The sequence below is a fragment of the Alloyangia mangrovi genome (assembly GCF_002300555.2).
Classification (GTDB): domain Bacteria; phylum Pseudomonadota; class Alphaproteobacteria; order Rhodobacterales; family Rhodobacteraceae; genus Salipiger; species Salipiger mangrovi.
In genome coordinates this window covers 1-113,818 of the sequence record NZ_NTHN02000004.1, presented here as the reverse complement: position 1 = coordinate 113,818, position 113,818 = coordinate 1, and the positions used below count along the sequence as shown (strand labels likewise).

The window sequence follows — 113,818 nt, the reverse complement described above, 5'->3', positions numbered from 1 at the left end:
GCGCGGGCCGCAGCCCCCCGGCGCCCTGCCCGGCGGTGCCCGCCGGCTCGGCCATCGCTGCCGAGGCAGGCATATCCTGAACTTCCCCGGTCAAGCGTCTGTAAAGATTCACGATCTCATCCGGGGTCACGTCCGGTCTGGACGCGTAGGCCGCCACGATCCGGGCCACCATATCCTGCGATTCGTCATGTCCACTCATAATCTCATCCTGCCGATCGTCGTTCTGCTTTCGCATCGCCGGGACCAAACGCACTTCTGTCCGTTCTTGCTTGTCCTTGAACAAGCGCGCCCGTCGACGGGGATTGCACTTTTACTCTACATAGATTCTTGCCGCTTGGGCAATTTAACCTTCCCACTCCATGTTTCGAGCGGCTTCCCGCCGGTCGAGGTAGGATTGCGAAACCAGCGGCGCATCTTTCGGCAGACGCCACTTCCTGCGGTATTCCTCGGGCGTCATCCTCAGAACCTCGCGCAGATGCCTGCGCAACAGGGGCTTTTGCATACCGGTTTCCCGGCATGTCAGCATCGAGTACGAGTCCTTCGGCCGTGACGTCGCACTTGCCCGGCTCCACCCCAGAATCCGCAAAAGAAACTCTCGCAACTCTTTACCCATTCCCTTGTCTCTTCTTAGTGTTCTTACTCTCTCCTGGTAGGGCAAATAGGATTCAAAGGTTAATCCATGTTGAACATTGCCAATTTACGTCAAGTCGTTGAAAAAAAACCTGACGAAACCTTGGCCGATCAGAGAGATATGACAAATCGCGCCTCATTTGCCGTGGTTGTAGAGCGCGATACGGCGCAACGCGCGGCCTGGTCGCAGCTGCTGGAGCGCAGCGGGCTGCGCCGTGTGCTGCGCCGTGCCCGGCCAGCCGAGGCCCGGGACCTGATGACCCCGGGCGCGCCGCTGACCGCGATGCTCGTGGGGCTGACCGCTCATCTGGCCCGGGATGACGACATGCTCGGCCTGATCGCCGAGGCAAGGAGGCTTGTCCCCGATGCGGTGATCCTCGCCGTCGACCACGGCAACCGCCCGCGCGGCGCTGCCGAGATCTTCGCCGCCGGCGCCGATGACGCGCTGCGGGCCGACCATGATCCCTCGGAGTTGCGGGCCCGACTTTCCGTACGCCTGCAGGGCGCCTCGCTTGCCGGGCAACGCGCGGCGCGATTGGTGCAACTCGGGCTGACACCGCTGGAAGAGCGCATCCTTGGCTGCCTGAACGCGCGGCGCGGCCAGATCGTCAGCCGCCCCGCGCTCGCCGCAGAGGTCGCCGGCGCCGAATGGAGCTACGGTGACCGGCGTTTCGACGTGCATATCGGAAGGATCCGGAAGAAACTGGAGGAGGCCTATGGCCCTGCCCTGCAGGTCCGCACGATCCGGGCTCAGGGCTATGTGCTCGAAGGCGACGCCCCGCTCTAGTTGTCGAAGGCCATCTCGAGCACGGTGGTCTCGAAGCTCGCGGGCAGTTCCACCGCGCGCATCATCGTTCCGGTCATCAGCCCCGCGCCGGTGAGCACCGCCAGCGCCACGCGCAGCGGCGAGAACGCCCGGCGGACGCGGCGCCGCTTGGTCGCCGCCTCGGGCAGTGCCTCCGCCGGGGCCGCCGGAGCGGCGGGCTGCGTCACCGAACCAGGGGCAACAAAGACGCCATGTTCGGTCACCGTCACCTCGGCCACGCGAGGCGATGCGGCGAACCGTTGGCGCAGCGCGGCGGGAAAGCGCCGCTCAGGGATATCGATGACCAGAGGCGCTCCGGCTACCCAGCCCTGCACCGCCTTGCGCGGCAGCACGAAGCGCGAGAAATCGTCCCGAAAGCCGACCTCCTCGACCAGCACCGCGCGGGTCTGGATGGTGACCAACTCGGGGCTCAGAGTCACGCGCACGCCGCGGTGGCCAAGGCTGACCTCTGCCTCCACGAACTGACACTCGCTGTCCGATACCGCCTCTGCGGGCAGGTAGCCCTCGGGCATCTCGCGCTTGGACTTGCGGCGCGGCGCGGGCTTCGGCGCCAGTTCGGCAAGGTGCAGCCGGGGACGCCAGCGGAAAGGCTCGGGCGCACGCAGCGCCGCGCTGACCGTCTTGGCCACGGCGTCGACAGCCGGCGCGGGGGTCGGCGCGGGGCGAGCCTTGCGCTCCTGCTCGAAGCGGTAATTGATCAGGTAGTCCTCGGCCATCTCCGGAAGGTCATCCTCGCCAGCCACCAGCTTCAGAAGCTTCTGCTCGTCCGAGAAGAGCACCCGCCGGGTCGGGTAGCCCTCGACCGGCGGCACCACGGCGAACCCGCCCTTGCTGCAGTCCAGCACAGCCGCGACCTTGCGCAGCACCGCCCGACCCTCGTCGACGTGATGCAGCACCATCTCGCAGGTGCCCTCGTCGTCGAGGCAGAGCGCGAGCCCGGTCTCATCCGGCCACTCGGCGAAGACCGTCAGAAGCTCACCGGCCTCGAAAAAAATATGCGAGTTTTTCGGCGTTCATGATCAGCAGCCCCGAACAGTTCTTCAACTTTGGAATCTATTCTTGTTTATACTTGAAAGAAAGTCAAATTTACATATGCTCACCATGACCGCCGGCGCATCCCGGCAACAAGAGCCAAGCAGAGATTTCCCCATGACGATGATCCTCGGTCTCGCCCTTGTCTTCGGCCTGGTCTTCGGAGGCTTCATCCTCTCCGGCGGCAAGATGGACATCGTGCTGCACGCCCTGCCCTTCGAAGGCATGATGATCGGTGGCGCCTCGATCGGGGCCTTCGTCATCGCCAACAGCTTCACGGTCATCAAGAGCGCCGGCAAGGGCGTGCTCAAGGTGATCCGGGGGCCGCGCTGGAAATCCAAGGACTATGCCGACCTGCTCAACCTGATGTTCGAGCTGTCGCGGATCTACAAGTCCCGCGGCATCCTCGCGCTCGACAGCCACATCGAGTCGCCCAAGGAAAGCGACATCTTCGCGCGTTACCCGCGCATTGCGGCCGACCACTTCGCCATCGACCTGATCCGCGACAGCTTCCGCATGCTGTCGATGCAGTTCGACGACAAGTACCAGACCGAGGACGTGATCAACCGCAAGATCAAGAAGCACCACCACGAGGCCATGGCATCGGCCCATGCGATCCAGACCATGGCCGACGGGCTGCCCGCCATCGGTATCGTCGCGGCGGTGCTGGGGGTGATCAAGACCATGTCCTCGATCGACCAGCCCCCCCGAGATCCTCGGTGGGATGATCGGCGGCGCGCTGGTCGGCACCTTCCTCGGCGTATTCCTCGCCTATTGCATGGTGCAGCCAATCTCCGGGCGTCTGAGCCAGATCGAAGAAGAGGACGCCGCCTTCTACCACATCATCCGCGACATCTTCGTCGCCATGGTGTCCGACCACCCGCCGAGCATCTGCGTCGAGATCGGCCGCGGCAATATCCCCACGCGGATGCAGCCCGACTTCTACGAGGTCGAGGCCGCGCAGAAGGAATTGCCCGCGGCATGAGCCTTTTGCGCACGATCCCCCTCCTGCTCTTCGCCGGCATGGCCTCGGCAGAGAGCGTGCCCACGCCGAAGGAGGATCTGGCGACGCTCGGCTATATCTCTGCCGCCCGCCCGGGCAAGTTCCACGAAATGCCGCCCTCGGGGAACGGCTTTCCCGCGACCATTCTCGCCCGGATGCGCGTGGCCCTCGGCGGCGAGCGGCCCATGCCCTCGGCGCATGCGCCCGCGGAGCCCGACAAGCCCAGCCCCCCCGGCCAATGGCCACTGAAGCCACCCGCCGCCGCCTGCGCGCGCTGCAGGTGATGGAACGCCTCAAGTCGCTCGAGACCGAGAGGCAGGCGGCCGAGACCGGCGCGATCCGCGCCCGGATGGACAAGCTCGAAGGCGACAAGTCGGCGCTGCTGGAGCGGCTCTCCGGCGAGTCGCGGATCGACGGGCTCGAGGGCGCCCCCTACCTTGGCCGCTTCATCCGTTCGATCCGCGCCGAGGTCGACCGCATCTCCAATGACGCCGCCAAGCTGGCGCCCGAGCTTGCCCGATCCGAGGAAAAGCTCCGCGCCGCGCTGGCCGAGCAGAAGACCTACGAGATCCTCCGCCTCAAACGCCTCGCCGAAGAGCGCGAAGCAAGCGCCAAACGCGAGGCCGAAGCGCAGGACGAACTGTCGCTGCTGCGCTGGAACCGCACCACCTGAAGCACCGCCCATGCCCGCCGCGTTTGCGCGCATGCCGGGCAGGCGCGCCACACTCGCTGGTCCTGTTCGCGCAACGGTAGATCGAGAATTGCTTTTGTCGCGTAGCTGTGGAAGGCTTTCTGCAGGGTTTCCCGGCATCGTTTCTCGCCGTGAAATCAGCATTTTCGAGACTGCGTTTGAGTGTGTGCCGTTCCGGGGCCGCGCAAGGGATCCACAAGGGATCGCGGCGTGGCGCTTTACCCGGGACCGTGATTTCCCAAGGAACAGCCACCTCCGATACGAGGATTTTGCCATGCCGGTCCGCCTTTTCTTCCGTCCGACGCTGCTTGCCGCCCTGCTGACCTCTGCCAGCCTGCCCCTTGCCGCCAATGCGCAGGACAGCGGGCCGCAGCTCAGTTTCGGGCTGACCACCTTCGCGGATGTCCCGACCAGCGGGGACACCGATGACGACGCGCTCTACAACTGGCGGGTCGACATCAAGCTGAACTACGCGGAAATCTGGTCCGGAGGCTCGATCACTGGTCATTTCGAATACAACGACGGCGATGGCTACGTCGGCCTCGGCGAGGGCGGGCTGGTCTGGCCGACCAACACCTTCGCGACCCTGCCCTCGGTCACCTCGGACAATGACACCACTCTGTCGTTGAGCCTCACGCAGCAGTTCAACAACACCACCAGCGTGAGCTTCGGCAAGTTCAACGTGATTGATCTCGCCGAGGCAACGCCGCTGGTCGGCGGTCAGGGCCAGGGCGGCTTCCAATACCTGGGGATCGGCGCACCCGGCAACTTCGTGCTGCCGCCCTATATCTTCGGCGGCATGCTGACGGTGAGCTATGCGCCAATGATCTACACGCTGATGATCTACGACGCCAACAATGCGCAGGGCGAGGACTTCTGGGACGACCTCTTCGACGAAGGCGTGGTCTACAACGGCACCGCCACCTACACGACCCAGATCAACGGCATGCCCGGCTTCTACAGCTTCAACATCGCCCATTCGACCAAGAAGGGTACCGACTACGAGTCACTGCTGCTCGACCCGAGCGACGACGCGTTCATGAGCACCAAGGACGGGGTGAACTACACCGGGGTCAGCTTCCAGCAATACCTCTGGAGCGATCCGCAGAACCCGATGGTCGGCTGGGGCGTCTTCGGCCAGATCGGCTACGGCGACGGCAACCCCAACCCGCTCGACGAGATGTTCCTGCTCGGCATCGGTGGCAACTCGCCGCTCTACGGGCGCCAAAGCGATCGCTGGGGCCTCGCCTGGAGCAAGTACAACTGGTCCGACAAGCTGGGCGAGGCGCTCGGGGCCTACGGGGTGAAACTGCAGGACGAGTCGGCGGTCGAGGCCTTCTACGAGGCGGCACTCACCGAGAACTGGCGCCTCGGCGGCAATGTCATGTGGGTTAAGCCGAGCTTCGAGAGCTACGACGACTACACTCAGGTCGGCTTCCGCATCCGCGCGACCTTCTGACCCTCAGGGCCTGTCCCCGCGGGGACAGGCTTTTTCCACACCTCAGACGAAGCTGAAGTTGCGCGCCGCGTTCACGTCGGAGATGCGCAGATCGCCCTGCAGCAGCAGGCTCCCCTGCGTGCCGAAGCGGACGATGATGCCGTCGTCCTCCGTGCTGAAGGTGAGGTCCGACAGATCGTCGATCCCCGGCAGATCTACCTCGATCACGTCCTTTCCGGGGGTGAAATCGGTGATCACGTCCTCCCCCGTGAGATCGCCCTCTTCCAGCACGAAGACGTCCCGCCCGGCCCAGCCGGTAAGCGTGTCCGCCCCCGGCCCGCCCGAAAGCCTGTCGTTACCGACCATGCCGTTGAGCTCGTCGTCCTCCTCGTTGCCGGTGAGCGTGTCGTCACCCTCGCTGCCGACCAGCGTGTCGCTGCCCTGATTGCCGGAAATGAGATCGTTGCCGTCCCCACCCTTGAGGTAATCACTCCCGCCCCAGCCGAGCAGACGGTCATCGCCATCGCCACCGTTGGCACTGTCATCCCCCTTGCCGCCGACCAGCCGGTCATCACCCGACAGCCCCTCGAGCGTGTCGTCGCCGTCACCGCCCTCCAGCGTGTCGGCTGACGTACTGCCCGTGATCCGCTCGCCCGTTGCACCGCCGCCGTCCGGTCCGGTCACGTCGACGCCCGAGGTGTCGAAGGTGATCTCGATGACCTCGAAGGGGTCGAGGGTGATCGGCACCGTGGTCCCGGTGATCGCGATATCCGTCAACTCGGCCCGCACGTCGTTCTCGTTGATGTAGTAGCGCTGGCCGTCGACGAGCAGGCTGTCGGCCTCCTGGAAGCCCTCGCCCGGGACGTAGTGCACCCCATCGCTGGAGTTGGCCGAGGCATCCGCCCCGATCTTCACCGCCGAGGCCGATGTGTATCCGGGCACCAGCGCCCCGAGGTCGAACTCCAGCTCGATGGTCTCGGTCGCGCGCGAGGCGACGTAGACCACGGTGCTCTCCTCGGACTGCCAGGCGTGGAAGGTGAAGCTGCCGTCCTCGACGGAAAGATCGGTATCGAGCAGCTCCAGCCCCGGCAGACTGGAGCTCATCAAATCGAAAGTCGCGCCGTTGATCGTGTTGAGCACGCGCCCCTCGGCATCGGTAAGGACGTCCTCGTGCTGCTTGCCGGCAAGGTCGGTGGGCGTGTTGTGCTGCACCGGCCAGACATGCGCCGCGTCGACCCCAAGCTCGTTCATGTTGGAGGTCATCTCGACCATCACCGAAGCAGAGCGCAGCCCGGTCTCGGTGGTATCAGAGGTCCGCACGTTCCATTCGGTGATGTAGAGGTCGAGCTCCTTGTCGAACTCTTCCTCCCAGACGGCAAAGTCGCGGTTGATGAAGTTCATCTCGCCGCTGGTGCCCTCGAACTCGGTGACGCGCTTGTCGTAGTAATAGTGCTCGACCACCCCGTCGAGCGCCTCGCGCGCCTCGCTGCCAAGCTGGTCGATGATCGTTTGGTTGGCGTCCTGCACGCGCTGCAGGTAGGGCCGGTCATCGACCGAGACATGGTATTCCGAGCCCGCGAAGGGCGAGGCCATCTGCACGAGGATCGCCGCCTGATCCTCGTCCGCGAAGCTCGCATCTTCCATGCCCCGCGCCAGCGCCACGGCGGCGACATCGGCCTTGGCGCCATAGGCGGTCTCACCCATGCTCCAGTATTCGTTGCCGATCTCGAAGGCCTCGACCACATCGGAATAGTCGCGCATCACCGTCTCGGCGAAACGCGCGATGTCATCGTCCAGCGCCTCGTATTCACTCACGCTGTAATTCTTCGTCGGCAGCACCAGCGTCACCTGCGCGCCGTTCTCGCGCGCCCAGTCGAGCATGTCGGTGACCTCCTGCCGCAGCTGCCATTCGCCGTCGACGCGATCCATCTCAAGCACGTTGAGGAAGCCGTCGCCATCCTCCTCGAGATCGCCGCTGTCGCCCTGCCCGGCCGGAAAGCGCAGATGGGTGATGTCCAGCGCATCCGCCGCCCCGCCGAAGTTGTCCAGGGGCAGGCCATCCTCGGTGTTGACGCTGAAGACGAGGTTGCCGCCGAAATAGGCTCTCTCGAGCACCTGCCCGGTGCCGGTCGCCGCGGTCACCGAGACATGGCTGCCGTCGAAGACGGGCGGGGCGGCGGCGAGCGGGGTCACGGCGGCAAGGTTGCCCAGCCAGCCGCGCGGATCGCCAAGCGCCGTCGCGTCGACCCCGTCGATCACCGCCAGCACCCGGCCCTCGTAGACCAGCGCCGTGCCGCTGCCGTCCTCGGCCTCGGCCACCGTGAGCCCGCTATAGGCCTGCCCTGCCGAAAGCGGCGTGCCGTCGGGCAGAACCAGCGTGATCAGCTCGGGGGCACCTTCGTTGCCGGACAGATCGTAGGTGTGCAGCGTCAGCGGAGTGAAGGCCTCGTCGCCCTGCGGCACGACAAGCTCATAGGCGTCATTGCCCACCCCGCCCGCGAGGTGATCGCCCGCGTCGCCGCGCAGCAGGTCGTCGCCGGCGTTGCCGACCAGCGTGTCACCCACCGCCTCGGCCCCCTCGGCATCGACACCGCTGATGAAATCGTCGCCCGACTGGCCGTCGAGATAGTCACCGCCGCCATGACCCTCCAGCGTGTCCGCCCCGTTGCCGCCGAAGAGCTCGTCGCGCCCCTCGCTTCCGGCGAGCATGTCCTCGCCGTCGTAGAAGCCGGTGAGCGCGGGAGAGAAGTTGCCGATCCAGATGGTCTCGTAGAAGAGTTCCTCGGCTGTGTAGCCCTGGATCACGGCCACCACCTCCCCGTTCATGAAAACCCCGGCGCCGCTTCCGTCCGGCATGTCGCCGATACCCGCCGCGAGCGTGCCGTCGAAGAAGGCGGCGCGGGGGAATATTTCTCCCTCGGGGCTCACGAAGACCACCCGGTCGGGCACGTCCTGCTCGGTGAAGCGGCTGAAATCGAGATCGGTGATGGTGACCGGCGCGGCGCCCGCCTGTCCCACCGGGACGACGAAGATGTCGGCATTTGCGCCGCCGGTCATCATGTCGCCATCGTCCCCCCCAGAGCACGTCAATCCCCGCGCCGCCCTCCAGCACGTCCGGCGCGCCAAGCGCCCCGTCGACAAAAAGCAGGATGTCGTTCCCGGCCCCGCCCTGCGCAGTGTCCGAGCCCTGCGTGCCCACGAGCTGGTCGTTGCCCTCGCCGCCGATCAGGAGGTCGCCCCCCCTCGCCGCCTCGCAGCGTGTCATTCCCCGCGCCGCCATCCAGCGTATCGCCGCCCGAGCCCCCGGAGAGCGCGTCATGCCCGGTGGTGCCAATCAGGCTGGTGCCGTTCAGATCGGCAGTATCCTCGGCATCGTCGGAGGACCTGTCCTCCGGCACATGCTCGTCGTCCGACGGGGATGTACCCCCCGCCACGCTCCACAGGATGCCACCAAGCAGAAGGGAGAAAAGGTAAAGCGTGGGCATGAAGACAACCGGAACCAGAATGACAGGGCGCGGCCCGGGCACAGGCGCCGGGCCAAAATAACTCCCCGCAGTCTAGGACATATTTTCGTCTCAATTCAGCAAGTTTCGGAAACATCATGTTTCCACGGGCTGAATAATGTGCGCGCGCCACACTCGGCACCGCAGCAAGAAACGGGCCCTGCCAGAGGCGCGCCCGTTTCCACCAGAGAGCTTCGGCGTTCAGATCAGATGGCGCGGGATGGTCTCGGACCAGTCCTTCGCGAAGACCTGCTCGCCATTGAACGTGACCGTCATCCGGGCCTTCAGGAAGAAGCTCTGCGCATCGCAGGTCATCTCGCTGTCGAGCACCGAGGCGGTCTCCCATCCCTCGCGGCCCATCTCGTAGACCTGGTGCAGCTTGTAGCGCGCCGAGGTCGGGTCGTCGGGATGAATGGTCAGTTCGCGGCGCAGGCTGTGCGAGAGCACCGTGCCGATCTCGTCGAAACGCAGCACGCCCTCGCCGAAGAGCCCGCCCTCGCCATTGGTCACATAGGTGACCTCGCCGGTGAGGAAGTCGGTGGTGACATGGCGCTCGAGCTTGGCGGGCCGGATCATCGTCATCGGGCAGGCCGGACCGTGCGCCGGGGGCTCGAAGCCGGGGTGCGTATCGCCACCCGCGCGCTGCGGCAGGTGCAGCAGGCTGCGCGCGGTGTCGATGGTCAGCGTCGCGGCCTCGGGCGCGGGCCAGATGATCGGCCAGTAGGCGGTGCCCACCGAGATGCGCAGTTTATGGCCCGCGGCGAAGCGGTGACCGCAGGCCGAGAGCTTAACCGTCACCGTCTCGAACTGGCCCGGCACCAGCGCCTCGGGCGTCTCGTGGCCATTCCGATGCGTGAGGTTCAGCACCTGGTAGCTGACGCGGGTCACGCGGCCATCGGGCGCGACGTCGCCAAGCCGCACCACCACCTGCGCCACCGGCTTGTCGGAGGCGAGGTGCAGGTCCAATTCGGGCACGCCGAGGATTTCCAGGTCGTCCTTCAACACCCCAGTCTCGAAGACCAGCGCGCCACCGTCCTCGATGCGCTGGTCGGCGGGCATCTCGCCCGGGCAGCCGACTCCCATCCATTCGCCTGCGGTGATGCCGTGGCTCTGCGGCGAACGGATCGGCAGCAGCGCGCCCTCTTCCGGCGCATCGGTGAGCGCGCCGCCGGGCGTCAGGTACACCCGGCGCATCGGCTCGGCCAGCGGCCAGTCGGAGCCGACCCAGCGGCCCGGCTGATCGGGGCGCGAGGTCTCGGGGGCAATCGGATCGTTGATGTAGGCGCGGAGCTTCGGCTCTTCCAGCACGCCGGTGTCGCGGCCCTTGAGCCATTGGTCCCACCAGCGCGTCGCCTCTTGTAGGAAGCCGATCGCCGGACCGGGCACACCGTCCTGCGGGTAGACATGGCCCCAGGGGCCAATAATGCCGCGCGTCGGAACCTGCAGGTTCTCCAGCAGGCGCGGCACGGAGTTGGTGTAGCTGTCGGCCCAGGCGCCGACGACCATCACCGGGCACTGGATTGCCGAATAGTCCTCCTGCACCGAGCCGTGTTTCCAGTACTCGTCATAGCTCTGGTGCTCGGCCCAGATCGCCGGGAAGAAGGGCAGCGTTTCCAGGCGGTTCTGCCAGTCCTCGCGCCAACTCTCGCCAACCACCTCGGGGTCGAGCGGACGCGCCTGGTAGCCCATCATGATCGAGCCCCACCAGAGGTTGTCGTTCAAGAGGCAGCCATTCATGAAGTGAATGTCGTCCTTGAATCGGTCGTCGGTGGAATAGCAGGTGATGATCGCCTTCAGCGCCGGGGGACGCCGCGCCGCGACCTGTAGCGAGTTGAAGCCGGACCAGCTCTTGCCCATCATCCCGACGTTGCCGTCGCACCAGTCCTGCGCGGCGATCCAGGCGATGACCTCGCAGGCGTCGTCCTGCTCGAGCTTGAGGTATTCGTCCGCCATGTGGCCCTCGGACTCGCCGGTCCCGCGGATGTCGACGCGCACGGCGGCATAGCCCTGCTCGGCAAAGTAGCCATGCATCGGCTCGTCGCGGCCGCGGGTGCCGTCGCGCTTGCGGTAGGGGATGTATTCCAGAACCGCCGGGACGCCGTGGCTGCGGGCGCCCTCGGGCAGGAACAGCCGGGCGCTGAGCCGCGTACCGTCGGGCATTGGGATCCAGACGTGTTCGATGAATTCGGTGGCCATGATGACTTCCGTTTATCGTGTGTATTCAGATGTGTGTTCGGGTCAGGACGCGCGGGCGGCCAGCACCTTGTCGAGCCACCCACGATCCAGCTGCGGCACCGAGTCCAGCAGCCTGCGGGTGTAGGGATCGCGCGGCGCCTCGAAGAGCGTGGCGGTGTCCGCCTCCTCGACGATCCGGCCCTTCTGCATCACCACCGTGCGATCGGCGAGCCGGCGCACCACCGACAGGTCGTGGGTGATGAAAAGGTAGGTCATGCCAAGCTCGTCCTGCAGCTTGCGCAACAGGCGCAGGATGTCCTCGGCGACCAGCGGGTCGAGCGCCGAGGTCACCTCGTCGCAGATCATCAGGTCGGGCTCGGCGGCCAGCGCGCGGGCGATGCAGACGCGCTGCTTCTGCCCGCCCGAGAGCGCACCGGGCAGGCGGGCCGCCATCTCGACCGGCAGGCCGATCATCTCGAGCAGCCGCGCCACCTCGTTCCGCTGCGCCCGACCCTTGAGACCGCGGAAGGTTTCCAGCGGGCGGCCGATGGTCTCGCCCACGGTCTGCCGCGGGTTCAGCGCCACGTCGGGCAACTGGTAGATCAGCTGGATGCGACGCAAGAGATCCGGAGAGCGCTTGCGGTAGCTCTCGGGCAGCGCCTCGCCGTCGAAGCGCACCTGCCCCGCCGAGGGGGCCAGCAGCCCCGAAACCAGCCGCGCCAGCGTCGACTTGCCAGAGCCGGACTCGCCGACGATGGCGACAGTCTCGCCGCGCTTCACCGACAGATCGACGTCGTGCAGGACCGGCGTCCTGCCGTAGGCGGCAGAGACATGATCCACCCGCAGGATCTCCTCGCCGGTGCGGTGATGGGCGCCCGCCTCGGCGTTGAGGCTCGCCTGCCTCTCCGAGACCAGCCGCTGCGTGTACTCCTCGCGCGGCGCGCTCAGGATCTGTTCGGTAGTCCCGGTCTCAACCTCGGCACCGTGGCGCAGCACCATGAGGCGGTCGGCGACCTGCGCGATCACCGCCAGATCATGGGTGATGTAGAGCGCCGAGGTGCCGTACTTGCGGATCGTCTCGCGCAGCAGCAACAGCACCTCGATCTGCGTGGTCACGTCGAGCGCCGTCGTCGGCTCGTCGAGCACGAGGATGTCGGGCTTGCAGGACATGGCCATGGCGACCATCGCCCGCTGCAGCTGCCCCCCGGAGACCTGATGCGGGTAACGGCGACCGAAGGTCTCGGGCTCGGGCAAGCCGAGCGCGGTGAAAAGCTCGATCATCCAGGCGCGGGCTTCGGGCGCGGTCATCAGGCCATGCCGAAGCGGACCCTCGATGATCTGCCGCTCGAGCCGGTGCGCCGGGTTGAAGGCCGCCGCCGCGCTCTGCGCGACATAGGCGATGCGGGCGCCCCGGACGGCCTCGCGCTCGGGACGGCTGGCCGACGCAAGGTCCTTGCCCGCCAGTTCGATGGTGCCGCCGGTGATCCGGCATCCGCCGCGCCCGTAGCCCATGGATGCCAAGCCGATGGTCGACTTGCCCGCGCCGCTCTCGCCGATCAGGCCGAGGATCTCGCCCTTCTCGAGGTCGAGCGAGACGCCATGCAGCAGCTCGACCCCCTCGGCGGTGGCGACGCGCAGATCGCGGATACGAAGGATATCGCTCATCGATTGTCTCCCTGCACGGTGGTGTGTCCGGCCAGCAGCCAGTCGACGGTGAGGTTCACCCCGATGGTCACCAGCGCGATGGCGGCGGCGGGGAAGAGCGGCGCGTAGAGCCCGTAGAGGATGCCCTGCTGGTTGTCGCGTACCATCCCTCCCCAGTCGGCAAACGGCGGCTGCACCCCGAGCCCGAGGTAGGAAAGCCCCGCGACAAAGAGGAAGGTGAAGCAGAAGCGCATGCCGAACTCTGCCACCAGCGGCGGCAGGGCATTGGGCAGGATCTCGCGGCGGATCATCCAGCCAAGGCCTTCACCGCGCAGGCGGGCGACCTCGGCGTATTCCATCACGTTGATCCCCTGCGCCACCAGCCGGGCGAGGCGGAAGACGCGGGTGCTGTCGAGCAGCGCGATGGTGACGATCAGCACCGGCAGCGACGAGCCGAGCGCCTGCAGCACCACCAGCGCCGAGATCAGCACCGGGATCGACATGACCGTGTCGACGACGCGCGACAGCACAAGGTCCAGCCAGCCACCCCGGATCGCCGCGAGGATGCCGAGCGGCACGCCGACGGCGAACGAGAGGCACACGGCGGCGAGAGAGATGCCGATCGACATCTGCGCGCCGTAGAGCAGGCGCGAGAGCATGTCGCGACCGTTCTGGTCGAAGCCCAGCGGGTGGCCCGGCTGGGGCATGTCGAAGGGCATGCCGACGATCTCCTCCTGCCCGAAAGGCGCGAGCATCGGGCCGAAGAGGAACAGGATCGCATTTGCGGCGATCAGCGCCATGCCGATCCAGCCGGTCAGCGGGATGTTGGAGAGGCGGGACATGTTACGCCTCCTTTCCGCGCGGATGGCGCAGGCGGGGGTTGAGCGCGATGGCGGCGATGTCGGCGATCATGTTGAGGATCACGTAAGCGGCCCCGAAGATCATCGCGGCGGCCTGCACCATCGGCAGATCCCGCTTCGACACGGCATCCACCATGAAGCGGCCCAGTCCGTTGTAGTTGAACACCGCCTCGACCAGCACGACGCCGGTGATGAGATAAGCGATGTTGAACGAGACGACGTTGACGATGGGCGCGGCGGCATTGGGCGCGGCGTGGCGCATGACCACGCGGCCGTTCTTCAGCCCCTTGAGGAAAGCGGTCTCGATATAGGGCTGGTCCATCACACCCAGCACGGTGGTCCGGGTCATGCGCAGGATCTGCGCCATGGTGACCATGACCAGCACCAGCATCGGCAAGGTGGTTGCGGTAAACCAGGCGGTCAGCCCCATGCCCTCGTAGGTGTCGGCGAGGCTCGGCAGCCAGCCGGTCTTCACCGACAGCCAGAGCACCAGCAGCAGGCCGAGGAAGTACTCGGGCAGCGACACGAAGGCGAGCGCGGCGATATTTGCGGCACGGTCGAAGATCGTGCCGCGCTTGGCGGCGGCGAGGATGCCGAGGCCCACGGCCAGCGGCACCGCGATGACCCCGGCGTAGGCCGCCAGTGCCATGGTGTTCCGGAATCGCGGCCAGAGCAGGTCCGAAACCGGCTGACCCGAGGCCATGGAGCGCCCCATGTCACCGGTCAGGATCCCGCCCAGCCAGTCGAAGTAGCGCTGCAGCGCGGGCACATCGAGGCCCAGCTCGCTGCGCAGCGCGGCGAGGGACTCGGGCGTGGCGCTTTGCCCGAGGATGGCGCCGGCCACGTCCCCCGGCAGGATCTCTGTCCCGGCGAACACCAGGACAGAGACAAGCCAGAGCGTCAGAAGCCCGAGGCCGGCACGTTTTGCAATCAGCGAGACCATCAGGCGTCCAGCCAGACCTTCTCGGCCATGCGTGCACCCATCAGGTTGAACATCGCATGGGGTTTCACGCCCTTCACGTCCTTCGACACCGCGTCGAGATAATCGCCGAACATCGGGATCATCGCGCCGCCGTCCTCGTGGATCAGCGCCTGGCACTCCCAGTAGATCTCGCGGCGCTTCTCCTCGTCGAGCAGCGCGCGGGCTTCCTTGAGCAGCGCGTCGAAGCGCTCGTTGCTCCAGCGCGTGTCGTTGTAGGAGGAGGTGGACTCGTAGGCGATCGACAGCATCTGGTCGGCAGTCGGACGGCCACCCCAGTAGGACATGCAGAAGGGCACCTGCATCCAGACGTCACTCCAGTAGCCGTCCGCCGGTTCGCGCTTGATGGTCACGTCGACCCCTGCCCCGCTGGCCGCGGTGCGGAAGACGGCTGCCGCGTCGACGGCGCCGGAGAAGGCTGCATCCGAGGCCGAGAGGGTGACGGCAAGCGGATCGAAACCGGCCTTCTTGGCGTGGAACGTCGCCTTCTCGGGGTCATAGGCGCGCTGCGCCAGCTCGGAGTTGTAGAAGCGGTCGGTCTGCGGGATCGGGTGGTCGTTGCCCAGCTGGCCAAAGCCGTTGAGCGCGGTCTTCAGCAGCTGCTCGCGGTCCACGGCGTACTTGATGGCCAGTCTTGCGTTCACATCGGTGAAGGGCGCCTTGGTGCAATCCATCAGGAAGGTGAAGTGCTGGCCCCCGGCCGAGCGCACGATCTCGAGCTTGGGGTTGCGGCCGAGCAGGGTGACGGTCTTGAAGTCCACCGCGTTGATCGCATGCACCTGCCCCGACATCAGCGCGTTGGTGCGGGCGGTGACGTCGTTGATCACCACCACCTCGACGGCGTCCACATTGGCGCAGCCGGGCTTCCAGTAGCTCTCGTTGCGGACAAAGCGGCCACGCACACCGGGCTCGACACGTTCGGGGATGAAGGGGCCGGTGCCGACAGGGTTCGACCAGTCGTCGAAGCCCTCGGGCACCACCAGCAGGTGATAGTCCGACAGCAGGTAGGGCAGGTCGGCGTTGCCGCTTTCCAGCGTGATGCGGATCTGCAGGTCCGAGAGCTTCTCGATCCCGGTGATCGGCGCGAGGATCGAACGCGCGGCCGAGGAGCTTTCGCCGCGGTGCAGGTTGAGCGAGTAGATCACGTCATCGGCGGTGAGGCTCTTGCCGTTGTGGAAGGTCACGCCCTGACGGATATCGAACACCCAGGCGGCGGCACCCTCTTCCGCGTCCCAGGCCGAGAAGAGTTCGGGCTGGGCGATGTTGTCGGAGTCGATCTCGACGAGGCCGTTCATGACCATGTAGGCCTGGTTCACCGGCACCCAGTCGGCCAGCTTGCGGATGTCGAAGTCATCGGTGGTCGAGCCGCCGCTGATCCCGAGCTTCAGCGTGCCGCCCTTGCGCGGGGCCTCCTGCGCGCGCAGCGGCAGGCCGCTGAGCCCCACAAGGCCCATGCCGGCAGCGCCCGCGAGCAGGCCGCGACGGCTGATGCCGGACATGTCATGAAGTTTCGTCATGTCGTCTCTCCTGTGAATTCTTGCTTATACGCGGCTCTTGGCCAGCTTTGCGCTGAACATTTCGGGGAACGCTTAGAGGTACAAATGATTTTTTGTCATACCCCTCTGAGGGCATTTCAATCGCCCTCTTTCAGCATGTGAAATCAAGCTCTTGCCCGGCGGTCGGCGGTCAGCCTGCCCGCCACCGCCGGTTGCTCTCGACCAGCCAGTCGCCGACCTGCCGCGCGGCCTGCCGCTGGTGACGGGTGGTCGGGCGCATGAGGTAATACTCGCCATGCCCGCGGAAGGGTCGCGCGTCGGCCGGGACCAGCACGCCGCTTTCGAGGTAATCGGCGAGGAACCATGTCCAGCCCATGGCAAAACCGACCCCGCGCCGCGCCGCCTCGACCGACAGATGGTAGTCGCCGAGCTTCCAGCGGGTCGTCGCCTCGGGCAGCTTGAGGCCGACGGAGGCAAGCCAGTTGCCCCAGTCAGTCCACTCCTTGTGGGTCTCCTCCACGGTCAGCAGCATCGGCGCCGCGGCCTCGGCCAGCGGCATGCCGCCCGGCGCCATGACCGGCACGATCTCCTCCGGCCCCAGAGCATCGACCACATGATCCGCCGGGCGGTTGGGGCGATAATAGATCGCCAGGTCGTATTCGTCGTGGCGCAACTGCTGGAAGAAGTCGTTGACGATGAGCTTAAACTCAAGCGCCGGGAAAGCGTCGCGCAGCCGGGTGAGCCGCGGCAGCATCCACAGATCGGCCACGGCGCGTGAACAGGCGATGGTCACCTGGTCCTGCCCGCGCCGGGTGATCTGGCCGGCCTCGAGCGATTGCAGCGCGTCGAGCGCGCGCCCCACCTCCTTGGCGTATTCCTCGCCGATCCGGGTCAGCACCACGCCCGCCGGTTGGCGTTCGAAGAGCGCCGCACCGACATGATCCTCGAGCTGGGCGATCTGCCGGCTAATGCCGCTCTGGGTGAGCGCCAGCAGCTCGGCGGCGCGGGTGAAGCTGCCGCAGCGCGCGACGGTCTGAAAGGCGATGAGGCTGCGCAGGGGAGGAAGGCGACCGATATCCATGCCGCGCTTATAGGCGAGCGCTTCGGCCGCGCGAAGGGTCATTGCGCCGCACAGGCCGCCCTCCGGAAGTCAGAAATGCAACTGCCGCGCTCGGGGAGGAGCGCGGCAGGGGAGGAAATACCGAAATGGCGAGGGGGCTATTCGGCCACCTGTGCGGGCTTCATGGAGCCTGCGTACTCGTTATGGAAGTAGGTCATCGTGTCGAGAAGAACGTCCTCGAGCGCGATCTTGGGCTCCCAGCCAAGAAGCTCCTTGGCCTTGGAGATGTCGGGCATGCGGCGATCGCAGTCCTCGTAGCCCTCGCCGTAGAACTCCTCGGCGCTGACCTCGATGATCGGGTAATCCTCGTAGGACGCATCACCGGTGATCTTGGCGTAGGTCTTGCGCATCAGGTCCGCCAGCTCGGCCATGGTGACCTCGTTGTTGCGGTTGCCGATGTTGAAGGCGTGACCGTTGGCCTTCTCGGGATTGTCGAGCATGCGGCAGATCGCATCCACGGCCTCGTAGATCGAGACGATGGTGCGGCGTGCCTTGCCACCGTCCACCAGCTTCATCGGATCGCCGTTGAGCAGCGCGCCCATGAAGCAGGCCAGAACCCGGGGAACGCCATCGCCGTCGCGCTGCGGGATGTAGTCCATGCGCGGGCCGAAGAAGTTCAGCGGGCGCACCACGGTGAACGGCAGGCCGTCTTCCTTGTGGTGGGCATAAACGAGACGCTCGACCATCTGCTTGGCGCAGGCATAGGTCCAGCGCTGGTTGACGATCGGCCCCATAATAAGCGGTGTCTCGTCTTCCTTGAGTTCGTAGAGGTCGGGGTTCTCGTAGCTCGTGTCGCCGACATAGCTGGAGAGCGTGCGACCGTAGCACTCGCTGGTCGAGAAGCTGATCAACCAGCGCTTGTATTCCACGCAAAGCTCGACGATCGGATAGACGTCGAACAGGTTGGATTTGATCACGCTGATCGGGTTGGTGTTGTACTCAGACGGGTTGCAGATCGCGGCAAGGTTGATCACCACGTCCCCATTGGCCACAGCATCCCGCAGATCCTGTTGGGTTTCGGGGTCATCCACGTAGCGCTGATGAAGCGTGAAGTTGGGATTATCCAGGTGCTTCTGGATCTTCGAGCTCTCCGGGTCCCATCCGATGATCTTGTGATCGGTGGTGGTGAGCAGGCGATCCAGCAGATGGCTGCCGATAAAGCCCCCGCATCCAAGGATTACAATATTCATCGAGTTCTCCGTTCCAATTCGCATATGAAAAGCACCTCCTGTCAGGACCCGCGAGAATGACGTGGGCCCCCAGAAAATATCGACTTAAAATCTGTAGCTTGCGCGTGGGATCAAAACTTAACTACCCGAATCTTATTACACGAAAATTAAGGGCATGGCCACGCTTTGAACGCGATCAGGGGCGCCGCTTCCGCGGCTTAGCCCCTTTCTTGACCTAAAACTTGGCAGCAAATCGCCACCCGTGCCCCGAACTGCGCCACTTCCCGCACCGCCGCACCGCCGCGGCGCAGCGACAATACCGCGAAAGCGGCGCGCTGCCACAAAATCCGGCAATGATTCGCCGTTTTTCGCGGCGCGCGGAGGCGGCCCTCCGCACGACCAAGCAAAAGGCCCCGCCGATCCCTCGGCGAGGCCTCCCCTGTCGCACTGTCCCCTGTGCGTGACCGGACCGTGCATTTCGGTCCCGAAGGCGTCAGCCGAACATCGTGTTTGGCAACAGCGTGGCGATCTGCGGGAAGAGGATGATCAGCACCAGCCCGATCACCATGGCGATCAGGAAAGGAGCGACGCCACTGAACACGGTGGTCAGCGGAACATCCGGCCCGGCAACCCCGCGGACGACGAAGACGTTCATCCCCACCGGCGGGGTGATCATGCCCATCTCGATGACGATGACCGCCACCACGCCGAACCAGATCGGATCGAAGCCGAAGCCGGTGATCACTGGGAAGACGATCGGGATGGTGATGACCAGCATCGACAGGCCATCCATGAACATGCCGAGCACCACATATGCCAGCAGGATCACGATCAGCGTGCCATAGGCGCCCAGCCCCAGTGTCTCAAGCTGCGCGCCGAGCGTCGCCGGAATGTGGGTGATGGCAAGGAAGGGGTTCAGCACGTTGGCCCCGATCACCACCATATAGAGCATGGCGCTGGTCTTCAGCGTGTCGAGCACGGCCTCCTTGAATCCCGCCCAGTTGATCTTGCGCTGGACCAGAGCCAGCAGGATCACCAGTCCCGCGCCGATCCCCGAGGCCTCCACCGGGGTGAAGACCCCGAGGTAGATGCCGCCGATCGACACCAGGATGACACCGAAGAGCGGCCAGGCCTCGGAGGAGATCCGCAGCTTCTCCATCCAGCCAATCTTGGCGCCCTGCGGGCCGTCCTCGGGACGCAGCGTCGCCTGCAGCCAGATCACCCCCATGAAGAGCGCGCACAGCAGAATGCCCGGCAGGATGCCCGCCATGAAGAGCCGCCCGATCGATTCCTCGGTGAGGATCGCGTACAGCACGAAACCGGTGGAGGGCGGGATCAGGAAGCCCAGCGTGCCGCCCGCCGCCACCGACCCGGTGGCGAGGCTGTCGGCATAGCCGAGGCGCTTCATCTGCGGCAGGGCGACCTTGCCCAGAGTGACGGCGGTGGCGACGGAGGAACCGGAGACCGCCGAAAAGGCGGCGCAGCCGAGCACCGAGGCCGATGCGAGCCCACCCTTGAAACGACCGACCCAGGCGTAGGCCGCATCATAAAGCCCGCGCGAGTAGCCCGCGACCGAGGCGATGTTGCCGAGCAGCACGAACATCGGCACGACGATCAGCGAATAGGAGGCGACGGCCGAGTAGCTCTCGGTCAACAGCATGGCGCTGGCGCTGCGGAATCCCGACAGGCCCCAGTAGCCGAAAAAGCCGACCAGCAACATGGCAAAGGCCACCGGCGTGCGCAGGATCATCAGAAGGAAGAGCGCGGCAATGCCGATCAGCCCGGCAGAGACTTCGGTCATTGTTCTTCTCCGAGCACGAGCACCTTGAGGATCTGCAGCGCGAAGACCAGCACGCAGAAGCCGCAACCGAGGGCGAGAATTCCGTAGAAGGGCCAAAGCGGCAGGCCCAGCATGTTGGTGGTGTCGCCGAATTCGGCGGCATCCAATGCCTTATAATAGGCACGATGACAGAGCACCCCCAGCGCGTAGCCCGACAGCAGCCGCGCCAGCACGTCGCCGGCACGCCGACCAAAGCGGCCCAGCATGCGGTCGAAGACGTCGACGCTCACGTGGCCATTGAGATGGGTGCAATAGGGCAACGCGGACATCACCAGCGCCACGGCGGCAAGCTGGATGATCTCGTTCGAGCCGAGAATAGGCTGGCCGAAGGCGTAGCGCAGCACCACACCGGCAAAGATCAGCACCACCAGCGACAGCAGGGCGACTCCGCCCACCACGGCCAGAACGGCGGTGGCCCTGTCGGTGAAAACCGACAGGGCGTTGGTTGCGCGACGCATCATCTGGCTCAGTGGGCCAGCGCGTCGACGATGGCCTGGGCATTGCCCCCGGTCTCGGCGACGACCTTCTCGGTGACCGGCGCGGACAGCGCGTTGAACGCGGCGGCCTCCTCGGCGGTCAGCTCGATGACTTCGCGGCCCTCGATCTCGGCAAAGGCCTCGACACCGCCGGCGGCAACCGCGAGTTGCACCTCGTTGGCCTTGACCGAGGCCTCCTTGCCGGCGTCGAGCAGCGCCTTCTGCTGCGCCTCATCGAGGCTGTTGAAGGCGTCGCGGTTGGCAAGGATGAAGAACGGCGAGTTCGTCGTGTCCATGCCGATGGTCAGGTAGTTGGCCACTTCGCCAAGGCGGAAGGCACGGGTCGCGGTGGTGTCGATCATTGCCCCGTCGATCACGCCGGTCTGCATGGCGTTGTAGATCTCGCTCACCGGCATCGAGACAGGGGTCGCACCCCAGGCTTCGACCAGCAGGCCGGTGTTGCGCGAGGGCACGCGGATCTTCATGCCCTTGACGTCGGCCGGGCTGCGCACGGCCTTGTCACGGGTGTAAAGCTGGTTCGGCGCCGAGGACCACAGGCTCACCAGGATGGCGCGGCGGTACTCGGGCTGGAAGAGCTCGATGTTGTTCCAGATATCGGCCGTGCCGGTCTCGGTGTCGAGCACGCCCGGCAGCTCCGCGACCAGGGTCAGCGGAAAGGTCGAGGCGGTGTAGCCCGGCAGCGAGACGGCCAGCTCGGCCACGCCGTCGAGAACGCGGCTGTACTGCTCGGCCGGGCCCGGGCCGAGTTCGCCACCGTTGTAGATGGTCACCGACAGCGCACCATCCGACTTTTCGGCCACCGCCTCGGCGAAGGGATCAAAGGCCCCCTCGACATAGGGATGGGTCGGCGCGAAGAAGCTGGCAAATTTGAAGTCTTCTGCGAGGGCGGCGGTCGAAACAAGGCCGAGAGCCGCGGCGAGAATGACAGAACGCATGGAAATCCTCCCGAGATCGCACCTGCCGCACGGCAGGCCATGTACGGCTCCCCTGTGCAATCATCGCTCGGCAGGGTCCAATAGATTCGACGCATTATGGCATAACTTCTCGCTATACGTCCGGCAGCGCCTCCGCCGCGCCACGCAGGCAGTCGAGCATCAGCCGCTGCGCCCGGGTCGGCAGCCAATCTTCCCGCAGGGTCAGGCCGATATCGCGAAACGGCAATGTTTCCGCGAGGGGAAGCTGCACGAGGTTCCCGCGATCCAGCTCCGGCGCAGCCTGCCGCCCCGAGGTGAAGGCGAGGGACTCGCTGAGATCGAGGTACTCTCGTATAAGCAGAATGAAACCGGCCTCGATGATACTGTCCGGAAGCGGCAACCCCTGGCGCTGGAAAAGTGCCTCGAACTGGTACCTTAGCTGGGTGCCGGGCCCGGGCACGATCCACGGGTAGCGGCCGAGCTGCTCGGCGCAGAGCGGCCCCTCACCCACCAGCTCATGCCCCGGCCGCGCGACGACGGCGAAACGGTCCTGGAAAAGCGGCTCCTGCACCACGTCCGGTGCCGGGCTCTGGCTGCGCAGCGCGCCCAGCATGATGTCGACATCGCCCTGCCGCAGCGCCGCCAGCAGCATGTCGTGGGCCCCGTCGACCACCGAGATCAGCATCTTCGGCCGCGCCTGGCGGAAGGCCGCAAGGGCCCGCGGCAACAACACCGAGCGCGACAGCGGAAGCGTGCCGATGACGATACGCCCGGTCTCGGTCCCGTCCAGCTCTCCCAGTTCCATGTCGGCCTGATCAATCTCGCTGAGCGCGAGCCGGGCCCGCGGCACCAGTGCACTGCAGGCCCGGCTCGGACTCAGCCCGTGCGAGGTGCGCTCGAAAAGCTGCGCGCCGACCTCCTGCTCGAGCTGGCTGACCGCGCGGTGCACAGTGGGCTGCGCCAGCCCCAGCGCGCGGGCGGCGCGGGTGAAGCTGCCGGTGTCATGCACCGCGAAGAGAGCCTGAAGCTGGCCGCTTGTCGCCACCTCGGGCAGGCGCGTCGAGATCGCCGCCAGCGCCGCGTCGAGTTGCGCGAAGACCCGGCCCAGACGCGCCGCCAGCACCGCCCCGCGTTCGGTCAGCACCAGCCCGCGGCTGGTCCGGTCGAAGAGCGCGCCCCCGGCCTGCGTCTCGAGCTTGCCGAGCATCTGGGTGACGGCCGGCTGAGAAACCTTGAACCGCGCCGCCGCGCCGGTGATCGAGGCCTCTTCCGCCACGGCGAGAAAGACCCGCAGATGCCTGAGGTTGCGGGAGATCATGACGCGGGCGCCCCGCTGCTGTTGCCCATGCGCGCTCCTGACCAGTCGACGCTGCGGCCGGTTATAGCGCCGCGACGGACGCGGGGTCCATGGGGCGGGGCGCAGGCCGAAAGAGCCGGGGGCGCTGCCCCCGGTCCCCCGGGATATTTGGACCTAGAAGAAAGGCCGCCGGCGGCGCGAACCGCCGGGTCCTAAGAACGGCCGTGGTGATCCAGCGGCGAGCGGGGAATGCGGAACATCGCTCCCGGAGTCAGCTCGTGGTGCTGGAAACCGTGGCGATTGTAAAATGCCTCGAGCGCGGGCTTGTCGAGCCCCTCTTCGCCGAAGGGCTCGTGGTGCAACTCGATTCCCAGTTCGGCCTCGTCCGCCGCCTCGACCAGTTGGCGCAGGATGCAGTGCGCCACACCCTTGCCGCGGTGCGTCGGGGCCACCCAGATGCCGCTCAGGATGAAGCGCTTGCTCCAGAGCGAATGCTCGATATAGGCGACGTTTTCCTCGCTGTTGCGATAGTAGGTGCGCTCGCCGGTCTCTCCGGTGGAGGCCATGAGGCCCGGAACCTGCGCCAGCCGCTCCATCACATAGGCGTATTTCACCTCGGCGCGGCGACCGGCGCGTTCGAGCCCCTCTTCCAGCTCGCGCGTCAACTCGGGGTGGCGAATCTCGCAGTAGTCGCGCATGCCGTGCTGCAGGGCGATGGCCACGAATGCGCGCAACTCGTTCTCGAGGCGGGTGATTTCGGCACGTTCCTCGGATTGTTTCCGGGGGGTGGTGAACGTCCGCGACCCGCGTGCAATGTCGGTATATGGCATGGTGTCCTCCCACGCCGATAGTACAACGACATTTCTATCAGGACAGTAAATCCCGACACCCTGTTCGCGCAAACAGCGGATTGCGCGACCGCCCGCCTGTCCAGCGGGCGGCGATCGTGGCGCTCAGAAGGCCGCTTCGCGCGCGATCACGTCGCGCATCGGCTCGAAGAGCATCTCGGCCAGGAGCCCCGCGACCTCGGCCCAGAAGGCCTCGTCCGCGGCCAGCGCCGGCGGGACGAAAGCGGCGCGGCGCAGCGCAGCGACGATCTCGTCGGCTTCCTTGACCTCGGCCATGGCCTGCAACTCGGCGGCGCGTGGATCGCGCAGCGCGTAGGCATCGCAATCGTGGGTGGCACCGCTGAGATGCCGCGCCCAGGCGGCCGTGGCAAAGGTGAAGGCCCGGCAATCAACCCCCTTGGCCCGTGCATCGGCCACCGCCGAGAAGACGCGCTGCGGCATCTTTTCCGAGCCGTCCATGGCGATCTGGAAGGTCTCATGCGCGATCTCGGGGTTCTCGAACCGCTTGGCCAGCGCCTCGGCATAGGCGGCGGTGTCGATGCCGGGGATCTCGGGCAGGGTCGCAGCGGCGGCAGCGAGGTGGCGGCGCACCAGCTTGGCCAGCGACCTTGCCGCCATCACGTCGCGCACATAGGGGCAGCCGGCGTGGAAACCGGCGTAGGCCAGCATCGAGTGGCTGCCGTTGAGCATCCGCAGCTTCATCGTCTCGAAGGCGGTGACATTGTCGGTGAAGATCGCCCCGGCCTTTTCCCAGGCTGGGCGGCCCTGCGGGAAATTGTCCTCGATCACCCATTGCACGAAGGTCTCGGTCTCGATCGCGGCGAGGTCCTCGCAGCCGGTGAGCGCGGCGGCTTCGGCAAGCGTGGCAGGGGTGGCCGCGGGGGTGATGCGGTCGACCATGGTCGAGGGGAAGGCGACCTCGGCGGCGATCCAATCGGCCAGCGCCGGATCGATGCGGCGGGCAAAATCCACCACCGCGCCGCGCAGCAGCACGCCGTTCTCCGGCAGGTTGTCGCAGCAGAGCACGGTGAAGGGCGCAAGCCCCGCATCGCGGCGGCGGCGCAGCGCCTCGGTCAGCAGGCCGAGCACGCCCTGCGGCGCGGCAGGGTTGGCAAGGTCGGCGGCGACGGCGGGATGGGCCGGGTCGCAACCATGGGCGGCGCGATCGAGGCCATAGGCCTTTTCGGTCACGGTCAGCGAGACGATCCTGGTGCCCGGTGCGGCCATGGCCGCCAGCGCCGGCTCGGGGTCGCCAGCCGAGCAGATGGCATCGGCAATGGCCCCGATCACCCGCGCCTCGGTGCCCTCGGCGCCCTTGGCGATCAGCGTGTAGAGCCCGTTCTGCGGGTGCAGTTCGTCCGACGCCTTGGGCGAGCGCAGCGATACGCCGAGGATGCGCCAGTCGCCGCCCTCGGCGGCCAGCGCCAGGTCGGTCAGCGCCGCCTGGTGCGCCTTGTGGAAGGCGCCGAGGCCGAGGTGGACGATGCCCACCCCGTGCGCCTGCGGATCATAGCCCGGACGCAGCGCCTCGGGCACCTGGGTCAGGGATGCCAGCCTCATGCCGCCCCCGTCGCCAGTTGGTGCTCGAAGGCGCGGTAGAGGCCGCGCAGCTCGGCAAGGCCCTTGAGACGGCCTATCGCCGGGTAGCCCGGCTGCGCCTCGCGGCCGATGTCGTCGAGGATGTCCTGCCCGTGGTCGGGACGGAAGGGAATCGACCAGTCTGCGCGGCCCTCGGCCTTGCGGCGGCGTTCCTCGGCGACCACGGCGGCGACCATGGCGACCATGTCGGTGTGGCCGGAAAGGTGCTCGTCCTCGTAGAGCGAGTTCATCACCTCGGTGCCCTCGATGGCAACATTGCGCAGGTGCAGGAAGTGCACGCGGTCGGCCAGCGCCTTGAAGATCTCGACCGGGTTGTTGTCGGGACGCGCGCCGAGCGAGCCGGTGCAGAGCGTCACGCCATTGGCGCGCAGGTCGACGGCGTCGAGGATCTTCCGGTAGTGCGCCTCGGTCGACATGATGCGCGGCAGGCCGAGCAGCGGGAAGGGCGGATCGTCGGGGTGGCAGCACAGGCGCATGCCCAGTTCCTCGGCCAGCGGCGTCACTTCCGACAGGAAGTCGATCATGTGCTGCTGCAGTTGGGCCTCGGAAATGTTGTCGTATTCCGCGAGGTGCAGCTTCACATCGTCGAGGCTGAACTTCTCCGCCGCGCCGGGCAGGCCGAAGACCACGTTGCCGGCGAGCTGCTCCCTGCGCGCGTCATCCATCTTGGCAAAGCGCTCGGCGGCCTCGGCGACCACATCGTCTGGGAAGCTCTCGGCGGCGCCGGCGCGTTGCAGGATATGGATGTCGAAGGCGGCGAAATCGATCAGGTCGAAGCGCATGCAGCGCGCGCCGCTCGGGCGCTCCCAAGCCAGATCGGTGCGGGTCCAGTCCAGTACCGGCATGAAGTTGTAGCAGATCACTTCGAGCCCGGCCTCGGAAAGATGCCGCATCGAGGTCTTCCAGCTCTCGATATGCGCCTTCCAGTCGCCCTTCTGCTTCTTGATGTCTTCCGAGACGGGCAACGATTCGACCACGTCCCAGACCAGTGGCGAGGGCCGGCCGTCCTTGCGGGTGGCAATCTCGCGCTGACGCTGGGCGATTTCCTCGGGGGTCCAGACCGCGCCGGTGGCCACGTGGTGCAATGCGGAAACGACGCCCTCGACGCCGGCCTGCATCATGTCGTCGATGCTCACGCGGTCTTTCGGACCAAACCAACGCCAGGTCTGACGCATCGGATTCCCTCCCTTTTTGTCTGCTGCGCGGGACGGGCTCCCGCGCCTCGGTGGTCACGAGATTCATAGCAGGCGATTCAAATGTTGACTAGTATGGAAGTATGGAGCAGGTTGCCGCCACGGAGGAGAGCCATGGGAATCGAGACAATCCAGATCGAGCAGGTCGACCAGTCGGCGCCCGTCGGGCCGCAGCTGATCCGTGCCCTGCGCCAGGCGATCGTGCGGAACCAGTTCGAACCCGGCACCCGGCTCTCCGAGGCAGAAATCGGCGCGCGCTTCGGCGTCTCGCGCCAGCCCGTCCGTGAAGCCTTCATCAAGCTGGCCGAAGAGGGCCTGCTGGAAATTCGCCCCCAGCGCGGTTCCTTCGTCCGCAAGATTTCCGTCGGCGCGGTGCTTGACGCCCGCTTCGTGCGCGAGGCGGTCGAGGCCGACATCGCCAAGGCCTGCGCCACCGCCCGCCCCGCCGGGCTGGTCGAAGAGCTGCGCGGCCAGATCGCCGCGCAGGCCCGGCTCGTCGATCACCACCCCGCCGCCTTCGTGCCGCTCGACGACGAGTTCCACCACACCTTGGCCAAGGGCGCCGGGCGCCCCAACGCCTGGGCGGTGATCGTCGGCATGAAAAGCCAGATGGACAGGGTGCGCCAGATGACCTCGGCGCATTTCCCGCTCGAACACCTCATCGCCCAACATACCGCGGTGGTCGACGCCATCGACGCGGGCGACCCTGAAGCGGCCGAGAAGGCCATGCGCGGCCACCTGCAGATGATCCTGTCGGACCTGCCGGCCATCCGCGAAGCCTTCCCCGACTATTTCGACCCCGATGCCGCGTGAGTGCGTACGCGGCATTGTCCCCAAGCGACCCTGAAAGGGAGGAACACCATGATCGTCGCAAAGACCCTAAAGACCCTGATGCTCTCCGGCATCGCCACCGTCGCGCTCAGCGCCTCGGCCATGGCTGCCGACATGACGCTGAAGCTCGGCCACCTCGCCAATGAGGACAACACCTGGCACAAGGCCTCGGTGAAGTTCGCCGAGGAACTGGCCACGCTGACCGACGGCCGCATCGAGGTAGAGATCTACCCGAACGAAACGCTCGGCAAGGAAGTCGACGTCATCAACGGCATGCAGCTCGGCACCGCCGACATGACGATCACCGGCGAGTCCCTGCAGAACTGGGCACCGATGGCGGCACTGCTCGCGATGCCCTACGCCTACACCTCGCTCGAGGACATGGACGCCGCCGCCGGTGGCGAGCTCGGCGACCGCATCGAGGCGCAGATCATCGAGAAGGTCGGCATCCGTCCGATCGCCTACTTTGCCCGCGGCCCGCGCGAGCTGACCTCGAACCGCCCGATCACCTCGCCGGACGAGCTGAATGGCCTCAAGATGCGTGTGCCGAACGTGCCGCTGTTCCTCAACGTTTGGAAAGCGCTTGGCGCGAACCCGACGCCGATGGCCTTCTCCGAGGTGTTCACCTCGCTGCAGAACGGCACCATCGACGCGCAGGAGAACCCGCTGGCGCTGATCAAGTCCGCGAACTTCAACGAGGTGCAGAAGTACATCAACAAGACCGACCACGTGCGGTCCTGGATCTACCTGACCATCTCGGAAATGGCGTGGGACCAGCTCTCGGAAGAGGATCAGGCCAACGTCATGGAAGCCGCCGCCCGCGCGCAGGCCTACGAGCGTGAGCTCTTCCTCGCTGACGAAGAACAGCTGGTCACCCAGCTCGAGGAGCTTGGCGTCGAGTTTGTCGATGTGGACAACGCCGCCTTTGCCGCCGCCGCCAAGGAAGCCGTGCTGAACTCGGTCTCCGACGATATCCGGCCCGACGTCGAAGCCCTCTTCGACAAGTAAGCCGACCCGCGGGCCCCTCCTCCCTTTCTCCCGGGCCCGCTCTCCCGGGCCGGACCCTCCACTCGGGTCCGGCCCTTCCCGCAATTTCACCGAAGAGCCGTTCCATGCAAAAGCTCGTCACGGTCCTGACCGCCATTGCCCGTATCGCGACGGGGCTCAGCTTCGCCGCCATCATCGTCGCCGTCATCATCCAGCTGCTCGGGCGCTCCGGCGTGATCACCTCGGTTGTCTGGACCGAAGAGCTGACCCGCTTCGCCCTGCTCTACCTCGCCGCCTTCGGCGTCGGCCTGGCCTACCGCTCGGGCGATCTGGTGAACGTCGACATCGTCTGCGAGGCGCTGCCCGGGCGGCTGCCCTGGATCCTGCGGCTGATCTGCGCCGTGATCACGCTCGGCTTCGGCCTGATGCTGATCAAGGCGACCTGGCTCTATGTCTCGATCGGTGCCCGCCAGACCGCCCCTTCGCTGGGAGTCCGGATGGACTTCATCCACGCCTCGGTGCTGGTCGCGCTGCTGGCGATCAGCCTGTTCGCCGGGCTGCGCGTGGCCGGCATGCTCAGCCGCCGCGACACCGGCCTTCCCGAAAAACCCGAAGAGGAGCTCTGAGATGGAGCTGACCATTCTGCTCGGCTGCTTCCTCGGCGGCCTGATCATCGGCTTGCCGGTGGCCATCACCCTCGGCGTCTCGTCGATGGCCTACATCCTCTTCAAGGGCATGCCGCTCGTGGTCATCCCGCAGAAGATGTACGCGGGCATGGACAGCTTCGTGCTGCTCTGCATCCCGGGCTTCATTCTCGCCGGCAACCTGATGAACGCCGGCGGCATCACCGGGCGCATCGTGCGGCTGGCGCAGGCGCTGGTCGGCTGGATGCGCGGCGGCCTTGGCCTCACCAACGTCGCCGCCTCGATGCTGTTCGGCGGCATCTCGGGCACTGCCGCCGCCGACGCGGCCTCGATCGGCGGCATGATGATCCCCGGCATGAAGAAAGCGGGCTATCCCGCCGATTTCTCCGCCGCGATCACCGCCGCCTCCTCGACCGTCGGGCCGATCATCCCGCCCTCGGTGCCGATGATCATCGTCGGCACGCTGTCAGGCATCTCGGTCGGCAAGATGTTCATCGCGGGCGCCATCCCCGGCATCATGATGGGCGTGGCGATGATGATCACCGCCTGGATCCTCGCCAAGAAGCACAACTACCCGCGCCAGGAATGGCAGGGGCTGGGCGAGCTCTGGAAGGCCTTCCTCGGCGCCTTCTGGGCCGTGGCCATGACCGGGCTCATCGTCGGCGGGCTGCTTACCGGCTTTGCCACCCCGACCGAGACCGCCATCGTCGCCTCGATCTACGCCTTCGTCGTCGGCGCCTTCGTCTACCGCGGCCTGAAAGTCCGAGACGTGCCGAAGATCCTGATCGACAGCGCCGTCTCTGCCGCCGCGATCCTCGTGCTGGTGGGCCTCGCCAACGTCTTCGGCTGGATCCTCGTGTCGGAGCGCATCCCGCAGATGATCGCCGACTCCGTGCTCAGCATCACCGACAACAAGCTCCTGGTGATCCTGCTGATCAACCTGGTGCTGCTCTTCGTCGGCATGTTCATGGAGACCATCGCCGCGCTGATCATTCTCTTTGGGCCGCTGCTGGCGCTGGCCACCGGCGTTGGCGTCGACCCGCTGCACTTCGCAGTCTTCGCGGTGCTCAACCTGATGATCGGCCTGACCACCCCCCCCGGTCGGCGTGTGCCTCTTCATCTGCGCCGGCATCGGCCGGGTCACGCTCTGGGAAGTCACCCGCGCGATCATGCCCTTCATCCTCACCAACATCCTCGTGCTGCTGCTCGTCTCCTACGTGCCGTTCTTCAGCACCTGGCTGCCCTCCTTCCTGTCGAACTAGGACCAGACCCATGACCAACCGCATCGCACGGCTGCACGGACAAAAAAGACCTGCGCGTCGAGACCATCGAAGAGCCCACCGCCGCGGCGGGTGAGGTGGTGGTCGCGATCGGCGCGGGCGGCATCTGCGGCTCGGACATCCACTATTACGCCGACGGCGGCATCGGCACGATCCGCGTGCGCGAGCCGATCATCATCGGCCACGAGGCGGCAGGCACCGTGGTGTCGGTCGGCGAAGGGGTCGACACGGTTGCCGTCGGTGACGTGGTGGCGGTGAACCCCTCGCACCCCTGCGGCGCGTGCAAGTTCTGCAAGGCGGGGGATCACCAGCACTGCATGACCATGCGCTTCAAGGGCTCGGCGATGTTCCTGCCGCACGAGCAGGGCTTCTTCCGCGACCGCGTCGCGATCGGTGCCGGCCAGTGCTACAAGATCGCCCCCGGCGTGCCGATGGCCGAAGCCGCGCTGGCCGAGCCGCTCGCCGTATGCTGCCGCGCGGTGACCCGCGCCGTGCAGGTGGCAGGTTCCCTCGAGGGCAAGCGCGTCCTCGTCACCGGTGCCGGCCCGATCGGCGCGCTCTGCGTGGCACTGGCCAAGCACTACGGCGCGTCCGAGATCGTGGTCACCGACCTGCAGGACGCAACGCTGGAGGTGGCCAGACAGGTCGGCGCGACCCGTGCGATCAACGTCGCCACCAATGGCGCCGAGCTGGCCAAGTACGAGGCCGAAAAGGGACAGTTCGACCTCTGCTTCGAATGCTCCGCCGCGGGCCCGGCGATCCGCTCGGCGATTGCCTGCACCCGCCCGCTCGGCACCATCGTGCAGGTGGGCGTGATGGGCGACACGCCGGTGCCCTTCAACATGCTGGTCTCGAAGGAGATCAACCTCTGCGGCACGCACCGTTTTGACGCCGAGTTCGGCCAGTCGGTGGAGCTGATCAACTCCCGCGCGCTCACGCTCGCTCCGATCGTGACGCACTCCATGCCCGTTGATCAGGCGCAGGACGCCATCGAGTTGGCGATGGATCGGGGCAAGGCGGTAAAGGTGCAGCTGACCTTCGGCTGACCCACTTCCCCTGTCCCCGAAAGGACCGCGCCGCCCACCGGCGCGGTCCTTCTTTTTTAGGCGCGCGCGGGCCTCAGCCCTCGACCATCCCCACCGTGCCGAGGATCGAGGCCAGCCCCGCGTAAAGCCCGCGCAGTGAAAGCTCGGGCTCCACGTCGATCCATTCCTCGAGGCTGTGCGCCCGTCCGCCGGTGCCGCCCGAGCCGAGGCAGATCGCCGGCACGCCGAGGCTCATGGGGATGTTGGCATCGGTCGAGCTGTCGCCGGTCGACGGCGTGAAGCCGAAGACCGGAAGCGCCGCGAAGGCCGCCTGCACGATGGCGCTCCCGGGCGCGGTCTGCCCTGCCGGGCGGTTGCCGATGCGGGTCAGCTCGGCGCGGATCGCGCCATGGGTGCTGTCCCCCCCGTGCGTTCTCGCCTGCCACGGCCTCCTCGACAAGAGCGTGCAGCGCCGCATCAAGCTTGCCCAGTTCTCCCGCGTCGACCGAGCGCAGGTCAACTTCCAGCCAGACCTCCTCGGGGATGGCGTTGATCGAGCTGCCGCCGCCCATGACCGAGGCGCAGAAGGTGGTGCGCGGCGCCTCGGGCACCTCGATCCGCGCCATGCCCGCCATCAGCGATCCGAGCGCGTAGGCCGGGTTGACCGTGCCGAAGGCGTTCAGCGAATGGCCACCCGGCCCACGGAAGGTCACCCGGTAGCGCAGCGAGCCGACCGCGCCCGTGGTGATCTCGCCGACCTCGAGCCCGTCGATGGTGAAGAACCCCGCGATCTTTTCACGGTAGGCGCCCTCTTCGAAGAGGTAACGGATGCCGCGCAGGTCGCCCTTTCCCTCCTCGCCCACGTCGCCGACGAAGAGGATGTCCTGCTCGGTCTCGATGCCCGCCGCGTCAAGCGCCCGTATGAAGGCGAGCAACGCCGCAAGCCCGCGGGTGTCATCGCCCACCCCCGGCGCAAAGAGCTTGGTGCCCTCGCGGCGCACGGTCACGTCAGTGCCCTCGGGGAAAACCGTATCGAGATGCGCCGCGACGACGATCACCTGCCCGTTGCCGCGCCCGCGGCGCAGGCCAAGCACGTTTCCGATGCCGTCGAGTTCGACCTCCTGCAGCCCCAGCGCGCGGAATTTTTCGGCATAGGCGGCGGCGCGGACCTCTTCCTTGAAGGGCGGCGCCGGGATCTGCGTCAGCTCGATGATCTCGTCGACGAAGCGCTCGTGGCCCTGGGCCAGGTCTTCCTGCGCACGCTTGAAACGGTCCGAGGCGATGATCCGGGCGACGTCTTGGGTCATGAAAGGTCCTGTAACTGGATCGGGGAGGGAAACTTCTCCCGACCCAGTTACAGGAGGACGGGCGAACCCGCCACTCAGCTCGGCGTGCCGATCCGCTCGATGTTGCCGACAAGCCCCTGCGCCGTGGCCAGTGCCCGCGCCGTCGCCTGCGCCATCTGCGGCAGGATCATCCACTCCAGCGCCCAGGCCGCGCCCGAGCGCTCTTGTTCGTGGATCAGCGCCTGGTGCATGCCGGAAAGCTGCACCGCGTTGAACCGGGCCAGCGTCACCAGCAGCTCGGCCCCCACCGGGTTCTGCTTGTGCGGCATCGCCGAAGAGCCGCCGCCGCCAGAAAGCGCGATCTCGCCCAGCCCCTGCTGCGCCATCAGGCAGATGTCCTGCCCGATCTTGCCCAGCGTGCCGGTGATCAGCGACAAGAGCCCCGCGTATTCCGCTACCGTGTCGCGCTTGGCATGCCACGCCCCGTCGGTGCTCGCGAGACCAAGCTCGGCGGCGACGTGATCCGTCACGACCCGCGCATCCTCCCCCAGCGCCTTGCGGTCGCCCGAGGCGCCGCCGACCTGCACCCGCTCGACCCGCGGTGCGATTTCAGCAAGCCGCTCGAGATGCGCCGCCAGCGGCTGGTGCCAGGGCCGCAGCCGGTCCGAGACGGTGATCCCTGTCGCCGCCTGCATCCGCGTGCGGCCCATCAGCGGGGTCTCGCCCTGTCGCGCGTCGAGCTCGATCAACGCCGCCTCGAGCTCGGCCACACGCCGCGCCAGCAACGCGGTGCTGTCCTTGAGCGTCAGCACCAGCGCGCTGTCCACCACGTCCTGCGAGGTGGCGCCCTTGTGCAGCGCCGCCACCGCTTCCGGGCCGACCACCGCCTGCAGCTGCTTCACCAGCCGCGGCACCGGTACGCCATCCTGCGCCATGCCCGCCCGGATGTCCTCGAAGTCGATCCGCGCCGCGGCGATTTTCTCGGCCACATCCTCGGCCAGCGCCGCATCGACCCGGCCGCAGGCGCCGAGTGCCCGGCTCCAGGCCGCCTCGAAGGCAAGCATATGCGCCATCTGGCGTTCGGCGGACCAGATCTCCGCCATCTCCGGATCGCCGAACAGCCCTCCCAGCCAGGGGTGATCGAAAACGCTCGCGCTCATGTTGCTCCGTCCCTCGTTCATGCCGAAGGGGCGACCTTACGGCCGCCCCGTTTCTTTTTGCTTACAGCGCCTGCCTCAGATGTCGAGGAAGACCGTCTCGCCCTCGCCCTGCAGGCGGATGTCGAAGCGGTACTTGCCCTCGCCGGTCTTCTTGGCGATCAGCGTCTCAACCCGCGGGCGCTGCTCGATGCGTGCCAGCAGCGGGTCCGAGGAATTGTCCTCGTCCTCGAAGTAGATGCGCGTCTGCAGCCCGATGTTGATGCCGCGGGCCACCACCCAGAGCGAGATATGCGGCGCGCTGACCACGCCGCCCCGGCCCTTCACCTTGCCCGGCTTGACCGTGCGCAGGGTGAACTCGCCGGTCTCGGCATGGGCGGCAAAGCGGCAATGGCCGGAGACCTTGGGGTCCGCGCCCTCCTGCCCCGGGAAGACACCCTTGGCGTCCGGCTGCCAGCTTTCGATCAGCGCGTCCCGCATCGCCCAGCCGGTGCCGTCATAGACGGAGCCGGTGATCTCGATGATCTCGCCCTCGCAGCCTTCTTCGATGGGGCTGACGCCGATCTCTTCATCGTAATAGCCGGCGTTGCCCGCGTAGGTGGGCATGAGGCCGATGTGGACGTAGGGCCCGGCGGTCTGCGAGGCGGTTTCCACGAGGGTTTCGAGTTTCTGCACCATGATCACATGCCCTCCAGCTTGTTCTCGAACATCGACTGGCGACGGCCGCGCAGCACGATATCGAACTTGTAGGCGAGGTAGTCGAGCGGGCGCGAATGCGCCAGGTCAAGCGGGGCGACCAGCGCGTCGAGCTGGGCGCGGTTCTTGATCGTCGCGGCGATCGGGCAGTGGTTGATCAGCGGATCGCCCTCGAAATACATCTGGGTGATCAGGCGCTGGCCGAAGCTGTGCCCGTAGACCGAGATGTGGATGTGCATCGGACGCCAGTCGTTGCCGCGGTTCGGCCAGGGGTAGGCCCCCGGGCGCACGGTCAGGAACTGGTAATAGCCGTTCTCGTCGGTCAGCGTGCGGCCGCAGCCGCCGAAGTTCGGGTCGAGCGGCGCCAGATACGTGTCCTTCTTGTGGCGGTAGCGACCACCTGCGTTGGCCTGCCAGATCTCGATCAGCGTGTTCGGCACCGGGCGCGCGTTCTCGTCGAGCACGCGGCCGTGCATCAGGATGCGCTCGCCCACGGCCGGAGCCGCGCCCTTGGTCCAGTTCAGGATCAGGTTGTTGTCGAGCGCGCCGAGCTTGCCGTGGCCGAAGGTCGGGCCGGTCTCTTCCGAGGGCGAGCTTTCCATCGACAGCAGCGGCAGGTTCGGTGACCGGGCGACGCTGGTCTTGTAGCCGGGATCGTAGGCGACCGGATGCGCGTCGCGGTTGCGCGGGATCAGCGGGCCCTTATCTGTGGTGATGAAGTTGCTCATTCGGCTGCCGCCTCCATTTCGGCATAGGTCGCCTTGGCCAGTTTCAGCGCGTGGTTGGCGCGCGGAACCCCGGCGTAGATCGCCACGTGCTGGAACGCTTCCAGCACGTCCTGCTTGCTGGCCCCGGTGCGCGCCGTGGCGCGGATGTGCATCGGGATCTCCTCGAAGTTGCCCGTCGCCGCCAGCAGCGCCAGCGTCAGCATCGAGCGTTCGCGCTGGCTGATCGCGTCCGACGCCCAGACCGTACCCCAGGCGCTGCGGGTGATCAGCGTCTGGAAGGGCTCGTCAAAGGGCGTCTTGTTGGCCTCGGCGCGGTCCACATGGGCATCGCCCAGCACCGACCGGCGCGTCTTCATGCCCTGTTCGTAAAGCTCGTCCATTCAGGCAGTCCTTTCCAGAAAATCGGTGATGAGCCGGGCGGTCGCCGCGGGCTGCTCGACGCAGGGGATGTGCCCCGCGCCCTCGATCAGCGCGAACTCCGCGCCGCAAAGCTCGGCGGTGCCGCGCACCAGCTCGGGCGGGGTCGAGCCGTCCTCGGCCCCGGCCACGGCCAGCACCGGAAGTGTCAGCGCACGGGTGCTTTCGGTCAAATCCGCCCCGGCGATGGCGGCACAGCAGCCGACGTAACCCTCGAGCGGGGTGCGCTCGAGCATGTTCTTCCACGCCGCGAACTGCGGATCGCTCTCGCGGAAACCGGGGGTGAACCAGCGCTCGAGAATGGCATCCGCCAGCGAGGCCACGCCATTCGCGCGGATGCCGTCGATCCGGGTCTGCCACATCTCGGCGGACCCGATCTTGGCCGCCGTGTCCATCAGCACCAACGCGCGGATCAGATCCGGGCGTTTCACCGCCAGACCCTGCCCGATGAGGCCGCCGATCGACAGGCCGACGAAGGTGACATCGCTCAGCCCCAGCGCCCCGCAGATCGCCTCGGCGTCACCGACCAGCGTCTCCATCGCATAGGGCGCCTCGGGCGCATCGGACAGCCCGTGGCCGCGCTTGTCGAAGCGCACCACGCGAAGCCCCTCGGGCAGCAGCGGAATCAGCGCATCCCAGACCCTCAGGTCGGTGCCCAGCGAGTTCGCCAGCATGAGCACGCGGCCGTCCCTCGGCCCCTCGTCGCGGATGTGCAGGCTGACGCCGGATACGGAAAGTGTCTGCATGGTGCCTCCTCGGGGCTCGGTTGGGCCTCGCCGCCCTTCTGCCATGGCAAATCGCCGGTGAAAAATATAACTAGGCGTGGAACCCATAACTCTGAGGTTATGAATGATCCACCCCCACCTGCGCATGCGGCACCTGCGCGTCTTCCTCGAGACTGCCCGTCTGGGCAGCCTCAGCGCCGCAGCCGAGGCCCTGCACGTGAGCCAGCCCGCGGCCTCCAAGACCGTGCGGGAGCTGGAAGAAATCCTGAACGCGCAGCTCTTCGACCGCGGCGGGCGGCGGCTGGCGCTGACCCGTGCGGGGAAGATATTCCAGCAATACGCGGGCACGGCGCTGGCCGATCTCGAGCGCGGACAGCGGCTGCTGCGCGATTTGCCGCAGCGCCAGCGCAAGCTCGCGGTGGGGGTGCTGCCGACCGCCGCCACCGGGCTCTTTCCCGACGCCGCCGCGCGTTTCCGCGAAACCCACCCCGACTGCACGCTGCGAGTCTCCACCGGGCCGAACTGGCTGCTGCTTTCGCAACTCCGCGAGGGCGCGCTGGATATCGTCGTGGGGCGCATGCCCGCCACCGGCACCGGCGAGGGCCTCAGCTTCCGCCAGCTCTACTGGGAGCGCGTGGTGCCGGTGATCCGTCCCGGCCACCCGCTCGCCGGGCAGGACTGGGAGCCCGCCGAGCTGCTGCGCTACCCGCTGATGCTGCCGCCCGCCGGGGCGGTGATCTCGGGCTCGGTACGCTCTTTCCTGCAATCGCTGGGGCTGGGCGAGCCGATTCCCGCGTATGAGAATGTTTCCCACGCTTTCGGGCGGCGGGTCGTGGCACGCTCCGACACCATCTGGTTCATCTCGGCGGGCGTTGTCCGCGCCGAGCTGGACAGTGGCGAGCTGACCGTTCTGCCGGTGCAGAACGAGCTGCTCGGCGGCCCCGTCGGCATCTCGCTGCGCGAGGGCATATTGCCCGATGCGGTGCTGCAGGGGCTGGTCGATACCCTGGTGACTGTCGCCGCCGAGCACCCGGCGCAGGAGGGCTGAGCCCCCTGCCCCGCGCCCGGTTCAGCCGGCGGGCGCCAGCGCCTTCATCTCGGGCACCGGGGTGACCAGCGGCGCCCCGGCGGTGAAGGCGGCAATGTTGTCGCACATGAGATCGGTCGCCATTTCCTGCACCTCGGGCGCGTTGCCGGCCATATGCGGGGTCAGCACAACGTTCTCCATCGCGCAGAGCGCCGCGGGCACCTCGGGCTCGTTCTCGAAGACATCGAGCCCCGCACCCTTCAGCGTGCCCGCCTGCAGCGCCGCGATCAGCGCGTCGGTGTCGACCACCGTGCCGCGCCCGACGTTGAAGAGATAGCCCCGCGGACCCAGCGCCGCGAGCACCTCGGCGTTCACCGCGTGCTGCGTCGCCGCCCCGCCCGGCACGCAGGCCACGAGGTAATCGACCCGCTCGGCCAGCTCCAGCAGCGAGGGCACGTAGGCATAGGGCAGGTCCGGTTTCGGGCTGCGGCTGTGATAGCTCACCTCGATATCGAAGGCCGCCGCCCGCCGCGCCAGCGCCGCGCCGATGCCGCCCATGCCGAAGATGCCCATCTTCTTGCGCGAGACCAGCGGCCGCGGCGTCTCGGTGTAGTTCCACGCCCCCGAGCGGGTCAGCCGGTCCTGATGCGGAATGCAGCGCACCGCCGCAAGCAGCAGCGCCATGGCGTGATCGGCCACCGCCCCGGCATTCACCCCGGCGCCATGGGTGACTCTGATGCCGCGGTCGATGGCCGCCTGCACGTCGATCCCCTCGTAACCGGTGCCGACGCAGCAGATCAGCCCGAGATTCGGCAGCTCGTCCATCTCGGCGCCCGTCGCCCCCTTGAAGCCGGCGGTGATCAGGACGCGGGTGCCGGCTCGCTCCTCGTCGGTCAGATGGGCATAGCCGCCGGTGCAATCGTGCAGCGTGAACCGTTCGCCGAGCATGCGGTGGTAGGCCTGGGTCTTGATGTTGATGGCGATCTGCTGCGGCATGAGGCGCTCCGGTAGAGACACGCGCCCGCCCTGCGCCGGGTCGCGTCATTGAGCGCCATCCCGGCCGCGCGGGCAGCCCTCCCCCGGTCGGCGCGGGTTGCCCCATCTGCCCCGAGGGCAGCCCGGGATTCAAGCGCGATTGCGGAGGCTGGGTCCGGGAACGGTGCCTGCGCTCAGAGCGTCACTGGCCTTCTTGGCGGATGTCGCGGATGGTCAGCACCGGCGAGGCGTCCATCTCGTGCGCATCCAGCATCGCCGCGACCCGTTCGAGCGAGGCCACGAGCTGCGCCTGCTCCCAGTCCTGCAGTCCCTCGAAGCTTTTCACGAACTTCTGCTGCAGCGCATCGGGCGACTGGCTCACCGCCTCGCGGCCCTTGTCGGTGATCGCCACGTCGGTCTGCCGGCGGTCCACGTCGGAGCGGTGCCGGGCCACCATGTCGCGCGCCACCAGCTTGTCGACCAGCGCGGTCACCGTTGCCTGGCTGACCCCCATCTGGGTTGCCAGCGCCTTGGGGGTGGCGGTGCCGTGATCCTTCTTTGCCACGATCTGCAGCACCCGCAGCTGCGCCGGGGTCAGCCCCGCGGCCTGCGCGAGCTTGCGCTCGTAGAGCTCGGTCGCGCGCAGGATGCGGCGCAGCGCGATCAGGCTCTGGTCAGTGCGATCTGGAGTTCGGTCAGCCATACAGGACTTTTGGCAGGATTCCGCCAAAGCTTCAATTGGCTAAGCACTTGACTGTGTCATTCGCAAGACTAAGGAGATTTGCTTCATAAAATCTTACCTTTCATGGAGCACCAAACGCCAAAATGCCGCTATAAGCGTAAAAACTGCTTCGGAGGTTGAAACTTTAACCCTCCTGCATTAGTTAGATTGACGAACCAAACGGAGGACGCCGGATCGATGCCGAAAGACATGACACAGCCTGACACGCGCACCCCGGTGCTGCGTAAGCCCGAAGCAACGGACGGGGCTGCGATCTGGGAACTCGTGCGCGCCTGCAAGCCGCTCGACGAGAACTCTATGTACTGCAACCTCGTGCAGGCCGAACATTTCCGCGACACCTGCGTGCTGGCCGAGCTTGACGGCGAAGTGGTGGGCTGGATCTCGGGGCACATGATCCCGAACCAGAACGCCTTCTTTGTCTGGCAAGTGGCGGTCAGCCCCAAGGCCCGCGGCCTCGGCCTCGGTCGCAAGATGCTGACGCATCTGACCGAGCGCGACGAATGCGCAGACGCCACTGAACTCAAGACGACGATCACCCGTGACAACGACGCGTCCTGGGGTCTGTTCCGCAGCTTCGCCCGCTCCATCGGCGGCGAGCTCTCGGACGCGCCGCACTACACGCGCGATGACCACTTCGACGGCATGCACGCGACCGAGCACATGGTCACGATCGAGCTGCCGCAGGAAGAAGAGACGCTGCGCGCCGCGGCCTGATCGCTCCCCCAACATCACTGAACCAATCTTTTTCTAAGTTCTAGAAAGGACTTCGTTATGCCGAAAGACACGTCTAACGGCCCGACTATTTACGCTCGCCGCGAGAGCGAGGCACGCTCCTACTGCCGCTCCTTCCCGGTGAGCTTCACCTCCGCCCGTGGCTCGGAACTGACCGACGATCAGGGCCGGACCTATATCGACTTCCTCGCCGGCTGTTCCTCGCTGAACTACGGCCACAACGACCCGCACATGAAGGCGGCGCTGGTCGAGCACATCATGAGCGATGGCATCGCCCATGGTCTCGACATGCACACCGACGCCAAGGAAGCCTTCCTCGAGACCTTCGAGCGCCTGATCCTCGAACCGCGTGGCATGGACCACAAGGTGATGATGGTCGGCCCGACCGGCACCAACGCCGTCGAGGCGGCGATGAAACTCGCGCGCAAGGTCACCGGTCGCACCAACATCATCGCCTTCACCAACGGCTTCCACGGCATGACCGTGGGCGCGCTGGCGGCGACCGGCAACAAGGGCAAGCGCAACGGTGGCGGCATGCCGCTTCAGGGCGTGACCCACATGCCCTACGAGGGCGCCTTTGGCCCCGATGTCGACACGCTCGCGCAGATCGAGATGATGCTCGAGAACCCCTCGTCGGGTCTCGATGCCCCCGCCGCCTTCCTCGTGGAGCCGGTGCAGGGCGAGGGTGGCCTCAATGCCGCCTCCGCCGAATGGCTGCGCGGCATCGCCCGCCTCGCCAAGAAGCACGGCGCGCTGCTCATCGCCGACGACATCCAGGCCGGGATCGGCCGAACCGGCACCTTCTTCTCCTTCGAGGAGATGGGCGTCGAGCCGGACCTCATTCCGCTGGCGAAATCGCTCTCGGGCTTCGGCCTGCCCTTCGCCGCCCTGCTGATGAAGCCGGAACTGGACGTCTGGAAACCGGCCGAGCACAACGGCACCTTCCGGGGCAACACCCATGCCTTCATCACGGCGCGCGTGGCGCTCGAGAAGTTCTGGGCAGATGGCCGCTTCCAGCGCGCGCTGGCCGAGAAGGCGCAGCTGATCGAGGACGAACTGGAGACCATCGCCGAGATGATCCCCGGTGCCTACCTCAAGGGCCGCGGCCTGATGCGCGGCGTCGATGTCGGCTCGGGCGAGCTGGCCGGCGCGATCTGCGCCGAGGCCTTCGAGCGCGGGCTGATCATCGAAACCTCGGGTGCGGGCGACGAGGTCGTCAAGGTGCTCGCGCCGCTGACCACCTCGGAAGAGACCTTCCGCAAGGGCTTCGGCATCCTGCGCGAGAGCGTCGCCACGAGCCTCAACAACCACAAGATTGCCGCGGAGTGACACCATGATTGTACGCGATTTCAACGAACTGAAGAAAACCGACAAGCACATCGCCGACGCGCAGTGGACCTCCACCCGGATGCTGCTGGCGCAGGACGGCATGGGCTTCTCGTTCCACATCACCGTGCTCGAGGCGGGCTCGGAACACACGTTCCACTACAAGCACCACTTCGAGAGCGTCTATTGCATGGCGGGCAAGGGCTCGATCACCGATGTCGCCACCGGCGAGACCCACGAGATCAAGCCCGGCGTCATGTATGCGCTGAACCTCAACGACAAGCACATCCTGCGGGCCGAGGAAGAGCTTCACATGGCCTGCTGCTTCAACCCGCCCGTCACCGGCACCGAGGTGCACCGCGAGGACGGCTCCTACGCACCGGCCGAGGAGGTCGCGTAAGCCATGACCCACACCGTCGAGAAAATTGGCGGGACGAGCATGTCCCGCCTCAACGAACTGCGCGACACGTTGCTCATCGGCGGCCGCGAGGGGGATGATCTCTACGGTCGTGTCTTCGTGGTCTCCGCCTTCGGCGGCATTACCGACCTGCTGCTCGAGCACAAGAAATCGGGCAAGCCGGGCGTTTACGGCCAGTTTGCCAACTCCGACACCGGCCACGGCTGGCACGACGCGCTGACCGAGGTGTCGCAGGCGATGATCGAGGCACATGAAGCCGTGCTGGGTCATCCCGGCGACGTCGAGCAGGCAACCGACTTCGTGCGTAACCGCATCGAGGGCGCGCGCAACTGCCTGATCGACCTGCAGCGCCTCTGCTCCTACGGGCACTTCCAGCTCTCCGAGCACATGCTGCAGATCCGCGAGCTGCTCTCGGGGCTGGGCGAGGCGCATTCGGCCTATGTCACCGTGCTGATGCTCCAACGCGCGGGTGTGAACGCGCGCAACGTCGACCTCTCGGGCTGGCGCGACGACGGGCACTACACGCTCGAAGAGCGCATCATGAAGGCGATGGAAGGTGTTGACCCCGCCGCCGAGATGCCCATCGTCACCGGCTATGCGCAATGCGCCGAAGGGCTGATGCGCGAATTCGACCGTGGTTATTCCGAGGTGACTTTCTCCAAGCTTGCCGCCCTCACCGGCGCACGCGAGGCGATCATCCACAAGGAGTTCCACCTCAGCTCGGCCGACCCCAAGCTTGTGGGCGCGGAAAACGTCCGCAAGCTGGGCCGCACCAACTACGACGTGGCCGACCAGCTGTCGAACATGGGGATGGAGGCGATCCACCCCAAGGCGGCCAAGACTCTGCGCCAGGCACAGGTGCCGCTGCGCGTCACCAACGCCTTCGAGCCGGGCGATCCGGGCACGCTGATCGACGACCAGCCCGCCGAGACCCCGGCGGTCGAGATCGTCACCGGGCTCGACATCGTGGCGCTCGAGGTCTTCGAGCAGGACATGGTCGGGGTGAAGGGCTACGACGCCGCGATCCTCGACGTGCTCACCCGCCACGGGGTGCGCATCGTCTCGAAAGTGTCGAACGCCAACACCATCACCCACTACCTGGACAGCTCGCTCAAGACGATGCGCCGGGTGGAGGACGATCTGGCCAAGCTCTACCCGCAGGCCAAGATCAGTTCGCGTACGCTGTCGATGGCCTCGGTCATCGGCCGGGATCTCAGCACCCTCTGCGTGCTGACCCGGGGCCTGCAGGCCATCGCGGAAGCGGGCTATGAATCGATCGGCGCGACCCAGGGTCCGCGCAATGTGGACGTGCAGTTCATCCTCGAGCGCAACGACCTCGAGCCGGTGATCGCCGCCCTGCATGGCGCCTTCGTTTCCCCGCAGGCCAAGCAGAAGCTGAAGACAGCCGCCTGAGCCTGCACGATCCGACAGGGACTTCGACCAACTGGGGGCGGCTTTCGGGCCGCCCCTTTTTCCTGCCGCACCGCAGCGTCGCAACTCTCTTCGAAAAGAGTTGCAGAAGCCTTCGAAGGCTTTTGCCTCCGCCCTCCCGGACCGTCACACGCCCGTCAGAGTCCTGCGGCAACAGGGGGGGCATTGTTCTCGGCGGGCTTGCGCTATATTGGCACGGCTTCCCCGTGTTCGCTGTCCGGAGGTGACCACCGATGCAGACGCCTTATTACCTGATCGACAAATCGCGGCTCCTGCCCAATCTCGAGAAGATCGCCCACCTGCGCGAGACCTCCGGCGCCAAGGCGCTGCTGGCGCTCAAGTGTTTTGCCACATGGTCGGTCTTCGACATGATGAGCGAGTACATGGATGGCACCACCTCCTCCTCGCTCTTCGAGGTGAAGCTGGGACGGGAAAAATTCCCGGGCGAGACCCACGCCTATTCCGTGGCCTGGGCCGATCACGAGATCGACGAGGTGCTGGCGAGCTCGGACAAGATCATCTTCAACACCGCGGCGCAGCTCTCGCGCTTCGAGGAGGTCAGCCGCGGCCACACCCGCGGACTGCGGGTGAACCCGGGCGTGTCGACCTCGAGCTTCGATCTCGCCGACCCCGCCCGCCCCTTCTCGCGCCTCGGCGAACATGACCCCAAGGACATCGAGCCGGTGCTCGAGCAGATCAGCGGCTTCATGTTCCACAACAACTGCGAGAACGCCGACTTTGAGCGCTTCGACAATATGCTCGGCTCCATCGAGCAGCGCTTCGGCCACCTGATCCGCCAGATGAAATGGATCAGCCTCGGCGGCGGCATCCACTTCACCGGCGAGGACTACCCGCTCGACCGCCTCGCCGAGCGCCTGAAGCGTTTTGCTGGCGAAAACGAGGTGCAGGTCTATCTTGAGCCCGGAGAGGCGACGATCACGAAATCGACCACGCTGGAGGTGACGGTGCTCGACACGCTCTTCAACGGCAAGAACCTCGCGATCGTCGACAGCTCGATCGAGGCGCATATGCTCGACCTGCTGATCTACCGCGAGAGCGCCAAGATGGACGAGAGCGGCGATCAGCCCTGGATGATCTGCGGCAAGTCCTGTCTGGCAGGTGACATCTTCGGCGAGTTCATGTTCCCCAAGGCCCTGAACCCCGGCGACCGGCTCAGCATTCAGGACGCCGCCGGTTACACGATGGTCAAGAAGAACTGGTTCAACGGGGTGCAGATGCCCTCGATCGCCATCCGCGAGCTCGACGGCACCGAGCGGCTGGTGCGCGGCTTCACCTACGACGATTTCAGCGCCGCGCTCTCCTGAGCGCGCGCAAACCCAAGACGGACAAAAGACGGAGGTCCAGTGAGTTGAAAAAAAGACGTTCTCATCATCGGCGCAGGCGGCGTCGCTCAGGTCGTGGCGCATAAATGCGCTCAGAACAACGATGTGCTCGGCGAGATTCATATCGCCAGCCGGACGCTTTCGAAATGCGAAGCGATCCTTGAGTCGGTCCGCGAAAAGGGCGCGATGAAGGTAGAGGGCGTCCTCAAGGCTCACCAGGTTGACGCGATGGACACGGCCGCCGTCGCCCAGCTGATCCGCGACACCGGCGCGCAGATCGTGATCAACGTGGGCAGCGCCTTCGTCAACATGACCGTGCTCGACGCCTGCATCGAGACCGGTGCCGCCTATATCGACACCGCGATCCACGAGGATCCCGCGAAAATCTGCGAGACCCCGCCGTGGTACGCCAACTACGAGTGGAAGAAGCGCGACCTCTGCGCCGAGAAGGGCGTCACCGCGATCCTCGGCGCCGGCTTCGATCCGGGCGTGGTCAATGCCTTCGCCCGCTTCGCCATCGACCAGATGGACGAGGTGAAGAGCATCGACATCGTCGACATCAATGCCGGCTCCCACGGCAAGTATTTCGCCACCAACTTCGACCCGGAGATCAACTTCCGCGAGTTCACCGGCACCGTCTACTACTGGGAAGACCAGCAGTGGAAGGAGACCTCGATGTTCGCCTCGGGCAAGGACTGGGATCTGCCCGTCGTCGGCACCCAGCGCGCCTACCAGTCGGGCCATGACGAGGTGCACTCGCTTTCGGCCAACTACCCGCAGGCCGACGTGCGCTTCTGGATGGGCTTCGGCGAGCATTACATCAACGTCTTCACCGTGCTGCAATCGCTTGGCCTGCTTTCCGAGCAACCTGTGAAAACCGCCGAGGGCCTCGAGGTCGTGCCGCTGAAGGTGGTCAAGGCCGTGCTGCCCGACCCCTCCTCGCTGGCGCCCGACTACACCGGCAAGACCTGCATCGGGGATCTGGTGAAGGGCGTGAAGGACGGCGAAGAGGTGGAGATGTTCGTCTACAACGTCGCCGACCACAAGGAAGCCTACGAGGAAGTGGGCAGCCAGGGCATCTCCTACACCGCCGGCGTGCCGCCGGTGGCGGCTGCCATGCTGGTTGCCTCGGGCGAGTGGGACGCCAAGTCCATGCGCAACGTAGAGGAACTCGACCCCAAGCCCTTCTTCACCATCCTCGACGAGATCGGCCTGCCGACCCGCGTCAAGGATGCCAAGGGCGACCGCCCCTGGAACGCGTGACGGCCTGATAGCCTGACAGCGACTCATATCAAGGGCCGGGAGCAATGCTCCCGGCCCTTTCCATTTCACCGCCTTTCTTGCAGCCCGGCGACAATTTCTCGCCGTCTCGCCGACAAGACGCCGCCACGCCTTGCAAACCCCGCGCGTCCAAGGTTTCTGTCGCCGTGACGGGAAAACGAGCGGCTGCCAATTGGACGATCTCTGACGGGACAATATCGCGCGCAATGCACCAGTTTAAGTTGCGTTCCGCTTGCTGTTCCTTTTGGCAGATGCTCTTTTCCTTCGCAGTGGTTTCATGCGGCTGTTAGGCGGTGTTTCTAAAAGCATCCGCAGTCGCATTGCTCGGCAGTTGGAAGGAAAGACATTCATGCAGGCAATTACCCCGGTCATTCTCTGTGGCGGTTCGGGCACGCGGCTCTGGCCGGTCTCGCGCAAGAGCTATCCCAAGCAGTTCGCCCGGCTCGTGGATGACACCAGCCTGTTCCAGGCCACCGCCGAGCGGCTCTCGGGCAGCGCCTGCTTCACCAAGCCCGTCGTCGTGACCAATTCCGACTTCCGCTTCGTGGTGACCGAGCAGCTCTCGGCCATCGGCATCGACCCCGGCGCGATCCTGATCGAGCCCGAGGGGCGCAACACCGCCCCCGCGGTGCTCGCCGCGGCGCTGCACCTGTCGCGCAAGGACCCCGAGGCCGCGATGCTGGTGGCGCCCTCGGATCACCGCATCCCCGACCGCGAGTCCTTCCGCGCCGCGGTCGAGAACGGCCGGGCCGCGCTCGAGCAGGGCAAGCTGGTGCTTTTCGGCATCCACCCCGACCGGCCCGAGACCGGCTACGGCTACCTCGAGCTCGACCTGGCCAACGCCGGTCCCGCCACCACGCCGCTCAAGCGCTTCGTCGAGAAGCCCGACGCCGAGACTGCCGCGAAGATGCTGGCGCAGGGCGGCTTCCTCTGGAACGCCGGGATTTTCCTCTTCCGCGTCAAGGACATCCTCGCCGCCTTCGAGAGATACGCCCCCGGCCTGCTGGCCCCGGTCAGCGCCGCGGTGGACCAGGCCGAGGTGGACCTCGGCTTCCTGCGCCTTGCGCCCGGCCCCTGGTCCGAGGCCGAGGACATCTCGATCGACTACGCGGTGATGGAGAAATCCGACGCGCTGGAAGTGGTGCCCTTCGACAGCGGCTGGTCCGATCTCGGCGGCTGGGACGCGATCTGGCGCGAGCTCGAGCAGGACGAGAACGGCGTGGTCTGCAGCGAGGGCGCGACGGCAATCGACTGCGAGGGCTCGATGCTGCGCACCGGCTCGGAGGCCATCGAGATCGTCGGCATTGGCCTCAAGGATGTCATCGCCGTGGCGATGAACGATGCCGTGCTGGTGGCCAGCAAGGACCGCGCGCAGGACGTGAAGCTGGCGGTCGACGCGCTGAAGAAGAAGGGGGCCAAGCAGGCGGTCGAGTTCCCCATGGACCACCGCCCCTGGGGCTGGTTCGAAAGCCTCGTGGTCGGCAGCCGCTTCCAGGTGAAACGCATCCACGTCCACCCCGGCGCTTCGTTGTCGCTGCAGAGCCACTTCCACCGCTCCGAGCATTGGATCGTGGTCGAGGGTACGGCGCGGGTGACGGTGGACGACGAGGTGAAGCTGGTCACCGAGAACGAGAGCGTCTACATCCCGCTCGGCGCCGTTCACCGCATGGAGAACCCCGGCAAGATGCCTATGGTGCTGATCGAGGTGCAGACCGGCTCCTACGTCGGCGAGGACGACATCGTGCGCTACGAGGACGTCTACGCCCGCGGCCAGGGCGCCAAGGGCTGAGCCCGCCGACAGGAAGACGACCGCGCCGGCCCGCGAGGGTCGGCGCTTCTGTAAAGACAGGAAAGGCGCCCCGATGGCACCGAAATTCGGAACGAGCGGCCTGCGTGGCCTGGTGGTGGAGCTGACCCCCGAGCTGGTCGCCGACCACGTCCGCGCCTTCGCCGCGGCCTGCGACCACGGGGGGGCTGCTCTGCGTCGGCCAGGACCTGCGCCCCTCGAGCCCCCGCATCGCCGGCGATATCATCGCCGCCGCCCGCGCCGAGGGGCTGCGGGTGATCGACTGCGGCGCCCTGCCGACCCCCGCGCTGGCCCTCGCCGCGCAGGAGGCCGGTGCCGGCGCAATCATGGTCACCGGCAGCCACATCCCCGCCGACCGCAACGGGCTGAAGTTCTACACCCGCGCCGGCGAGATCACCAAGTCCGACGAGGCGGCGATCACCGCCGCCCTTGGCCGCCCGGCAGGCACTTCCGAGGGCCAACTCGACACCGACCCCGAGGCCGCCGCCCGCTTCGTCGCGCGCTACGTCGACACACTCGGCGGCAAAGCCCTCTCGGGCAAGCGCATCGGCCTCTATGCCCATTCCGCCGTCGGACGCGACGACCTGCGGGCCATGCTCGAGGGCCTCGGCGCCGAAGTGCGCGAGTTGGGCCGGTCGGAAACTTTCATCCCCGTCGACACCGAGGCGGTCGACCCGGACACCCGCGCCCAGATCGCCGCCTGGGTGACGGAGCACGAACTCGACGCGCTGGTCTCCACCGATGGCGACAGCGACCGCCCGCTTCTGGCCGACGAGACCGGCACCATCGTGCCCGGCGACATCATGGGCCAGATCACCGCCGAAGCGCTCGGTGCCGAGGCGGTGGTCACCCCGATCTCCTCCAATTCCGGCGTCACCCGCAAGGGCTTCGGCAAGGTGCTCACCACCCGCATCGGCTCGCCCTTCGTGATCGCCGGCATGGAGGATCTCGGCGGCAGGGTCGTCGGCTACGAGGCCAACGGCGGCTTCCTTCTCGGCTTCGCCGCCGACGGGCCGACCGGTACGCTCGCCGCCCTGCCCACCCGCGACTGCATGCTGCCGCTCATCATGACGCTGATCGCCGCTGGCGACGGCCCGGTCTCGGCCCGTGTCGCGCAGGAGCCGCCCGTGGTCACCATGGCCGACCGCCTGCAGGAAGTACCCCAGGAGGCGTCGCAGCCCTTCGTTGCCGCGCTGCGCGGCGACACCGCGGCCCGCGCAGATTTCCTCGCCCCGCTCGGCGCCACCGAGGCCGCCTGCGATCTGACCGACGGCGTGCGCATCACCCTGACTGACGGCCGCATCCTGCATGTCCGCCCCTCGGGCAACGCCCCCGAGCTGCGGCTCTACGTCGAAGCGCAGGACCGCGCTGGTGCCGAGGCCCTCATGGACAAAGGCCTCGCGCATCTGCGCAAGGCCATCCTCGGCTGAACGAGCACTCCAATTGACCCACGGAGGCCCGATCCCCGCGATCGGGCCGGCCCTGCCCTAAAGGCTCGCCTTGACCCGCGCTTCCCTGTCGGCGCCCGGATCATGCGCTGCGCCCCCGTTGCTTGCGTTCAGCATCGACGGCAGCGTCCCTGCCGCGACAGCGGCACCGGAGACGACGAGCGCCAGGCCAAGCACGGTCCAGGTCGGCACCCGGTTGATCATCTGGGTCGGTTGATAACAGCTCCCACATTGATGCGCACCGAAACGCAGCTTGTGGTTGCAATACCTGCACTTGAAATAGCGATGACTCCGCACGGACATGATCGCCTCCCCTAAAATAGAAATTCGAATTCAATTGCGCGATAAATTCGCGTCTCAAGACTTAAACGATTCTCCCCGAAGGATACGCCGAAGTCGGAAGCCAGTGGAAGAAAAACTCAACAGCTCCAGAGATATGGTTGGACCGCAGAACACCGGTCCAACTCACTCGGAGCGTCGATATCAGGATATCATCCGTGGCAAGACCTTGTCAGCAAATGCGCCGCAATATCAGCCGCCAGCCCCCCCGAATTGACCTTCACGTGCCGAAAATGGCAGCGCATCCGCTCGCAGGGAGCGGACGCGCCGGGTGAAGCTCAGTACCCGGTCCGGTTGCACATGGCGGTAAAGGTCTTGACCATCAGCTTGATGTCGGTGCCGCAGGACATCACCCGCAGATACTCGATGTCCATGGCGACGCGCTCGTCGTAGCTGACGTCATTGCGCCCCGAGACCTGCCAGAGCCCGGTGACCCCCGGCTTCATCGACAGGTAAGCGGCTTGATGGGCGCCATATTTCTCGAGCTCCGCCTCCACGATGGGGCGCGGCCCGACAAAGCTCATATCCCCGAGGAGCACGTTCCAGAGCTGCGGCAGCTCGTCGAGGCTGGTCTGCCGAAGGAATTTTCCGATCAGGGTGATCCTCGGATCCTTGGTCAGCTTGTGGTCGCGCGCCCATTCCGCCGCGGCGGCCTCGTCACGCGCCAGCAGGGCCTGCAGCTTTTCCTCGGCATTTGGCACCATGGTGCGGATCTTCCAACAACGGAACTCCTTGCCGTCCATGCCGACACGCTTGTGGCCAAAGAACCCCGGACCGCCATCGGCCCGCACGATCGCCCACAGGACGGCGATCACAGGAAGCAGGACCGGTATTAGCAGGACCGCGACCGCAAGGTCGAACCACCGTTTCAGGACCTGAGCATAAACCCTGTCGCTCCAGCGGCGGAAACGGGCTTGAGAGGGGAGATTGGAGAGAGCGTCTTCTTCGCTTGCCCTGAAATCAATGGACCTCATCGGCTGAATCCTCCAAACGAATTGGCCAAATACTTTGGTTCGACCGCTGATCTGCCGGACGTACCGGATACATTGCGAAACATTTTTTGCCAGATATTGAACGGAGCTGACTGATTGCTCCCGTCAAACATTAGGTACATTTTGCTGATACACGTGACGCTGGTGCGCTTCAAGCCACGGCCCCAAGACGATTTCGTAACAGATTTTATACAGTTTGACCGTCTCCAGAAGCCCGCTCAAAACCTTTCATCAAGATTAACGTTATAGAAACAGTAGCTTGAGCGTCCCGTCTCGGGGCCGAGCCTTCCCTGTCCTCGGAGCGCTTCGCCACACAGGCGATTTTTGGAAATCCGGTTTTGTGCTCGCGAAAAACACCGAGTGTGGCGAAGGTGCTGAAAGAACGGGCGTCAGGCAAAGGCGCGCCCGAACGCCCTGGCACCGCCCTTCCGGATCGGACCGCCAAGAAGGGCACAAACAGCGGCAATTTCGGGGCTTTTTCGCCCTTGCGGCGACTAGGTTCGCGCAAGAAAGCGCCAGATTCCCGGCACAGCGCGAATCAACCATACCGAGCAAGCCGGCCCCCAAGACACCAATAAGGGTTTCCCCTCAGGTCGAGACGAACTCCACCTTGCCGGAGCTCAGCAGCGCCGCGGTCAGGCGGCCAGTGGCATAGGCGCCTGTGTCAACCGGCACGCGCCCCGCGTTCGGCCGCGCGTGGTCGGTGATGGTGTGTCCATGCACCACCCAGACGCCATCCGTCCGCGCCGTGGTCTCGAAACCGGGCGGCCCCCAGATCAGGTCCCGGGAACTCTGCGCCTCGAGCGGGCGCAGCGGGTCGGCGCCGGCATGGCAGATGAAGACATTGCCGGTCTGCCAGCTCAGCGGCAGCCCGCGCAGCCAGGTCTCGATCTCCGGGCCCATCGCCGCGCGCAGGCGATCCCGCAGCTTGATCCACTCCTCGTCGGGCGCCGTATGCGCCACCCCGGCCAGGCCGTAGCTCGCCAGCGTCTGCAGCCCGCCGTACTTGAACCAACGCGCGCCCGCGGTCTTGGGATCGTCGAGGAAGTCCAGCATCATCTGGTCGTGGTTGCCGCGCAGGCAGATCACCTGCTCGGTCCCGAGCCGCGCCTGCATCTGCTGCAGGCGGCGCAGCACCGCAGCGCTCTCGTCGCCCCGGTCGACGTAATCCCCCACCAGCACCAGCTTGGTCTCCGGCGACGAGCGCCCCTCGAGGCGGCCCAGCAGCTTGGCGAGCAGCGCGTCGCAGCCGTGCACGTCACCGATGACGATACATCTGTCGGCCGGGCGGAACGGGGCATCAAAGACGGGCGCGGGCGGCTTGCGGCGTTTGAACAGGAACTTCATGGGGGGTGAGGTAAAAGCAAAGGATTGCAGTGCCAAGGGACAATGCGGAACCTGACACAAGGTCAGGCAACCCGCGCCCCGAAAACCGCGCCTGGGGTGGTTTCGGGTGTCGTGTCGGAGATCGCGCGCGCCGACCAGGGCGCGCGCGTCAGGGCTCGGCTCAGGCGCCCAGTTCGGTCGCGGTGATCGAATAGGAGAAACTGCCCGGGTCGAGTTCGTCCTGCTCGACGCCGTCGATCTCGGCCTGCGGGTACATCAGGAAGCCCACTTCGTCGCGCGCCGAGCCCGGCAGCGCCACATCATGCGCGAAGTTGAGGCCGACCCAGTTGCCTTCCCAAGCGCCGAAGAGCGCCGCGCGGACCGCGCGCACCTTGGGATCGTCGAGCGCGAGGTTCTTCGGCGGCTCCTCGAGCATCACCTTGCGCACGTCTGCCGGATCGACCGGAACCCAACCGTAGTCGGACAGGAAGACCTCGGCGCGGCAGTGCTGCGCCTTGCTGACATCGGACGAGCCTGCGCCGAGGCTCTTGTAGCCAAAGGCCGAGGGCGCCACGCGCAGACCGTAGACATCGCGCGCCGGCAGGCCGGCGGCCCGGGCGAGCCCGACATAGAGCGCGTTGAGGTCGGCGCATTTGCCGGTCAGATCGCCCATTTCCAGCATCGCGGCGACGTCCCCGATGCCGCAGCCGCGGGTCTCGGGGTTGCGCTCGGTGCTCTCGACCACCCACTCGTAGATCGCCCGCGCCTTGTCGAGGTCGCTGTCCATCTCGGCGGTGATCATGTCGGCGGTCGCCTTGACGATGCCGTCCGTCGGGATGAGCCGCGTCGGCGCCGTGTAGAGCGCGCGGTCCGCGTCCGAGAGGGTCGCCCCCTGCCCCGGTGCGCCAAGGTCGATGGCGCGGTCGCGGGTCGACACCTCGGCGGCGATCTCCATCTCTGCGCTCTCCTGGCCGCCGGTCCAGACCGCGTGGACGAACTGCGCGCCGCTCTCGGCATCGGTCACCAGCTCGGCGCTGTCGGCATTGCCCGAGAAGCTCGGCGCCTCGGCCTGCATCCACTCCGCCTCGTTCACCGAGGGCACCGGGATCCAGGCCTGCACCGGCTTGCCGCCGGCCGGGATCGCGAGCCGGGTGGTCACCTCGAAGTGCCGCCATTCGGCGGGCGTCGGGCTGAAGGCAGCCCGCGCGCCGCGCGGCAACAGCGGCGACAGCGCAAGGGCCGCACCCGCCGTGATGAAATGTCTCCGATCCAGGGTCATCGAGTGTCTCCTTCGCATGGGGAACCGCCCTCCCGTCATTGCCGAGGCTGATAGCGCGGGCGCCCCCACATCTCAAGGCTCAAGCCCTCCACGCTGCGCAATTCATCCCCACCCCAGCGCCCCGCATCGGCGATGTAACGCAAAGCACGAAAAAATTTGACCAACTGCCGTTCTCCCGACGTCATTTGCGGTTTATCTGGAGCCATGGATGTCATTCTCGTCACCGCGGTCATCGCGTCACTCTTTCTCGTCATCGCCGCGGCCGAACCGCTGGCGGCCCGTCTCCGCCTGCCCTACAGCGCGATCCTCGCGCTACTCGGCACTTTCATCGGCGCCGCGGCGATCTTCCTCTTGCGTACCAACATCACCGATGCGCTCAATCCCGTGGCCGCGGCGATCATCAACTTCCCCATAAGGTCCAACGTCTTCCTCTATGTCTTCCTGCCGACGCTGCTGTTCCAGGCAACGCTCGGCATGAATCTGAGGCGGATGCTCGACGACTGGGTGCCGATCCTGGTACTGGCCATCGTCGCGGTGGTCGCCGCCACGCTCTTCGTCGGCCTGGCCCTGTCGTGGACCAGCTCGCTGCCGCTCATGGCCTGCTTCCTCGTCGGCGCGATCGTCTCGACAACCGACCCCTCGGCGGTGGTCGGCATCTTCCGCTCCATCGCCGCGCCACGCCGGCTGGTGCGCATCATCGAGGGCGAGAGCCTGCTCAACGACGCCGCCGCCATCGCGCTCTTCGGCCTCTTCATGGGCTTCGTGATGGAGGGCGTGCCGAACCCCACGCCGCTCGGCGCGCTCACGCAATTCCCGATGCTGCTCGGCGGCGGTGCGCTGGCCGGCTGGCTGGCGGCGCAGGGTGCCATCGGCGCCATGGCCCTGCTCGAACGCTACGAGAAGGCCCAGCTCTCGGTCTCCATCGCCCTGCCCTATCTTGCCTATATCGGCTCTGAACAGATCTTCGGCGCCTCCGGCGTCATCGCCGTGGTGGTCTCGGGTCTCACGCTCAACCTCGTCGGCCCCGGAAAGATCCCGCCCACCGCCTGGGCCAACCTCAAGGACGTCTGGGACATCCTCGCGCATTGGGCCGGGGCGCTGATCTTCATCCTCGCCGCGCTCTTGATTCCGCGGCTGCTCGAGGACACGAACTTCCGTGACTTCCTGCTGATCCTCGTGGTGGTCGCCGCCGCCATCGCCGCCCGCGGCGCGATCCTCTCCGGCCTGCTGCCGATCCTGCGCGTGCTGCGCCTCTCGCCGAAGATCGAACGCCCCTACCGCGTCGCCATCCTTTGGGGCGGGCTGCGCGGCGCGCTGACCCTCGCGCTGGCCCTTGCAGTGACCGAGAGCTTCCGCGTGCCGATCGAGGTCAAGCGCGTGGTCGGCATCCTTGCCACCGGCTTCACCCTCTTCACCCTTCTGGTGCAGGGCACCACGCTCACCTGGGTGATCAAGAAGCTTGGTCTCGACAAGCTCGCCCCGCTCGACCAGGCGCTCTCCAACCAGGTGGTCGCCGTGGCGCTGCAGTCCGTGCGCGAGCAGGTCTCCACCACCACCGACACCTACGGGCTCGACCGCGAGATCGTCCGCTCCGAGGCCAAGCGCTTCGGCACCCGCCTCAACAAGGCGGTCAAGGCCGCCGAGGAAGGCGACGAGATCCTCGACCGCGACCGCATCACCCTCGGGCTCATCGCGCTTGCCGGGGCCGAGCGCGACGCCACCACCGCGCGTATCCGCGAGCGCACCCTGTCGCTGCGCCTTGCGCAAAAGGCCCTGTCGGATTGCGACCAGCTGATCGAAGGCGCGCGCAGTGACGGCCGGACCGGCTACCAGCGCGCTGCCCGCGCCAGCGCCCGCTACGGCATGCCCTTCCGCACGGCGCTCTTCGCCCACAACCGGCTGCGCGTCTCTGGGCCCCTGGCGCGCATGACCGCCGACCGCTTCGACCTGCTGCTCTCGCAGCGGCAGATCCTGCGCGACCTCGAGGGGTTCATCGACGGCCGCATCCGCCGCATCCATGGCCGCCGCGTCGCCGACCTGCTGCGCGAGCTGCTCTCGCGCCGCCGCGAGGCCATCGAAACCTCGCTCGAGGGCCTGCGCCTTCAATATCCCGGCTACGCCGAGGAGCTCGAACGCCGCTTCATCCGCCGCACCGCGCTGCGGCTCGAAGAGGGCGAATACGACACGATGCACGACGATGGTCTGATCGGCGCCGAGCTCTACACCGCGCTCAAGCAGGACCTCGCCCGACGCCGTGCCATGGCCGAGGAGCGCCCGGCGCTCGATCTGTCGGTTCAGCGCGCCGAGCTGGTCCGCCAGTTCCCGCTCTTCGCCGATCTCGAGGAGAAGGAGATCCGCCCCCTCGCCCGCGCCCTGCGCACCCGCTATGCCGCGCCCGGTGATATCATCATCCGCCGCGACAGCAGCGCCCGTGCCGTGTGGTTCATCGCCTCCGGCGCGCTCGAGCAGCAGGTCGGCGGACAGAGCATCCGCCTCGGGCGCGGCGAGATGTGCGGCCAGCTTGCGCTGCTCATGCCCAAACGCCGCCGCTCCGAGGTCCGCGCCATCGCCCCCTCGACCCTGCTGCGCCTCGACGAGAGCCGCTTCAAGCGCCTGCTGAAACGCTCCGAGAAGCTGCGCGAGGCGGTCCGCCAGAGTGCCAAGCGCCGCGGCCTCGATGTGTCGGAGTTCCTGGGCGAGGCCCCGGAGATTTCGCAGGAGGCCTGAGCACTCCCCGATCGCCCCGAGCCACATGAATATGGCGCGCCTTGCCCCCAAGGCGCGCCATATTCACTACCAACTCATTGATAATATTTATTTAATTCACTACGGCGCGTCCAGAAGTCGCTCCAGCTCCAGCATGGCCGCCTCCATCAGCTCGCGCCCGACGCGCTTGCCCCGCACCCGGATCACCCAGCCCTGCGCATCCTCGCCGAGCTGCACCGTCAACCCCGAGGACAGTGCCTTGGCGGGCGCCGCGGCCTTCTTCGGCCGCCCGCCCTTCTTCGGGTCGGATGTCACGTCGACCCCGTCGAGCGCCGCCGCGATCAGCTCTGCCTCTTCTGCGGCCGTCTCCGGCACCCGCTCGGCCAGCGCCTCGCGCAGCCGCACCTCGGCGCCATCGCGCAGCGCCGCGGCGATGCGCAGCCCATCCTTTTCCTTGAGCAGGTCGGGGAAGGTCAGCATGTCCCCCAGCTCCTCGAAGATCAGCGCAAAGGAGCGGATCTTCGACCGCTTGGCCTTCGACGCCAGCGGGAACAGCGCGTTCACCGCCTCCTCGGCATTGACGAAGGCGCCCTGCTGCGCCGCGATCACCGCGATACGCCCGCGTTCGTAATGGCTCAGCGAGGCGCGGATCTCGTTCTCCTCGATCATCGCGGCAAAGGTGCCACCCATGGCCTCGGGATCGCGGATCACCGCCTTAATCTTTTGGTAACGACTGTCCTTGGTCAGTGCGTAGAGATCGCGGAAGGCCTTCAACCGCCGGTACCCAGAGAGCAGCCCGTAGCCGAACCCCTGCCCGTCTCCCGGCGTCGGGAACACCTCGATCGGCAGCCGCAGCCCGCCCTTGGCGATCGAGGCCTTCAGCTCCTCCATCTCCTCGGCGTCCAGCACCACCCGGTCGCGCACCAGTGCATCGGCGTTGATGTCGTCCACGGCCAGCTCGAGCATGACCAGCCCGCGCCCCTCGGCGTCGCGCAGCCGCTCGGCATCGGCCTTGTCCTTCGCCGCCTCGGCGCGCTGCTCCGCCGGCCGCGGGTCATGCAGCGTCGCCGCCTCGGCCGCCACCTGCGCGATCGGCGCCGACATGAGCCCCCGTGACGAGCTCTCCCGGTGGAATTCCTCCTCGTATCGGGTCAGGTCCTCCGCCGAGGGCGCCTCCAGCTTGCGTCTCTTTGCCATCAGACGGCCTCCCTCTCAGCCTGCTCCATCTGCGCGTCGCGCCACCATGTCCCGAGGATCACCTCCTTCACCTCCGCCCAGGTCCGGTCGAAGGTCTCGCGCCCGCGCACGTAGGTGTCGCGATTGAAGTCCCGGTAATCGGTCTCGTAAATCCCCGAGACCTGCTCCCCTGCCTGCCCGACCATCGCCGTCAGCTCCTGCCGGTAGGTAGTCATGAAGTCGCCGAAATAGGCTTGGATGACATTCGCCAGATCGGTCTGCTGCGCCGCGTCGAACCGCGTCACCAGCGCGCGAACCGCATCCCACTCGAACCGCATCTCCGGCAAGCCGTCCGCCCGCCGCACCCGGTTCTCCCCTTCCTCGATCGAGGCGAAGGTCGAGTAGATCATGTCGAAGAACCGCCCGGTCGAGTCGAACTCGAGGAAGGACGCCCCCAGCGGCACCAGCAGGATGTCGGCCGCCGACAGCGCATTGATCGTCAGGTAGCCAAGCGCCGGCGGGGTATCGAGCAGGATGATGTCATAGTCATCCAGCATCCCCCCCCTCTTCTAGCGCATTGGTCAACGCGTCCCAGAGCGGCCAGCTCAGCATCTGCATGCGCCAGACCGGCACCTGGAACTCGGCCCAATAAAGATTGAGCTGCGCGCCGATGAGATCGATGTTGGGCCAGTGGGTCTTCTGCACGAGGTTTCGTGGCGAAACCTCTAACGCGGCGGTCAGTGTCTCATCGAATTGGAAAGGTTTCTGCCCGGCCGCCTCGCGGACCTTGTTTTCTTGTTGCAGGTGACGCGCGTAGTCGCGCGCCAGCATCGGGAAGACAGTCTGCCATTCGTCCTCGACCTTGCCGCCCATGATCGAGGTCATCGAGCCCTGGCTGTCGAGGTCGATCACCAGCACCTTGTAGCCATCGAGCGCGGCCGACATCGCCAGATGCGCGCAGGTCGAGGTCTTGCCGACGCCGCCCTTGAAGTTGGCCACGGCGACAACCTTGGCCGGCAGACCCTCGGGGCGCCAGGCGCGGTACTCGCGGTCCTTGGCGCCTTCCTCGGCGAAATGGTCGCGCAGGCGCAGGACCTCTTCGAGGGTGAACCACTTCGACCCTCCCTCGCCTTCGCCCTGAGGCAGGTCGGGGTTCTGCCGCAGCACGCGGCGCAAGTGGGCGGGGTTCACCGGGATCAGGTAGCGGCAAACCTCCCAGGTCGAGAAGCGCCGCAACCGCTTGGCGCCGTCGGGCGCATAGCCGCGGCGGGCGAGATCATCGCGGCCGCGCATTGCGAAGGACGCCGCCTTTGCGAAGCGTGCCGTGTCGATCGGATCGGCCAGCTTGGCGGCCGCCTCGGCCGGGTCGATGTTGAAGTAGGGGGGAAGGTCTGCCTTCGGCGGAGTGCCGGGTTTATGTGCCATGTCGCCTCACCATGTTCGCTGTTCGCCGCGATATCCTCAGAACTATGGCACATGCTGGGGGCAGAGTGGAAGCGTCGGGGCGCTTATCCCTCTCTAAATATGGAAGATACCACGCAGACAGCCGGTTTGTTTGAGTTTCTTTGAGTCCTTTTAAGATCTTTAGGTTAATAAAAACCCAATAAATTCGCATGGATACCGCGGTATGGGTGCCTGCTTCCGGGCGGAAGGGTGCCTCGATACGGGGCTGAAGGCACCCGTTTGCGGGATCAAGGGCTCCGATTCTCGGGGCAGCCCAGGAAAGACGGCGCGTTAGAGCCTGTTTTCGTCGGATTAGGGTCTAGGCGCAACGAATCGGACTCGACGGGCGCAGCGCTGGTGAGTCGGTATCCCGGAAATGGATACCTTTCCGGGTACCCCGAGAAACTTAGGTACCCATGTGCAGGACGGGGCCGGAGGTGCCTTGAGGTGCCAGCGAAGTTCTTGCTTACGGATACCTTTTCGCGGATCATATGGACAACCCGGCCGCGGCGACTCGCTTTGCAGAGTCGTTTCCATAAGGCCGGGACGCATGAGGACCGGCAAGTGGGGCAAGACCCCGGGAAAGCGAGAGCAGAATGGACGATATCCCGCGCGACCGGCTGAGCGGCCCCCTGCGCCGCGGTGCAGTGAAGAAGCACGTGGCGGCGATCCATGTCTCGGGCAAGCTCACGCTGCTGCAGCGCAAACTGTCGAACGTGCTGCTGCTCAACGCCTATGACACGCTCACCTCGCAGTCCCGGCACCAGATCGATGCGCGGACGCTGAGCCTAATGATCGGCTACAATTCGAACGACATGGAGACCCTGAAACAGTCTCTGCGCGGCCTTGCAGAGACCGTGGCTGAATGGGACATGCTCGACGAGAAGGGCCAGCAGGAGTGGGGCGTTAGCTCGCTGCTCAGCTACGCCAAGCTCAAGGGGGGCATTTGCGAATATGCCTACTCGCCGGCGTTGGCCGAGAAACTGCACGACCCTAAGGTTTTTGCCCTGATCAATCTCAACATCCAGCGGCGTTTCACCTCGGGCCACGCGCTTGCACTCTACGAGAACTGCTACCGCTTCGTGCGCACCGGGTCGACCGGCTGGTGGTCGCTTGACCTGTTCCGGCGGCTGATGGGCGTCGCGGACAGCCCCTATTACGAGGTCTACAAGCAGCTCAACGCCAAGATCATCAAGCCCGCGGTGGCCGAGGTGAACAAGACCTCGAACATCATCCTGACGCCGGAGACCCGCAAGATGGGACGGACGGTGACCGAGATCCGCTTCCTGATCTCCGAGAACCCGCAGCTGGCGATCCTCGATCTCGATGATGGCGAGGGACTGCGCAATTCCGAGCTTTACGGGCGGTTGCGCGAGCTTGGCGTCTCGGACCGGCTTGCGCGGCAGTGGCTGGCAGAGCATGGCGAGGAATACGTCGCCGAGAAACTGGAGTATGTCGAAGGCCAAGAGGGGGTGAAGAACACCGTCGGCTACCTGACCAAGGCGCTGCGCGAGGATTTCGCCCGGGGCGAGCCGGTGAAGGCGCCGGAGGTTTCGCGGCGAAACCCTGCCAAACCGTCAACACTGCGGGCGCGGCGTTTGGAGCGGATTAGGGATCTTGCCGCGAGCCGCAAGCCGACCCAGCGGGACGCAGACAAGCTGCTGTTCATTGGCCGGCTCTCGGGCGCGGCACGGGATGATTTCGAACGGCATGGCTGGATGTCGGCGCTGAACGCCGAGGCCATCGTCGCCTTTTGGGAGGAGCTGTCTCCCGGCGCCTTCGACGGTCTCGCCGAGGACGCCGGGTCGGAATAGGCGCTCAGCGTGCGCCGTGGGCGAGCCGAGCCGCGGCCGGATCGCGGCGCAGGGCGAGCATGGAGAGGGCGCCGATCACCGGGCCGGGCAGCAGCATCAAGAAGGCCCAGTGCCAGCCGCCGATCAGGCTTGCGAAGATCGGCAGCAGCCAGATCGCCACGACGGTCAGGGCGAAGCCGATGCCGAGCTGCAGCGCGAGGGCGGTGCCGACAAAATGCGGCTCGGAAAGCTCGGTGACCGCGGCGGAAAACTGCGCGCTGTCGCCGATCACGCTGATGCCCCAGATAAGCGCGAGAACGGCGAGCAGCAGGGTCGGGCCCTCGAAGGCAAAGCCGATAAGCGCAGCACAGGCGCCGGAGACGATCATCATCCCGGCACAGGTCAGGCAGCGGCCGATGCGGTCCGACAGCCAACCGCCGAGCAGGCAGCCGATGACGCCGCTGGCGACCACCACGAAGCTCAGCATCGAGGCAGTGCCGAAGGGGAAGGGCGCGAGGCCGCTGTCCTGCGCCGCGGTGGCGAAGGCGAGGAACCAGGCCCACATGGCGTAAAGCTCCCACATGTGGCCGAAATAGCCGAGGTTGGCGAGCATCAGCGGGCGGCTCTTGAAGACCGCGATCGACTGGCGCGGGTCGAAGGCGGCGCGGCCGAACCCGTAGGGGCCTTCGCGCAAGGTACCCGCGAACAGGATGGCCGAGGCGAGGGCGGCGGCGGAGGTGCCCCAGACCACGGCCTGCCAGTTGATGCCGGTGGTCAGGGCGCGGATGAGGTGGGGCATCGACGAGCCGAGGGTCAGCGCGCCGATCAGGAAGCCGAGGGCCAGGCCGCGGCCGCGCGAGAACCAGGTGGACATGAGCTTGAGTGCCGGCGGGTAAACCCCGGCCAGCGCGATGCCGGTGACGAAACGGGCGAGGATCGCCGTGGTCGGGCCGGAGATCAGCAGGCTGGCATTGGCGAGTGCGGCGATCACCGCGGCGGCGGTCATCAGCCGCCTCATCGGCAGGATGTCGGGCAGGTTGACGAGGCTCGAGCCGACGGCGCCGACCACGAAGCCGAGCTGCACGGCATTGGTCAGCCAGGCGGCCTGCGTGGAGCTGAGCTGCCAGTCGGTGACCAGCTCGGGGATGATCGCGGTGGCCGAGAACCAGGTACAGAGCACGCCGACGACGCCGAGGCAGATCAGCGCCAGCATGGACCAGCGGCCCGGGGCAGGAGGGGGGAGGGCGGCGGTCTGGCGGCTCATGCGCGGGTCTTTCGTCTTGAGAGTGTTGCGCGGCACTCTGCCGGAGCGCCGGGTCGCGCGCAATCGCCGGGCGCAGATGCGAAGACACCCCGGACCTTGGGGCCGGGGTGTCTCTTCGTCGGTGGTGGGATCGGGGTCGCTCAGCGGCCGGTACGGTCCAGCACGGTCTTCGCGGTGAGCAGCAGCAGCCGGCTGTCGGTGGCGAAGGACTGCTCGCAGAGGTAGCGTACATCCATCTCGACGCGCTCGTCGTAGGTGACGTCGTTGCGGCCCGAGACCTGCCACAGCCCGGTGATCCCCGGCTTCATCAGCAGGTAGGCGGTGCGGTGCATGCCGTATTTGGTCATCTCGGCGCGGACCACCGGGCGGGGGCCGACGAAGCTCATCTCGCCGGTCAGCACGTTCCAGATCTGCGGCAGCTCGTCGAGGCTGGTCTCGCGCAGGAAACGGCCGAGGCGGGTGATGCGCGGATCGTTGGTCAGCTTGTGGTCGCGGGCCCATTCGGCGCGGGCGGCAGGGTTGCTGGCGAGATACTGCTGCAACTTCTGCTCGGCGTTGGGCACCATGGTGCGGATCTTCCAGCAGCGGAAGACCCTGCCGTTCTTGCCGATCCGGCGGTGGCCGAAGAAGCCGGGTCCGCCTTCGAGGCGGACCAACAGCCACAGGATCGCGATCACCGGGGCAAGAAGGGGCAGGAGCGCGAGGGCGAGAACTGTGTCCAAAATCGGCTTGGCGAATTGGCGATAAATGCCTTGCGCCTTTTTGCGGTAGAGACGGCGCTGCTCGCCGAGAAACCCGGCTTCTGCGGAATAAAATGCTGCGTCAAACACTGGTTAACCCCAAGAACTCTTCACTGTTATGCGACACAGTCCGGCCCGTCTGGACACTTGAACGGCGACAATCTGCGCTCTTGGCCACTCTGGGTGGCCTTGACCGCGTCCCAGGACACGAATTGGTCATATTCGGCTTGTTTATCCAGCTTTAATCACGAGTCAACCCAGAGAGTAAGGGTATATCCGAATGCACATCAATTCCGGGAAATTGGGTCGGCGGATGTTCGCTTTTTCAACGATTTAGTTAAGGAAAGATTAAGGCGACGCTTCTGCAAAGATCTTATGAAATAGGCCCAGGAATCCCGATGCGGGCGCGCGGGAATGCCTTTGCGTCCGGGTCAAAACGGCGCGGGGCAGGCAGAGCGGGCCGCCCGATCGGGGCGGCCCGGCCTTGGGTGAGAAGAAGGCGAGCTCAGGGCGCTTCGACAACGATGTCCGCGTCGGAGAGGGCGCCGTGCAGCCGGGCGAAGGTCTCGGAGGCGTCCATGGCCTCGCGCTTGCCCTGGCTGAGCAGCTTGTCGAGGGGCTCGGCGAGGTCGATGGCGGAATCGACCTCGGGGTCGCTGCCACGGCGGTAGGCTCCGATGCGGATCAGCTCTTCCATGTCGGCGTAGCGCGCGGCGGCGCGGCGGGCGGCCTTGTAGATCGCGTATTCGTCCGGGTGGTGGCAGTCGGGCAGCATCCGCGAGATCGAGCGCAGCAGGTTCACCGCCGGGAAGCGGCCCTGCTCGGCGATCTTGCGGTCGAGCACGATGTGCCCGTCCATGATGCCGCGCACCGCGTCGGCGATCGGGTCCTCCATGTCGCCGCCATCGACCAGCACAGTGTAGAGCGCGGTGATGTCGCCGGCTGCGCCCGAGCCGGGGCCGGCGCGTTCCATCATCCGCGGCAGCTCGGCGAAGGTGGTGGGCGGGTAGCCCTTGGCGGTGGGCGGCTCGCCCCCGGCAAGGCCGATCTCGCGCTGCGCCATGGCGAAGCGGGTGACGCTGTCGAGCAGCAGCAGGACCTGCTTGCCCTGGTCGCGGAAATGCTCGGCCACGGCGGTGGCGGTCCAGGCGGCCTGGCGGCGCATCAGCGGCGGCTCGTCGCCGGTGGAGACGACGACCACCGAGCGCGCCATGCCTTCCTCGCCGAGGTCTTCCTGAAGGAAGTCCTGCACCTCGCGGCCCCGCTCGCCGACGAGGCCGACAACGATCACATCGGCCTGCGCGCCGCGCGCGAGCATGGCCATCATTGTCGACTTGCCGACGCCGGAGCCGGCGAAGACCCCCATGCGCTGGCCGCGGCAGAGCGGGGTGAAGACGTCCATCACCTTGACCTTGGTGTTGAGCCGCTCGCCAACGCGGCGGCGCTCGAAGGCGGGCGGGGGCGCGGCGCGGATCTTGCGCGGCCTGTTGCCCTCGGGCAGGCGGCCCTTGCCGTCGAGCGGCTGGCCAAGCGCGTTCACCACCCGGCCGATCCAGGCGTCGTCGGGGCGGATTTCGTTGGCGCTGTGGCTGACCTGCACCGGATCGCCGGTGCGCACCCCGTCCCAGCTGCCGAAGGGAAGGAGGCGCGTGCCGCTTTCGTCGATCCCCACAACTTCCGCGAGAACCGGTCCCTCGCGGCCCTGCACGAGGCAATGCGCGCCGATGCCGACCGCGCGCTCGAGGCCCGAGACCGTCAGGACCAGCCCGAGCGCGGATTTCACCTCGCCGGTTATGCTTGACCTTTCAATGGTCCGTGTAAGACTTGAAAGCTCCGAAAACGCGGTGTGCATGGTCACTATCCATTGATGTGTCCGTTTTATTCATGCTATCCTTGTTTAAGCCGAAAGGGAACTCTTCATGAAACTTGATGGTATGTCCTTTTTCCAGTTGGCCTCCGAGCGCATGACGTGGCTCGGAGCGCGGCAGAGTGTGATTTCCGAGAACATCGCCAACGCGGATACGCCCAATTACAAGGCGCGCGAGGTGAACGATTTTGCCCAGGCGCTGGACGGTGCGCGCGAGATGAGCGGCCTTGCGGTGACCGACGCGCAGCACATCCAGAGCGGCAATACCACGCCCGACGGCGTGCGAATCGAGCGCGACGAGACCGCCTGGGAGGCCAGCCTCGACGGCAACACCGTGTCGGTCGAGCAGCAGACCATCAAGGCCGCGGAGGTGGCGGGCAGCTACCGCCTGGCGGCCGAACTGTATCGCAAGGGCCACAGCCTGCTGACCGTCGCGGTCACCGGCATTCGCTGAGGGAGCGCACCATGGATCCGCTGAAATCCATCCTGAACGTCGCCGCGAGCGGCATGCGCGCCCAGGGCGAGCGCCTGAAGGTCGTGTCGGAAAACGTCGCCAACGCCAGCTCCACCGGCAACACCGAGGGCGGCGAGCCCTATCGGCGCAAGGTGATCTCCTTCGAGGAGCTGGTGGACCGGGAGACCGGCGCCTCCATGGTCGGGGTCTCGGACGTGACCCGCGACGATGCCGATTTCGAATTGCGCTTCGACCCAGCACATCCGGCCGCCGACCAGGACGGCTTCGTGAAGGTGTCGAACGTGAAGACCATCCTCGAGCTGGCCAACATGCGCGAGGCCTCGCGCAGCTACCAGGCCAACCTGAACATGTTCGAGACCGGGCGCACCATGCGCACGCAGCTTCTCGACCTGCTGAAATAGGACTTTGACGTATGGCGGGACCTTCCTCGCTCCTTTCGCTGAATTCGGCCAGCGGCGCCTATCGCGCGTCGCGCGACATGGTGGCCGAGAAGATGCCGGCGATCGCGCCGGAGCAGGCCGAGCGACCCAGCTTCGCCGAGATGATCACCAAGGCGGGCGCCGACACGGTGCAGACCATCCGCGAGGCCGAGGCGGTCGCGCAGAACGGCATGCGCGGAGATGTCGACACGCAGCAGGTGGTGCTGGCCACGCTCGAGCTGGAAACCACGGTGAACACCGCGGTGGCGGTGCGCGACAAGCTGGTCGAGGCCTACCAGGAAATCATGCGCATGCCGGTCTGATCCGGCGAGTGGGGGCGGGGTGACCGAAGCCGATACGCATACGATCCTGTCGGAGGCCTTCCTGACCGTGCTCTACGCATCCGGCCCGATCATGGGGATCGCGCTGGTGATCGGGCTCGTGGTCGCCTTCTTCCAGGCGCTGACGCAGATCCAGGAGATGACGCTGACCTTCGTGCCGAAGATCGTGGCGATCTTCCTCGGGCTGCTGGCGTTCCTTCCGTTCATGTATGCCATGGTCAAGAAGCTGTCGGACACGGCGTTTGACCTGATCATCAGCGGGGGCTTCTGATGCGGGGGCTCGCGGTGATGCTGGTGGCGCTGCTGCTGATGACGGGGCAGGGGGCGCAGGCCGACTGGAGCGATTTCTACCGGCCGGCCGCGCGCGCGGTGGAGCCGGGTCCGGCGCTGCCGGCGCAGGCAGCCCCCTCGGGCGTCTGCATCCGCGAGATCCTGCGCGCGCAGCTGCGCCATCAGATCCCGGGCAACCTCCTGCTGGGCATCGGCCTGCAGGAATCGGGCATGATGCACGAGGGCGAGCTGACCATCTGGCCCTGGACCGCCAACGCCGAGGGCGACGGGCGCTATTTCACCAATCCTGAGACCGCCGCGAGCTGGGTGCGGGCGCGGCAGGCGGATGGGGTGGCCTCGGTCGACGTGGGCTGCATGCAGGTGAACCTGCGCTGGCATCCCGATGCCTTCATCTCGCTCGAGCATGGCTTCGACCCGGCGCGCAACGTCGATTATGCGGCGCGGCTGCTGGTGGGGCTCTACGAGCAGACCGGCGACTGGGTCGAGGCGGCGGGGCGCTACCATTCGGCGACGCCGGAGCACCAGCAGGCCTATCTCGGGCGGCTGAAGCAGAACGTCGCCATCGCCAATGATCGGCTGGATATCTTCCGCACGCTGGCGGCGGGGGCCGGGGGCGGGATCACTGCGCCGGTCGCCATGGTCGCCGCCGAGCCGCTGCCCGAGGGGCATTTCTGGACCAGCTGGCTGACCACGCGCAGCGGCGCCGCCGACGAGGGCGCGCGCAGTCTCTACGGGCGCGAGGTGATGCAACCCGTCCTGCCCGCCTTCCGAAAGATGTTCTGATGGCCCTGACCGATCCCTTCACCGCATCGCGCAAACGCCCCAGCCTGAAGGCCCGGGGGTTGGCCAACCGCGACGTCGCCTTCGCCATCGGCGTGACGCTGATCCTCGGCATGCTCTTCGTGCCGCTGCCGCCGGTGATCCTCGATCTCGGCCTCGCGGTGTCGCTTTCGGTCTCGGTGCTGATCCTGATGGTGGCGCTCTGGATCCCCAAGCCGCTGGAGTTCAACTCCTTCCCCTCGCTGCTGCTGATGGTCACCATGCTGCGGCTGTCGCTCAACGTCGCCTCGACCCGGCTGATCCTGTCGGAGGGGCACACCGGTCCCAGCGCCGCGGGCGGGGTGATCGAGGGCTTCTCGCGTTTCATCGTCGGCGGCAACTTCATCATCGGCATCGTGATCTTTGCCATCCTCGTGGTGATCAACTTCGTGGTGATCACCAAGGGTTCGACCCGGATCGCCGAGGTCTCGGCCCGCTTCTCGCTGGATTCGATGCCCGGCAAGCAGATGGCCATCGACGCCGATCTTGGCGCCGGGTTGATCGACGAGGAACAGGCCCGCTCGCGCCGCAAGGAGCTGGAGGATGAGAGCGGTTTCTTCGGGGCGATGGACGGTGCCAGCAAATTCGTCCGCGGCGACGCGGTGGCGGGGATCATCATCACGCTGATCAACGTCATCGGCGGCATGCTGATCGGCGTTGCGCAGCACGGGCTGTCGCTGTCGGAGGCGGCCAACTTCTACACCGTGCTGACCATCGGCGACGGGCTGGTGTCGCAGATTCCGGCATTGGTGGTCTCGCTGGCGGCGGGTCTCATCGTGACCAAGGGCGGCACCGAGGGCGCGGCCAACGAGGCGGTGCTTGGCCAGCTCTCGAAATTCCCCAAGGCACTGTTCATGGCCGCGGCGCTGCTTTTTGCCATCGGGCTGCTGCCGGGCTTTCCGTCGCTGGTCTTTGCCGCGCTTGCGGGGCTGATGATCTTCCTCGGGATCACCGTGCAGCGCGGCGCCGAGGAGGCCACCCGCAGTGCCGCCCGCGAGGAGGCGCAGCGGCAGAAGGCCGAGGCGGCACCCGCCGAGGACAGCATCAAGGAGACGCTGAAGCTCGACACGCTGCGGCTCGACCTGGGGCAGGCGCTGGTGCCGCTGATCTCCAGCCCCGACGCGGCGCTGGCGGGCAAGATCAAGAGCCTGCGCGGGCTGTTTGCGCGGGAGTTCGGCTTCGTGCTGCCGACGGTGCGGATCAAGGATGAGCCGATGCTGCCCTCGCAGAGCTACGCGCTCATGGTGCAGGGGGTCGAGGTGGCCCGCGGCGAGGTGCGCCCGACCGGCATGATGGTGGTCAACCCCGGCGACTGCGGGCTGCGCGGCGAAAAGGGCAAGGATCCGACCTTCGGCCTCGATGCGCTCTGGGTCGATCCCGAGACCGCCAAGATCGCCGAGGGCATGGGGCTGACCGTGGTCGACCCGGAAAGCGTGATCATCACCCATCTGACCGAGGTGGTGAAGGAACACCTGCCCGAGCTGATGACCTATGGCGCCACGCAGGATCTGATCGAGGGGCTCGATCGCGAGTACCAGAAGCTGGCCAAGGAGATCCCCGGCAACGCGCCGATGGTGCTGATCCAGCAGGTGCTGCAGGGGCTGCTGGCGGAGCGGGTTTCGGTGCGAAACCTGCCGCTGATCATCGAGGCCATCGCCGAGGCCAAGCGCAGCACCTCGAACGTCACGCAGATCACCGAGCAGGTGCGCCGCCGCCTTTCCAACCAGATCTGCAAGTCGATGATGGACGGCTCGGGCTTCATTTCCGTGATCACCATGGGTGCGGCCTGGGAGAAGGAATTCCTCGAGGCGCTGCGGGTCAGCGGCGACGAGCGCAACTTCGTCATGTCGCCGCAGCGGGTGCAGGATTTCGTGCTGCAGACCCGGCGCGAGATCCAGCAGTTTGCCGAGCGCGACGAATGGCCGGCGCTGCTGGTCAGCCCCGAGGTGCGCAGCTTCGTGCGCTCGATGCTGGAGCGGGTGAGCCCGATGACCACCGTGCTGTCGCACAACGAGATCCACCGCAAGGCGGCGCTGCGCACCGTCGCGACCATCGGCAAGTAGATGAACGTCTCGGCGCTGATCACCGTCGAGTTCCTTGGGGTGGCGCTGGTCTTTGCCCGGATCGGCGGCATCCTGATGTTCATGCCCGGTCTCGGTGAGGCGCTCTTCCCGGTGCGCCACCGGCTGGCCATGGCTCTGGTCCTGTCGCTGTCGCTCTACCCTCTGGCACCGCTGGGGCCGGTGGATTTCGACAATACCGCCGCCTTCCTCGGCATCCTCGCCATCGAGCTGACGCTCGGGGTGTGGATCGGTGTGAGCGCGCGGATCCTCCTGTCGGGGCTGCAGTTCGCCGGCTACCAGATCGGCACGATATCGGGGCTCGCCAACGCCTTCTCGCCGAGCCTCGGCTCCTTCGAAGGGGCCGATCTCATCTCGACCGCGTTGATGATGGCGGCGGTGGCGGTGATCTTTGCCACCGACCTGCACCACCTGATCATCGGCGCCATGGTGATGAGCTACGATGTCTTCCCGCCGGGACGGATCCTTACCGGCGATCTCGCACAGCAAATCGTCAAGGCGGTGAGCGCGAGCTTCTACATGGGGTTGTCGATCGCCGCGCCGTTCTTCGTCATGGGGCTGCTGCTCAATCTCGCGATGGGCCTGACCGCGCGGATGATGCCGACGCTGCCGGTGTTCTTCGTCGCCGGGCCGGTGCTGATCTTCTCGGGACTCCTGGTGTTGGTCATGGCCGCGCCGATGATGCTGCGCGAGTTTGCCGAGCGCTTCTCCGAGTGGCTCGGCCTCTTGGTGTTCTGAGGCACGGGACATGGCCGAGGGCGAGGACAAGGACAACAAGACCGAGGAGCCGACAGAGCGAAAGCTCCGAAAGGCCCGCGAGAAGGGGGACGTGCCGAGCTCCAAGGAGGTCGGCAATGTCACCGCCGTGCTCTCGCTCTTTGCGATCACCGCCTTTGTCATGCCCGGTGTCTCGGCGCCCTTTGCCGGGGTGCTGCGCGGGGTCTTCGAGACCGCGGGGCAGGTGAGCATCGGCGAGGACGTGCAGGGCATGCGCGATATCGGCGGGGTGAGCTGGGGCCTGCTGCGCGGGGTCGGCCTGCTGCTGGCACCGCTGCTGGCGCTGATGGTGCTGGGGGCGGTCGCCGGCGCGCTGCTGCAGGGCGACATCGTGGTGGCGGCGGAGCGGATCCGGCCGAAACTGTCGAAGATTTCTCCGATGTCGGGGTTCAAGAAGATCTACTCGCTCGCCGCCATGGTGGAGTTCGGCAAGAGCATGCTGAAGGTGCTGGTGGTCGGCGGGATCGGCCTCTGGATCACCTACCACGGGGTGCGCGAGCTGTGGCAGGTGCAGGGGCTGCTGCCCGAGATGGTGACGGATTTCGCCCGGCGCGCGGCCTCGCGCATGCTGATGGTGGTGCTGTCGATCCTCGTGGTGATCGCCGTGGCCGACGTGCTGTGGAAGCGTTTCGAGCACCGGCGCAAGCAGCGCATGTCGCTGCAGGAGATCAAGGACGAGCACAAGGACACCGAGGGCGACCCGCAGATCCGCGGCAAACGCATGCAGCTTCGCCGCGAGCGGGCGCGCCAGCGCATGGCGCAGGCGGTGCCGCGCGCGACGGTGGTGCTGACCAACCCGACGCATTTCGCGGTGGCGCTGAAATACGAGAGCGGCGTCGACATGGCACCGGTCTGCGTTGCCAAGGGCGCCGACCTTTTGGCCGCGCGCATCCGCGAGCTGGCGCGCGAGTCCGAGGTGCCGATCATCGAGAACAAGCCGCTGGCGCGGGCGCTGCACGACGTGGCCGAGATCGACAAGCAGATCCCCATCGAGCACTGGGAGGCCGTGGCGGCGATCATCGGCTATGTCATGGACATGCAGCGCAACATCCGGAGGCCGCTGCCGGAGGGCTCGAGCCTGCGGGAAGAGGACTAGGCCGGGGGCCTGTCCGCGCCCGGCTCGCGGCAGGCCAAACTCGCGACCGGCGCATGGTCGCGCAATCATCTAGCGCGGCGTGGAAATCCCTTGAAATCCGCGCTAGGGCAGGGGGGGCGCGGTGCGGCGATCCGATGCGGCACCGCGACTGTAGACCTTTGTATGCAGAACGGCTAAAGGGGGCGAAACCCCCAGGAAAGGCATCGCATCATGGCTGAGAACAACACTCCTGACATCGTTTACACCAAGGTCGACGAAGCGCCCGAGCTGGCCTCGGCCTCGCTGCTCCCGATCATCCGCAGCTTTGCCGCTGCCGCCGGTGTGTCGGTCGGCACCAAGGACATCTCGCTCGCGGGCCGTATCCTCGCGACCTTCCCGGAGGCGCTGACCGAAGCGCAGCGCCAGTCGGACGACCTGGCCTGGCTCGGCGAGTGGGTGAAGACCCCGGAAGCCAACGTCATCAAGCTGCCGAACATCTCGGCCTCGGTGCCGCAGCTGGTGGCCGCGATCAAGGAACTGCAGGGCCAGGGCTACGCGCTGCCCGACTACCCGGAGACCGCCTCGACGGATGAGGAGAAGGCGATCCAGGCCAAGTACGACGGCATCAAGGGGTCGGCCGTGAACCCGGTGCTGCGCGAGGGCAACTCGGACCGCCGCGCCGCCGCCGCGGTGAAGAAATTCGCACAGAACAACCCGCACCGCATGGGCGAGTGGACTGCCGAGAGCAAGACCCGTGTCGCCGCGATGGACGGTGGTGACTTCTTCTCGAACGAGGTCTCGGCGACGCTGGGCAAGGCCGCGACCGCGAAGATCGTGCTGGACACCGCCTCGGGCGAGAAAGTCCTGAAAGAGGGCGTTTCCTACCCGGCGGGCACCGTGGTCGATGCCACCTACATGAGCGCGGCGAAGCTCGACGCCTTCCTGGAAGACGAGATCGCGAAGACCAAGGAAGAGGGCACGCTCTTCTCGCTGCACATGAAGGCGACGATGATGAAGGTCTCGGACCCGATCATCTTCGGCCACGCGGTGAAGGCCTGGCTGAAGCCGGTGTTCGAGAAGTTCGGCGCCGAGCTGAAGGCGCTTGGCGTGAACCCGAACTCGGGCCTGGGCGACCTGCTGGCCCGCGTGAAGGACAACGCCGAAATCGTCGCCGCGATCGAGGAAGTGACCGCGTCGCGCCCGCCGATGTACATGGTGAACTCGGACAAGGGCATCACCAACCTGCACGTGCCGTCGGACGTGATCATCGACGCCTCGATGCCCGCGCTGATCCGCGCCGGTGGCAAGGGCTGGGGTCCGGACGGCGAGGAAGCGGACACCAACTGCGTGATCCCCGACAACTCCTATGCGCCGGTCTATGACGCGTCGATCGAGTTCTTCAAGGCGAACGGCAAGCTGAACCCGGCGACCGCCGGCACCGTGCAGAACATCGGCCTGATGGCGCAGAAGGCCGAGGAATACGGCTCGCACCCGACCACCTTCGAGATCCCCGAGGCGGGCACCGTCAAGATGATCCTCGACGATGGCACCGTGCTGCACAGCCATGCCGTGGAAGCGGGCGACATCTGGCGTTCGGCCTCGGCCCGCAAGGCGCCGATCGAGGACTGGGTGAACCTGGCCATCGACCGCCAGAAGGCGACCGGCTACCGCGCGATCTTCTGGCTCGACGCCTCCCGCGCGCATGATGCCGAGCTGATCGCCTACGTGAAGCCGATCCTCGAGGCGAAGGGCGTTGCCGACAAGTTCGAGATCATGGCGCCGCGCGAGGCCACCATCGCTTCGCTCGAGACCATCACCAAGGGCGAGAACACCATCGCGATCACCGGCAACGTGCTGCGCGACTACCTGACCGACCTCTTCCCGATCCTCGAGCTGGCCACCTCGGCCAAGATGCTCTCGATCGTGAAGCTGATGAACGGCGGCGGCCTCTTCGAGACCGGTGCCGGCGGTTCGGCTCCGAAGCACGTGCAGCAGCTGGTGGAAGAGAACCACCTGCGCTGGGACTCGCTGGGCGAGTTCTGCGCGCTTGGCGAAAGCTTCAAGTTCCTCGCCGACCAGAAGGGCAACGCCAAGGCGCGGGTGCTGGGCGACGCGGTGGATGCCGCGACGCAGGGCATCCTCGACCACGACCGTTCGCCCTCGCGCAAGGTGGGTGAGCCCGACAACCGCGACAGCCACTACTGGTTCGCCCGCTACTGGGCCGAGGCCCTGGCGGCGCAGTCGGAGGACGCCGAGCTGGCGGCACATTTCGCCCCCATCGCCAAGGCGCTGGCCGAAGGCGAAGCGGCGATCGTGGCCGAGCTGGCCGCGGCGCAGGGCAAGCCCGCCGATCTGGGCGGCTACTACCACGGCGACGCGGAGAAGACCGCTGCCGTGATGCGCCCCTCGGCAACGCTGAACGGCATTCTCGGCTGAGATCGCTTCGGCTGACGTGAAAGGCGCCCCCGGTCCGAAAGGCCGGGGGCGTTTTCGTTTGCGGAGGGTGCCCTTGGGGCCGCGGCTGTACTTATCAACCTTTTGTCCACAAGCCGACAGTTCGCCGTGGGCGGTCTCTGCGAGGGTATACCGCTGAGTGTGGCTGCTTAACGGTTACCTACCGCATGTGGTGGGTGTCCCCTATGATTTCGGTAAAACTCTAATAGTAACAGTATGTTAATCAATTCGAGCGCGAAGAAATCCGCTCGTTTGCAAGTGATTCTGCCTTGCCTTCTCGGCGGCGTGGTACCCGCGCCCGAGTCGTTCGCGCGAGGGTTGAATTGAGCCTGTGGACAGATTGTGGAAAAATTTCGTCCTTGCAGGGGCTTGCGCGAATCCTGCTGCGCGGGCCCAAAAAAACTGCGCGCGACCGGCGAAATCGCGCTACTGTAAATCTGCCTGGTGGTGCTGCCATGACTGAGCAAATCGGAGTTTTCTCTCCTGATGGCAGCTTCGCGCCCGTTTTTGCAGGGCGGCGACTTTCGTTCAGGTGAAGGGGGGAAGGCTATTCGGCCTAAGTGTCCTTTATCTTTTGATAATTATGTTCGGCACCCGGAGAGAAATCTCCGGGTGCCTATTTTCTTGCGGTCCCGCGGTTTGGGGCAGCCTTGATCAGTGCCGCCCGTGGATATACATTCTTGAAAAGTATATCCTGCGGACAGGAGGCACCGATGCAGATCTCGAAATGGGGAAACTCCTTGGCGGTCCGCCTGCCTGCCGAACTCGTGCGCGAATTGGGGCTGAAAGAGGGCGACCGGATCGAGCTGCATCCCGACAACCGGGGGCTTGCGGTGAGCCGCGCCGCGCGGCCCGAGGAGATCCTCGCCGGGTTGCGCCGCTTCCGCGGACGGATGCCCGAGCGGCCCTTGTCGCGCGACGAGGCCAACGCGCGCTGATCCCGGGTGCGATCCATGGCGGGGCCTTTTCTCGACACCAACGTGATCCTCTACCTGCTGGGCGAGGGGCCGAAGGCGGACCGTGCCGAGGCGCTCTTGCAGCAGGGCGGGGTGATCAGCGTGCAGGTGCTGAACGAGGCGCTGGTGAACTGTCTGCGCAAGGCGAAGCTGAGCGCCGAGGAGGCGGGCGAGTTCCTCGCCGGGATCCGGGCGCTTTGCGATGTGGTGCCGCTGACCGAGCGGACCCATGACGTCGGCCGGGCGCTCGGGATGCGCTACGGGTTCTCGGTCTACGACTCGATGATCGTCGGCGCTGCGCTGGAGACGGGCTGCGAGACGCTCTGGTCCGAGGACATGCACCACGGGCTGCTGGTCGAAGGCCGGCTGCGCATCCTCAACCCGTTCAAGGTCTGAGCGGCGCGCGCTCCGAGCCGTCCGCCGCCATCTGCCGGAGCAGCAGCAGGTAGCCCTCGGTGGCCTCGCTTGCTGGAACCGCGTCGGGAAGGTGGTGAGGGCGCATGGCTCAGACTTCGAGACTGGTGCACTGCCGCAGGCGCGGGCCGAGCGCGGCGGTCAGGCGGGGGGGCGGCCCTCAGGTCGACGAAGGCAGGCAGCACCCGTTCTGCGCGGGTGGTCTCGGCCATGGCAAGCAGATCCGAGAGCCGCGGATGCACGTTCCAGCCCATCCAGCGAGCGTGGCCCGCGTCGAGCAGGGCGCGGGCGGGACTGCTGCGCGGTACGTGGCCGGAGAAGATGAAACGGAAGCCCGGGCGCTCGCGCAGCGCGGCGGCGAGACCATGCTCGGCATTGGGCCCGTCGGCGACGATGATCTGCGTGGGGCTGGCGCTCTCTGGGGTGGCGACGGGCGGGCGGGTTCCGGTGAGCCGTTCGGTCTCGGCCGCGACCTGCGGGCAGGCATTTACGGAGAGTCCCGCTGCGGCGAGCGCGGTCACCATGTCGGGGCCGCGTCCGCCGAGCGGGCAGGGCAGCACCGCGCCGCCTGACACGGCGCCGGTCAGGGCGGCGATCTGGAAGGCGAGCGACTCGTCGCGGTCACCGTAGGAGGCATCGGCGAGCACTGTGGCGCTGCGCGGGAAGGGATCGCAGCGCAGGAGCGGGGCTTCGGTGCTGAAATCGCCGGTGTAGAGAAATCCGCCGCGCAGGGTCGGAAAGCGCATCCAGATTCCGCCGGGCGCATGGCCCGAGCGGCCGGTGTCGAGGCGGAGGCCCAGCACCTCGGCAGAGCCGCGGTCCGGCAGCTCGGCGAGGCGCAGGGGACGCAGGGCTGCGGGGAGCTGGCGTTGGGTTTCTCGCGTGGCATAGACCGGCGGAGCGCCGATCTTCGGCCAGCCGGTCGAGCGCGCCGACGTGATCGACATGGGCATGGCTCAGCAGCACCGCGTCGATGCGCCCCGCCTGCGAGAGGTCCGGGCGTTCGCCGACTTCCAGCCCGCCGCCCATGTCGAGCAGCAGCCTGCGGCCCTCGATCTCGAGCAGGAAGAGCGCGGCGCTCTTGCGGCCGAGGCCGCTGAGGGCGGTCAGTCGCGCCATGGCAGCACCCCCTCGGGCAGGCGGTGGCCGACGAGCAGCGACAGCCCCATGAGCGCCAGCACCATGAGCACCATCAGGCAGCCGACGGCAGCGGCGAGGGTCGAGGAGCCCGCCTCTTCGAGGAAAATGATCATCGGGCCGATGGTGGTGGCGCGAGAGCTGACCAGCAGAACAGAGACCTGGATTTCGTTGACCGCCGTCATGAAGACGAGGATCGCCGCCGCCATGGCCGAGGGGGCGAGCGCGGGCAGCACGATGTCGCGCAGCCGGGCGAAGACCCCGGCGCCGGCAAGCTGCGCCGCCTCGTCCAGCGCCCGGTCGATCTGGGCGTAGCCCCCTAGGATGGGGCGCAGCGCAAGGGCCAGGAAGTTCGACAGGTAGGCGGCGAGGATCACCCAGACCGTTCCGTAGAGCCCGCTGCCGAGGAAGGGCAGCGGGCGCAGGAAGAAGAGGATCATCGCGACGCCGATGATGATGCCTGGCAGCGCGTAGGCCAGCTCCGCGGCGAGGCGCAGCAGCCGGGCCACCCAACCGCGGCGCCAGCTCAGCACGTAGCCGAGGGCGACCGCCGCCGGGATCAGCACCGCCACGGTGAGCAGCGTCAGCCAGAGCGAGGTGAGGAAGGCACTGCGGATGCCCTCGTGGTGGAAGAGGGCGTTGGCGAAATTCTCGAAGGTGATCGTCTCCGGCGTCAGGGGTTGTCCGTAGCCGCGCACCAGCGCCGTGCCGAAGAGCGCCGAGAGCGGCAGGGCGAGGCAGAGCGCGAGGTAGAGCCAGGCGAGGGTCGTGACCGGCAGGCGCCAGGCTCCGAGCACCATGCGTGGCGGGCGCTGCGCGGCATCGACGCGTTGGTCGCCGCGGCGTCCGAGCCAGGCGGTGAGGGTCATTCCCGTCACCGTCAGCAGGGCCAGCAGCAGCGCCAGCAGGGCCATGTCGTTCAGCGCCGAGGGGCCATAGGCGTTGAGCCTCTGGTAGATCAGCGTGATCAGCGTCGGCACGCGGGCGGGGATGCCGAGCATGGCCTGGATGCCGAAGTTGCCGATCGACGAGACGAAGGCCAGGGCGGCCCCGGCGAAGATGCCGCCTCGGATCAGCGGCAGGATGATGTCGCGGGTGACCTGTCCGGCGCCGGCGCCGTTTGCATGGGCGGCCTCGACCAGCGAGGCCGGGAGGCGTTGCAGCGAGGCGCGGACCGACAGGAACACGAGCGGCGCGTTGTAGAGCCCGAGCAGGAAGATGATGCCGCCCATGGAATAGAGCGGGTGGCGCGTGCCGGGAGGCAGCGCGAGGCCGAGCGGGCCGAGGATCGGGCTCGCGGGCGAGAAGGCCTGCACCCAGGCGAGCGCCGTGACCTGCGGCGGGATCATCAGCGGCAGCACGAAGCCGAAGACCCAGAGCGTGCGGCGGCGCATGTCGGTGAGCGCGATCAGCAGCGCGGCCAGTGTGCCGACCGCCGTGGCGAGCAGCGTCGCGGCGCAGGCGATCCAGAGGGTGTTGAGCGTCGCCTCCAGCACCCGGCGGCCACCGAGGATGTCCGCGATGCGGGCGGCGTCGAAGCTGCCCTGCGGGAATAGCGCGGCATGCAGCAGCCGGGCGAGCGGCGCGATGGCGAGCAGCCCGACGAAGAGGATCAGCACAAACGTCAGCGCGCGTTCGTTGCCGAAGAGTCTGGGCATGAGACGGGCCCGAGGCGGGCGCGCCGGTTGGTCTTGCACGAGGCTCATGCGCTCAGCGCCCAAAGGGCGTGGCGCCCTGCGCGCGTATGGCCTCGCAGGTCTCGAGCGCGGCTAAGGCCTCGGCGCGCAGCGCGTTGGCACCTAAGATGATCGCGTATTTCGCCACGCCCGGGCCGATCCTGCCCGAGCCGATGCCGTCGGCGTTCAGCCGCGCCTGCAGGTGGTTCAGCGCAGCGCCAAGTCGGGGCGGCGCGGGCATGCCGATCATGCCGCAGCACCTTTGTCTGGCCGTAGCTCTTGTCGATCCCCGGGATGCGGATGTCGCGCATGGTCTGCCCTGTCTTGCCGGGCTGCACAGCTGTGCAGCGTCGCTGCGATCTCTGGCCGCGGGCTGCGACAGCGGGGCGACATGTGCATGACAGATTGGTGAAATCTGCCCTCGCAACGGCAAACGGCGCCCGCGAAGTGGCGCCGTCCGGGTCAGTGCGGGATCAGGGGATCAGCTGCCGCGGTAGGTCGAGTAACCGAAGGGCGAGAGCAGCAGCGGCACGTGGTAATGCGCCGCCTCGGACATGCCGAAGCGGATCGGCACCACGTCGAGGAAGCGCGGCTCCTCGGGCGGCGTGCCGCTGGCGTCGAGATAGGCCCCGGCGTGGAAGACCAGCTCGTAGGTGCCGGGCGCGAACTCGGCGGCGGGCAGGATCTGCTCGTTGGTGCGCCCGTCGTCATTGGTGACCAGCGTCTTGAGAAGGCTGCGGGTCTCGCCCTCGATCCGGAAGAGCTCGATCTTCAGCCCCTCGGCGGGGCAGCCGCGGGCGGTGTCGAGCACGTGGGTCGTCAGGTATCCGGTCATCGGCGGGTCTCCATGAGGTATCGCGGGACATAGTGGCAGAAGCGGGGGTCGGGTAAAGACCCACCCGACGGAGGCAGTTTCAAACGCGGTTTGAAGATCGGCGCGCCGCCATGCGCCGCGTCATGTCGAGCATCCGCGCCGAGAAGCCCCATTCGTTGTCGTACCAGCCAAAGAGCCTGAGCTGGCCTCCCTCGACCACGCGGGTCTCGCGGGTCGACAGGACCAGCGACTCGGGGCGGGCGCGCAGGTCGGTCGAGACGCAGGGATCCCCGGTCAGGCCAACGAGCGGGGATCCCGTGAAGAGGTCGGAAAGCGCGGCATTGGCATCCTCGGGCATCGTGTCGAGCTGCAGCACCGCGTCCACCGCCGAGACCGAGATGCAGGGCACGCGCACGGCGGTCACGCTGAGCCTATGGTCGAGGCCGGGCAGCACCTTGATCACCTGCTTCGCGGCGCTGGTGCTGGTTGGGACCATCGACACGGCCGCGGCGCGGCTGCGCTCGTAGCTGGCGCCGGGCGCGTCCACCGTTGGCTGGCTGCCGGTGTAGCAGTGGATCGTGGTGACATGCGCGCGGTCGATGCCGAAGCGGGCGTCGAGCGCCTTCAGCATGGGCGCGATGGCGTTGGTGGTGCAGGACGCATTGGAGACGATGCGCGCGTCGCCGATCTCATCCTCATTGGCGCCGAGCACGCAGGTCACGTCGGCAGCCTCGGAAGGGCCAGAGAGCAGCACCGACTTCGCTCCGGCCAGCAGCCCGGCCTCGGCATGAGGTCGGTTCGAGGCGGCGCCGGTGCATTCGAGCACCACGTCGACATGGCTCAGGTCAAGCTCGCGCAGGTCGCGGGTGGTGTGGAAGGGAATGCGGCACCCATCGATGACCAGCGCGCCGGGCTCTTCGGTGACCGTGCCGGGATAGGGGCCGAAGACGCTGTCGTAGCGGAACAGATAGGCGCACATCTCGGGCGAGGCGATGTCGTTGATCGCCACCAGCTCGAGGTCGGCATGGGCCGGGTCGGTGAGCAGCTGGCGCAGCAGGGTGCGGCCGATGCGGCCGAAGCCGTTGATCATGATGCGGGTCATGGCGCCTCCGTGCGGTCTCTGACGGGGCAAGCGATACGCCTCTGCGCCGCGGGGTCAAGCGGGTGGGGACGGGCGCGTGCCCTGCGGCGTCGCCTTGGGTCCGGGCGGGACGGGCCCTTGCTATCCCACGAAGCGGCCGCGGTAGTCGCTCGGGCTCTGGCCGCGCAGCGCGCGGAAGCGGCGTGAGAAATAGGCGGGGTCGGAAAAGCCCAGCCGGTAGCCGACCTCGGCCACGGGCACCTGGGTGAAGGCGAGCATCCGGCTTGCCTCGGTCATCACCTTGCCCTCGATATAGCGCGAGGCGCTGAGCCCGGTGGCGGCGTGGCAGAGCCGGGTCAGATGGCCGGGGGTGATCGACAGGGCCGCGGCGTAGTCGCCGGCGCGCCAGCCCTCGGCCAGATGCGCGGCGATGAGCGCGTCGAGGGCCATCATCTTGGCGCCGCCGGGGGCGGCGGCCTCCTCGGCCGGGACCAGCGCGCATATCTCGGCAAGCAGCGCCTGCGCCAGCGCCACCAGCAGGTTGGCACGGTAGGGGCCGGGACGGGCAAAAGCGGCGACGAGCTGGTCCGAGAGGGTAACCAGCGTGTCCGATGCCGTGCCGACCACCGGGCGCGAGAGCCGGGCGGCGAGCCCCGGCGAAGCGGGCCGCATGCCCGCGAGCACCGGTGCAGGGAAGGAGAGAACCAGCCCCTCGCTCAGCTTCTGGAATTCGAATCCATGCACGATCTGTACCGGGATCAGCAGGAACTGCCCGTCGTCGAGCGTTGCATCCTGCCCGTCGATCCGCACCTCGGCATGGCCCTGCCGCATGAAGAAGACCTGGGTGATCTCGGCGTGCCTGTGCGGGGAAATCACCCAGTCGTGAAGTCTTGCCCGGTCCCATATACGCTCGCAATGCACGGTGTCGGGGAAACCTCCGGTCTCGCCGAAAAGGTCGAAGAGGGGGATGTCTGGACGTAGGGTCATGCCGGAATAGTACCAGCCTATGCGGACCCCGTCTATTCGCGCGCGGCTTTCCGGGGCGTAGGCTGCGGGCAAAGATCGGAGGAGATTGCATGAAAACCGAAGTCGTGATCATCGGCGGAGGCCCCTCGGGCCTGCTGCTCTCGCAGCTCTTGAACAAGGCCGGGGTCGCAACCGTGGTGCTGGAGCGCTCGAGCCGCGAGCACGTGCTGTCGCGGATCCGGGCGGGCATTCTCGAATGGGGCACCGTCGAGCTGCTGCGCGAGGCAGGCGTCGGCGCGCGCATGGACGCCGAGGGCTACCCGCATGACGGCACCTACCTCACGGATGCCGAGCTGATGGTGCATATCGACTTCAAGGCGCTCACCGGCAAGCAGGTCATGGTCTACGGCCAGACCGAGGTGACGCAGGACCTCTACGACGCGCAGGACGCCATGGGCACCACGGTGATCCACGGGGTAGAGGACGTGACCATTCATGACCTCGACGCCTCGGAGGCCGCGGTCGAATACACGCTGAACGGCGAGCGGCAGCGCATCTCCTGCGCCTATGTCGCGGGCTGCGACGGCTTCCACGGCGTCAGCCGCAAGACCATCCCCGAGGAGAAGCGCCGCGCGTTCGAGCGGGTCTACCCCTTCGGCTGGCTGGGAATCCTCTCGCGCACGCCGCCGGTGCATGACGAGCTGATCTACTCCAACTCGCCGCACGGTTTCGCGCTGGCCTCGATGCGCAACGAGAACCTGGTGCGCTACTACGTGCAGGTGCCGCTGACGGACAAGGTCGAGGACTGGTCGGACGAGCGCTTCTGGACAGAGTTCAAGCGGCGCATCCCCTCGGAGGCCGCGGAGCGGCTGGTCACCGGCCCGTCGATCGAGAAGTCCATCGCGCCGCTGCGCAGCTTCGTATCGGAGCCGCTGCGCTGGGGCCGGCTGTTCCTTGTCGGCGATGCCGCACATATCGTGCCGCCGACCGGGGCCAAGGGTCTGAACCTCGCGGTCTCGGACGTCTACTACCTGCACGAGGCGTTGATCTCGGCGCTGAAGGCGGGCCAGACCGCGGGCATCGATGGCTATTCCGAGCGCGCGCTGGCGCGAATTTGGAAGGCGATGCGCTTCAGCTGGCAGATGACCACGATGCTGCACCGCTTCGAGGGGGAGGACAGCTTCGCCGAGGAGATGCGCCGCGCCACGCTGCGGCACCTCGCAGACTCGGAGACCGCACGCAAGGACCTCGCCGAGAACTACGTCGGCCTGCCGTTTTGAGGCCCCCTCCCGGCACTCCGGGAAATTTTGCAGTATAGATCAGACCACGGCCCGCTCCCCGGAGCGGGCCGTATTTCATTCAGGCCATTGACGCCCCTTGCGTCATGGGCGAGAGGGTGCATAGTCCAAATGAGGCAAAATTTCCGCAGGGAGAGTAAATTTTGCAAAGTATCGGGGAGGCCTTCCACCTGGCGCTGTCGCTGGTCCTGTCCGGCGAGGCCGATCTATACGAGATCGTCGGCCTCTCGCTGCAGGTCAGCCTGAGCGCCACGCTGCTCGCCTGCGCCCTCGGCCTGCCCATCGGGGCGCTGATCGCGGTGAGCCGGTTCCGCGGGCGCGGCCTCGTGCTGATCGTGATGAACGCGCTGATGGGGCTGCCGCCGGTGGTCGTCGGCCTGCTGGTCTATCTCTACCTCTCCCGCTCCGGGCCGCTCGGCTTTCTGGGGCTGCTCTACACGCCGGGCGCGATGATCTTCGCGCAGACCATCCTCATCGTGCCCATCGTCGCCGCCCTGTCGCGGCAGGTGCTCGAAGACCTTCACGCCGAATATGCCGAGCAGTTCCGCTCGCTCTGCCTCACGCGCTGGCAGAGCATCGGTGCGCTGCTCTGGGACGGGCGCTACGCGCTGCTGACGGTGGGGCTGGCGGGCTTCGGCCGGGCCGTGGCCGAGGTCGGCGCGGTGATCATCGTCGGTGGCAACATTGACCACCTGACACGGGTGATGACCACCGCCATCGCGCTCGAGACCTCCAAGGGCGACCTGCCGCTGGCGCTGGCGCTGGGGATCATCCTGCTGGTGCTGGCGCTTGGCGTGAACGCCGGGGTGCAGAGCTTGCGCATGACCGCCGCGAGGCAGGCCCATGTGTGAGAGCGCCCATGTGTGAGAAAACGCATGTCTGACCTGCCGATCACCGCCGTGCCGCCCGTGGCGCGCCCCCGCGACGAGGCTGTGATGAAACGCCCGCTCCTGCCCCTGCGGGTCTCCGGCCTGCGGCTTGCGTCGGGTGGCGCGGCGCTGCTCGACGGGGTGGAGCTGAGCCTAGCGCCCGGCGGCTGCACGGTGATCATGGGGCCAAACGGGGCGGGCAAGAGCCTGCTGCTGAAGATGCTGCACGGGTTGCTGGTGCCCGGCGGCGGCGAGGTGAGCTGGAACGGCACCCCCGCCGCGCAGGCCACCGCGCGGCAGGCGCTGGTGTTCCAGAAGCCGGTGCTGCTGCGCCGCTCGGTCGCCGCCAACCTCGACTTCGTGTTGAAGGCCCGAGGCCGCGATCGCGCGCGCCGCGATGCGCTGCTGCGCGAGGTCGGCCTGCTGCACAAGGCGCGCCAGCCCGCGCGGCTGCTCTCGGGCGGCGAGGCACAGCGGCTGGCATTAGCCCGTGCGCTGGCCACCGATCCCGAGGTTATGTTCCTCGACGAGCCCACCGCCAGTCTCGATCCCGCCTCGGTGCTGGTGATCGAGCGCATCGTCGCCGCCGCCCGTGACCGTGGCACGCGGATCATCTTCGTCACTCATGACGTCGGGCAGGCCCGGCGCATGGCCGACGAGGTGATCTTCCTGCACCGCGGCCGGGTCGCCGAGCACAGCCGCGCCGATGTCTTCTTCCCCGAACCCCGGAGCCCGGCGGCGCGGGACTATCTCGCGGGCCGGATCGTGCTCTGACCGCCCGTCCCACGCTCTCACAAAGTTATTGATTACCAGGACAGAAGGACGTTCCTCATGACCATCGCAAGACTGATTGCCTCGACCGCGCTGACCCTCGGCCTGGCCGGCGGCGCCCTCGCGCAGGAGCAGTCGATCATCGTGCAGTCGACCACCTCGACTGCCAACTCGGGGCTCTACGATTACCTGCTGCCGATCTACACCGCCGAGAGCGGCATCACCGTCAACGTGGTCGCCGTGGGCACCGGCCAGGCGATCAAGAACGCCGAGAACTGCGACGGCGACCTGTTGCTGGTGCACGCCAAGCCGTCGGAAGAGAAATTCGTCGAGGCGGGCTTCGGCACCACGCGCACGGACCTGATGTACAACGACTTCGTCATCGTCGGCCCCGAGGCTGACCCGGCCGGCGTGAAGGGCATGGACGATGTCGAGGCGGCGCTGACCAAGATCTCCGAGGCGGGGGCGCTCTTTGCCTCGCGCGGCGACGACAGCGGCACCCACAAGAAAGAGGTCGCGCTCTGGAAGGCCGCGGGCATCGACCCCAGCGCCGCCTCGGGCGAGTGGTACCGCGAGACCGGCTCGGGCATGGGCGCGACGCTGAACGCCGGCATCGGCATGGGCGCCTATGTGCTGACCGATCGCGCCACCTGGATCAGCTTCAAGAACAAGCAGGACTATGCGGTCGAGGTCGAGGGCGACGAGGATCTCTTCAACCAGTATGGCGTGATCCCGGTGAACCCCGAGAAATGCCCCTCGGTGAAGATCGACGCGGCGCAGGACTTCGCCGACTGGCTGCTTTCTGACGAAGGCCAGCAGGTGATCGCGGAGTACAAGATCGAGGGCCAGCAGCTGTTCTTCCCCAACGCGCCGAAGAACTGATAGGGTTCGGGGGGCGGTACGGTGCCGCCCCCAACATGCCCGAGACAATGACTGACCTGCAGAGCCCGTCCCCAGACCACCCCCACGAATACCTCACCGTCCGCGAGCTGGCCGATTTGCTCCGACTGAAGGAGCGCAAGGTCTACGATCTTGCCGCCTCGGGAGAGGTGCCCTGTTCGCGTGCCACCGGAAAGCTGCTCTTTCCCGCCGCCGAGATCCGCGCCTGGATCGAGGGCGCGCAGCGCGGCGGCTCTGCCACGGCGCCTCTGGTGCGGCCCGGGGTCTTCCTCGGCTCCCACGATCCGCTGCTTGACTGGGCGATCCGCCAGTCGCGTTGCGGGCTTGCCACCTATTTCGACGGCTCGCTCGACGGGCTGACGCGCTTTGCCGCAGGCGAGGGCGTGGCCTCGGGTCTGCATGTGCGCGATGCGGAGGGCGGCTGGAACATCGCTGCGGCGCGCGAGGCGGTCTCGGGGCAGAACGCGGTGCTGGTCGGGTTCGCGGCGCGGCGGCGCGGGCTGGTGCTGCGCGAGGACGGGCCTTCTCCGCACGGGCTGGCGGGTCTTGCGGGGCTGCGGCTGGCGCCACGGCAGGAGAGCTCCGGCACCGCCGGGTTGCTGCGCGATCTCGCCGCAGAGGTGGGGCTCGACCTGGGCACCGTCACGCTGACCCCGCTCGAGCGCACCGAGGACGAGGCGGTGCAGAGCGTGCGGCGCGGCGAGGCGGATGTGACCTTTGGCCTCGAGTCGGTGGCGCGCGCCTACGGGCTGCCGTTCGTGCCGGTGATCGAGGAACGCTTCGACCTGCTCATCGACCGCAAGGCCTATTTCGACGCGCCGCTGCAGACGCTCATGGCCTTCTGCCGCTCCGAGACCTTCCGCGCCCGTGCGGGCAGCCTTGGCGGATACGACCTGTCGCGGCTCGGCGAGGTGGTCTGGAACGCCTAGCGCAACGCCGCCTTCATCGCGGCCTCGGGGAAGCAGGTGGCGGGACGCCCCTGCGCCTCCTGCCAGCGGCCGATCGAGCGGCGGGTCTTGAATCCCGGCAGCCCGTCGGCGCCGCCGACGTCATGGCCCTGCCGCTCGAGCGCCCGCTGCATGGCGGCGACGTCCGAGCGGTAGAGCCCACCGACCTTGCCCCATGGCGCGCTGAAATCGCCTGAGCCGTATTGGATGCGGTCGCCCACGTGGCCGACGAAGAGCGCGTAGAGATCGCTCATGTTGTAGTCCTTCAGCACGTAGAAATTCGGCGTCACGATGAACGCAGGCCCGTGCCGCCCGGCGGGCATCAGCAGGAAGCCCTCGCCGCGCCGTTCGTTTTCGGGGAAGGGGCGCCCGGAGACGCGGGTGATGCCCATCTTCTCCCAGTCCGAGATCCGCTTGCCCTGATCGGGGCCTTCCAGCGTGCAGGAGACCGAGGCCGGCACGCGGACCTCGAAGCCCCAGTCGCGCCCGCTCTGCCAGCCGTGTTTGGCGAGGTAGCTGCCGATAGAGGCGATGGTGTCGGACTCCGAGCGCCAGATGTCCGCGTGGCCGTCGCCATTGCCGTCGGCGGCGTATTTCAGGAAGTTCGACGGCATGAACTGCGGCTGCCCCAGCGCCCCGGCCCAAGAGCTTTTCATCGCCCCGGCGGGGGCGTGCCCGGCCTGCGCGATCTGCAATGCCGCGATCAGCTCTGCGGTGAAGTAGTCGGCGCGGGTCGACATGAAGCCCTTGGTGCCCAGCACCTCGAAGGCGCTGTGCGGGATCGCCACGCGGCCATAGCCGCTCTCGCGCCCCCAGATGCCGAGGATGATCCGGCCGGGCACGCCGGTGGCCCTTTCGGTCGCCGCGAGGGCCGGGGCGTGCTGCCGGGCCATCTGCCGCCCGATCGCGGTCGCGCTGTCGATGGAGCCGCGGTTGAAGTATTTCGCGGGCTGGCCGAACTCGGCCTGGCGCTGCTCCTTGGGAGTCTGTGGCTTGGTGCCGGGGGGGCACGAGGTCCGGCAGATCCCAGTTGAGATGCACGCCCGCAAAGGCCGCCTCGAAGGTGCCGCGTGTCACGCCCTTGCGCGCCGCCTGCGGCCAGACCGTCTGTTCGAGCCAGCCGCGGAACTGGCCCTCGACGGCGCCGCGGTCGAGGGCGACGGCAGGGGAGGCGAGGCAGCCGCAGGCCAGGAGCGCGGCCGCGACGGCCTTGCGCCATCCTGTGAAGTTGAGGGTGCTGTTCATGGGGACTCCGGGGGCTGCTCGGCTCGGGACTTGCCGCAGCCTAGCGCAGGGCCTGCGGCGGGGTCACGTTCTCTTCGCCCCATTGCGCGATCTTACGGTCGATGGTCTTGCGCGAGACGCCAAGTCGGCGCGCCGCCTCGGCCCGGTTGCCGTCGCAGAGGTCGAGCATGTGCAGGATGTGGCGCTGCACCACGAGGTCGAGATCCTCGATCGCCCGCGCCCCGGTCACGCCGCCGGAGCCCGAGAATTCCTCGGGGAATCCGCCAAGGATCACCGAGCGTTCGATCAGGTTGCGCAGCTCGCGCACGTTGCCGGGCCAGGCGTAGCGGCGCAGCTTCAGCAGGGTCTGCTCGTCAAGCTCCAGCCCCGGCATGCCGAGCGCCTGGGAGAACTGCCTGGTGAAAAGAGCGGCCAGCTCTAGGATGTCGTCGGAACGGTCCGACAGCGGCGGCATCTCGACCTTGAGCACGTTGATCCGGTGATAGAGGTCCGCGCGGAACTTGCCCTGGGCGACCAGCGCCTCGAGATCGGCATTGGTGGCGAAGAGGAAACGCAGGTTCAGCGGGATCTCGCGCTCGGCGCCGGTGGGGCGGATGCGTTGGTCCTCGAGCACCCGCAGCAGCGCCGCCTGCAGCGGCTCGGGCATCTGCGCCACCTCGTCGAGGAAAAGCGTGCCACCGTCGGCCAGCAGCAGCAGGCCGGGCTTCAGCCGCTCTCCGTTCTCGAGGCTGCCGAAGAGTTCCTGCACCATGCGGTCGGGGGCGATGGCGGCGCAGTTGACCGGCACGAAGGGCTTGTCGGCACGGTCGGAGAGCTGGTGCAGGTGCCGCGCGGCCATCTCCTTGCCGGTGCCGCTGGCGCCGGTGAAGAGCACCGGGGTCGGCAGCGGCGCCAGTTTGGCCAGCAGCGCGCGGACGGCGACCATGACCTCGGACTTGCCAAGCAGCTTGCCCTGGAACTGCCCGGTGCGTAGCTCGCGGCGCAGCAGCGTATTGTCGCGGCGCAGGTACTTGCGGTCGAGCGTGCGCGCCACCGCCCCGAGGATCTGGTTGGCGCGGAAGGGTTTCAGGACGAAATCGCTGACCCCTGCGCGCAGCGCGGTGATCGCAGTTTCCAGATCCGCATAGGCGGTGATCAGGATGGTGTCGCCGAAGAACCCCTTGCGCTGCTGCTCGGCCAGCCAGTCGAGCCCAGTCATCCTCGGCATCAGGTTGTCGAGGATCACGAGGTCGAAATGCGCCGCGTCGAGCTTCTGCGTCGCCTCGAGCGCCGAGCCCGCCTCCTCGACCCGCTGGACCTTGGGGCCCAGCATCTTGACGAGGAAGTTGCGCATGCCCGGCTCGTCATCGACCACGAGGATCGAGGCGCCGGACAGCGTGGGTCCGTAATCGTCGGGGGCGGCGTCCTTCGGCGTCATCCGTGCACGATCAGTCGTGGCGGACGTTGGGGCTGGAATAGACCTCGGCAGAGGACATGCCGATCTCGTGCAGCCCGAAATAGGCGGCGATGCCGATGACGATGATGGCGGCGAAGCCTGTGAACATGGCTTTCATATGCGGTCACTCTCCTTTGGTGGCCTGTTTAAGGTAGTCTATCAGATCGGCCCGGTCGCTGCCGCCCGCGATCACCTGCATGGGCATCTTCGAGCCGGGAATGTAGTGGTCCGGGCCCTGATCGAAAAGCGCGTCGATCGTGGCCGCGTTCCATGTGATGTCGGATCCGTCCAGCGTGTCGGAGTAGCTGTAGCCCGGCACGGTGCCGGCGCGGCGGCCGAAGACGCCGTGCAGCGTGGGCCCGGCCTTGCGCGAGGGGCCGGGGGTAAGGGCGTGGCAGATCGAACATTTGCGCATGAATTGCCGCTCGCCGTTGGGCATGGTCTCGGCGGCGCGCAGGAAGCTGCGCTCGCCCGTGATGCCGGGCTCGAAGACGTCGAGCGCCTCGACCGGCCATGAGTAGGCCACGTCGTCGAGCCCGCCGGCGTGGATCACCTTGCCGTCGGGCGAAAAGGCGAGCGCCCAGACGGGCCCCTGCCGGGTGGCGCGGAAGTCTCTGGTGATCTGCCAGTTTTCGGTGTCGACGATCATGATGTAGCCCTCGCCATCGCCCACGGCGAGCTGATGCGTGGGGGTGTTGTAGGACAGGGCGAGGATCGGCCGGCGGTCGAGTGTCAGATCGGCGATCTCTGCACCGGTCTGCAGATCGAGCACCCGGGTGCCGCCATCGACCGCGCCATAGGCGATCCAGCCGGGGCCGAGTGCCAGCCGGTTGATGCCGAAGCCGTGCTGGACGAGGGCGACGGGAGCCTCACCGGTGCCGAGGTCGTAGCGCAGCAGCGCACCAGCCATGGTCGCGGCGTAGAGCGTTTCGGGACCGTCCCAGGCCAAGGCGTTCACCCCTGCGCCGGGGGCGGGCAGGGCGGTGCCATCGGCGCCGTCCAGCGGCCAGAGCATGACAGAGCCGTCCCAGCTGCCGCTGGCGACGGTCGCGCCATCCGGCGAGACCGCCAGCGCCGCGACCTTGCCCTGGTGCTTGCCCAGCACGCGCGGGGCATCGCCCCAGACCCGCACGGCGAAATCGTCGCCGCCCGAGACCAGCATGCCCTCGGGCCCCCAGGCCAGGGCGGTCACCGCCGCGGCATGGCCCTCGAGCCAATGCGGGGTGGTGCCGGTCCAGAGACCCACGGAATTGTCGAAGCTGCCGGTCGCCACCTGCCCCGAGGGCGAGACGGCGATACCCATGATCGGCCCGCCGTGGCCTTTGAGCGTGGCGAAGTCCTGCGCCGCCGCAGGGGCGGCGCAGAGCATCAGGCTCAGGATCAAGGCCAGGCGGCCCACCTCGGTCACTCCGCCGGGGTGGCCGACTTGCCGGCCTCTGCGGCCTCGCGCTCCTTGACCTTTTCGTACCAGATCGAGTGGTGCTGATGCGCCCAGTTCTCGTCGACCTGGCCCGAGCCCATGGCGTCGTAGGCGCCCTCCATGCCGATCGTGCCGATGTAGATGTGGCCGATGATGACCGCCATCAGCAGGAAGGCGACGATGGCGTGCCAGAGCTGGGCGAACTGCATCTCTTCCTGCGGGGCAAGCTGGACCGGGAAGGCGTCCATACCGAACCATCCCGGCACGCCCCAGTCGTTGAGCACCGAGAAGGTGTGGGCAAAGAGCGGCATGTCGAAGGGGAAGAGCAGCGACAGCCCCGAGACCGAGACCGAGGCTCCGAGCAGGATCACCCCCCAGAAGATGATCTTCTGGCCGGCGTTGAACTTCTTCGCCGGAGGGTGCTTCTTGCCGATGATGCCGCCGGCCTGGGCGAACCATGTGATGTCGGTGCGGTCGGGGATGTTGTGCCAGACCCACATGACGAAGACCATGATCAGCCCGAGCATGAAGGCCCAACTGACGTTGTTGTGGATGAACTTCGAATAGTGCAGCAGCGTCGAGTTGAACTCATGGCCCAGCAGCGGCACCAGGTACTTGCGCCCGAAGAGGGTGAAGAGCCCGGTGAAGCCGAGCAGCAGGAAGGAGCCGGCCAGCGTCCAGTGGGCGAAACGCTCGATCCACTTGAAGCGCTGCACGGTGCTGCCGGCCTTGCCGCCGTCGATCTTGATGCGGCCGCGCAGCAGGAAGAAGACCGCGAGCAGGCCGATGGTGCCGAGCAGCAGCCAGCCGCCATAGGTGGCGAGCGGGCCGCGGCGGAAGCTCAGCCACCACATGCCGCCGTCCTGGATCAGGACTTTGCCGTTGGGGTTAATCGTCGAGGCGCGCACGTCGGCCTCGTTGTAGCGCAGGGCGCGCCAGAGCTCGGGGTCGGAGGCACCGCCGAGCGGACCCATGCCCGGAACGTTGGTGGCGTCGCCGCCGATGTTCTCGCGCCGGAAGCTGTCATCGACCTTGATGCCCGCCTGCCTGCGCATGATGTCCTCGAGCGTCTGCGCGCCGCCGGTGGCGGAGCGGTCGGGCTCGGGCGGAAGAAGAGTGCCCTGCGCCGCGACGCCCAAGGGGGCGGCGGTCATCAGGACCAGTGCGAAAAGTGCCAGCAGGTGGCGCAGCATGGTCGTCTCCATGAAGTAGGGTCACGCGAGAATCGCGCGGAACGGCGGCAGGCGCCGCCCCGCGCGGGACTTCGTTGCGTTGTCGGCGGGCCCGAGAGCCCGCCGTGCTTGGCTCAGTTGGCCTTTTCGTCGTAGGCAGTGCCCCAGCCCCAGGCGCCCGAGCCGAAGCCGCGGGCGACCACGCGCTCGCGGTAGATCGCCGACACCTGGTCGCCGTCCCCGGCCAGCAGGGCCTTGGTCGAGCACATCTCGGCGCAGATGGGCAGCTTGCCCTCGGCGATCCGGTTGCGCCCGTACTTCTGGAACTCGGCCGCGGAGTTGTTCTCTTCCGGGCCGCCGTTGCAGAAGGTGCACTTGTCCATCTTGCCGCGGGAGCCGAAGTTGCCTGCCTGCGGGTACTGCGGCGCGCCAAAGGGGCACGCGTAGAAGCAGTAGCCGCAGCCGATGCACAGGTCCTTGGAGTGCAGCACCACACCTTCTTCGGTCTGGTAGAAGCAGTCCACCGGGCAGACGGCCATACAGGGCGCGTCCGAGCAGTGCATGCAGGCGACCGAGATCGAGCGTTCGCCCGGCTGGCCGTCCTGAATGGTCACCACCCGCCGTCGGTTGATGCCCCACGGAACCTCGTGCTCGTTCTTGCACGCGGTGACGCAGGCGTTGCACTCGATGCAGCGCTCGGCATCGCAGAGGAATTTAGCTCTTGCCATGTCTCGCTCTCCTTACGCCGGCATGATCTTGCAGAGTGTGGCCTTGGTCTCCTGCATCTGCGTGACGGAGTCGTAGCCATAGGTCTGCGCGGTGTTGGTGGATTCGCCCAGCACGATCGGGTCCGCCCCCTCAGGGTATTTCGACCGCTGGTCGACCCCTTCGAAATGGCCACCGAAGTGGAAGGGCATGAAGGCAACGCCCTCTCCGACCCGCGGGGTGACCATGGCCATGACCTTGACCTTGCCGCCCTCGGGGCCCTCGACCCAGACGTCCGCCCCGTCCCGCACACCAAGGTTGTTGGCGTCGCGCGGGTTGATCTCGATGAACATGTTCTGCTGGAGCTCGGCGAGCCACGGGTTGGACCGGGTCTCGTCGCCGCCACCCTCGTATTCGACCAGACGGCCGGAGGTGAGGATGATCGGGTAGTCCTTCGAGAAGTCGTTCTTCTGGATCGAAGCATACATGGTCGGCACCCGCCAGAAGGACTTGTCCTCGTAGGTCGGGTAGTCGGCCACCAGATCGCGTCGGTTGGTGTAGAGCGGCTCGCGGTGCAGCGGGACCGGATCCGGGAAGGTCCAGACCACGCAGCGGGCCTTGGCGTTGCCGTAGGGGGCGCAACCATGCAGGATCGCCACGCGCTGGATGCCGCCCGAAAGGTCGGTCTTCCAGTTCACGCCGCCGATCTGCTCGGCGAAGTCGGACGGGTAGGGACCGGTCTGCGACTGCTCGCCGACCTCGGTGTCGGTGTCCGGGCGCGAGTCGATGTAGCCGGCCACCCACTCGATCATCCGACGCTCGTAGGTGGTGAGGTCCTTGTCCCAGCCGAGATCGATCAGCATCTGCATGGTGAACTCGGGATAGCCGTCCTCGATCTCTGATCCGACGGTGTAGGAGCCCTCGGCCAGCAGGTTCTGCCCCTCGTATTCCACGCCGTAGCGAGCACGGAACGGCAGGCCGCCATCCTTCACCGCCAGCGACAGGTCGTAGAGGTTGGCCGAGCCCGGGTGGTTCATCTCGGGCGTGCCCCAGCAGGGCCAAGGCATGCCGTAGAAGTCGCCATCCGCCGGCCCACCGTTCGCCCGCAGCGTGGTGCGATCGAAGGTGTGCTGGTTCTCCATGTGCATCCGCAGCCGCTCCGGCGACTGGCCGGTATAGCCCACGGTCCACATGCCCTTGTTGAACTCGCGGGTCAGATCCTCGAGCAGGGGCTCTTCGCCGTTCACCTCGATGTTGCGGAACAGGCGATCCGCAAAGCCGAACTTGGTGGCGAACTTGTGCATGATGATGTGATCGGGCAGGGACTCGAAGAGCGGGTCGACGACCTTTTCACGCCACTGCAGCGAGCGGTTCGACGCGGTGACCGAGCCGTAGGTCTCGAACTGCGTGGCCGCCGGCAGCAGGTAGGTGTTGTCGGTGCGGTCGTGCAGGATCGCCGAGACGGTGGGATAGGGATCGACCACGACCAGCAGGTCGAGCTTCTCCATCGCCGTCTTCATTTCCTTGAGGCGGGTCTGCGAGTTCGGGGCGTGGCCCCAGAACACCATCGCGCGGGTGTTGTCGGGCTGTTCGAGGTTTTCCTTCGCCTCGAGCACGCCATCGATCCAGCGCGAGACCGGGATGCCGGTCAGACCCATCATCTCCTTGTCCTTGCCGTCCTTGCCTTTCAGCATGGCGAAGCGGGACTTGAGCCAGTCGAGGTCTTCCTCCCAGACGCGGGCCCAGTGGGCCCAGGCCCCCGCGGTCAGGCCATAGTAGCCCGGCAGCGTGTCGGCGAGCACGCCGAGGTCGGTTGCGCCCTGCACGTTGTCATGGCCGCGGAAGATGTTGGTGCCGCCGCCGGCGGTGCCCATGTTCCCCAGTGCAAGCTGCAGGATGCAATAGGCGCGGGTGTTGTTGTTGCCGTTGGTGTGCTGGGTGCCGCCCATGCACCAGATCACGGTGCCCGGACGGTTGTTGGCCAGCGTCCGCGCCACGCGCTCGAGCTGGCCGCCCGGCACGCCGGTGACACGCTCGACCTCGTCCGGGGTCCACTTGGCGACCTCGGTGCGGATCTGATCCATCCCCCAGACGCGGCTGCGGATGAAGTCCTTGTCTTCCCAGCCGTTCTCGAAGATGTGCCACAGCAGGCCCCAGACCAGCGCCACGTCCGAACCCGGACGGAACCGCACGTATTCGTCCGCATGGGCGGCGGTGCGGGTGAAGCGCGGGTCGCAGACGATCAGCGGCGCGTTGTTCTGTTCCTTGGCCTTCAGAACGTGCTGCAGCGAGACGGGGTGCGCCTCGGCCGGGTTGCCGCCGATGATGAAGATCGCCTTGGAGTTGTGGATGTCGTTGTAGGAGTTGGTCATGGCGCCGTAGCCCCATGTGTTCGCAACGCCCGCAACGGTGGTCGAGTGGCAGATCCGCGCTTGGTGATCCACGTTGTTCGTGCCCCAGTAGGCGGCGAACTTGCGGAACAGGTAGGCCTGCTCGTTGCTGTGCTTGGCCGAGCCGAGCCAGTAGACCGAGTCAGGGCCCGAGCTGTCGCGGATCGAAAGCATCTGGTCGCCGATCTCGTTGATCGCCTGCTCCCAGGAGATGCGCTGCCATTCGCCGCCCACCTTCTTCATGGGATACTTCAGGCGGCGCTCGCCATGCGCGTGCTCGCGCACCGAGGCACCCTTGGCGCAGTGCGACCCGAGGTTGAACGGGCTGTCCCAACCGGGCTCCTGGCCGATCCAGACGCCGCCCTGCACCTCTGCCATCACGGTACAGCCGACCGAGCAGTGGGTGCAGACGGATTTCACCGTCTTGATCTCGCCGCCGGTGGCGGTGGCCGCGGTGGCCTGGGTTACCGTTCCCCCGGTGGCGGCCACGGCCGCGAGGCCGCCGATCGCCAGACCGGACCCGCGCAGGAAGGCGCGACGGTCAACCGAAGTGTTCGCCACTTCGGAAAGGATACTTGTCCGCTGGGGGCGTCGCGCAACCCCGTTGGTCTTTTTCCTCAACATGTTTCTCTCTCCCCTTGCGCGCTAGGCCCCCGCATGGTGCCTGGCTTGCTTGGTGTTGATCGGGTGCCTTGGACAGTCGGGCGTCACGCAACCAGTCGTCCTTGGCGGGAAGTGCCTCGTCCGGTCAGAACCGGGCGGCGGCGTAGTAGGCGCGCGTGTGCGCGGTGTCCTGCATCTTGTTCGACGACAGGTCGGGCTCGGCGGCCTCGGCCTCGGTCCCGGTGCTGGTCGCCACGGCGACCGCCGCGAGCGGCGCTGCCGTCGAGGCCAGTTTCAGGAAGTCGCGGCGGCTGGTCGCCTCCTCGTCTTTCCTCTTCATCGAGAGACCTCCTCTCTCAGGGTTGTGGCGGTTGCCCGCCATACTGCGGATCACTCCGCGCTCATCCGGAAGGCTTCGGTCTCGATCTCCATGAAGGCCCGGCCGAGACGTCCGACCGGGGCGTAGAAGACCGAGTTCTTGGCGCCCTCGAGATCCGAATAGAAATGGCTCGCCCAGGGGGCGATGTGCTTGTTGAAGAAACTCTTCTGCTGGCCAACCGTGGCCGGGGTGCCGAAGCGGCCGACGATCATCGCGCCCATCATCTCCATGAGGCTGGCGATGTTGTCCTCGGGCTCGAAGACGTTCTCGGCGCGGGCAAGGCCACGGGCGGTCATGTCCTGTCGCAGCAGCGCGAGCGGCTTCTCGTTCAGGAAGCCCGTCAGGTAATAGGAGGCATAGGGCAGCAGCTCGCCGCGGCCGAGGCCGATGAAGAGGCGGTTGTACTCGCTCTCCACCGCCTTGGGTTTGGAGATCTTCGCCACCTTGGCCAGCGTTGTCACCGCCTCGCCGATCGGGCTGGCGTCGCCGGTCAGCCCGACGCATTGGTCGATCAACCCCTGGTCGGCGGGCCGGGCGAGGATCAGTCCGAGAAAATTGTAGAGATCGGCGCGCAGGCGATCCTCTTCGGCGATCTTCGGGGCAGTGGCTTGTGCGGCTGCGGTCATGTCAGGCGTGTCCGTCATCAGCTGGCCTCGAAGGAAAAGCGCATGCGTCGCGAGCTGGCGGGCAGGGCGCTTTCCTCGGGCTCGGGGTCAAATTGGGCGGTCTGTACGACCGGCGTCTCGAGCGGCTGCAGCGGCGGGATCTCCGGCTGCGCCTCGACGGTCGGGCCGAGGGTTTCGGGAGCGCGGATCGAGGCGGTTCCGGCGTCAACGGGTTCCGCCGGAGTCTCCTCCGCTTCGGTTTCGGCGATCTCGGTCTCGGCTTGCTGCCGGCCGACGTATTCGAGATGCGCCAGCAGCCCCTTTCCGACCTGGTAGGTCGTCTTGAAGTCGGCGGCAGGCGTGACTCCGGTGAAATCGGTGTCGTAGTCGTTCAGCCCGTCGAGGCAGGCCAGCACCGGGTTCGAGCGCCAGAGCGTGCGCAGCGCCCGGTTCTTCAGGCGCTTCGGCAGCTGCGACTCGAGGAACTTGCGGACCATCTCGCCGTCGGTGACCTCTTCCGGCGCGGGCAGCCCAGCCTCGGCCAGCAGCTCCTCGTCGCTGCGCTCGGCAAGTTGCGCCTCGGTCTCGGCACGGCGGGCGGTTTCCTGCACCTGCTCTTCGGCGCGGGTCTCGGCCTCGACGGCGGCTTTCCTGCGGGACCAGAAATCCTTCACTGCAGCCTCCCTCTCTTCAGGCCAGGCGAGGCGTAGATATCCGCGGGCTTGGAGATGCGCGGATCGCCGATGCCGTCCTGCTTGCCGTCCACCTTGGCACGATCCCGGCGGCGTTTCACGAATTCTTCTTCCTCGTGGTAGCGCTCGACGAAATCGCCAACCCAGGCGAGCAGCCCCGCGGGCATCGGCACCTTCTCGACGATGTCCTCGCCGCTGTCGCAATAGTCCTGGGCCTCGTAAGGCGAGGCGGTTATCAGCACGATCTCGAAGGGATGCTCGCCGAAGGTCTTGCGCATGACGACGTAGACCGAGGGCTCGCGGGCGGTGATGCCGTGCAGGTAAGCCTCGGTCTCGGCGCGGTAGAGCTCAAGCGAGACGGTGGCGGCGTGGTATTCGACCGCCTCGCCCTCGCGGCGCAGTTCGCGCCAGTCCGCGGGGCCGGCACCGGGCAGCACGGCAACGGCCCGCCAGGCCCATCTGGCCCAACGGGTGACACCGGGAGTGCGGCGCAGAACCACGCCCACGGGCATGTATTGATCGTTGCTCGGATGACCTGTCACAGTGATGTATCCTTCCTCCCACTGTGATTGAAACAAGTAGAGCGCATCGGGGAAGGGCCAATCGGTGCACAGCGGTATTCTGAGACCGATGATGGACATTTTGGCTAGTCACGGAGGGGGCAAAAATGCGGCAGGGTCAAACTGTCCAATCTGACTTTTTTACTCCGGAAAGGTGCTGCGGCGCGGCATGCGAATCACCCCGATCCGCGGCGGGGCGCAGACCAGGGGATGGGCGGCTTTCCGCTCGCGGAATTGAGTTGTGGGGCGGGGCGAATCGGGGCTAGCTACCCCCCTAACCGAGCGGGAAATGGCCCGAATCCGCGCCGTTCGCCAGGAAGGAAATCATGACCAAGACCTTGATTACATGTGATTGTATGGGCTCGCAGTCCATCGATGCCGAGGCGCTCGCCAAAGCCACGGGATTCGAGGTCGCGCCCCCCTGCAAGGCGCTCTGCACCAGCCAGATCGAGCGCGCCGCCAAGGGATTGACGCAGGGGAATGTTGTCCTCTGCTGCACCCAAGAGAGCCGCACCTTCGAGGCGCTGGCCGAGGAGCTCGAGGTGGAGCCCGCACCGTTGCTCGACCTGCGCGACCGCGCCGGATGGAGTGCCGACCGAGCGTCCAAACTACCCAAAATGTCCGCGCTGGCCGCCGAGGCGATGCTGCCCGCCGTGCCGGAGAAGACCCTCGACGTCCTCTCCGAGGGGCTCTGCCTTATCCTTGGTGCGCCCGAGGTTGCTCTTGAGGCGGCCGCGCAACTGGCCCCGCATCTTGGCGTGACGGTACTGCTCGAAAGTCCCGAAGACCTGCCCGACACACGGGCCTTCGACGTGATCACGGGACGGTTGCGCAAGGCTCAGGGCGCGCTCGGCCAGTTCAAGGTGACGATTGACGCGTTGCGCCAAGTCGAGCCGGGCGGGCGCGGGAGCTTCACCCTGACCGAGCCGCGCGACGGCGGCCTGTCGCAATGCGACGTGATCCTAGACCTGCGCCGTGAGCCGCCGCTCTTCCCGGCGCATGAAAAGCGCGAGGGCTACCTGCGCGCCGATCCCGGCCGTCCACAGGCCGTGGCGGCGGCGGTCATGGCCGCCTCGCACCTCGTCGGCACCTTCGAGAAGCCGCTCTACGTGCGGCTGGAGTCGCTGCTCTGTGCGCATTCACGCGCGGGCAAGACCGGCTGCACCAACTGCCTCGACCTTTGCCCGACCGGGGCGATCTCGCCCGACGGCGAGCATGTGACGGTCGATCCGATGATCTGCGCCGGCTGCGGTGCCTGCTCGTCGGCCTGCCCCTCGGGGGCGATCAGCTACGATGCGCCGCCGGTCGATCTGACCATGCGCCGGGCGCAGACCCTCGCGAAGGCATTCCTTGATGCCGGTGGCCATGCGCCGCGCCTTCTGGTGCACGACGCGCATGGCGCCGAAATGATCCGCCTCTCCGCCCGCCACGGCGACGGGCTGCCCGCCGACGTTGTGCCGCTCGAGATCCGCGCGATCGGTGCCTTCGGCCATGCCGAGACCGTGGCGGCGCTGGCGGCGGGCTTTGCCTCGGTGACCGTATTGCCGGGGCCGGGGGCGGATCTTCCGGCGCTCGAGGCGCAGGTGGCGCTTTCCGATGCGATCGCGGGCGGCGGCAGGGTCACCCTGTTGCAGACCTCCGATCCCGACGCCATGTCCGAGGCGCTCTACGTCGAGGCTGCTCCCGCGCGGGTCGCCACGCCGGTGCGGCCCATGGGCACCCGCCGCCAGATCACCCGCCAGGCTGCGCGCGCGCTGCACCCCGGCACCGAGAGCCTGCCGCTGCCCGAGGGCGCGCCCTATGGTGCCGTGCTGGTCGACACCGACGCCTGCACGCTCTGCCTTTCCTGCGTCTCGCTCTGCCCCTCGGGCGCGCTGGGTGACAACCCCGACCTGCCGCAGCTGCGCTTCCAGGAGGATGCCTGCCTGCAGTGCGGGCTCTGCGCCAACGTCTGCCCCGAGGATGCGATCACCTACGAGCCGCGCCTGCTGCTCAGCGACGAGGCGCTGGAGCAGCGCGTGATCAACGAGGAAGAGCCCTTTGCCTGCATCGAGTGCGGCTCGCTCTTTGGCGTGAAGTCGACCATTGACCGGATCACCGAAAAGCTTCAGTCCCACGCCATGTTCAGCGGCGACAAGCTGCGGATGATCCAGATGTGTGACGACTGCCGGGTCAATGCGCAGTACCATGCGCAGGACAACCCGTTTGCCGCAGGCGAGCGTCCGCGTCCCCGGACCACGGACGACTACCTCAGCAAACGGCGCGATCACTGAGTTCAGAGCCACAGGAGGCCCGAATGAGCGACGATTTCAATATGTCCATGCGCAAGTTTCTCAAGCAGGTGGGGGTGACCTCGCAGCAGGCGATCGAGGAAGCCATGCGCGGCAATGAAACCGGCGGGAAGACATTCGCGGTGAAGGCCGTAATCACCATCGAAGAGCTCGGTCTGACCCATGAGGTCACGGGCGAGATCAAGGGACAGGAGTAAACCTTGCCAGCCAGCAGAGAGGCGGTTCAGGCCGTCCTGAAGAGCGTCGCCGACCCGGTTGCGGGCGGTGACATCATGTCGAGCGGCGTCGTCCGTGCGCTGAACGTGGACGAGGCGGGCGCGGTGCGTTTCGTCATGGAGATCCCGCCCAGCCAGAGCGCCGCCTACACCAAGATCAAGGACCAGGCCGAAAGCGCGCTGAAGGCCACCGAGGGCGTCTCGGCGGTCTCCATCGTGCTGACCGGCCACACCGAGAAGGCGCCGCCCGAGCTGAAGATGCGCAAGGCCGAGCCGCAGGGTCCGCAGCGTATCCCCGGCGTGAACCACATCCTCGCGATTGCCTCGGGCAAGGGCGGCGTCGGCAAGTCGACGGTTTCGTCCAACATCGCCTGCGCGCTGGCGCAGCAGGGGCGGCGCGTGGGCTTGCTCGATGCCGACGTCTACGGGCCGAGCCAGCCACGGATGCTCGGCGTCTCGGGCCGCCCGGCTTCGCCAGACGGCAAGACCATCCTGCCGCTGCGCAACCATGGCGTCACCATGATGTCGATCGGCCTGATGACCAACGAGGATCAGGCGGTGGTCTGGCGCGGGCCGATGCTGATGGGCGCGCTGCAGCAGATGATGATGCAGGTGCAATGGGGCGCGCTCGACGTGCTGATCGTCGACCTGCCGCCGGGCACCGGCGACGTGCAGATGACGCTGAGCCAGAAAGCGCATGTGGACGGGGCCATCGTGGTCAGTACGCCGCAGGACGTGGCGCTGCTCGACGCGCGCAAGGGCATCGACATGTTCAAGCAGCTGAACGTGCCGATCCTCGGCATGATCGAGAACATGAGCACCCACATCTGCTCGAACTGCGGCCATGAAGAGCACGTCTTCGGCCATGGCGGCGTCGCCGCCGAGGCTGAGAAGCTTGGCGTGCCGCTGCTCGCCGAGGTGCCGCTCGACCTGCAGATCCGTCTCGCCTCGGACGGCGGCGCGCCGATCGTGGTGAGCCAGCCCGACAGCGCGCAGGCGCAGGCCTTCCACGCCATCGCCTCGGCTCTGGTGGCGCAGGGGGTGGCATGAGCTCCACCGAAGAACTCGCCTTCCCGCCCCTTCTCTGGGGCGAGGAGGTGACCACCGATGCCTTCGATCACGCCTGCCAGCGCGCCCTTCTGGGCTGCGATGCCGGGCTGGTCGCCTATCGCATCACCGCCGACGTGCTGCAGGGGGCGCTGGTCTTCGCCCCCGAGGTGCCGCTCAAGCAGGCCATGGCCATGCTGCCGCTCTGCGGCGTCGGCTTCCAGAACGCGCTTGGCGTCATGGCCCCGCCAGAGGTCTCGGTGCATCTGGACTGGGACGGCGGCATCCGGGTCAACGGCGCCGCCTGCGGGCGCTTCCGCTGCATGGCTTCGACCACCGATCCTGCGCAGCTGCCGGACTGGCTGGTCATCGGCTTCACGCTGCCGCTCATCCCGGAAAGCGACCGCCCCGGCGACACGCCCGACCAGACCTCGCTCTTCGCCGAGGGCTGCGCCGAGGTGCAGCCGCCTGCGTTGCTGGAAGCCTGGGCGCGGCACACGCTGAACTGGGTCAACCGCTGGGAAGGCGAGGGCAGCCGCGCGCTGCACGCCGAGTGGCGCACGCTGGCGCAGGACATGGGCGAGGAGGTCACGCAGGACGGGCATTCCGGCACCTTCCTCGGCGTCGACGAGGACTTCGGCATGTTGCTGCGCAACGGCGAGACAACCCACCTCATCCCGCTCACCACCCTGCTTGAGCCCGCCCCTTGAAGGATTTTGCATGAAGCTCGCCCGCGCCATCCATTTCGACGAGAGCGACACCCGCGTCTTCGCCTCGCCCGCCCGCACCGGGGAATGGTGCATTTCCGGCGGTTTCGAGTTCTCCAACTGGACCGAGGGCGATCTCACCGGCAAGGCGCGGCAGGCCTTTGCCAACGGCTGGCTGGGGCTCGAGACCTTTGGCCGGGTGACCTTCGTCGCGGTGACCAACGCCGAACCCGCCGAGCTGCAGGCGCTGACCGACCTCTTGGCCGAGCACTTCGTGACCTACTATGGCGCGCCCTCGATCGAGGCCGCGCGTCCGGTCGCCGCCGAGGAACTGGCGCAGATGGTCGAGCTCTGCGAGGACCATGCACCCAACACGCTGCTCACCGTCGCCCGGGAGTTGACCGACGCCGGTGTTCGGGAGAGCTACCGGGTGATCGAGGCCAGCGATGCCGGGCTCGAGCAGTTCGCCATCCATGGCTCGCTTGACGATCCGCACGATCATCACCACTGATCCGGGCCGAAAATCCCGCCCGACGATCCGGACTGACCGGGGAAAGGGGCCGTGCTAGGCTCCCCCCCGACATGAAAGCCAAGACCCGCCCGATGATCTCCGTCCGCCTGCGCCTGCTGATCCTTGCGCTTGCGCCGCTGGTCGTGCTGATGCCGCTCCTGCTGCTGCTCGGCATGACCCGCTGGACCGAGGATTACGACAACGTGCTGGCGGCCAACGTGCAGAGCGACCTGCGCATCGCCGAGCAGTACCTGTCGCAGCTCATGGCGCGCACCGGCGAGGAGCTGTCGGGGGTTTCTGGCTCGGTCGCCTTTGCCGAAGCCTTTGCGGACGGCGTCCCCGACCGGCAGTTCCTGCTCAACAAGCGCTCGGAACTGCTGCTGGATTTCCTCTATTATCTGCCCGCCGCCGAGGTGCCCGAAGCCGCTGCCGAATGGCCGGTGATTGCCGCGGCGGGGCAGGGCAAGACCCGGACAGCCATCGACATCTTCCCGGCCGAGGCGCTCGCGGCGCTGCCGCGCAACCTCGCCGCGCGCGCGCGGATCGACCTGATCAAGACGCAGGCCGCCGTGCCCACAGAGCGCCGCGTCGAGGACCGCGGCATGGTGGTTCATGCCGCCAGCCCGGTCTCGCTGCCGGGTCACGAGGGCGTGCTGGTCGGGGGCATCTTGCTCAACAGCAACCTCGGCTTCATCGATGCGATCAACACGCTGGTCTACCTCAACCCGGTCACCGGCGGCGCGAGGCAGGGCACGGCGACGCTGTTTCTCGACGATGTGCGCATCTCGACCAACGTGCGGCTGTTCGAGGACGTGCGGGCGCTCGGTACGCGGGTCTCGGCCTCGGTGCGGCAGGCGGTGCTGGGCGAGGGGCAGACCTGGCTCGACCGCGCCTTCGTGGTCAACGACTGGTACATCTCGGGCTACCTGCCGCTCAGCGACAGCTTCGGCAAGCGGGTCGGAATGCTCTACGTCGGCTTCCTCGAGGCGCCCTTCGCCGAGGCCAAGCGCGCCGCCTACCTGTGGATGATGGCGGCCTTCGCGGCGGTGCTGGCGCTCTCGGTGCCGGTCTTCCTGTGGCTGGCCAAGGGCATCTTCGCGCCGCTCGAGCGGATGACCCATACCATGCGGCGCGTCGGGCGCGGCAACCTCTCGGCGCGGATCGGCCCGGTGGGGCCGGACGAGATCGGCCAGGTGGCGGCGCATCTCGACGGGCTGCTCGACCAGGTGCAGGACCGCGACCTGAAACTGCGGGCCTGGGCCGAAGAGCTCGAGGACCGGGTGGATGTGCGTACCGCCGAGCTGCGCGAAGCCAATGCCAAGCTCGAGGAGACCTATCGCCAGCTCGTCATGAGCGAGAAGCTTGCCTCGATCGGCGAGATCACTGCCGGGGTCGCGCATGAGATCAACAATCCGATGGCGGTGATTCAGGGCAACGTCGAGGTGATCCGCATGGAGCTGGGCGAGGAGGCCGCACGGGTCGAGACCGAGCTGCGGCTCATCGACCGGCAGATCCTGCGCATGGAAGCCATCGTCGGCAAACTGCTGAAATTTGCCCGCCCGGCCGAGTTCTCGGACTGCAGCGAGACGGTGGATCTGGCGCCGCTGGTCGAGGATTCGCTGCTGTTGGTCGAGCACGCGCTGAGTAAAGGGGCGATCGCGGTCGAAACCGATCTGCCCGCCCTGCCGCAGGTCGCCATCGACGCGGGCGAAATGCAGCAGGTGGTGATCAACCTCATCCTCAACGCGGCGCAGGCGATGGGAGAGGCGGGGCGTCTTTCCCTGTCGCTCGCCGAAGAGGCGCGGGATGGTGTGCCGGGCGTGGCGCTGGTGGTGCGGGACAACGGGCCGGGCATCGCGCCGGAGAACCTGCCGTCGCTCTTTGATCCCTTCTTCACCACCCGCCGCGGCGAGGGCACCGGGCTGGGCCTCTCGATCTCGCAGAGCATCGTGCAGCGGGCGGGCGGGTTGATCACCGCCGCCAACGCGCCGGATGGCGGGGCGGTGTTCACGGTGTGGTTGCCGGTGGCGGGGTGAGCGCCAGTGCGTCGGGACGGGCAGGCGCTCGCCCTGCGGCTTCGCCTTGGTCCCGACGGCGCGCCCACCCCGCTACGCCGCTGTCACCCGCACCGCCGAGAACTTGAACTCGGGGATCTTGCCGTAGGGGTCGATGGCCGGGTTGGTGAGGATGTTCGCCGCCGCCTCGACATAGGCGAAGGGCAGGAACACCATGTCCGGCGCCACTGCGCGGTCGGCACGGGCCATGACCTCGATCTCGCCACGCCTTGTCTGCAGCTTGACCATGCCGCCGGGCTCCACGCCCAGCTTGCGCAGGGTTGCGGGATGCAGCGAGCAGTTGGCCCCCGGCTCCACCGCATCCAGCACCTTCGAGCGCCGGGTCATCGAGCCGGTGTGCCAATGCTCGAGCTGCCGCCCGGTGGTCAGGATCATCGGATAGTCGGCGTCGGGCGTCTCGTCCGGCGGGATCACCGAGGCAGGGGTGAAGCGTGCCCGGCCGCCTTCGCGCGGGAAGCCGTCGGCGAAGACGATCGGTTGCCCCGGATCCTCGGGCGAGAGCGACGGATAGGTCACCGCATCCTCACGCTCCAGCCGCTCCCAGGTGATATTGTCGAGCGAGGGCATGCCGCGGGCCATTTCGGCGAAGATCTCGCGCGGGTGGGTATAGCCCCAGCCGAGCCCGAGCCGCTGCGCAAGCTCGATGGTGATCTGCCAGTCCTCGCGCGCGTCACCCGGCGGGGTGGCCGCGGCGCGGCCCATCTGCACCTGCCTGTTGGTGTTCGTTACCGTGCCAGTCTTTTCGTAGAAGGCGGCGGCGGGCAGGATCACGTCGGCGTAATTGGCGGTCTCGGTGAGGAAGATGTCCTGCACCACGAGGTGCTCGAGCTTGGCGAGCGCGGCGCGGGCATGGGTCACATCCGGATCCGACATGGCCGGATTCTCGCCGAGGATATACATGCCGCGGATCGTCCCATCATGGACAGCGTCCATGATCTCGGTGACCGTCAGACCCTTCTTGTCGCTGAAGTCGCCCGAGCCCCAGATCTCGGTGAAGGCCGAGCGCACCCCGTCGTCGGTGACATCCTGGTAGTCGGGCAGGAACATCGGGATGAGGCCCGCATCGGACGCCCCCTGCACGTTGTTCTGCCCGCGCAGCGGGTGCAGGCCCGCACCGGGCTTGCCGACGTTGCCGGTCATCAGCGCGAGGCTGATCAGGCAGCGCGAATTGTCGGTGCCGTGAATGTGCTGGCTGACCCCCATGCCCCAGAAGATCATCCCCGCCTTGCCTTTGGCGAAGGTGCGGGCGACGTCGCGCACCGTGGCGGCGTCGATGCCGGTCAGGTCCTCGAGCGTCTCGGGGGCGAAACCGGCGAGGTGCTGCTTCTCGTGCTCCCAGTTCTCGGTGAAGCGGTCGATATAGGCCTGATCGTAAAGCCCTTCCTCGACGATCACCGACATGATCGAGTTGAGCAGCGGCACGTCGGCGCCGGGGCGGAACTGCACCATGTGGCTGGCGAAGCGCTTCAGCGCGTGGCCGCGCGGGTCCATGACGATGAGTTTGCCGCCGCGCTTGGCGAATTGCTTGAAGAAGGTCGCGGCGACGGGGTGGTTCTCGATTGGGTTGGCGCCGATGACGATGGCCACGTCGGCGTGTTCGATCTCGTTGAAGGTGGCCGAGACCGCGCCCGAGCCCACGTTCTCCATCAGCGCCGAGACGGACGATGCATGGCAAAGGCGCGTGCAATGGTCGACGTTGTTGTGGCCGAACCCCTGCCGGATCAGCTTCTGGAAAAGATAGGCCTCTTCGTTGGTGCATTTGGCCGAGCCGAAGCCCGCGACCGTCTCGCCGCCCTGATCGCGCAGCTTCGCCAGACCGCTGGCGGCGACCTCCATCGCCTCATCCCACGACGCCTCGCGGAAGTGGGTCAAGGGATTGGCGGGATCGACGTTCAGCCCCTTCTCGGCCCCGTCCAGACGGATCAGCGGTTTGGTCAGCCGGTGCGGGTGGTGGATGTAGTCGAAGCCGAAGCGCCCCTTGACGCAGAGCCGTCCCTCGTTGGCGGGGCCGTTGATCCCCTCGACGTATTTGACCTTACCGTCCTTCAGCTTCAGCGAGACCTGGCAGCCGACACCGCAGAACGGGCAGACCGATTGCACCGCCTCGTCGAAGTCGCGGCTGTCGCCGTGCTGCTGCTCATCCACCACGGTTGCGGGCATCAGCGCGCCGGTGGGGCAGGCCTGCACGCATTCGCCGCAGGCCACGCAGGAGCTTTCGCCCATCGGATCGTCCATGTCGAAGACCGGGAAGGCGTCATGCCCGCGATCCGCCATGCCGATCACGTCGTTGACCTGCACTTCGCGACAGGCGCGGACGCAGAGATTGCACTGGATACAGGCGTCGAGGTTGACCTTCATCGCCACGTGGCTGTCGTCGAGCAGCGGGATGCGGTTGGTTTCGAGTCTGGGGAAGCGGCTCTCCGAAACGCCGACCGCTTCGGCCATGTCCCAGAGGTGCGAGCCGCGGTCATGCGCCTCGGCGCGGGCGGGCTGATCGGCGAGCAGCAGCTCCATTACCATCTCGCGCGATTTCTTTGCCCGGGCGCTGTCGGTGGTCACCTTCATGCCCTCGGCGGGCGCGCGGCAGCACGAGGCGGCCAGCGTGCGCTCGCCGTCGATCTCGACCATGCAGGCGCGGCAGTTGCCGTCGGGCCGGTAGCCCGGCGCGTCCTTGTGGCACAGGTGCGGAATGGTGGTGCCAAGCCGCTTGGCGACCTGCCAGATGGTCTCTCCGGGGAAGGCGCTGACCTCCTGCCCGTCGAGGATGAAGGAGGTCTGGGGAACGTTCGATCCGTCAGCCATGGCGGGCAGCTCCGGGGGTCAAGGTCTTGGGCGAAGCGCAGAAAAGCATGCGGCGATTTCGGTCCCGGGCCGCGTCCGATCGAGCGGAGGACGGCTGCGGCCCGGGAAAATGCGCGCGGGCAGGGGGGGCGGGAGGAGCCTGCGCGCATCATTTCACCTCCTCGGGGAAGTGTTTCATCACCAGCCGGATCGGGTTCGGTGCGGCCTGGCCGAGGCCGCAGATCGAGGCGTCGGTCATCACCTGGCAGAGGTCCTCCAGAAGCTCCGCATCCCAGCTCTCGTCCTGCATCAGCTTGACCGCCTTTTCGCAGCCGACACGGCAGGGCGTGCATTGCCCGCAGCTCTCCTTCTCGAAGAACTTCAGCATGTTGAGAGCTGCGCCGCGGGCGCTGTCCTTGTCCGAGAGCACCACCACGGCGGCCGAGCCGATGAAGGTGCCATGCGGCTGCAGCGTGTCGAAATCCAGCGCCACGTCACCCAGCGAGGCGGGCAGCAGCCCCGAGGAGGGTCCGCCCGGCTGGTAGGCCTTGAACACATGGCCCTCGGCCATGCCGCCCGCGGCCTTGATGAGATCGTTGATCGTGCTGCCGGCGGGCAGCACGTAGACGCCCGGAATGGCCACCCGCCCCGAGAGCGAGTAGCTGCGCATCCCCTTGCGGTCGTTATGCGCGATCTCCGACTTGATCCGGTGCCCCTCGCGGGCGATGCGGCCGATCCAGTGCAGCGTCTCGACGTTGTGCACCAGCGTCGGGCGGTCGAAGATGCCCACCTGCGCCACGAAGGGCGGGCGCAGACGGGGCATGCCGCGCTTGCCCTCGATCGACTCGATCATCGCCGACTCTTCGCCGCAGATATAAGCGCCTGCGCCGCGGCGCAGGTCGATGTAGCCGGGCGCCACGATCCCGGCGGCCTCGAGCGCTGCGATCTCCTCGTGCAGGATGTGGTGGATCGCCGGATACTCGTCGCGCATGTAGATGTAGCAGGTCTCGGCCTCGACCGCCCAGGCGGCGATCAGCATCCCCTCGAGCATCAGGTGCGGGGTGCGTTCGAGGTAGAAGCGGTCCTTGAAGGTGCCGGGCTCGCCCTCGTCGCCGTTCACCGCAAGGTAGCGCGGGCCGGGATTGGCGCGCACGAATCCCCATTTCTTGCCCGAGGGGAAGCCCGCGCCGCCCATGCCGCGCAGGCCGGCGGCAAAGATCTCCTCCTGCACCTTCTCCCAGTCGCCGCTCTCGCGCAGCGTCAGCAGCTTGTCGTAGCCGCCGCCCGCCCGATAGGCTTCGAAGGTCTCGTAGGCAGGGATCACCGGCTCGAAATCGCCCTGGTCGAGCGCGGCCTTGATCTTCGCGGGGGTGGCGTGATCGACGTGCAGGTGGCCGATCTCGACCGTCGGGCCGGTGTCGCAGCGGCCCATGCAGGGGGCGCGCAGCACGCGGACCCGGGCGGGGTCATGCCCGGCGCAAAGCGCGTCGAACAGCGCCTCCGAGCCCGCCATCTCACAGGAGAGTGAGTCGCAGACGCGGATGGTCAGGTCGGGCGGCGGCGTCTCGCCTTCCTTCACGGGGTCGAAATGGGCATAGAAGGTGGCGACCTCCCAGACCTCGGCCATCGACAGCCGCATCTCCTCGGCCAAGGCGCGCAGGTGGGCCGCCGAGAGGTGGTGGTAGCGGTCCTGGATCAGGTGCAGGAATTCGATCAGCAGGTCGCGCCGCCGTGGCCGGTCGCCGAGCAGCGCCTTCACCTCGTCCCAGGCGCGGTCGTCGAGCTGGCGACCCTTCGGCGTGGCGCGGCCCTTGCCGCCCTTACGGCCGGATTTCCAGATCCCCTGCTGCTGATCCAGTGCCATCGAATGCCTCCCTGTCGTCGCGGTGGGTATCCGTTCTTGGGGCATCCGGTCATTGCCGGTCAATATCGCTGTGCCGTCAGTTGATAGGGGTTCTCTATCAAGGGAGGCAGCAGACGGATGGACAGTGCCGGGCCGTCTGCTATTGAGGGCGCATGACTTGGGATCAGGAACTCGATGCGCGCGGGCTGCTCTGTCCGCTTCCGGTGCTCAAGGCGCGCAAGCGCCTGCAGGGCATGGGATCGGGCGAGGTGCTGCGGGTGGTCGCCACCGATCCCGCGGCGGTGATCGACGTGCCGCATTTCTGCAACGAGGCCGGCCATGCGCTGGTCGGTCAGGTCGACGAGGGCGAGACGCAGGTCTACCTGATCCGCAAGGGCTGAGGCCCGACTCCTCCGGCCCGCCTCAGACCAGCCCGAAGGACGCGTAGGGGATGTAGCGCACCGGTGTGCCCGGGGTGACCTCGAGCGCCCCGTCCGGCAGTTCCACCAGCCCCTGTGCCCACGACAGCCCGCTGATCCGGCCCGAGCCTTCGGAGCCGAAAACTTCCGCCGCGCCCGCCTCGTTCAGCCGGGCCCGCAGGTATTCCCGGCGTCCCGGCTTCTTGCGCTTCTCGAAGGCGGCGGGGACGGTGAACCCCTGCGGCTCGGTCCAGCCCGCGCCCGAGAGCAGCGACAGGGCAGGGCGCGCGAAGACCAGCGCGCAGACCAGCGCCGCCACCGGGTTGCCCGGCAGCCCGAAGACCGGCACGCCTTCCCACATCGCCAGTGCCAGTGGACGCCCGGGTTTCAGCGCGATGCGCCAGCTCGACAGGGTGCCGCGGGCGCGCAACAGGGCCGAGACGTGGTCCTCGTCCCCCGCCGAGGCGCCACCCGAGGTCAGGATCACATCCGCTTCGCGCGCCCCCTCGTGCAGGCGCTCCGCGATCTCTTCGGCATCGTCGCCGACGTGGCCGAGGTCCACCGGCTCGTAGTGCCAGCCCTGCGCCAGCGACAGCAGCATGGGGCGGTTGGCGTCCCAGATCTGGTGCGGCGCGGCGCGCAGTTGGGGGGCAGCGATGATTTCGTCGCCGGTCGACAGCACCCCCACGCGCAAAGGCCGGTGCACCGGCAGCTCGGCGATGCCGAGCGCCGAGGCCAGCGCCAGATCGGGCGCGCGCAGGTGGCGGCCCTTGGCCAGGGCAAGTTCACCGGCGGCCATGTCCTCGCCGGCCTTGCGTGTGTTGGCACGCGGCTTGATCGGTCCGTCGAAGACCACCGTTGTGCCGTTGGTATTTGTGTCCTCTTCGAGCACGACCGTATCGACGCCCTCGGGCAGGATCGCACCGGTGAGGATGCGCACCGCATGGCCCGCAGGCACGGCGTCGGGATAGGGCTGCCCGGCGGCCGCGCGGCCCGCGACCAGCGGCAGGCGCTGCACGCCGCTGTCGGTGGCGGCATGGGCAAAGCCGTAACCATCCACAGCCGAGTTCGGCATCGGCGGGTTGGAACGCCTGGCCGCCACATCCGCCGCCAGCACCCGGCCCGCGGCGCGGGCGGTGGCGATGGTGGTGGTCCCGGTCACCGGGTTGAGTGCGGCGCGCAGCTTGGCCAGCGCCTCGTCCACGGGCACCCAGCTCACGCCCTGCGGCATGGCGAAACAATCGTCGCGCAGGCGCGGCGGAAGGAGGGGGCTGTCGGGATCGGAGCGCATGGGGGCCTCGCAGGGTTGGGGGATGGCGCGATGCGCGGCCCGGATCAGAGCCTCCTCGTGACCAAGACCGAGGATCCATCCTTCCTCGGGGTGGCCCTCGCGGGTCATGGCGTCAAGCCGTTGCGGGTCGAGCGCGCGCAGCGCCCCGGCGAGGATGCGGACCTGCGCCCGGTCCTTGATCTCGTCCGGCTCGGCCAGCGCGGCGACGGTGTGGGCGATGAGTGAGGGAAAGAGCTCGACCAGCGTGATCGGCGTGTCCTGCTGCTCGAAGGGACGCACGGAGAGATCGGCCCCGAACCTCTCGCGCAGGGCCAGCAGCCGGGGGATGCCGAGCAGCGCCTGCGAGCCGACCGAGCCGGTGGTAAATAGCTTCCAGACCGTCTGCGCGCCGGGGGTGGCGTCGCACTTGCGCCGTTCAAGCATCCCGTGACCGTCCCGCTGCGTGCCCCTCTTCGGCAAGCGCGGATCGCCAAAGGTGTCGGGGCAGCCCCAGAAGGGCCCGATCCCGGGGAAGAGATCGTTCAGTTCGGCGGCGACTTGGAAGCGGTTGTTGGCATTGTCCGGCGCATCCTCGATGCGCTGCGCCAGCGCCTGCCAGAGCCGCAGCGGCTCGGAGGTACCGGTGAGCGCCTCGGCGAAGCCCTTCGGATAGGCGAAAGGGAAGTCGAACCCCGCCAGCACCCGCCGCCCGGTAGAGCGCTCGGTCTCGAAGAGGGTGGCGAGGGTGTCGGTCGCGTCTGCGCGGGTGCGGTGGTAGCTGGCCTCGACGCCGCCTTCGCGGGCGATGCCGATCCAGATCGCGTCCTTCGAAGGCTTGGCGGGCGAGGGTTTCGAGGCTCCCGACCAGTCCACGACGACGAAGGTGTCGAAGCTCACAAGCCCACCTCGCGCAGGATGAAATCGGCGATGGCGACGGTGTCGTCGAGGTCGAACCGAGGCAGCGTGGTTTCCACCGCGCTGTCGGCGGCCACCGCGCGGACGCTGGCGTTCGCGGGGGACAGCAGCGGTTTTCCGGTCTCGGCCCGATGTGCCTCGATCTTCGGGTGCGGCGAGGACTTGTAGCCTTCGATAAGCACCAGATCGACCGGGCTCAGCTTGGTCAGAAGCTCCTCCAGCGGTGGCTCGGGCGCATCGCGCAACTCGTGCATCAGCGCCCAACGGTGCGGCGAGGCCAGCAGCACCTCGCGCGCCCCGGCCTGCCGGTGGCGGTAGCTGTCGCGGCCGGGCTGGTCGACGTCGGTGCTGTGATGCGCGTGCTTGAGCGTCGAGACCGAAAGACCGCGGGCGCAGACCTCCGCCACCAGCCGTTCCATCAGCCCGGTCTTGCCGCAGTTCTTGCTGCCGGTGACGCCGTAGACCTTCACGAGGCGAGCGCCTGTGCCCGCGCCAGATCCTCGGGCGTGTTGACGTTGAAGAAGGGGTCGAAGGGCTCGGCTGGGAAGAGCGCCTCGCCGGCGCCGTGCTGGTCGGTCCAGAGCACCACCTTGCGCAGCCCGCCCTCGAGCGCCGCGCGCAGGTCGTCTCGCAGCGAAACGGGCCAGAGGCCGAAGGTGGGGTGCCGGTTGATCTTCTTGCCGCCGCCGGATTTCAGCGCCTCGTCCCCGGAGCGCGGCGTGCAGGCCAGCGCCAGCAGGTGCGGCGCCTCCTCGGCGGCGAGCAGCAGGCGGGGCACCAGATCGCAGGGGAAGAAGGGCGTGTCGGCAGCCACGGTGACGATGCTGTCGGCACCCTGTTCGGCGGCCCAGTCGAGCCCGGCGAGAACCCCCGCGAGCGGACCGGGGAAGCCGGGGATCGTGTCGGGCAGCACCGGCAGGCGGTAGCGGGCAAAGCGCCCCGGATCGCCGTTGGCATTGAGCGCCAGCGCCCCCACCTGCGGCTCGATCCGGTCGATGACCCGCTGCAGCAGCGGCGCGCCGCCGATCTCCAGCAGGCCCTTGTCGCCGCCGCCCATGCGCGTGGCGAGGCCGCCCGCGAGGATCACCCCCAGCGGCTGCTGCATCGGGCGGCTCATTCGGCGGCCTCGTCAGCGGACTTCCGGCGGGACTTGCGGTCTTCTTCGGGGACGGACGAAGGATCGACATCGCGCACCAGCCGCTCTTCGCCCGACAGGCACACGAAGCGCTGGCCGCGCATCCGCCCGATGAGGGTGAGGCCGACCTGCCGGGCGATCTCGACCCCCCCAGGCGGTGAAGCCCGAGCGCGAGGCCAGCACCGGAATGCCCATCAGCGCGGTCTTGATCACCATCTCGGAGGTCAGCCGCCCGGTGGTGTAGAGGATCTTGTCCTCGGCCCCCAGTCCGTGCCGGAACATGAAGCCCGAGATCTTGTCGACCGCGTTGTGCCGCCCGACATCTTCCATGTAGACCAAGGGCCTGTCCTGCTGGCACAGCACCGTGCCGTGGATCGCCCCGGCCTCGAGATAGAGCGAGGGGGTGGTGTTGATCTCTTTCGCCAAGGCATAGAGCCACGAGGTGCGCACCTCGACCTGCGGCAGCGTAAGCCCCTCGAGCCCCTCCATCATGTCTCCGAAGACGGTGCCGACGGCGCAGCCCGAGGTGCGGGTCTTCTTCTGCACCTTCTCCTCGTAGGAGGTCTCGCGCTCGGTGCGGACCACCACGGTCTCGATCTCCTCGTCGTAATCGACGCCGGTCACCACGTCATCGGCGTGCAGCATCCCCTGGTTGCGCAGGAACCCCAGCGCCAGATACTCGGGATAGTCACCGATGGTCATCGCGGTGACGATTTCCTGGCGGTTGAGATAGATGGTCAGCGGGCGCTCCTCGACCACCGAGATCTCGGTCTCGGCACCGGTCTGGTCGGTGCCCGAGATGCGCCGGGTCAGGCGCGGGTCGGCGGGGGTGGGGAGCAGGGGGAATTCGGGCATGCGGATGATCTTGCGCCTCCTCTGGCCTGCGCGTTGGGCATCTTGTAACCTGCGTCGGGGAGTTTCAAGGGGACGAGCATGCTAGGGTACGTAACGGGTCTGGGTCGCGGCGAGGTAGACCGCTTGATGCGCGAGGTGGCGGACCGCCTGCGCGCAGAGGGGATGCCGCTCGCCGGTGCCGTTCAGCACAACATCGAGACCGGTCCCGCCAGCAAGTGCCACATGGACCTGCAGGTGTTGAGCGGCACCGAGGTGGTGCGCATCAGCCAGGACCTCGGGGCGCTGTCGCGCGGCTGCCGGCTCGACCCGCAGGGGCTCGAGCGGGTTGTCGGGCTGGTGAGCGCCGGGCTGCAGAAGGGCGCGGCGCTGCTGCTGGTCAACAAGTTCGGCAAGCAGGAGGTCGATGGCCGGGGGTTCCGCCCGGTGATCGGCGAGGCGATCTCGTCCGGCGTGCCGGTGCTGGTGGCGGTGAATGCGGGCAACCTCGGAGCCTTCCTCGCCTTTGCCGAGGATTTGGCGGAACCCCTTCCGACCGACGCCGATGCGGTGACGGACTGGTGCCGCGCGCGGATCCGCGAGGCGCAAGCAGCCTAGCGGCTCAGAGCCAGATCGTCGCGCAGCGGTTGCCGCTCTCGGCGATGATCTTGGCGCCGGCACCGAGCGCGATCTGCAGCATGGCGCGGTTGTCATGGGAGAAGGTGGCCTCGACGGTCTCGATTCCCATGTCGCGGGCATGGCCGAGCGCGGCGGAAAAGAGTTTCCGGCCGTAGCCGCGCCCCTGGTAGGCGTCCTCGACCGACAGCGCGATCTCGGCATGGGTCCGGCCGACGCGGTAGACCTCGAGCACCGCGCGGGTGTCGCCTTCTGCGTCAAGCCCCAGCACCAGGTCCGGGCGGCACGACTCGGCGCGGCGCTGCAGCCACTCGTCGCCGACGCGGCTGTGGAAGCGGCTACGGATCGCCGCGGCGCTGAGGCGTTTCCAATGGCCATAGAGCAGCGCCGCCGCCCGATGGACGGAGCCCTCGGTCGAAACGGTTGTCAGCACTGCCTCTGCGGTTGCCATGGCTCATCCTTTCTGCACCGGCGGTGAGATAGAGATGCGCGGCCTGTCGCACTACCGACAAATCGGAGATCCCGCCATGCGCCGGCGTCATAACAATGCCGTGATCACGCGGCAGTGGCGCGGCGCGTGCGGGAAATCGGGGGGGCTTGATTAATCTTACTATTTTTGTCATGTAAAGCGCGCGGCCAGCAGCGCGCCAGCCAGAGCGATCCAAGTCCACATTTGAAGGCACGGGCTGCCTTCGGAAGCCGGAGGCGACATGGCACAGGTTCAGACGGGATACGGCACGCGATACACGATGGCGTGCGAGGCATGAGCGGCGCGGGACATGGCCGTTGCGGCAAGGGACCGGCGGGGCTCTCGGATCTGACCGGGCTGGGGCAGAGTGATCTGGTGGTGCTGATGATTGCCCGCTATTTCTTCCAGTCCTTCGCCCAGCCCGAGGCCGAGGGTTGGCTGCGCGCGATCTCGGGGGCAGAGCAGGTGATGGGGCGCGAGGTCGGGCCGCAGGTGGTCTGCGCGGTGCTGCGCACGGTGCAGCAGATGCGGGCCGCCCGGCGTAACCATTTCCACTTCTCCAACCCCGACTGCCCTGGCTGCGCGGCGCGGCTCTGCGGGCACGAGCGGCTCTTTCTCAACACCTTCCGGTCGGTGCGCCGGGGGCGGATCGCCGATGCCGAGGCGCATGCAATGCTGCTCTGCGAGGGCAATTGCTCCGAGGGGCTGATCGCGGCGATGGGAGAACTATGTGCGGCGCTGCCCTCGGCGCCGCTGAGACCTTCGGTGGAGCGGCAGGCGCTGCACTGAGGCGGGTCAGGCCCTGGCTTCTCCCTCAGGTCAGGGCCGGCTTCCGCTCAGCCTTTCGTGGCGGCGCGGTACCATTGCACGATTTCGCGGCGGGCTGCCGGGTCCATCTGGATGGCGTTGGGCGGCGGCATG

The 113,818-nt window shown here is 67.1% G+C and carries 99 protein-coding genes and 8 pseudogenes (1 of these 107 cut by a window edge); 46 read left to right on the top strand and 61 right to left on the bottom strand.

Annotated features, from left to right (window positions below):
* Positions 1-172, bottom strand: partial view of a Ros/MucR family transcriptional regulator gene (locus tag CLG85_RS03690; protein WP_260348471.1) — the beginning only. It extends 245 nt beyond the left edge of the window; the window shows 172 of its 417 coding nt (coding positions 1-172); its start codon is at positions 170-172; the stop codon falls past the left edge of the window.
* Between the two features lie 171 nt (positions 173-343).
* Positions 344-613 carry a MucR family transcriptional regulator gene (locus tag CLG85_RS03685; protein ID WP_260348449.1) on the bottom strand — a complete coding sequence of 90 codons (270 nt, stop codon included), beginning with the start codon at positions 611-613 and terminating at the stop codon, positions 344-346.
* A 138-nt stretch (positions 614-751) separates the two neighbouring features.
* On the opposite strand from CLG85_RS03685, the gene CLG85_RS03680 reads away from it, so the two are divergent.
* Entirely contained in the window at positions 752-1,417 is a 666-nt protein-coding gene (locus CLG85_RS03680; protein ID WP_260348447.1) for a response regulator transcription factor, read from the top strand.
* On the opposite strand, the gene CLG85_RS03675 is transcribed toward CLG85_RS03680, so the two are convergent.
* On the bottom strand, positions 1,414-2,355 hold the full coding sequence (locus tag CLG85_RS03675) for a hypothetical protein (protein WP_260348445.1): 942 nt from the start codon (positions 2,353-2,355) through the stop codon (positions 1,414-1,416). The genes CLG85_RS03680 and CLG85_RS03675 overlap by 4 nt on opposite strands.
* 250 nt (positions 2,356-2,605) lie before the next feature.
* On the opposite strand from CLG85_RS03675, the pseudogene motA reads away from it, so the two are divergent.
* From motA to CLG85_RS03655, 4 genes and pseudogenes are all read left to right on the top strand, one after another.
* Positions 2,606-3,473: pseudogene (motA, locus tag CLG85_RS03670) on the top strand (flagellar motor stator protein MotA).
* A complete protein-coding gene (locus CLG85_RS03665; protein WP_260348443.1) occupies positions 3,470-3,775 on the top strand; it encodes a hypothetical protein in 306 nt (101 codons plus the stop codon). The pseudogene motA and the gene CLG85_RS03665 overlap by 4 nt, the downstream one beginning before the upstream one ends.
* Positions 3,730-4,164, top strand: a complete 435-nt coding sequence (locus CLG85_RS03660; protein ID WP_224848906.1) for a flagellar export protein FliJ — start codon at positions 3,730-3,732, stop codon at positions 4,162-4,164. The genes CLG85_RS03665 and CLG85_RS03660 overlap by 46 nt, the downstream gene beginning before the upstream one ends.
* Positions 4,165-4,456: 292 nt before the next feature.
* Positions 4,457-5,641, top strand: coding sequence for a carbohydrate porin (locus CLG85_RS03655; protein WP_176476617.1), 1,185 nt, complete (start codon positions 4,457-4,459; stop codon positions 5,639-5,641).
* Between the two features lie 42 nt (positions 5,642-5,683).
* Here the strand turns inward: CLG85_RS03655 and CLG85_RS03650 are convergent, their stop codons facing one another.
* The 17 genes and pseudogenes from CLG85_RS03650 to uxuA form a co-directional block, all read right to left on the bottom strand.
* On the bottom strand, positions 5,684-8,680 hold the full coding sequence (locus CLG85_RS03650) for a calcium-binding protein (protein WP_260348442.1): 2,997 nt from the start codon (positions 8,678-8,680) through the stop codon (positions 5,684-5,686).
* Between the two features lie 28 nt (positions 8,681-8,708).
* Positions 8,709-8,885 (bottom strand): annotated as a pseudogene (locus tag CLG85_RS27650) (hypothetical protein); the annotation flags it as partial.
* Between the two features lie 19 nt (positions 8,886-8,904).
* A pseudogene (locus CLG85_RS03640) lies at positions 8,905-9,105 on the bottom strand (hypothetical protein); the annotation flags it as partial.
* Positions 9,106-9,324: 219 nt separating this feature from the next.
* Positions 9,325-11,319 (bottom strand): CocE/NonD family hydrolase, encoded by a 1,995-nt coding sequence (locus CLG85_RS03635; protein ID WP_095883271.1) that lies wholly within the window; start codon positions 11,317-11,319, stop codon positions 9,325-9,327.
* Between the two features lie 42 nt (positions 11,320-11,361).
* On the bottom strand, positions 11,362-12,963 hold the full coding sequence (locus CLG85_RS03630; protein ID WP_095883270.1) for an ABC transporter ATP-binding protein: 1,602 nt from the start codon (positions 12,961-12,963) through the stop codon (positions 11,362-11,364).
* Positions 12,960-13,784: an ABC transporter permease gene (locus tag CLG85_RS03625; protein WP_092424470.1), complete on the bottom strand. Its 825-nt coding sequence runs from the start codon at positions 13,782-13,784 to the stop codon at positions 12,960-12,962. Before CLG85_RS03625 ends, CLG85_RS03630 begins: the two co-directional genes overlap by 4 nt.
* A 1-nt stretch (position 13,785) precedes the next feature.
* Entirely contained in the window at positions 13,786-14,745 is a 960-nt protein-coding gene (locus CLG85_RS03620; RefSeq protein WP_095883269.1) for an ABC transporter permease, read from the bottom strand.
* Positions 14,745-16,298 (bottom strand): ABC transporter substrate-binding protein, encoded by a 1,554-nt coding sequence (locus CLG85_RS03615; RefSeq protein ID WP_095883268.1) that lies wholly within the window; start codon positions 16,296-16,298, stop codon positions 14,745-14,747. Before CLG85_RS03615 ends, CLG85_RS03620 begins: the two co-directional genes overlap by 1 nt.
* 169 nt (positions 16,299-16,467) lie before the next feature.
* The gene (locus CLG85_RS03610; protein ID WP_235865454.1) at positions 16,468-17,400 is read right to left on the bottom strand and encodes a LysR family transcriptional regulator; all 933 of its coding nucleotides are present in this window, start codon (positions 17,398-17,400) and stop codon (positions 16,468-16,470) included.
* 95 nt (positions 17,401-17,495) lie between these two features.
* Positions 17,496-18,587 carry an NAD-dependent epimerase/dehydratase family protein gene (locus CLG85_RS03605; protein WP_176476655.1) on the bottom strand — a complete coding sequence of 364 codons (1,092 nt, stop codon included), beginning with the start codon at positions 18,585-18,587 and terminating at the stop codon, positions 17,496-17,498.
* 472 nt (positions 18,588-19,059) lie between these two features.
* Positions 19,060-20,367, bottom strand: a complete 1,308-nt coding sequence (locus CLG85_RS03600) for a TRAP transporter large permease (protein ID WP_095883266.1) — start codon at positions 20,365-20,367, stop codon at positions 19,060-19,062.
* Positions 20,364-20,867 (bottom strand): TRAP transporter small permease, encoded by a 504-nt coding sequence (locus CLG85_RS03595; protein WP_095883265.1) that lies wholly within the window; start codon positions 20,865-20,867, stop codon positions 20,364-20,366. Before CLG85_RS03595 ends, CLG85_RS03600 begins: the two co-directional genes overlap by 4 nt.
* Before the next feature lie 5 nt (positions 20,868-20,872).
* Positions 20,873-21,838 (bottom strand): TRAP transporter substrate-binding protein, encoded by a 966-nt coding sequence (locus CLG85_RS03590; RefSeq protein ID WP_095883264.1) that lies wholly within the window; start codon positions 21,836-21,838, stop codon positions 20,873-20,875.
* Between the two features lie 112 nt (positions 21,839-21,950).
* Positions 21,951-23,135 carry a LysR family transcriptional regulator gene (locus CLG85_RS03585; RefSeq protein WP_260348438.1) on the bottom strand — a complete coding sequence of 395 codons (1,185 nt, stop codon included), beginning with the start codon at positions 23,133-23,135 and terminating at the stop codon, positions 21,951-21,953.
* 191 nt (positions 23,136-23,326) lie between these two features.
* Positions 23,327-23,944 carry a GNAT family N-acetyltransferase gene (locus CLG85_RS03580; protein WP_095884432.1) on the bottom strand — a complete coding sequence of 206 codons (618 nt, stop codon included), beginning with the start codon at positions 23,942-23,944 and terminating at the stop codon, positions 23,327-23,329.
* Positions 23,945-24,067: 123 nt separating this feature from the next.
* Positions 24,068-25,522 carry a mannitol dehydrogenase family protein gene (locus tag CLG85_RS03575; RefSeq protein ID WP_260348437.1) on the bottom strand — a complete coding sequence of 485 codons (1,455 nt, stop codon included), beginning with the start codon at positions 25,520-25,522 and terminating at the stop codon, positions 24,068-24,070.
* Positions 25,519-26,736 (bottom strand): mannonate dehydratase, encoded by a 1,218-nt coding sequence (gene uxuA, locus CLG85_RS03570; protein ID WP_095883350.1) that lies wholly within the window; start codon positions 26,734-26,736, stop codon positions 25,519-25,521. The genes CLG85_RS03575 and uxuA overlap by 4 nt, the downstream gene beginning before the upstream one ends.
* Before the next feature lie 132 nt (positions 26,737-26,868).
* Between uxuA and CLG85_RS03565 the strand changes: the two genes are divergently transcribed.
* From CLG85_RS03565 to CLG85_RS03540, 5 genes and pseudogenes are all read left to right on the top strand, one after another.
* Positions 26,869-27,567 (top strand): GntR family transcriptional regulator, encoded by a 699-nt coding sequence (locus CLG85_RS03565; protein ID WP_095883349.1) that lies wholly within the window; start codon positions 26,869-26,871, stop codon positions 27,565-27,567.
* 48 nt (positions 27,568-27,615) lie between these two features.
* Positions 27,616-28,593: a TRAP transporter substrate-binding protein gene (locus tag CLG85_RS03560; protein WP_095883348.1), complete on the top strand. Its 978-nt coding sequence runs from the start codon at positions 27,616-27,618 to the stop codon at positions 28,591-28,593.
* Between the two features lie 104 nt (positions 28,594-28,697).
* Positions 28,698-29,198 carry a TRAP transporter small permease gene (locus tag CLG85_RS03555; protein WP_095883347.1) on the top strand — a complete coding sequence of 167 codons (501 nt, stop codon included), beginning with the start codon at positions 28,698-28,700 and terminating at the stop codon, positions 29,196-29,198.
* 1 nt (position 29,199) lies between these two features.
* A pseudogene (locus tag CLG85_RS03550) lies at positions 29,200-30,478 on the top strand (TRAP transporter large permease).
* Between the two features lie 95 nt (positions 30,479-30,573).
* Positions 30,574-31,542 (top strand): L-idonate 5-dehydrogenase, encoded by a 969-nt coding sequence (locus CLG85_RS03540; protein ID WP_260348435.1) that lies wholly within the window; start codon positions 30,574-30,576, stop codon positions 31,540-31,542.
* A 56-nt stretch (positions 31,543-31,598) separates the two neighbouring features.
* On the opposite strand, the gene CLG85_RS03535 is transcribed toward CLG85_RS03540, so the two are convergent.
* The 6 genes from CLG85_RS03535 to pcaD all read right to left on the bottom strand — a co-directional run bounded on the left by CLG85_RS03535 (position 31,599) and on the right by pcaD (position 36,551).
* Positions 31,599-32,828 carry a M20/M25/M40 family metallo-hydrolase gene (locus CLG85_RS03535; RefSeq protein ID WP_260348434.1) on the bottom strand — a complete coding sequence of 410 codons (1,230 nt, stop codon included), beginning with the start codon at positions 32,826-32,828 and terminating at the stop codon, positions 31,599-31,601.
* Positions 32,829-32,902: 74 nt separating this feature from the next.
* Positions 32,903-33,967, bottom strand: coding sequence for a 3-carboxy-cis,cis-muconate cycloisomerase (locus tag CLG85_RS03530; protein ID WP_095883352.1), 1,065 nt, complete (start codon positions 33,965-33,967; stop codon positions 32,903-32,905).
* 75 nt (positions 33,968-34,042) lie between these two features.
* Positions 34,043-34,642, bottom strand: coding sequence for a protocatechuate 3,4-dioxygenase subunit alpha (gene pcaG / locus CLG85_RS03525; RefSeq protein ID WP_095883351.1), 600 nt, complete (start codon positions 34,640-34,642; stop codon positions 34,043-34,045).
* A 2-nt stretch (positions 34,643-34,644) separates the two neighbouring features.
* The gene (pcaH, locus tag CLG85_RS03520; RefSeq protein WP_260348433.1) at positions 34,645-35,388 is read right to left on the bottom strand and encodes a protocatechuate 3,4-dioxygenase subunit beta; all 744 of its coding nucleotides are present in this window, start codon (positions 35,386-35,388) and stop codon (positions 34,645-34,647) included.
* A complete protein-coding gene (gene pcaC / locus CLG85_RS03515) occupies positions 35,385-35,768 on the bottom strand; it encodes a 4-carboxymuconolactone decarboxylase (protein WP_108970273.1) in 384 nt (127 codons plus the stop codon). Before pcaC ends, pcaH begins: the two co-directional genes overlap by 4 nt.
* A complete protein-coding gene (pcaD, locus tag CLG85_RS03510; RefSeq protein ID WP_260348432.1) occupies positions 35,769-36,551 on the bottom strand; it encodes a 3-oxoadipate enol-lactonase in 783 nt (260 codons plus the stop codon).
* Positions 36,552-36,654: 103 nt separating this feature from the next.
* On the opposite strand from pcaD, the gene CLG85_RS03505 reads away from it, so the two are divergent.
* On the top strand, positions 36,655-37,578 hold the full coding sequence (locus CLG85_RS03505) for a LysR substrate-binding domain-containing protein (protein ID WP_260348431.1): 924 nt from the start codon (positions 36,655-36,657) through the stop codon (positions 37,576-37,578).
* Positions 37,579-37,599: 21 nt separating this feature from the next.
* Here the strand turns inward: CLG85_RS03505 and CLG85_RS03500 are convergent, their stop codons facing one another.
* Together CLG85_RS03500 and CLG85_RS03495 are read right to left on the bottom strand one after the other, a co-directional pair.
* Positions 37,600-38,553, bottom strand: coding sequence for an NAD(P)-dependent oxidoreductase (locus CLG85_RS03500; RefSeq protein ID WP_260348430.1), 954 nt, complete (start codon positions 38,551-38,553; stop codon positions 37,600-37,602).
* A 181-nt stretch (positions 38,554-38,734) separates the two neighbouring features.
* Positions 38,735-39,235 carry a MarR family winged helix-turn-helix transcriptional regulator gene (locus CLG85_RS03495; protein ID WP_095883809.1) on the bottom strand — a complete coding sequence of 167 codons (501 nt, stop codon included), beginning with the start codon at positions 39,233-39,235 and terminating at the stop codon, positions 38,735-38,737.
* Positions 39,236-39,451: 216 nt separating this feature from the next.
* On the opposite strand from CLG85_RS03495, the gene ectA reads away from it, so the two are divergent.
* The 8 genes and pseudogenes from ectA to CLG85_RS03455 all read left to right on the top strand — a co-directional run bounded on the left by ectA (position 39,452) and on the right by CLG85_RS03455 (position 49,042).
* Positions 39,452-39,988 carry a diaminobutyrate acetyltransferase gene (gene ectA / locus CLG85_RS03490; protein WP_095883810.1) on the top strand — a complete coding sequence of 179 codons (537 nt, stop codon included), beginning with the start codon at positions 39,452-39,454 and terminating at the stop codon, positions 39,986-39,988.
* Between the two features lie 57 nt (positions 39,989-40,045).
* Positions 40,046-41,335 (top strand): diaminobutyrate--2-oxoglutarate transaminase, encoded by a 1,290-nt coding sequence (ectB, locus tag CLG85_RS03485; RefSeq protein WP_095883811.1) that lies wholly within the window; start codon positions 40,046-40,048, stop codon positions 41,333-41,335.
* Between the two features lie 4 nt (positions 41,336-41,339).
* Positions 41,340-41,732 (top strand): ectoine synthase, encoded by a 393-nt coding sequence (locus tag CLG85_RS03480; protein ID WP_095883812.1) that lies wholly within the window; start codon positions 41,340-41,342, stop codon positions 41,730-41,732.
* Between the two features lie 3 nt (positions 41,733-41,735).
* Positions 41,736-43,163, top strand: a complete 1,428-nt coding sequence (locus CLG85_RS03475; RefSeq protein ID WP_095883813.1) for an aspartate kinase — start codon at positions 41,736-41,738, stop codon at positions 43,161-43,163.
* Positions 43,164-43,414: 251 nt separating this feature from the next.
* Positions 43,415-44,506 (top strand): carboxynorspermidine decarboxylase, encoded by a 1,092-nt coding sequence (locus CLG85_RS03470; RefSeq protein WP_095883814.1) that lies wholly within the window; start codon positions 43,415-43,417, stop codon positions 44,504-44,506.
* A gap of 63 nt (positions 44,507-44,569) precedes the next feature.
* Positions 44,570-45,787 (top strand): saccharopine dehydrogenase family protein, encoded by a 1,218-nt coding sequence (locus tag CLG85_RS03465; protein ID WP_260348468.1) that lies wholly within the window; start codon positions 44,570-44,572, stop codon positions 45,785-45,787.
* A gap of 367 nt (positions 45,788-46,154) precedes the next feature.
* Positions 46,155-47,594, top strand: a complete 1,440-nt coding sequence (locus CLG85_RS03460; protein ID WP_095883816.1) for a mannose-1-phosphate guanylyltransferase/mannose-6-phosphate isomerase — start codon at positions 46,155-46,157, stop codon at positions 47,592-47,594.
* Between the two features lie 73 nt (positions 47,595-47,667).
* Positions 47,668-49,042, top strand: a pseudogene (locus CLG85_RS03455) (phosphomannomutase).
* Positions 49,043-49,099: 57 nt separating this feature from the next.
* Here CLG85_RS03455 and CLG85_RS03450 read toward each other — a convergent pair.
* The 4 genes from CLG85_RS03450 to CLG85_RS03435 all read right to left on the bottom strand — a co-directional run bounded on the left by CLG85_RS03450 (position 49,100) and on the right by CLG85_RS03435 (position 52,996).
* A complete protein-coding gene (locus CLG85_RS03450; RefSeq protein WP_141244655.1) occupies positions 49,100-49,363 on the bottom strand; it encodes a hypothetical protein in 264 nt (87 codons plus the stop codon).
* 314 nt (positions 49,364-49,677) lie between these two features.
* Positions 49,678-50,373, bottom strand: a complete 696-nt coding sequence (locus CLG85_RS03445; protein WP_095883598.1) for a sugar transferase — start codon at positions 50,371-50,373, stop codon at positions 49,678-49,680.
* A 606-nt stretch (positions 50,374-50,979) separates the two neighbouring features.
* Complete coding sequence (locus CLG85_RS03440) at positions 50,980-51,738, bottom strand: metallophosphoesterase family protein (RefSeq protein WP_095883597.1); 759 nt, start codon at positions 51,736-51,738, stop codon at positions 50,980-50,982.
* A 160-nt stretch (positions 51,739-51,898) separates the two neighbouring features.
* Complete coding sequence (locus CLG85_RS03435) at positions 51,899-52,996, bottom strand: transglutaminase-like domain-containing protein (RefSeq protein ID WP_176476678.1); 1,098 nt, start codon at positions 52,994-52,996, stop codon at positions 51,899-51,901.
* 204 nt (positions 52,997-53,200) lie between these two features.
* Here CLG85_RS03435 and CLG85_RS03430 point away from each other — a divergent pair, with 204 nt between their 5' ends.
* Entirely contained in the window at positions 53,201-55,723 is a 2,523-nt protein-coding gene (locus tag CLG85_RS03430) for a cation:proton antiporter (protein WP_095883596.1), read from the top strand.
* Positions 55,724-55,822: 99 nt separating this feature from the next.
* Here CLG85_RS03430 and CLG85_RS03425 read toward each other — a convergent pair whose 3' ends face one another.
* Both CLG85_RS03425 and CLG85_RS03420 read right to left on the bottom strand, forming a co-directional pair.
* Entirely contained in the window at positions 55,823-56,899 is a 1,077-nt protein-coding gene (locus tag CLG85_RS03425) for a ParB/RepB/Spo0J family partition protein (protein ID WP_224918444.1), read from the bottom strand.
* Positions 56,899-58,303: pseudogene (locus CLG85_RS03420) on the bottom strand (AAA family ATPase). Before CLG85_RS03420 ends, CLG85_RS03425 begins: the two are co-directional and overlap by 1 nt.
* A 614-nt stretch (positions 58,304-58,917) precedes the next feature.
* On the opposite strand from CLG85_RS03420, the gene CLG85_RS03415 reads away from it, so the two are divergent.
* Positions 58,918-60,135: a replication initiation protein gene (locus tag CLG85_RS03415; protein ID WP_095884065.1), complete on the top strand. Its 1,218-nt coding sequence runs from the start codon at positions 58,918-58,920 to the stop codon at positions 60,133-60,135.
* Between the two features lie 4 nt (positions 60,136-60,139).
* On the opposite strand, the gene CLG85_RS03410 is transcribed toward CLG85_RS03415, so the two are convergent.
* The 3 genes from CLG85_RS03410 to fliI all read right to left on the bottom strand — a co-directional run bounded on the left by CLG85_RS03410 (position 60,140) and on the right by fliI (position 63,970).
* Complete coding sequence (locus CLG85_RS03410; RefSeq protein WP_095884066.1) at positions 60,140-61,378, bottom strand: MFS transporter; 1,239 nt, start codon at positions 61,376-61,378, stop codon at positions 60,140-60,142.
* 140 nt (positions 61,379-61,518) lie between these two features.
* The gene (locus CLG85_RS03405) at positions 61,519-62,127 is read right to left on the bottom strand and encodes a sugar transferase (RefSeq protein ID WP_095884067.1); all 609 of its coding nucleotides are present in this window, start codon (positions 62,125-62,127) and stop codon (positions 61,519-61,521) included.
* 496 nt (positions 62,128-62,623) lie between these two features.
* On the bottom strand, positions 62,624-63,970 hold the full coding sequence (gene fliI / locus CLG85_RS03400; RefSeq protein WP_260348429.1) for a flagellar protein export ATPase FliI: 1,347 nt from the start codon (positions 63,968-63,970) through the stop codon (positions 62,624-62,626).
* A gap of 67 nt (positions 63,971-64,037) precedes the next feature.
* Between fliI and flgB the strand changes: the two genes are divergently transcribed.
* The 11 genes from flgB to CLG85_RS03345 all read left to right on the top strand — a co-directional run bounded on the left by flgB (position 64,038) and on the right by CLG85_RS03345 (position 74,069).
* Positions 64,038-64,439: a flagellar basal body rod protein FlgB gene (flgB, locus tag CLG85_RS03395; protein ID WP_095884452.1), complete on the top strand. Its 402-nt coding sequence runs from the start codon at positions 64,038-64,040 to the stop codon at positions 64,437-64,439.
* An 11-nt stretch (positions 64,440-64,450) separates the two neighbouring features.
* The gene (flgC, locus tag CLG85_RS03390; RefSeq protein WP_095884451.1) at positions 64,451-64,861 is read left to right on the top strand and encodes a flagellar basal body rod protein FlgC; all 411 of its coding nucleotides are present in this window, start codon (positions 64,451-64,453) and stop codon (positions 64,859-64,861) included.
* An 11-nt stretch (positions 64,862-64,872) separates the two neighbouring features.
* Positions 64,873-65,202 carry a flagellar hook-basal body complex protein FliE gene (gene fliE, locus CLG85_RS03385; protein WP_095884450.1) on the top strand — a complete coding sequence of 110 codons (330 nt, stop codon included), beginning with the start codon at positions 64,873-64,875 and terminating at the stop codon, positions 65,200-65,202.
* Positions 65,203-65,221: 19 nt separating this feature from the next.
* Complete coding sequence (locus tag CLG85_RS03380; protein WP_095884449.1) at positions 65,222-65,491, top strand: flagellar biosynthetic protein FliQ; 270 nt, start codon at positions 65,222-65,224, stop codon at positions 65,489-65,491.
* Positions 65,491-66,294 (top strand): lytic transglycosylase domain-containing protein, encoded by an 804-nt coding sequence (locus CLG85_RS03375; RefSeq protein WP_260348428.1) that lies wholly within the window; start codon positions 65,491-65,493, stop codon positions 66,292-66,294. Before CLG85_RS03380 ends, CLG85_RS03375 begins: the two co-directional genes overlap by 1 nt.
* A complete protein-coding gene (gene flhA, locus CLG85_RS03370) occupies positions 66,294-68,393 on the top strand; it encodes a flagellar biosynthesis protein FlhA (RefSeq protein ID WP_095882418.1) in 2,100 nt (699 codons plus the stop codon). The genes CLG85_RS03375 and flhA overlap by 1 nt, the downstream gene beginning before the upstream one ends.
* Positions 68,394-69,149, top strand: coding sequence for a flagellar biosynthetic protein FliR (locus tag CLG85_RS03365; RefSeq protein WP_095882419.1), 756 nt, complete (start codon positions 68,394-68,396; stop codon positions 69,147-69,149).
* A gap of 10 nt (positions 69,150-69,159) precedes the next feature.
* Positions 69,160-70,284, top strand: coding sequence for a flagellar biosynthesis protein FlhB (flhB, locus tag CLG85_RS03360; protein WP_095882420.1), 1,125 nt, complete (start codon positions 69,160-69,162; stop codon positions 70,282-70,284).
* A gap of 210 nt (positions 70,285-70,494) precedes the next feature.
* Entirely contained in the window at positions 70,495-72,699 is a 2,205-nt protein-coding gene (locus CLG85_RS03355) for an NADP-dependent isocitrate dehydrogenase (RefSeq protein WP_095882421.1), read from the top strand.
* Positions 72,700-73,430: 731 nt separating this feature from the next.
* Positions 73,431-73,655: an AbrB/MazE/SpoVT family DNA-binding domain-containing protein gene (locus tag CLG85_RS03350; RefSeq protein ID WP_095884358.1), complete on the top strand. Its 225-nt coding sequence runs from the start codon at positions 73,431-73,433 to the stop codon at positions 73,653-73,655.
* Positions 73,656-73,670: 15 nt separating this feature from the next.
* The gene (locus CLG85_RS03345; protein WP_095884357.1) at positions 73,671-74,069 is read left to right on the top strand and encodes a PIN domain-containing protein; all 399 of its coding nucleotides are present in this window, start codon (positions 73,671-73,673) and stop codon (positions 74,067-74,069) included.
* A gap of 639 nt (positions 74,070-74,708) precedes the next feature.
* Here the strand turns inward: CLG85_RS03345 and CLG85_RS27645 are convergent.
* The 6 genes from CLG85_RS27645 to CLG85_RS03320 all read right to left on the bottom strand — a co-directional run bounded on the left by CLG85_RS27645 (position 74,709) and on the right by CLG85_RS03320 (position 79,782).
* Positions 74,709-75,116, bottom strand: a complete 408-nt coding sequence (locus tag CLG85_RS27645) for an MBL fold metallo-hydrolase (RefSeq protein WP_375796897.1) — start codon at positions 75,114-75,116, stop codon at positions 74,709-74,711.
* A 77-nt stretch (positions 75,117-75,193) separates the two neighbouring features.
* Positions 75,194-76,882: an ABC transporter permease gene (locus tag CLG85_RS03340; RefSeq protein WP_260348426.1), complete on the bottom strand. Its 1,689-nt coding sequence runs from the start codon at positions 76,880-76,882 to the stop codon at positions 75,194-75,196.
* Between the two features lie 52 nt (positions 76,883-76,934).
* Positions 76,935-77,150: a hypothetical protein gene (locus CLG85_RS03335; protein WP_095883522.1), complete on the bottom strand. Its 216-nt coding sequence runs from the start codon at positions 77,148-77,150 to the stop codon at positions 76,935-76,937.
* 231 nt (positions 77,151-77,381) lie between these two features.
* The gene (uraH, locus tag CLG85_RS03330) at positions 77,382-77,735 is read right to left on the bottom strand and encodes a hydroxyisourate hydrolase (RefSeq protein WP_095883521.1); all 354 of its coding nucleotides are present in this window, start codon (positions 77,733-77,735) and stop codon (positions 77,382-77,384) included.
* Positions 77,736-77,814: 79 nt separating this feature from the next.
* A complete protein-coding gene (locus CLG85_RS03325; protein WP_224848849.1) occupies positions 77,815-78,816 on the bottom strand; it encodes a type I glyceraldehyde-3-phosphate dehydrogenase in 1,002 nt (333 codons plus the stop codon).
* A gap of 120 nt (positions 78,817-78,936) precedes the next feature.
* Positions 78,937-79,782, bottom strand: a complete 846-nt coding sequence (locus CLG85_RS03320; RefSeq protein ID WP_260348425.1) for a helix-turn-helix domain-containing protein — start codon at positions 79,780-79,782, stop codon at positions 78,937-78,939.
* 89 nt (positions 79,783-79,871) lie between these two features.
* On the opposite strand from CLG85_RS03320, the gene pobA reads away from it, so the two are divergent.
* The 5 genes from pobA (at position 79,872) to CLG85_RS03295 (ending at position 84,528) form a co-directional block, all read left to right on the top strand.
* Positions 79,872-81,041 carry a 4-hydroxybenzoate 3-monooxygenase gene (gene pobA / locus CLG85_RS03315; RefSeq protein WP_095884082.1) on the top strand — a complete coding sequence of 390 codons (1,170 nt, stop codon included), beginning with the start codon at positions 79,872-79,874 and terminating at the stop codon, positions 81,039-81,041.
* 161 nt (positions 81,042-81,202) lie between these two features.
* Positions 81,203-81,910, top strand: coding sequence for an ABC transporter permease (locus CLG85_RS03310; protein ID WP_095884081.1), 708 nt, complete (start codon positions 81,203-81,205; stop codon positions 81,908-81,910).
* 24 nt (positions 81,911-81,934) lie between these two features.
* A complete protein-coding gene (locus tag CLG85_RS03305) occupies positions 81,935-82,702 on the top strand; it encodes an ATP-binding cassette domain-containing protein (protein ID WP_375796895.1) in 768 nt (255 codons plus the stop codon).
* A gap of 57 nt (positions 82,703-82,759) precedes the next feature.
* Positions 82,760-83,581 carry an ABC transporter substrate-binding protein gene (locus CLG85_RS03300; RefSeq protein ID WP_224848846.1) on the top strand — a complete coding sequence of 274 codons (822 nt, stop codon included), beginning with the start codon at positions 82,760-82,762 and terminating at the stop codon, positions 83,579-83,581.
* A 47-nt stretch (positions 83,582-83,628) separates the two neighbouring features.
* Positions 83,629-84,528 carry a substrate-binding domain-containing protein gene (locus tag CLG85_RS03295; protein WP_260348424.1) on the top strand — a complete coding sequence of 300 codons (900 nt, stop codon included), beginning with the start codon at positions 83,629-83,631 and terminating at the stop codon, positions 84,526-84,528.
* Here CLG85_RS03295 and CLG85_RS03290 read toward each other — a convergent pair.
* The 11 genes and pseudogenes from CLG85_RS03290 to CLG85_RS03240 form a co-directional block, all read right to left on the bottom strand.
* A pseudogene (locus tag CLG85_RS03290) lies at positions 84,525-85,791 on the bottom strand (lytic murein transglycosylase). The gene CLG85_RS03295 and the pseudogene CLG85_RS03290 overlap by 4 nt on opposite strands.
* Positions 85,792-85,831: 40 nt before the next feature.
* Complete coding sequence (locus CLG85_RS03285) at positions 85,832-87,208, bottom strand: sigma-54-dependent transcriptional regulator (protein WP_095882709.1); 1,377 nt, start codon at positions 87,206-87,208, stop codon at positions 85,832-85,834.
* 10 nt (positions 87,209-87,218) lie between these two features.
* Positions 87,219-87,344 (bottom strand): hypothetical protein, encoded by a 126-nt coding sequence (locus tag CLG85_RS03280; RefSeq protein ID WP_260348423.1) that lies wholly within the window; start codon positions 87,342-87,344, stop codon positions 87,219-87,221.
* A gap of 6 nt (positions 87,345-87,350) precedes the next feature.
* Positions 87,351-88,595, bottom strand: coding sequence for a c-type cytochrome (locus CLG85_RS03275; RefSeq protein ID WP_095882711.1), 1,245 nt, complete (start codon positions 88,593-88,595; stop codon positions 87,351-87,353).
* Between the two features lie 35 nt (positions 88,596-88,630).
* Positions 88,631-89,851, bottom strand: coding sequence for a formate dehydrogenase subunit gamma (locus CLG85_RS03270; RefSeq protein ID WP_375796894.1), 1,221 nt, complete (start codon positions 89,849-89,851; stop codon positions 88,631-88,633).
* Positions 89,852-89,952: 101 nt separating this feature from the next.
* Positions 89,953-90,546, bottom strand: a complete 594-nt coding sequence (gene fdh3B, locus CLG85_RS03265; RefSeq protein WP_095882707.1) for a formate dehydrogenase FDH3 subunit beta — start codon at positions 90,544-90,546, stop codon at positions 89,953-89,955.
* A 12-nt stretch (positions 90,547-90,558) separates the two neighbouring features.
* The gene (locus tag CLG85_RS03260; protein WP_095882706.1) at positions 90,559-93,537 is read right to left on the bottom strand and encodes a formate dehydrogenase subunit alpha; all 2,979 of its coding nucleotides are present in this window, start codon (positions 93,535-93,537) and stop codon (positions 90,559-90,561) included.
* Between the two features lie 124 nt (positions 93,538-93,661).
* Complete coding sequence (locus CLG85_RS03255) at positions 93,662-93,856, bottom strand: twin-arginine translocation signal domain-containing protein (RefSeq protein WP_095882705.1); 195 nt, start codon at positions 93,854-93,856, stop codon at positions 93,662-93,664.
* Positions 93,857-93,906: 50 nt separating this feature from the next.
* The gene (locus tag CLG85_RS03250) at positions 93,907-94,521 is read right to left on the bottom strand and encodes a TorD/DmsD family molecular chaperone (RefSeq protein ID WP_095882704.1); all 615 of its coding nucleotides are present in this window, start codon (positions 94,519-94,521) and stop codon (positions 93,907-93,909) included.
* Between the two features lie 17 nt (positions 94,522-94,538).
* On the bottom strand, positions 94,539-95,174 hold the full coding sequence (locus CLG85_RS03245; RefSeq protein WP_095882703.1) for a DUF3306 domain-containing protein: 636 nt from the start codon (positions 95,172-95,174) through the stop codon (positions 94,539-94,541).
* Positions 95,171-95,704, bottom strand: a complete 534-nt coding sequence (locus CLG85_RS03240) for a DUF3305 domain-containing protein (RefSeq protein WP_095882710.1) — start codon at positions 95,702-95,704, stop codon at positions 95,171-95,173. The genes CLG85_RS03245 and CLG85_RS03240 overlap by 4 nt, the downstream gene beginning before the upstream one ends.
* Before the next feature lie 374 nt (positions 95,705-96,078).
* On the opposite strand from CLG85_RS03240, the gene CLG85_RS03235 reads away from it, so the two are divergent.
* From CLG85_RS03235 to CLG85_RS03210, 6 genes are all read left to right on the top strand, one after another.
* The gene (locus CLG85_RS03235) at positions 96,079-98,025 is read left to right on the top strand and encodes a 4Fe-4S binding protein (protein ID WP_260348421.1); all 1,947 of its coding nucleotides are present in this window, start codon (positions 96,079-96,081) and stop codon (positions 98,023-98,025) included.
* Between the two features lie 23 nt (positions 98,026-98,048).
* Positions 98,049-98,240 (top strand): DUF6494 family protein, encoded by a 192-nt coding sequence (locus CLG85_RS03230; protein ID WP_095881816.1) that lies wholly within the window; start codon positions 98,049-98,051, stop codon positions 98,238-98,240.
* 3 nt (positions 98,241-98,243) lie between these two features.
* Positions 98,244-99,308, top strand: a complete 1,065-nt coding sequence (gene apbC, locus CLG85_RS03225; RefSeq protein ID WP_095881817.1) for an iron-sulfur cluster carrier protein ApbC — start codon at positions 98,244-98,246, stop codon at positions 99,306-99,308.
* A complete protein-coding gene (locus CLG85_RS03220; protein WP_095881818.1) occupies positions 99,305-100,015 on the top strand; it encodes a biotin/lipoate--protein ligase family protein in 711 nt (236 codons plus the stop codon). The genes apbC and CLG85_RS03220 overlap by 4 nt, the downstream gene beginning before the upstream one ends.
* 10 nt (positions 100,016-100,025) lie before the next feature.
* Positions 100,026-100,523: a DUF6505 family protein gene (locus CLG85_RS03215; protein WP_095881819.1), complete on the top strand. Its 498-nt coding sequence runs from the start codon at positions 100,026-100,028 to the stop codon at positions 100,521-100,523.
* A gap of 92 nt (positions 100,524-100,615) precedes the next feature.
* Positions 100,616-102,559 carry a sensor histidine kinase gene (locus CLG85_RS03210; RefSeq protein ID WP_095881823.1) on the top strand — a complete coding sequence of 648 codons (1,944 nt, stop codon included), beginning with the start codon at positions 100,616-100,618 and terminating at the stop codon, positions 102,557-102,559.
* 72 nt (positions 102,560-102,631) lie between these two features.
* Here the strand turns inward: CLG85_RS03210 and fdhF are convergent, their stop codons facing one another.
* Complete coding sequence (gene fdhF, locus CLG85_RS03205; protein WP_095881820.1) at positions 102,632-105,400, bottom strand: formate dehydrogenase subunit alpha; 2,769 nt, start codon at positions 105,398-105,400, stop codon at positions 102,632-102,634.
* 148 nt (positions 105,401-105,548) lie between these two features.
* On the bottom strand, positions 105,549-107,243 hold the full coding sequence (locus CLG85_RS03200; RefSeq protein ID WP_095881821.1) for an NAD(P)H-dependent oxidoreductase subunit E: 1,695 nt from the start codon (positions 107,241-107,243) through the stop codon (positions 105,549-105,551).
* 152 nt (positions 107,244-107,395) lie between these two features.
* Between CLG85_RS03200 and CLG85_RS03195 the strand changes: the two genes are divergently transcribed.
* Positions 107,396-107,623 carry a sulfurtransferase TusA family protein gene (locus CLG85_RS03195; RefSeq protein WP_095881822.1) on the top strand — a complete coding sequence of 76 codons (228 nt, stop codon included), beginning with the start codon at positions 107,396-107,398 and terminating at the stop codon, positions 107,621-107,623.
* A 22-nt stretch (positions 107,624-107,645) separates the two neighbouring features.
* Here CLG85_RS03195 and CLG85_RS03190 read toward each other — a convergent pair whose 3' ends face one another.
* The 4 genes and pseudogenes from CLG85_RS03190 to CLG85_RS03175 all read right to left on the bottom strand — a co-directional run bounded on the left by CLG85_RS03190 (position 107,646) and on the right by CLG85_RS03175 (position 111,816).
* Entirely contained in the window at positions 107,646-109,808 is a 2,163-nt protein-coding gene (locus tag CLG85_RS03190; protein ID WP_260348420.1) for a molybdopterin-binding protein, read from the bottom strand.
* On the bottom strand, positions 109,805-110,296 hold the full coding sequence (gene mobB / locus CLG85_RS03185; RefSeq protein WP_095884463.1) for a molybdopterin-guanine dinucleotide biosynthesis protein B: 492 nt from the start codon (positions 110,294-110,296) through the stop codon (positions 109,805-109,807). The genes CLG85_RS03190 and mobB overlap by 4 nt, the downstream gene beginning before the upstream one ends.
* Positions 110,293-110,931, bottom strand: coding sequence for a molybdenum cofactor guanylyltransferase MobA (mobA, locus tag CLG85_RS03180; RefSeq protein WP_260348465.1), 639 nt, complete (start codon positions 110,929-110,931; stop codon positions 110,293-110,295). The genes mobB and mobA overlap by 4 nt, the downstream gene beginning before the upstream one ends.
* Positions 110,932-110,939: 8 nt before the next feature.
* A pseudogene (locus tag CLG85_RS03175) lies at positions 110,940-111,816 on the bottom strand (formate dehydrogenase accessory sulfurtransferase FdhD).
* Between the two features lie 78 nt (positions 111,817-111,894).
* On the opposite strand from CLG85_RS03175, the gene CLG85_RS03170 reads away from it, so the two are divergent.
* Entirely contained in the window at positions 111,895-112,410 is a 516-nt protein-coding gene (locus CLG85_RS03170) for a DUF2478 domain-containing protein (protein WP_095883578.1), read from the top strand.
* Between the two features lie 4 nt (positions 112,411-112,414).
* Here the strand turns inward: CLG85_RS03170 and CLG85_RS03165 are convergent, their stop codons facing one another.
* The gene (locus tag CLG85_RS03165; protein WP_095883579.1) at positions 112,415-112,879 is read right to left on the bottom strand and encodes a GNAT family N-acetyltransferase; all 465 of its coding nucleotides are present in this window, start codon (positions 112,877-112,879) and stop codon (positions 112,415-112,417) included.
* 312 nt (positions 112,880-113,191) lie between these two features.
* Between CLG85_RS03165 and CLG85_RS03160 the strand changes: the two genes are divergently transcribed.
* Positions 113,192-113,686, top strand: a complete 495-nt coding sequence (locus tag CLG85_RS03160; RefSeq protein WP_224848822.1) for a hypothetical protein — start codon at positions 113,192-113,194, stop codon at positions 113,684-113,686.
* Positions 113,687-113,818 lie beyond the last annotated feature (132 nt).

Coding starts and splice junctions, on each gene's coding strand:
- CLG85_RS03685 (WP_260348449.1), bottom strand. CDS start 613: ATGGGTAAAGAGTTGCGAGAGTTTCTTTTGCGGATTCTGGGGTGGAGC.
- CLG85_RS03680 (WP_260348447.1), top strand. CDS start 752: ATGACAAATCGCGCCTCATTTGCCGTGGTTGTAGAGCGCGATACGGCG.
- CLG85_RS03675 (WP_260348445.1), bottom strand. CDS start 2,355: ATGGTGCTGCATCACGTCGACGAGGGTCGGGCGGTGCTGCGCAAGGTC.
- CLG85_RS03665 (WP_260348443.1), top strand. CDS start 3,470: ATGAGCCTTTTGCGCACGATCCCCCTCCTGCTCTTCGCCGGCATGGCC.
- CLG85_RS03660 (WP_224848906.1), top strand. CDS start 3,730: ATGGCCACTGAAGCCACCCGCCGCCGCCTGCGCGCGCTGCAGGTGATG.
- CLG85_RS03655 (WP_176476617.1), top strand. CDS start 4,457: ATGCCGGTCCGCCTTTTCTTCCGTCCGACGCTGCTTGCCGCCCTGCTG.
- CLG85_RS03650 (WP_260348442.1), bottom strand. CDS start 8,680: ATGATGACCGGCGGCGCAAATGCCGACATCTTCGTCGTCCCGGTGGGA.
- CLG85_RS03635 (WP_095883271.1), bottom strand. CDS start 11,319: ATGGCCACCGAATTCATCGAACACGTCTGGATCCCAATGCCCGACGGT.
- CLG85_RS03630 (WP_095883270.1), bottom strand. CDS start 12,963: ATGAGCGATATCCTTCGTATCCGCGATCTGCGCGTCGCCACCGCCGAG.
- CLG85_RS03625 (WP_092424470.1), bottom strand. CDS start 13,784: ATGTCCCGCCTCTCCAACATCCCGCTGACCGGCTGGATCGGCATGGCG.
- CLG85_RS03620 (WP_095883269.1), bottom strand. CDS start 14,745: ATGGTCTCGCTGATTGCAAAACGTGCCGGCCTCGGGCTTCTGACGCTC.
- CLG85_RS03615 (WP_095883268.1), bottom strand. CDS start 16,298: ATGACGAAACTTCATGACATGTCCGGCATCAGCCGTCGCGGCCTGCTC.
- CLG85_RS03610 (WP_235865454.1), bottom strand. CDS start 17,400: ATGACCCTTCGCGCGGCCGAAGCGCTCGCCTATAAGCGCGGCATGGAT.
- CLG85_RS03605 (WP_176476655.1), bottom strand. CDS start 18,587: ATGAATATTGTAATCCTTGGATGCGGGGGCTTTATCGGCAGCCATCTG.
- CLG85_RS03600 (WP_095883266.1), bottom strand. CDS start 20,367: ATGACCGAAGTCTCTGCCGGGCTGATCGGCATTGCCGCGCTCTTCCTT.
- CLG85_RS03595 (WP_095883265.1), bottom strand. CDS start 20,867: ATGATGCGTCGCGCAACCAACGCCCTGTCGGTTTTCACCGACAGGGCC.
- CLG85_RS03590 (WP_095883264.1), bottom strand. CDS start 21,838: ATGCGTTCTGTCATTCTCGCCGCGGCTCTCGGCCTTGTTTCGACCGCC.
- CLG85_RS03585 (WP_260348438.1), bottom strand. CDS start 23,135: ATGATCTCCCGCAACCTCAGGCATCTGCGGGTCTTTCTCGCCGTGGCG.
- CLG85_RS03580 (WP_095884432.1), bottom strand. CDS start 23,944: ATGCCATATACCGACATTGCACGCGGGTCGCGGACGTTCACCACCCCC.
- CLG85_RS03575 (WP_260348437.1), bottom strand. CDS start 25,522: ATGAGGCTGGCATCCCTGACCCAGGTGCCCGAGGCGCTGCGTCCGGGC.
- uxuA (WP_095883350.1), bottom strand. CDS start 26,736: ATGCGTCAGACCTGGCGTTGGTTTGGTCCGAAAGACCGCGTGAGCATC.
- CLG85_RS03565 (WP_095883349.1), top strand. CDS start 26,869: ATGGGAATCGAGACAATCCAGATCGAGCAGGTCGACCAGTCGGCGCCC.
- CLG85_RS03560 (WP_095883348.1), top strand. CDS start 27,616: ATGATCGTCGCAAAGACCCTAAAGACCCTGATGCTCTCCGGCATCGCC.
- CLG85_RS03555 (WP_095883347.1), top strand. CDS start 28,698: ATGCAAAAGCTCGTCACGGTCCTGACCGCCATTGCCCGTATCGCGACG.
- CLG85_RS03535 (WP_260348434.1), bottom strand. CDS start 32,828: ATGACCCAAGACGTCGCCCGGATCATCGCCTCGGACCGTTTCAAGCGT.
- CLG85_RS03530 (WP_095883352.1), bottom strand. CDS start 33,967: ATGAGCGCGAGCGTTTTCGATCACCCCTGGCTGGGAGGGCTGTTCGGC.
- pcaG (WP_095883351.1), bottom strand. CDS start 34,642: ATGGTGCAGAAACTCGAAACCCTCGTGGAAACCGCCTCGCAGACCGCC.
- pcaH (WP_260348433.1), bottom strand. CDS start 35,388: ATGAGCAACTTCATCACCACAGATAAGGGCCCGCTGATCCCGCGCAAC.
- pcaC (WP_108970273.1), bottom strand. CDS start 35,768: ATGGACGAGCTTTACGAACAGGGCATGAAGACGCGCCGGTCGGTGCTG.
- pcaD (WP_260348432.1), bottom strand. CDS start 36,551: ATGCAGACACTTTCCGTATCCGGCGTCAGCCTGCACATCCGCGACGAG.
- CLG85_RS03505 (WP_260348431.1), top strand. CDS start 36,655: ATGATCCACCCCCACCTGCGCATGCGGCACCTGCGCGTCTTCCTCGAG.
- CLG85_RS03500 (WP_260348430.1), bottom strand. CDS start 38,553: ATGCCGCAGCAGATCGCCATCAACATCAAGACCCAGGCCTACCACCGC.
- CLG85_RS03495 (WP_095883809.1), bottom strand. CDS start 39,235: ATGGCTGACCGAACTCCAGATCGCACTGACCAGAGCCTGATCGCGCTG.
- ectA (WP_095883810.1), top strand. CDS start 39,452: ATGCCGAAAGACATGACACAGCCTGACACGCGCACCCCGGTGCTGCGT.
- ectB (WP_095883811.1), top strand. CDS start 40,046: ATGCCGAAAGACACGTCTAACGGCCCGACTATTTACGCTCGCCGCGAG.
- CLG85_RS03480 (WP_095883812.1), top strand. CDS start 41,340: ATGATTGTACGCGATTTCAACGAACTGAAGAAAACCGACAAGCACATC.
- CLG85_RS03475 (WP_095883813.1), top strand. CDS start 41,736: ATGACCCACACCGTCGAGAAAATTGGCGGGACGAGCATGTCCCGCCTC.
- CLG85_RS03470 (WP_095883814.1), top strand. CDS start 43,415: ATGCAGACGCCTTATTACCTGATCGACAAATCGCGGCTCCTGCCCAAT.
- CLG85_RS03460 (WP_095883816.1), top strand. CDS start 46,155: ATGCAGGCAATTACCCCGGTCATTCTCTGTGGCGGTTCGGGCACGCGG.
- CLG85_RS03450 (WP_141244655.1), bottom strand. CDS start 49,363: ATGTCCGTGCGGAGTCATCGCTATTTCAAGTGCAGGTATTGCAACCAC.
- CLG85_RS03445 (WP_095883598.1), bottom strand. CDS start 50,373: ATGAGGTCCATTGATTTCAGGGCAAGCGAAGAAGACGCTCTCTCCAAT.
- CLG85_RS03440 (WP_095883597.1), bottom strand. CDS start 51,738: ATGAAGTTCCTGTTCAAACGCCGCAAGCCGCCCGCGCCCGTCTTTGAT.
- CLG85_RS03435 (WP_176476678.1), bottom strand. CDS start 52,996: ATGACCCTGGATCGGAGACATTTCATCACGGCGGGTGCGGCCCTTGCG.
- CLG85_RS03430 (WP_095883596.1), top strand. CDS start 53,201: ATGGATGTCATTCTCGTCACCGCGGTCATCGCGTCACTCTTTCTCGTC.
- CLG85_RS03425 (WP_224918444.1), bottom strand. CDS start 56,899: ATGGCAAAGAGACGCAAGCTGGAGGCGCCCTCGGCGGAGGACCTGACC.
- CLG85_RS03415 (WP_095884065.1), top strand. CDS start 58,918: ATGGACGATATCCCGCGCGACCGGCTGAGCGGCCCCCTGCGCCGCGGT.
- CLG85_RS03410 (WP_095884066.1), bottom strand. CDS start 61,378: ATGAGCCGCCAGACCGCCGCCCTCCCCCCTCCTGCCCCGGGCCGCTGG.
- fliI (WP_260348429.1), bottom strand. CDS start 63,970: ATGCACACCGCGTTTTCGGAGCTTTCAAGTCTTACACGGACCATTGAA.
- flgB (WP_095884452.1), top strand. CDS start 64,038: ATGAAACTTGATGGTATGTCCTTTTTCCAGTTGGCCTCCGAGCGCATG.
- flgC (WP_095884451.1), top strand. CDS start 64,451: ATGGATCCGCTGAAATCCATCCTGAACGTCGCCGCGAGCGGCATGCGC.
- fliE (WP_095884450.1), top strand. CDS start 64,873: ATGGCGGGACCTTCCTCGCTCCTTTCGCTGAATTCGGCCAGCGGCGCC.
- CLG85_RS03375 (WP_260348428.1), top strand. CDS start 65,491: ATGCGGGGGCTCGCGGTGATGCTGGTGGCGCTGCTGCTGATGACGGGG.
- flhA (WP_095882418.1), top strand. CDS start 66,294: ATGGCCCTGACCGATCCCTTCACCGCATCGCGCAAACGCCCCAGCCTG.
- CLG85_RS03365 (WP_095882419.1), top strand. CDS start 68,394: ATGAACGTCTCGGCGCTGATCACCGTCGAGTTCCTTGGGGTGGCGCTG.
- flhB (WP_095882420.1), top strand. CDS start 69,160: ATGGCCGAGGGCGAGGACAAGGACAACAAGACCGAGGAGCCGACAGAG.
- CLG85_RS03355 (WP_095882421.1), top strand. CDS start 70,495: ATGGCTGAGAACAACACTCCTGACATCGTTTACACCAAGGTCGACGAA.
- CLG85_RS03350 (WP_095884358.1), top strand. CDS start 73,431: ATGCAGATCTCGAAATGGGGAAACTCCTTGGCGGTCCGCCTGCCTGCC.
- CLG85_RS03345 (WP_095884357.1), top strand. CDS start 73,671: ATGGCGGGGCCTTTTCTCGACACCAACGTGATCCTCTACCTGCTGGGC.
- CLG85_RS27645 (WP_375796897.1), bottom strand. CDS start 75,116: ATGGGCGGCGGGCTGGAAGTCGGCGAACGCCCGGACCTCTCGCAGGCG.
- CLG85_RS03340 (WP_260348426.1), bottom strand. CDS start 76,882: ATGCCCAGACTCTTCGGCAACGAACGCGCGCTGACGTTTGTGCTGATC.
- CLG85_RS03335 (WP_095883522.1), bottom strand. CDS start 77,150: ATGATCGGCATGCCCGCGCCGCCCCGACTTGGCGCTGCGCTGAACCAC.
- uraH (WP_095883521.1), bottom strand. CDS start 77,735: ATGACCGGATACCTGACGACCCACGTGCTCGACACCGCCCGCGGCTGC.
- CLG85_RS03325 (WP_224848849.1), bottom strand. CDS start 78,816: ATGACCCGCATCATGATCAACGGCTTCGGCCGCATCGGCCGCACCCTG.
- CLG85_RS03320 (WP_260348425.1), bottom strand. CDS start 79,782: ATGACCCTACGTCCAGACATCCCCCTCTTCGACCTTTTCGGCGAGACC.
- pobA (WP_095884082.1), top strand. CDS start 79,872: ATGAAAACCGAAGTCGTGATCATCGGCGGAGGCCCCTCGGGCCTGCTG.
- CLG85_RS03305 (WP_375796895.1), top strand. CDS start 81,935: ATGTCTGACCTGCCGATCACCGCCGTGCCGCCCGTGGCGCGCCCCCGC.
- CLG85_RS03300 (WP_224848846.1), top strand. CDS start 82,760: ATGACCATCGCAAGACTGATTGCCTCGACCGCGCTGACCCTCGGCCTG.
- CLG85_RS03295 (WP_260348424.1), top strand. CDS start 83,629: ATGACTGACCTGCAGAGCCCGTCCCCAGACCACCCCCACGAATACCTC.
- CLG85_RS03285 (WP_095882709.1), bottom strand. CDS start 87,208: ATGACGCCGAAGGACGCCGCCCCCGACGATTACGGACCCACGCTGTCC.
- CLG85_RS03280 (WP_260348423.1), bottom strand. CDS start 87,344: ATGAAAGCCATGTTCACAGGCTTCGCCGCCATCATCGTCATCGGCATC.
- CLG85_RS03275 (WP_095882711.1), bottom strand. CDS start 88,595: ATGCTCTGCGCCGCCCCTGCGGCGGCGCAGGACTTCGCCACGCTCAAA.
- CLG85_RS03270 (WP_375796894.1), bottom strand. CDS start 89,851: ATGGAGACGACCATGCTGCGCCACCTGCTGGCACTTTTCGCACTGGTC.
- fdh3B (WP_095882707.1), bottom strand. CDS start 90,546: ATGGCAAGAGCTAAATTCCTCTGCGATGCCGAGCGCTGCATCGAGTGC.
- CLG85_RS03260 (WP_095882706.1), bottom strand. CDS start 93,537: ATGTTGAGGAAAAAGACCAACGGGGTTGCGCGACGCCCCCAGCGGACA.
- CLG85_RS03255 (WP_095882705.1), bottom strand. CDS start 93,856: ATGAAGAGGAAAGACGAGGAGGCGACCAGCCGCCGCGACTTCCTGAAA.
- CLG85_RS03250 (WP_095882704.1), bottom strand. CDS start 94,521: ATGACCGCAGCCGCACAAGCCACTGCCCCGAAGATCGCCGAAGAGGAT.
- CLG85_RS03240 (WP_095882710.1), bottom strand. CDS start 95,704: ATGCCCGTGGGCGTGGTTCTGCGCCGCACTCCCGGTGTCACCCGTTGG.
- CLG85_RS03235 (WP_260348421.1), top strand. CDS start 96,079: ATGACCAAGACCTTGATTACATGTGATTGTATGGGCTCGCAGTCCATC.
- CLG85_RS03230 (WP_095881816.1), top strand. CDS start 98,049: ATGAGCGACGATTTCAATATGTCCATGCGCAAGTTTCTCAAGCAGGTG.
- CLG85_RS03220 (WP_095881818.1), top strand. CDS start 99,305: ATGAGCTCCACCGAAGAACTCGCCTTCCCGCCCCTTCTCTGGGGCGAG.
- CLG85_RS03215 (WP_095881819.1), top strand. CDS start 100,026: ATGAAGCTCGCCCGCGCCATCCATTTCGACGAGAGCGACACCCGCGTC.
- CLG85_RS03210 (WP_095881823.1), top strand. CDS start 100,616: ATGATCTCCGTCCGCCTGCGCCTGCTGATCCTTGCGCTTGCGCCGCTG.
- fdhF (WP_095881820.1), bottom strand. CDS start 105,400: ATGGCTGACGGATCGAACGTTCCCCAGACCTCCTTCATCCTCGACGGG.
- CLG85_RS03200 (WP_095881821.1), bottom strand. CDS start 107,243: ATGGCACTGGATCAGCAGCAGGGGATCTGGAAATCCGGCCGTAAGGGC.
- CLG85_RS03195 (WP_095881822.1), top strand. CDS start 107,396: ATGACTTGGGATCAGGAACTCGATGCGCGCGGGCTGCTCTGTCCGCTT.
- mobA (WP_260348465.1), bottom strand. CDS start 110,931: ATGCAGCAGCCGCTGGGGGTGATCCTCGCGGGCGGCCTCGCCACGCGC.
- CLG85_RS03170 (WP_095883578.1), top strand. CDS start 111,895: ATGCTAGGGTACGTAACGGGTCTGGGTCGCGGCGAGGTAGACCGCTTG.
- CLG85_RS03165 (WP_095883579.1), bottom strand. CDS start 112,879: ATGGCAACCGCAGAGGCAGTGCTGACAACCGTTTCGACCGAGGGCTCC.
- CLG85_RS03160 (WP_224848822.1), top strand. CDS start 113,192: ATGAGCGGCGCGGGACATGGCCGTTGCGGCAAGGGACCGGCGGGGCTC.